This is a genomic window from Arthrobacter sp. 05T410, assembly GCF_056396505.1.
This window is the reverse complement of sequence record NZ_JBFTLP010000005.1, coordinates 229,183-324,282: the sequence shown is the minus strand read 5'-3', so window position 1 is coordinate 324,282 and position 95,100 is coordinate 229,183. Positions and strand designations below refer to the sequence as shown.

General features: G+C 68.1%; 73 protein-coding genes, 2 tRNA genes and 2 pseudogenes. 51 read left to right on the top strand and 26 right to left on the bottom strand.

The window, feature by feature from the left end:
- Window positions 1–371, bottom strand: a pseudogene (locus AC1DFR_RS10190) (HNH endonuclease signature motif containing protein); the annotation flags it as partial.
- On the opposite strand from AC1DFR_RS10190, the gene AC1DFR_RS10185 reads away from it, so the two are divergent.
- Window positions 366–1,205, top strand: coding sequence for a hypothetical protein (locus AC1DFR_RS10185; RefSeq protein ID WP_476873241.1), 840 nt, complete (start codon window positions 366–368; stop codon window positions 1,203–1,205). The pseudogene AC1DFR_RS10190 and the gene AC1DFR_RS10185 sit on opposite strands and share 6 nt — an antisense overlap.
- Before the next feature lie 4 nt (window positions 1,206–1,209).
- Here the strand turns inward: AC1DFR_RS10185 and AC1DFR_RS10180 are convergent, their stop codons facing one another.
- The 3 genes from AC1DFR_RS10180 to AC1DFR_RS10170 form a co-directional block, all read right to left on the bottom strand.
- On the bottom strand, window positions 1,210–1,512 hold the full coding sequence (locus tag AC1DFR_RS10180; protein ID WP_476848746.1) for a hypothetical protein: 303 nt from the start codon (window positions 1,510–1,512) through the stop codon (window positions 1,210–1,212).
- Window positions 1,513–1,569: 57 nt separating this feature from the next.
- Complete coding sequence (locus tag AC1DFR_RS10175) at window positions 1,570–1,794, bottom strand: DUF3107 domain-containing protein (protein WP_028278253.1); 225 nt, start codon at window positions 1,792–1,794, stop codon at window positions 1,570–1,572.
- A 61-nt stretch (window positions 1,795–1,855) separates the two neighbouring features.
- Window positions 1,856–2,551 (bottom strand): TetR/AcrR family transcriptional regulator, encoded by a 696-nt coding sequence (locus AC1DFR_RS10170; RefSeq protein ID WP_476873251.1) that lies wholly within the window; start codon window positions 2,549–2,551, stop codon window positions 1,856–1,858.
- 108 nt (window positions 2,552–2,659) lie between these two features.
- Between AC1DFR_RS10170 and moeB the strand changes: the two genes are divergently transcribed.
- Together moeB and AC1DFR_RS10160 are read left to right on the top strand one after the other, a co-directional pair.
- Window positions 2,660–3,883, top strand: a complete 1,224-nt coding sequence (gene moeB, locus AC1DFR_RS10165; RefSeq protein ID WP_476873240.1) for a molybdopterin-synthase adenylyltransferase MoeB — start codon at window positions 2,660–2,662, stop codon at window positions 3,881–3,883.
- Window positions 3,884–3,968: 85 nt separating this feature from the next.
- Complete coding sequence (locus tag AC1DFR_RS10160) at window positions 3,969–5,054, top strand: SDR family NAD(P)-dependent oxidoreductase (protein WP_476873239.1); 1,086 nt, start codon at window positions 3,969–3,971, stop codon at window positions 5,052–5,054.
- Between the two features lie 38 nt (window positions 5,055–5,092).
- On the opposite strand, the gene AC1DFR_RS10155 is transcribed toward AC1DFR_RS10160, so the two are convergent.
- A complete protein-coding gene (locus tag AC1DFR_RS10155) occupies window positions 5,093–6,469 on the bottom strand; it encodes a glutamyl-tRNA reductase (RefSeq protein ID WP_476873238.1) in 1,377 nt (458 codons plus the stop codon).
- A gap of 170 nt (window positions 6,470–6,639) precedes the next feature.
- Between AC1DFR_RS10155 and hemE the strand changes: the two genes are divergently transcribed.
- The 10 genes from hemE to hemL all read left to right on the top strand — a co-directional run bounded on the left by hemE (window position 6,640) and on the right by hemL (window position 18,108).
- On the top strand, window positions 6,640–7,797 hold the full coding sequence (gene hemE, locus AC1DFR_RS10150; protein ID WP_476873237.1) for a uroporphyrinogen decarboxylase: 1,158 nt from the start codon (window positions 6,640–6,642) through the stop codon (window positions 7,795–7,797).
- A gap of 4 nt (window positions 7,798–7,801) precedes the next feature.
- On the top strand, window positions 7,802–9,328 hold the full coding sequence (locus AC1DFR_RS10145; RefSeq protein WP_476873236.1) for a protoporphyrinogen/coproporphyrinogen oxidase: 1,527 nt from the start codon (window positions 7,802–7,804) through the stop codon (window positions 9,326–9,328).
- A gap of 251 nt (window positions 9,329–9,579) precedes the next feature.
- Window positions 9,580–10,437, top strand: coding sequence for a hypothetical protein (locus AC1DFR_RS10140; protein WP_476873235.1), 858 nt, complete (start codon window positions 9,580–9,582; stop codon window positions 10,435–10,437).
- Window positions 10,438–10,660: 223 nt separating this feature from the next.
- On the top strand, window positions 10,661–11,407 hold the full coding sequence (hemQ, locus tag AC1DFR_RS10135; protein ID WP_028277195.1) for a hydrogen peroxide-dependent heme synthase: 747 nt from the start codon (window positions 10,661–10,663) through the stop codon (window positions 11,405–11,407).
- On the top strand, window positions 11,404–12,687 hold the full coding sequence (locus AC1DFR_RS10130) for a ferrochelatase (RefSeq protein WP_476848753.1): 1,284 nt from the start codon (window positions 11,404–11,406) through the stop codon (window positions 12,685–12,687). Before hemQ ends, AC1DFR_RS10130 begins: the two co-directional genes overlap by 4 nt.
- Window positions 12,684–13,682, top strand: coding sequence for a hydroxymethylbilane synthase (hemC, locus tag AC1DFR_RS10125; protein ID WP_476858905.1), 999 nt, complete (start codon window positions 12,684–12,686; stop codon window positions 13,680–13,682). Before AC1DFR_RS10130 ends, hemC begins: the two co-directional genes overlap by 4 nt.
- 19 nt (window positions 13,683–13,701) lie before the next feature.
- Window positions 13,702–14,670 (top strand): uroporphyrinogen-III synthase, encoded by a 969-nt coding sequence (locus AC1DFR_RS10120; protein WP_476873234.1) that lies wholly within the window; start codon window positions 13,702–13,704, stop codon window positions 14,668–14,670.
- Window positions 14,667–15,650 (top strand): porphobilinogen synthase, encoded by a 984-nt coding sequence (gene hemB, locus AC1DFR_RS10115; RefSeq protein WP_223913922.1) that lies wholly within the window; start codon window positions 14,667–14,669, stop codon window positions 15,648–15,650. Before AC1DFR_RS10120 ends, hemB begins: the two co-directional genes overlap by 4 nt.
- Complete coding sequence (locus AC1DFR_RS10110; RefSeq protein ID WP_476873233.1) at window positions 15,647–16,747, top strand: LLM class flavin-dependent oxidoreductase; 1,101 nt, start codon at window positions 15,647–15,649, stop codon at window positions 16,745–16,747. Before hemB ends, AC1DFR_RS10110 begins: the two co-directional genes overlap by 4 nt.
- Before the next feature lie 29 nt (window positions 16,748–16,776).
- The gene (gene hemL / locus AC1DFR_RS10105) at window positions 16,777–18,108 is read left to right on the top strand and encodes a glutamate-1-semialdehyde 2,1-aminomutase (protein WP_476873232.1); all 1,332 of its coding nucleotides are present in this window, start codon (window positions 16,777–16,779) and stop codon (window positions 18,106–18,108) included.
- A 79-nt stretch (window positions 18,109–18,187) separates the two neighbouring features.
- Here the strand turns inward: hemL and AC1DFR_RS10100 are convergent, their stop codons facing one another.
- The 4 genes from AC1DFR_RS10100 to AC1DFR_RS10085 form a co-directional block, all read right to left on the bottom strand.
- Window positions 18,188–18,925, bottom strand: a complete 738-nt coding sequence (locus tag AC1DFR_RS10100; RefSeq protein ID WP_028277189.1) for an amino acid ABC transporter ATP-binding protein — start codon at window positions 18,923–18,925, stop codon at window positions 18,188–18,190.
- Window positions 18,922–19,686 (bottom strand): amino acid ABC transporter permease, encoded by a 765-nt coding sequence (locus AC1DFR_RS10095; protein ID WP_028277188.1) that lies wholly within the window; start codon window positions 19,684–19,686, stop codon window positions 18,922–18,924. Before AC1DFR_RS10095 ends, AC1DFR_RS10100 begins: the two co-directional genes overlap by 4 nt.
- Before the next feature lie 3 nt (window positions 19,687–19,689).
- Entirely contained in the window at window positions 19,690–20,625 is a 936-nt protein-coding gene (locus AC1DFR_RS10090; RefSeq protein ID WP_223913927.1) for an ABC transporter substrate-binding protein, read from the bottom strand.
- A gap of 408 nt (window positions 20,626–21,033) precedes the next feature.
- A complete protein-coding gene (locus AC1DFR_RS10085) occupies window positions 21,034–21,744 on the bottom strand; it encodes a 3'-5' exonuclease (protein ID WP_028277186.1) in 711 nt (236 codons plus the stop codon).
- 110 nt (window positions 21,745–21,854) lie between these two features.
- Between AC1DFR_RS10085 and AC1DFR_RS10080 the strand changes: the two genes are divergently transcribed.
- The 3 genes from AC1DFR_RS10080 to AC1DFR_RS10070 are packed head-to-tail and all read left to right on the top strand — an operon-like array spanning window position 21,855 to window position 29,241.
- Complete coding sequence (locus AC1DFR_RS10080) at window positions 21,855–22,271, top strand: MGMT family protein (RefSeq protein ID WP_476856660.1); 417 nt, start codon at window positions 21,855–21,857, stop codon at window positions 22,269–22,271.
- Between the two features lie 26 nt (window positions 22,272–22,297).
- Window positions 22,298–25,651 carry an ATP-dependent helicase gene (locus tag AC1DFR_RS10075; protein WP_476873250.1) on the top strand — a complete coding sequence of 1,118 codons (3,354 nt, stop codon included), beginning with the start codon at window positions 22,298–22,300 and terminating at the stop codon, window positions 25,649–25,651.
- A complete protein-coding gene (locus AC1DFR_RS10070) occupies window positions 25,648–29,241 on the top strand; it encodes an ATP-dependent helicase (protein ID WP_476873231.1) in 3,594 nt (1,197 codons plus the stop codon). The genes AC1DFR_RS10075 and AC1DFR_RS10070 overlap by 4 nt, the downstream gene beginning before the upstream one ends.
- A 392-nt stretch (window positions 29,242–29,633) precedes the next feature.
- On the opposite strand, the pseudogene AC1DFR_RS10065 reads toward AC1DFR_RS10070, so the two are convergent.
- Window positions 29,634–30,881, bottom strand: a pseudogene (locus AC1DFR_RS10065) (macrolide 2'-phosphotransferase); the annotation flags it as partial.
- Between the two features lie 187 nt (window positions 30,882–31,068).
- Here AC1DFR_RS10065 and nudC point away from each other — a divergent pair.
- The 3 genes from nudC (at window position 31,069) to AC1DFR_RS10050 (ending at window position 35,088) form a co-directional block, all read left to right on the top strand.
- Window positions 31,069–32,160, top strand: coding sequence for an NAD(+) diphosphatase (gene nudC / locus AC1DFR_RS10060; protein WP_476873230.1), 1,092 nt, complete (start codon window positions 31,069–31,071; stop codon window positions 32,158–32,160).
- 133 nt (window positions 32,161–32,293) lie between these two features.
- Window positions 32,294–34,441: an ATP-dependent DNA helicase UvrD2 gene (locus tag AC1DFR_RS10055; protein WP_476873249.1), complete on the top strand. Its 2,148-nt coding sequence runs from the start codon at window positions 32,294–32,296 to the stop codon at window positions 34,439–34,441.
- 2 nt (window positions 34,442–34,443) lie between these two features.
- Window positions 34,444–35,088, top strand: a complete 645-nt coding sequence (locus tag AC1DFR_RS10050; protein ID WP_476873229.1) for a M48 metallopeptidase family protein — start codon at window positions 34,444–34,446, stop codon at window positions 35,086–35,088.
- A 7-nt stretch (window positions 35,089–35,095) separates the two neighbouring features.
- On the opposite strand, the gene AC1DFR_RS10045 is transcribed toward AC1DFR_RS10050, so the two are convergent.
- Window positions 35,096–36,622: a zinc-dependent metalloprotease gene (locus tag AC1DFR_RS10045; protein ID WP_476873228.1), complete on the bottom strand. Its 1,527-nt coding sequence runs from the start codon at window positions 36,620–36,622 to the stop codon at window positions 35,096–35,098.
- 257 nt (window positions 36,623–36,879) lie between these two features.
- Here AC1DFR_RS10045 and AC1DFR_RS10040 point away from each other — a divergent pair, with 257 nt between their 5' ends.
- The 4 genes from AC1DFR_RS10040 to AC1DFR_RS10025 all read left to right on the top strand — a co-directional run bounded on the left by AC1DFR_RS10040 (window position 36,880) and on the right by AC1DFR_RS10025 (window position 41,886).
- Entirely contained in the window at window positions 36,880–38,028 is a 1,149-nt protein-coding gene (locus AC1DFR_RS10040; RefSeq protein WP_476873227.1) for a YlbL family protein, read from the top strand.
- Between the two features lie 214 nt (window positions 38,029–38,242).
- The gene (locus tag AC1DFR_RS10035; RefSeq protein WP_476871337.1) at window positions 38,243–41,239 is read left to right on the top strand and encodes a UPF0182 family membrane protein; all 2,997 of its coding nucleotides are present in this window, start codon (window positions 38,243–38,245) and stop codon (window positions 41,237–41,239) included.
- 260 nt (window positions 41,240–41,499) lie between these two features.
- Window positions 41,500–41,573: transfer RNA gene (locus AC1DFR_RS10030), tRNA-Met, on the top strand.
- 239 nt (window positions 41,574–41,812) lie between these two features.
- Window positions 41,813–41,886: transfer RNA gene (locus AC1DFR_RS10025), tRNA-Met, on the top strand.
- Between the two features lie 99 nt (window positions 41,887–41,985).
- On the opposite strand, the gene AC1DFR_RS10020 is transcribed toward AC1DFR_RS10025, so the two are convergent.
- The 3 genes from AC1DFR_RS10020 to AC1DFR_RS10010 form a co-directional block, all read right to left on the bottom strand.
- Window positions 41,986–43,410 (bottom strand): cryptochrome/photolyase family protein, encoded by a 1,425-nt coding sequence (locus AC1DFR_RS10020; RefSeq protein ID WP_476873226.1) that lies wholly within the window; start codon window positions 43,408–43,410, stop codon window positions 41,986–41,988.
- Between the two features lie 180 nt (window positions 43,411–43,590).
- Window positions 43,591–44,382: a PspA/IM30 family protein gene (locus AC1DFR_RS10015; protein WP_223913934.1), complete on the bottom strand. Its 792-nt coding sequence runs from the start codon at window positions 44,380–44,382 to the stop codon at window positions 43,591–43,593.
- Between the two features lie 157 nt (window positions 44,383–44,539).
- Entirely contained in the window at window positions 44,540–46,603 is a 2,064-nt protein-coding gene (locus tag AC1DFR_RS10010) for a TPM domain-containing protein (RefSeq protein ID WP_476873225.1), read from the bottom strand.
- A gap of 296 nt (window positions 46,604–46,899) precedes the next feature.
- Here AC1DFR_RS10010 and AC1DFR_RS10005 point away from each other — a divergent pair, with 296 nt between their 5' ends.
- The 6 genes from AC1DFR_RS10005 to AC1DFR_RS09980 all read left to right on the top strand — a co-directional run bounded on the left by AC1DFR_RS10005 (window position 46,900) and on the right by AC1DFR_RS09980 (window position 53,491).
- On the top strand, window positions 46,900–48,630 hold the full coding sequence (locus tag AC1DFR_RS10005) for a S1C family serine protease (RefSeq protein WP_476873224.1): 1,731 nt from the start codon (window positions 46,900–46,902) through the stop codon (window positions 48,628–48,630).
- Window positions 48,631–48,873: 243 nt separating this feature from the next.
- On the top strand, window positions 48,874–49,686 hold the full coding sequence (locus AC1DFR_RS10000; protein ID WP_476873223.1) for an electron transfer flavoprotein subunit beta/FixA family protein: 813 nt from the start codon (window positions 48,874–48,876) through the stop codon (window positions 49,684–49,686).
- A gap of 16 nt (window positions 49,687–49,702) precedes the next feature.
- Window positions 49,703–50,653 (top strand): electron transfer flavoprotein subunit alpha/FixB family protein, encoded by a 951-nt coding sequence (locus tag AC1DFR_RS09995; protein ID WP_223913937.1) that lies wholly within the window; start codon window positions 49,703–49,705, stop codon window positions 50,651–50,653.
- Between the two features lie 4 nt (window positions 50,654–50,657).
- The gene (locus tag AC1DFR_RS09990; RefSeq protein WP_459385285.1) at window positions 50,658–51,437 is read left to right on the top strand and encodes a PIG-L deacetylase family protein; all 780 of its coding nucleotides are present in this window, start codon (window positions 50,658–50,660) and stop codon (window positions 51,435–51,437) included.
- 74 nt (window positions 51,438–51,511) lie between these two features.
- The gene (locus AC1DFR_RS09985; RefSeq protein ID WP_028277966.1) at window positions 51,512–52,042 is read left to right on the top strand and encodes a gluconokinase; all 531 of its coding nucleotides are present in this window, start codon (window positions 51,512–51,514) and stop codon (window positions 52,040–52,042) included.
- A gap of 54 nt (window positions 52,043–52,096) precedes the next feature.
- The gene (locus tag AC1DFR_RS09980; RefSeq protein ID WP_476873248.1) at window positions 52,097–53,491 is read left to right on the top strand and encodes a GntT/GntP/DsdX family permease; all 1,395 of its coding nucleotides are present in this window, start codon (window positions 52,097–52,099) and stop codon (window positions 53,489–53,491) included.
- Between the two features lie 136 nt (window positions 53,492–53,627).
- Here the strand turns inward: AC1DFR_RS09980 and AC1DFR_RS09975 are convergent, their stop codons facing one another.
- The 4 genes from AC1DFR_RS09975 to AC1DFR_RS09960 all read right to left on the bottom strand — a co-directional run bounded on the left by AC1DFR_RS09975 (window position 53,628) and on the right by AC1DFR_RS09960 (window position 56,987).
- Window positions 53,628–54,527, bottom strand: coding sequence for an anti-sigma factor (locus tag AC1DFR_RS09975; protein ID WP_043436603.1), 900 nt, complete (start codon window positions 54,525–54,527; stop codon window positions 53,628–53,630).
- 10 nt (window positions 54,528–54,537) lie between these two features.
- Window positions 54,538–55,143 (bottom strand): ECF RNA polymerase sigma factor SigK, encoded by a 606-nt coding sequence (gene sigK, locus AC1DFR_RS09970; protein ID WP_223913940.1) that lies wholly within the window; start codon window positions 55,141–55,143, stop codon window positions 54,538–54,540.
- Window positions 55,144–55,449: 306 nt separating this feature from the next.
- Window positions 55,450–55,917, bottom strand: a complete 468-nt coding sequence (locus AC1DFR_RS09965) for a tRNA (cytidine(34)-2'-O)-methyltransferase (protein ID WP_026538402.1) — start codon at window positions 55,915–55,917, stop codon at window positions 55,450–55,452.
- A gap of 83 nt (window positions 55,918–56,000) precedes the next feature.
- The gene (locus tag AC1DFR_RS09960) at window positions 56,001–56,987 is read right to left on the bottom strand and encodes a J domain-containing protein (protein WP_476873222.1); all 987 of its coding nucleotides are present in this window, start codon (window positions 56,985–56,987) and stop codon (window positions 56,001–56,003) included.
- A 141-nt stretch (window positions 56,988–57,128) separates the two neighbouring features.
- Here AC1DFR_RS09960 and AC1DFR_RS09955 point away from each other — a divergent pair, with 141 nt between their 5' ends.
- Window positions 57,129–58,046 carry a diacylglycerol/lipid kinase family protein gene (locus tag AC1DFR_RS09955; RefSeq protein WP_476873221.1) on the top strand — a complete coding sequence of 306 codons (918 nt, stop codon included), beginning with the start codon at window positions 57,129–57,131 and terminating at the stop codon, window positions 58,044–58,046.
- A gap of 61 nt (window positions 58,047–58,107) precedes the next feature.
- On the opposite strand, the gene AC1DFR_RS09950 is transcribed toward AC1DFR_RS09955, so the two are convergent.
- The gene (locus AC1DFR_RS09950; RefSeq protein ID WP_476873220.1) at window positions 58,108–58,536 is read right to left on the bottom strand and encodes a hypothetical protein; all 429 of its coding nucleotides are present in this window, start codon (window positions 58,534–58,536) and stop codon (window positions 58,108–58,110) included.
- 92 nt (window positions 58,537–58,628) lie between these two features.
- Between AC1DFR_RS09950 and AC1DFR_RS09945 the strand changes: the two genes are divergently transcribed.
- Window positions 58,629–59,399, top strand: a complete 771-nt coding sequence (locus AC1DFR_RS09945; protein WP_476873219.1) for a helix-turn-helix transcriptional regulator — start codon at window positions 58,629–58,631, stop codon at window positions 59,397–59,399.
- On the opposite strand, the gene AC1DFR_RS09940 is transcribed toward AC1DFR_RS09945, so the two are convergent.
- Window positions 59,341–60,342 (bottom strand): DMT family transporter, encoded by a 1,002-nt coding sequence (locus AC1DFR_RS09940; RefSeq protein WP_476873218.1) that lies wholly within the window; start codon window positions 60,340–60,342, stop codon window positions 59,341–59,343. The two genes, AC1DFR_RS09945 and AC1DFR_RS09940, sit on opposite strands and share 59 nt — an antisense overlap.
- Window positions 60,343–60,493: 151 nt before the next feature.
- On the opposite strand from AC1DFR_RS09940, the gene AC1DFR_RS09935 reads away from it, so the two are divergent.
- Window positions 60,494–61,735, top strand: a complete 1,242-nt coding sequence (locus AC1DFR_RS09935; RefSeq protein WP_476873217.1) for a cysteine desulfurase family protein — start codon at window positions 60,494–60,496, stop codon at window positions 61,733–61,735.
- Here the strand turns inward: AC1DFR_RS09935 and AC1DFR_RS09930 are convergent.
- The gene (locus tag AC1DFR_RS09930) at window positions 61,732–62,970 is read right to left on the bottom strand and encodes an NAD(P)/FAD-dependent oxidoreductase (protein WP_476873216.1); all 1,239 of its coding nucleotides are present in this window, start codon (window positions 62,968–62,970) and stop codon (window positions 61,732–61,734) included. The two genes, AC1DFR_RS09935 and AC1DFR_RS09930, sit on opposite strands and share 4 nt — an antisense overlap.
- Before the next feature lie 281 nt (window positions 62,971–63,251).
- Between AC1DFR_RS09930 and mnmA the strand changes: the two genes are divergently transcribed.
- From mnmA to AC1DFR_RS09895, 7 genes are all read left to right on the top strand, one after another.
- Window positions 63,252–64,364 carry a tRNA 2-thiouridine(34) synthase MnmA gene (gene mnmA / locus AC1DFR_RS09925; protein WP_476873215.1) on the top strand — a complete coding sequence of 371 codons (1,113 nt, stop codon included), beginning with the start codon at window positions 63,252–63,254 and terminating at the stop codon, window positions 64,362–64,364.
- Window positions 64,365–64,682: 318 nt separating this feature from the next.
- Window positions 64,683–66,311 carry an ABC transporter substrate-binding protein gene (locus AC1DFR_RS09920; RefSeq protein WP_476856679.1) on the top strand — a complete coding sequence of 543 codons (1,629 nt, stop codon included), beginning with the start codon at window positions 64,683–64,685 and terminating at the stop codon, window positions 66,309–66,311.
- A gap of 134 nt (window positions 66,312–66,445) precedes the next feature.
- Entirely contained in the window at window positions 66,446–67,537 is a 1,092-nt protein-coding gene (locus AC1DFR_RS09915; protein WP_476858887.1) for an ABC transporter permease, read from the top strand.
- Between the two features lie 2 nt (window positions 67,538–67,539).
- Complete coding sequence (locus tag AC1DFR_RS09910; protein WP_476848779.1) at window positions 67,540–68,553, top strand: ABC transporter permease; 1,014 nt, start codon at window positions 67,540–67,542, stop codon at window positions 68,551–68,553.
- Window positions 68,550–70,253 (top strand): ABC transporter ATP-binding protein, encoded by a 1,704-nt coding sequence (locus AC1DFR_RS09905; protein WP_028275997.1) that lies wholly within the window; start codon window positions 68,550–68,552, stop codon window positions 70,251–70,253. The genes AC1DFR_RS09910 and AC1DFR_RS09905 overlap by 4 nt, the downstream gene beginning before the upstream one ends.
- A 194-nt stretch (window positions 70,254–70,447) precedes the next feature.
- A complete protein-coding gene (locus AC1DFR_RS09900; protein ID WP_230011813.1) occupies window positions 70,448–70,864 on the top strand; it encodes a chorismate mutase in 417 nt (138 codons plus the stop codon).
- A 2-nt stretch (window positions 70,865–70,866) separates the two neighbouring features.
- Window positions 70,867–71,910, top strand: a complete 1,044-nt coding sequence (locus AC1DFR_RS09895) for a uroporphyrinogen decarboxylase/cobalamine-independent methonine synthase family protein (protein WP_476873214.1) — start codon at window positions 70,867–70,869, stop codon at window positions 71,908–71,910.
- Window positions 71,911–71,986: 76 nt separating this feature from the next.
- On the opposite strand, the gene AC1DFR_RS09890 is transcribed toward AC1DFR_RS09895, so the two are convergent.
- Window positions 71,987–72,709 (bottom strand): DUF4166 domain-containing protein, encoded by a 723-nt coding sequence (locus AC1DFR_RS09890; RefSeq protein WP_476858883.1) that lies wholly within the window; start codon window positions 72,707–72,709, stop codon window positions 71,987–71,989.
- Window positions 72,710–72,911: 202 nt separating this feature from the next.
- Here AC1DFR_RS09890 and mtrA point away from each other — a divergent pair, with 202 nt between their 5' ends.
- The 7 genes from mtrA to secA all read left to right on the top strand — a co-directional run bounded on the left by mtrA (window position 72,912) and on the right by secA (window position 83,490).
- The gene (gene mtrA, locus AC1DFR_RS09885) at window positions 72,912–73,586 is read left to right on the top strand and encodes an MtrAB system response regulator MtrA (protein ID WP_026538469.1); all 675 of its coding nucleotides are present in this window, start codon (window positions 72,912–72,914) and stop codon (window positions 73,584–73,586) included.
- Window positions 73,587–73,737: 151 nt separating this feature from the next.
- The gene (mtrB, locus tag AC1DFR_RS09880) at window positions 73,738–75,660 is read left to right on the top strand and encodes an MtrAB system histidine kinase MtrB (RefSeq protein WP_476873213.1); all 1,923 of its coding nucleotides are present in this window, start codon (window positions 73,738–73,740) and stop codon (window positions 75,658–75,660) included.
- The gene (locus tag AC1DFR_RS09875) at window positions 75,657–77,375 is read left to right on the top strand and encodes an LpqB family beta-propeller domain-containing protein (RefSeq protein WP_476873212.1); all 1,719 of its coding nucleotides are present in this window, start codon (window positions 75,657–75,659) and stop codon (window positions 77,373–77,375) included. Before mtrB ends, AC1DFR_RS09875 begins: the two co-directional genes overlap by 4 nt.
- Window positions 77,376–77,549: 174 nt before the next feature.
- Window positions 77,550–78,500, top strand: a complete 951-nt coding sequence (locus tag AC1DFR_RS09870) for a ComF family protein (protein ID WP_476873211.1) — start codon at window positions 77,550–77,552, stop codon at window positions 78,498–78,500.
- A gap of 171 nt (window positions 78,501–78,671) precedes the next feature.
- Window positions 78,672–79,397, top strand: coding sequence for a ribosome hibernation-promoting factor, HPF/YfiA family (hpf, locus tag AC1DFR_RS09865; protein ID WP_028276003.1), 726 nt, complete (start codon window positions 78,672–78,674; stop codon window positions 79,395–79,397).
- A 33-nt stretch (window positions 79,398–79,430) separates the two neighbouring features.
- On the top strand, window positions 79,431–80,648 hold the full coding sequence (locus AC1DFR_RS09860; protein ID WP_476856685.1) for a winged helix-turn-helix domain-containing protein: 1,218 nt from the start codon (window positions 79,431–79,433) through the stop codon (window positions 80,646–80,648).
- A 103-nt stretch (window positions 80,649–80,751) separates the two neighbouring features.
- Entirely contained in the window at window positions 80,752–83,490 is a 2,739-nt protein-coding gene (gene secA, locus AC1DFR_RS09855; RefSeq protein ID WP_028276005.1) for a preprotein translocase subunit SecA, read from the top strand.
- Window positions 83,491–83,723: 233 nt separating this feature from the next.
- On the opposite strand, the gene AC1DFR_RS09850 is transcribed toward secA, so the two are convergent.
- Window positions 83,724–84,209 (bottom strand): Rv3235 family protein, encoded by a 486-nt coding sequence (locus tag AC1DFR_RS09850; RefSeq protein ID WP_476856687.1) that lies wholly within the window; start codon window positions 84,207–84,209, stop codon window positions 83,724–83,726.
- Between the two features lie 145 nt (window positions 84,210–84,354).
- A complete protein-coding gene (locus AC1DFR_RS09845; RefSeq protein WP_476873210.1) occupies window positions 84,355–85,164 on the bottom strand; it encodes a LysM peptidoglycan-binding domain-containing protein in 810 nt (269 codons plus the stop codon).
- Window positions 85,165–85,344: 180 nt separating this feature from the next.
- Here AC1DFR_RS09845 and AC1DFR_RS09840 point away from each other — a divergent pair, with 180 nt between their 5' ends.
- Window positions 85,345–85,914, top strand: coding sequence for a hypothetical protein (locus tag AC1DFR_RS09840; RefSeq protein WP_476873209.1), 570 nt, complete (start codon window positions 85,345–85,347; stop codon window positions 85,912–85,914).
- 14 nt (window positions 85,915–85,928) lie between these two features.
- Here the strand turns inward: AC1DFR_RS09840 and AC1DFR_RS09835 are convergent, their stop codons facing one another.
- A complete protein-coding gene (locus tag AC1DFR_RS09835; RefSeq protein WP_018775212.1) occupies window positions 85,929–86,150 on the bottom strand; it encodes a helix-turn-helix domain-containing protein in 222 nt (73 codons plus the stop codon).
- Between the two features lie 152 nt (window positions 86,151–86,302).
- On the opposite strand from AC1DFR_RS09835, the gene AC1DFR_RS09830 reads away from it, so the two are divergent.
- The 4 genes from AC1DFR_RS09830 to AC1DFR_RS09815 are packed head-to-tail and all read left to right on the top strand — an operon-like array spanning window position 86,303 to window position 94,692.
- Window positions 86,303–86,947: a CpaB family protein gene (locus AC1DFR_RS09830; RefSeq protein WP_476856690.1), complete on the top strand. Its 645-nt coding sequence runs from the start codon at window positions 86,303–86,305 to the stop codon at window positions 86,945–86,947.
- Window positions 86,944–88,263 carry a CpaE/TadZ family protein gene (locus AC1DFR_RS09825; protein WP_476873247.1) on the top strand — a complete coding sequence of 440 codons (1,320 nt, stop codon included), beginning with the start codon at window positions 86,944–86,946 and terminating at the stop codon, window positions 88,261–88,263. The genes AC1DFR_RS09830 and AC1DFR_RS09825 overlap by 4 nt, the downstream gene beginning before the upstream one ends.
- A gap of 57 nt (window positions 88,264–88,320) precedes the next feature.
- Entirely contained in the window at window positions 88,321–93,186 is a 4,866-nt protein-coding gene (locus AC1DFR_RS09820) for an NAD-glutamate dehydrogenase (RefSeq protein ID WP_476856691.1), read from the top strand.
- A gap of 36 nt (window positions 93,187–93,222) precedes the next feature.
- On the top strand, window positions 93,223–94,692 hold the full coding sequence (locus AC1DFR_RS09815; protein WP_223916150.1) for a sensor histidine kinase: 1,470 nt from the start codon (window positions 93,223–93,225) through the stop codon (window positions 94,690–94,692).
- 153 nt (window positions 94,693–94,845) lie between these two features.
- Here the strand turns inward: AC1DFR_RS09815 and AC1DFR_RS09810 are convergent, their stop codons facing one another.
- Window positions 94,846–95,094 (bottom strand): WhiB family transcriptional regulator, encoded by a 249-nt coding sequence (locus AC1DFR_RS09810; RefSeq protein ID WP_003804966.1) that lies wholly within the window; start codon window positions 95,092–95,094, stop codon window positions 94,846–94,848.
- Between the last annotated feature and the right edge of the window lie 6 nt (window positions 95,095–95,100).

The following is a 95,100-nucleotide window of genomic DNA, read 5'->3' as shown; positions in this document are numbered from 1 at the left end:
GGGCCGGTGCGGGGGTTGGTGGCGGTGTTCATCACGGTGATCAGGTGTTCGAACTGGTCCGTGGTGGCGAAGATTTCCAGGTGCTGCAGGCCGTGCCGGGGTTTGCGGAGGAAAGCGCCCTGGAGCTGGCGGAGCAGTTCCTCGGAGGGTTCGGCGCCGTCTTGGTCCAGCGCCCCGGCCCAGCTGCGGGCGATCCGGGCCAGGAAGTCGGCGTCGTTCTCGATGGCCGTCGCGGTCAGTGCATGTTCCATGGTGGCCGCGGCCTCGGGGAGGCAGCTGTGCCGGACCCGGTCCAGGGCGAGCGTGATGACGGTCGCGGCGCGGGAGGCGACCTCGCCGGCCGCGACGGCGGCTCCGAGTTCCGGGTGCACGGGTGGGATGGGCCGGCCGGCGAGTCCCTGCCGGGGCAGCAGCGAGTCGGCCGGCAGAGCCGGCGCCTGGCCTCCGCGGCGCTGATCCGCAGCCGCGCCCGCAGGAACTCCACCGTGTTCCGGTACCCGTCATCCAGCACCGATTCCGGCACGGCCAGCTCACCCATTCCGGGGCTTCCGGCGGGCGCCGCCGCAACGGACGTGCCGGAGGGAGCCAAGGACAAGGACGTGCCGGAGGGAACCGCCCCAACAGGCCTGCCGGCCGGAGCCGAGGCCAAGGAGGCGCCGGCAGCTTCCGCGGTTCCGGGTGCGCCGGTCTGCCACCCGGCGGGGCTCTCACGCCAGCCGGTGGTCCACCCGGTGACCGCCCCCGTTACAGCCCCCGTGGCCGCGGCTGCGGACTGCTTCCTGGTCCGGTCCACGGCGGCGGCCGCGACGAGCTGCAGATACTCCACCGCGCGGGAGACTTCCTCCACGCTGTCGGCGAAGTCCGACGCGGCCCGGAAGCCCCACGACCCCGCATCCTCCACCGCCGTCGAACCCACCGCCCGCAGCGCGGCCAGGGCGGTGTCCATACCGGATTGCCCGACCGGGGTTGCGCCCCGGTCCGTGCCCTCCGCCTCGTCCCCGCAGGCGGTGAAATCCCTGATGAAATCCCTGACGGCTTCCATGGCCCGAGTCTATTTGAGGGCTCCGACAAAAGTGATGGGCACGGTTCCGCCTCGGAATGACTCCGGTACGGCGCACTCGGCCGAACCCCAAACGAACTGTGACCACGCACCCCGTTGGGTGCGTGGTCACAGTTGCGCGCCGAAAACAGCTGCGCGGGGCTAACGAACTAGAGCTTCAGGATGCCCGTGAGCCTCTCGGTGTCCTGCCGCGTCCGGGCCCTGCCGAGGTACACCACGGCCGCGATCGAGGCCGCAGTGCCCAGGACCATCGGCAGGATCCACGGGATCCAGGTCAGGCCCGGCTGGTAGCCGAATCCGGCCGCTATGAAGATGATCCAGCTGAGCATACCGACGGATGCAGCAACCCCCGCGGGGACGGCGACGCCGTACTTCTGGTGCCGCTTGTCGTTGGCCCACACCACGAAACCCGCAGCCACGGTCACCATGGCGACCACAATCAGGGAAAGCATTCAGGACACCTCACGATCTAGAAACTGCGATGAAGGACGGTCGTGGGAAGAACGGGGCTAGAGGGCACCGAAGCCGACGCGGCGGGCCTCTTCTGCGCCGATTTCCACGTAGCCCAGAACATTGGCGGGGACGATCACCAGGCGGCCTTTGTCGTCCGTCAGCCGCAGTTCGCTGCCCTTGGCGATCGCGTCGCCAACTACCTTGGCGACGGCTTCGGCATCCTGCGCCGATTCGAGGACAATTTCGCGGCCGATGTTTTGAATACCAATCTTTACTTCCACAGCAAGGCCTCCCAGCCAATCAACGTCCAAAAAATGTCTAAGGTCAATCTCTAGTTGTAGTCTAGGTCCCTTTGGGGAAGCGGGAGATTCCGCGCCAAGCTAAACGGTAGATGAGGTCACTGGCTACATCGAGATCCAGGTTCCCGTCCGTTTCCAGCCAATACCGTGCGCTCACGTGGGCCATGCCGGCGAGTCCGCGGCCCAGCAGCTGGGCCTCCAGCTCAGGCAGTTTGGTGTCCTCGGCGATGACATGAGCGACGGCGTCGGCGAAGGTCTTGTTGAACGTTTCCAGCCGCGCGCTGACGTCGGGATCGTTAATCAGGTCCGACTCGAAGACGAGCCGGTGGGCCTGGTCGTCGTGCGCGATGAAGCGGAAGTAGGCGCGCATGACGGCCTGGACGCGCTCGTCATTGTCGGTGGTGGAGTTCAGGGCGCCAAGCAGGAGGTCGGTCAGCTTGCTGAGGTGGCTGTCCAGCAGAGCCAGGTAGAGGTCCCGCTTGGAGGGGAAGTGCTGGTACAACACCGGCTTGCTGACGTGGGCGGTCTCGGCGATCTCGTCCATGGCGGCACCGTGGTAGCCGTTCGCCACGAAAACTTCCTGCGCGGCCGCCAGCAGCTGAGCCCGGCGTTCGTCGCGGGGGAGGCGGGCCGAGCGTTGTCCGCTCCGGGGCTGCCCTGCCGTCGGCTTGCCGGACTCGTCCCGCTCCAACGGTGCCTGATGAACCACTGTCGGCCTTCTTTCCCTTATCCACCCCATTGCGCGCAATGGCAATCATTTGCATTTTGTACTGAACTACCTTGCACTCAATTACACCTTACGCGCGGGTAATATGACCTGGTGGTATCTTCGGGCATAGATTGAAGTATGGCTTCCAAGTTCACCGCCGCCGGTGCCCCCGCAACCCCCCAGACGAAGCTGGATCCGCAGCCCGGACCGCTGGTCGACCCGGCTGCGGACCTCAGGCCGGACGAGGTGGAACGCTACTCGCGGCACCTGATCATTCCGGAGATCGGCGCGATCGGCCAGCGACGCCTCAAGAACGCAAAAGTCCTGGTGATCGGTGCCGGTGGCCTCGGCTCCCCGGCCCTGCTCTATCTCGCCGCCGCGGGGGTCGGCACCCTTGGCATCGTCGATGACGACGACGTCGACCTCAGCAACCTCCAACGCCAGATCATCCATGGTGTCGCGGATGTGGGCCGGCCGAAAATCGAGTCCGCCCGCGACGCCATTAAGGCCCTGAACCCGCTCGTGGACGTCCGGCTGCACAACGTCCGGCTCGACGCGTCCAACGCACTGGAGCTCTTTGCCGGCTACGACCTGATCCTCGACGGCGCCGACAACTTTGCCACGCGCTACCTCGTCAACGACGCCGCCGCCATCCTCGGCAAGCCCTACATTTGGGGATCGATTTTCCGTTTCGACGGCCAGGTCAGCGTCTTTTGGGAACAGTTCGGGCCCACCTACCGGGACCTCTACCCGGAGGCACCCCCGCCCGGATCCGTGCCGTCCTGCGGCGAAGGCGGCGTGTTCGGCATGCTGTGCGCCGCCGTCGGAGCGCTGATGGTGACCGAGGCGGTCAAACTGATCACCGGCGTCGGCCGGTCCCTGCTGGGCCGGCTGGCGCTCTATGACGCTCTGGGCGGCACCTGGCGCGAGATCAAGGTGACCAAGGACCCGGCGGCAGCACGAATCACCGAACTCACCGATTACGAGGCCTTCTGCGGGATCACTCCAACGGCGGATGCCGGTACCGAGCACACCGTGACGGCGACCCAGCTCGCCACCATGCTGGCCTCCCGCAAGGCCGGCCTCAAAGACTTCCACCTCGTGGACGTGCGGGAGCAGGGAGAATACGAAATCGTCCGCATTGAGGGGTCGGAGCTGATCCCGCAAGGCCGCATCCTTGCCGGCGAGGCGTGGCAGGAACTGCCCCAGGATGCCGAAATTGTCTTCCACTGCAAGGCCGGAACACGATCCGCCGCCGTCCTGTCCGCAGCCCGCGCCGTCGGGTACGAGCGCGTCAGCCACCTCGAAGGCGGCATTCTCGCCTGGGTACGGGACGTGGAGCCCGGGAAACCGGTGTATTGAGCCGCGGCGGCCCATATGGCCAGCAAGGCCGCGATACCGCACAACATGCTCCGCCGAGCGGCGCCCTAAAACGAAAGGCCTGGTCATGAGCGAGGAAAATGTCGTGAGAGAGGAAGACGCCGTGAGCCAGGAAAATACAGTGACGTCCCAGCGCAAGATTGGCTCCGGGTTCGGCCGGGATTCGACGGCGGCCGACGTCATTGCCGGCATCGACCTGACCGGGAAGACCGCTATTGTCACGGGCGGCTACTCGGGGCTGGGCCTGGAGACCGTGCGGGCGCTGGCCTCCGCCGGCGCCGCCGTCGTGGTGCCGGCCCGGCGGCCCGAGCATGCCCGCGACGTCCTGGCCGCGGCGGGGCTGACGCCGGCAACGGCTGGCGGCGGCGTCAGCGTTGCCGAACTGGAAGTTGCCGAATTGGACCTGGCGGACCAGGACAGTGTGAAGGAGTTCGCCGCCGGCTTCCTGGCCGGTCCGGCACTTGTCGCGGCGCCGGGCTCAGGCCGCAGCCTGGACATCCTCATCAACAACGCCGCCATCATGGCAAGTCCGGAGCAAAGGGTGGGACCCGGCTGGGAATCACAGTTCGCCACGAACCACCTGGGCCATTTTGCCTTGACCAACCTGCTGTGGCCGGCGCTTGCCGCGGCGCAGGGAGCCCGCGTGGTCTCGCTCTCCTCGACCGGCCACAAGCTCTCGGCCATTCGCTTCGATGACATCAATTTCGACGCCGGCTACGACAAGTGGCGTGCCTACGGCCAGGCCAAGACGGCGAACGCGCTCTTCGCCGTCCAGCTCGATGCCCTGGGCCGCAACTTTGGCGTGCGCGCCTTCGCAGTACATCCCGGCGGGATCATGACGGAGCTGCAACGGCACCTGCCGCGGGAGGAGATGATCGCCGCGGGCTGGATGGACGAGCAGGGCAAACTCGACCCGCGCTTCAAGACACCCGCGCAGGGCGCCGCCACCTCGGTCTGGGCCGCGACGGCGCCGGCGCTCGAAGGAATGGGCGGCGTCTACTGCGAGGACTGCGACATCGCCGAAGCCACGGTGCCGGGATCGCCCGAAGCCAGGATCAGGGGAGTGGATGCCCACGCCGTGGACCGGGAGGCGGCCACACGGCTGTGGCAGGTGTCGGCCGAAATGACCGGGATCAACGCTTTCCCCGGATAATCCAGGGATAAGCCGCGGTGCGGGGACGCGCGGGGCAGCTACGCGGTTTCGCGGATGTCGCCCGCTGCGGGGCCGGGGTCGCCGGGGTTGTGGGCAGCCGCATTGTGGTCCACAGGGCAAGCCCCGGAACCGGCGGCACCTGCAACCGTTGCGCCGGCGGTGGGCTCCACCGTGATGCCGTACAGCGCCTCAAGACCGGCAATGTAGGCGTCCTGTTGTCCGTTGGAGGCCAGTTCGCGGGCCCGGACGGTGGGGACGTGGAGAAGCTGCTTCACCATGCGGCGCAGGGCAAATTCGACTTCTTCGGCGGCGGCCGTGCAGCCGTGCCGGGCCCGGACCTTTTCCATTTCCGCATCCAGGACGTTCATCGTGTGGCGGCGCAAGGCGACGATCGCCGAGTCGACGCTCCTGGCCTCGCGCTCCTGCTCAAAGGCGCTGGCCGCCCCGGCCACGATGCTGCTGGCCTGTTCGAGCGACTCGGCCTGTTCCTGCGGTGCGGCCAGCCGGACCGATTCCAGCGTAAGCAGTTCGACGCCGTCGAGGTCGCCGACAGCGGGGTCGAAGTCATGGGTCAAAGCGAGATCGATCGCGATCAGCGGCTGGGGCGAGTTCGCCCGGATCCGGGCGAGTTCGTCCGCTTCGACCCGGCTGTCGGAGCCGCTGCAGCCGATCATGACGTCGGCACCGGCAACTGCGCCCGGAAGCGTGTCCTCGTTCAGTGCCGTGCCGCCCCGGGTGGCGACGAAGCCGGCGGCGCGGCCGGAGGAGGAATAAACAGAGACATCGGTGCAGCCACGTTCCCGCAGCAGGGACATGGTGGCACCGGCGTAGGCGCCGGTCCCGAAGACGACGGCTTTCTTGGCGGACCAGTCCGGGTTTTCCGACAGGTCAGTGGCGAGGTCCAGGGCCACGGAGACGATGGAGAGCCCGCGCGAACCCAACGCCGTCTGGGCGCCGACGTCCTTCGCGGTCTTGGACGCGGCCTGGAACAGTCGGACCAGGCCGGAGCTGGCGGTGCCCTCGTGCTGGGCCGTGATCAAGGCGCGGCGGACCTGCCCGGCAATTTCCCGTTCGCCCACCACGGCGGAGTCCAGACCGGAGCTGACCGAGAAGAGGTGCTGGCTGACCTCGGCGCCGGTGCGGGTGCTGAAGGCGCGGGAGACGAGCTGATCGTTGAGTCCGCTGGCGCCGCTGATGTGGGTGATGAGGGCCGCCCGGGCGGCGGCGACGGCGTCCGGGTGGGGGGCTTCGCCGTAGATTTCAAGGCGGTTGCAGGTGGCAAGGACAACGGCACCCGCCACGGCCGGCGATCCGGCGAGGGCGGATGTGGCGATCCCTGAAGCACCGGTGCTCAACTGAGCAACGGTTTCGAGGTCGATGTCGGCGTGTGTAGCCACCAATGAAAAAAGAACCACAGCATCACCATCATAGCTTTTTCGCGTCCGTGTAGAACAACTGTCCGGGCGTGGGCTCAGGCACCCTGGCCTGTGATTCCCGCCACGACGCGGCACTCGGGGCCGGTGTCAGAGCCGGCGTGACAGGCTGTCGTTATCTTTTAGGCACAAATTTGGGCACAATCGAAGTCATGACTCCAAGCGCTGCGGCACGTGCCGGCACGACCACATTCAGTACGTCCGACAACGGCGCAGCCGGCAATGCAGCCATTGACGGCGCCGCCCGCGGCCTCGATGCCGGCCACCCGCTGATGGACGGCCGCACCGCGGATTCGCCGCTGATCACCGCCTACCGCGGCGGCAAGCCCTCCCGCCGTCCCGTCTGGTTCATGCGCCAGGCCGGCCGCTCACTGCCCGAATATCTCAAGGTCCGTGAGGGCGTCGCGATGCTGGACTCGTGCCTGCGCCCCGAGCTCGCTTCCGAGATCACCCTGCAGCCGGTCCGCCGCCACGACGTCGATGCCGCCATCTTCTTCTCGGACATTGTCATCCCGCTCAAGCTGGCCGGCGTCGGAGTGGACATCGTGCCCGGCGTCGGACCCGTCCTGGACAAACCGGTCCGCACGGCCGCGGACGTTGCCGCCCTGCCGCAGCTGACCTGGGAGGCCTTGGAGCCCATCCGCGAAGCCGTCCGGCTCACGGTGGCCGAGCTCGGCAGCACCCCGCTGATCGGCTTCGCCGGTGCGCCCTTTACCCTCGCCGCGTACATGGTGGAAGGCAAGCCTTCCCGCGACCACCTCGGCCCGCGCACCATGATGCACGCCGACCCCGAAACCTGGACTGCCTTGGCCAACTGGGCCGCCGATGCCTCGGGGATGTTCCTCCGCGCACAGCTGGAAGCCGGCGCCTCCGCCGGCCAGCTCTTCGACTCCTGGGCCGGTTCGCTGGGACTTGCCGACTACCAGCGCTTCGTTGCGCCGGCGTCGTCCCGCGCCCTGGACCATGTCCGGCACCTGGGCGCACCCCTGATCCACTTTGGCACCGGCACCTCGGAACTGCTCGTCGCGATGCGCGACGTCGGCGTTGACGTCGTGGGGGTCGACTACCGGCTGCCGCTGGACGAAGCCAACCGCCGCCTCGGCGGCACCGTCCCGCTGCAGGGCAACATCGACCCGGCACTGCTTTCGGCACCGTGGGAAGTCCTCGAAGCCCACGTCCGAGAGGTGATCGCGTCCGGCTCCGCGGCGCCCGGGCACGTCCTGAACCTCGGCCACGGCGTGCCGCCGGAGACGGACCCTGAGGTGCTCACGCGCGTCGTCGAACTCATCCACTCCATCGCTCCGGAGTAGGGGCGTGGACGCAGGCGCCGCCGGGACTCCCGTGGAAGGTACCGCCGTCGTGATCGGGGGCGGGATTTCCGGACTGCTTGCGGCACGGGAATTCGCCCGGGCCGGGGTCCGCACCACCGTCCTGGAGGCCGGCGAGGCCTGGGGCGGCTGCGTCGGCAGCCATGTCGTGGCCGGACTGACCCTGGACAGCGGCGCGGAGTCTTTCGCCACCCGCACCGCCGCCGTAGCCGATCTCGCCGCGGAGCTGGGGCTGGCCGGCGAGATCGTTGCGCCGAACCCCGGCGGGGCCTGGGTCCAGTTGCCTGACGGCCCCCGGGAACTGCCTAAGACCGGTGTGCTGGGCATCCCGGCGAGCCCGTGGGACCCGGAAGTCCGCCGGTCGTTGGGCCTGCTGGGATCCCTCCGCGCCTCCGTCGACGCCGTGCTGCCGGCCTCGCTGGGCACCGCTGCCGGGGCAACGAGCGTGTCAGCCCTTGTCCGCAGACGGATGGGAAGGCGGGTCCTGGACCGGCTCGTCGCACCGGTGGTCGGCGGCGTCCACTCGGCCGACCCTTCAGTGCTCGACGTCGACATGGTGGCCCCCGGTCTGCGGGCCGGCATCCGCCAGCACGGTTCCCTCGCCGCCGCCGTCGCGGCCCAGCGCAGGGGAGCGGCGGCCGCCACGGGCAGACCCCCCGGACCAGCCGGACCGTCCGGAACAGGCCAGGCCGGCGGGCTCCAGAAGGCCGGTTCCGCCGTCGCCGGGCTGCGCGGCGGCATGCGCACCCTCGTCGCCGCCCTGCTGGCCGATCTGCGTCAGCGCGGAGTCACCCTGCTGCCCGGCACTGCGGCCCGGTCAGTGCGACGCACAGCCGACGGCTGGCGCGTGGCCACGGACCAGGCCACTTTCGACGCCGGGCTCCTCGCGGTTGCGGTCGAGGGTCCCGCCGCCGTCGGGCTGCTTGAGGAGTCCCTGCCGGAACTTGCCGGCCACCGCCCCGATGCCGGACCCGACGTCAGCCTTGTCACACTCGTGGTGGACCTCCCGGCCCTTGACGCGGCGCCACGCGGCACCGGCGTGCTTGTTGCGCCGCAGAGCCCGGGTGTGCAGGCCAAGGCGCTGACGCACGCCACCGCCAAATGGGCGTGGCTGGCGGAGCAGGCAGGCCCGGGACGGCATGTGCTCCGGCTCTCCTACGGGCGGAGTGCAGCTCCAGAGGCTGTTACTCCCCGGGCATTGCCCGAGCCCCGCGGCGGCGGACTGGCCGCGGCGCCGCGCTCCGACGATGAACTTTTCCGCGCAGCCCTGGCTGATGCGTCGGCCCTGCTGGCGGTGCCAGTCGGCGCCGGGGACGTGGCCGATTGGGACGTGGTCCGCTGGGCCGGCGCGCTGCCGTTTGCGTCCCTGGGCCACAGGCAGCGCGTCGCGGCCGTCCGGAGCGTCTGTGCCGCGGACGGCACGCTTGCCGTGGTGGGCGGCTGGCTGTCCGGCAATGGCTTGGCAGCGATCGTGGCCGACACCCCGCAGCAGGTCCGCGCCCTGTTGTCCTGAACGTCGTCCTGAACGTGGCTGCGCTCAACGTGGCTGCGCTGAATGGGCCTGCGCTGAATTCGGTGACCCTGAATTCGGTGACCCTGAATGTGGCTGTTCCGAACGAGGTTTCCGAGTCCCAAGCACACCTTCAGTCACAGGAATCACAGCGGTTCCAAAGGCACCCTGAACCCCTCCGGTCACGGCGGTTTCGTGCCGGAAATTCGCGGTTTTTGCAAGTTTTTCCTGCTGGTCGATTCCGGCTAGGCTCGATGACCATGTTTATTTTCAGGTCCAAGGTGTCAACAACGAAGACCGGCCGCCATCGGGGCCTTCGAAGCGGCGCGGCGGCGGTCGCGCTCGGGGCCGTACTGGCTGGCACCGCCGGGGCTCCTGCCTCGCAGGCGGCCGCAGGGTTGTCCGCGGCGGCGTCCACCGCACCGTCCGCGCAGGGTTCGCTGACCCTCGGCCTCGGCGACATGCTGGACAGCCTGCTGGGTTCCTCGACGACGCCGAGCCCCTCGCCGTCCGCCGGCTCGGGCGAGTCCTCCCCGTCGCCGTCGCACGGCAGCAGCCCGGAGCCCAGCGACCCCGAGCCCAGCGACCCGGAACCCAGCGACCCCGAGCCCAGCAATCCCCAACCCACGGCCCCGCGCACCAGTACTCCACCGGCGTCGAGCACCCCGCCCGCGAAGGTTGCGCCGCCCGGCGGGCCGCAGGACCCCGCCGCGCCGCCCGCCGCCCCGGCTCCGGGAGCTCCCGCCGCAGGCGGATCCGCCGGGTCTGCTCCCACCGGACAGGCCCCTGGCCGGCCGGCACCGGGCAGCGCGGCCGCCGACCCGGCCGCCGATCCACAGTCCGGCACCGCGGTGCCGGCCGCGGGCAACGGTGCCGGCGCGCAGGCGTCGGCCTCGAAGTCGGCCACACCGCACCCGTCCCCAGCGGGTTCAAACACAGCCGGCTGGACCCAGGCGCCGGCTCCGGCCAAGGGCCACTCCGGCAACTCCTCCCTCGAGGCAACCTCGACGTTGGAACCGGCTGGCCTGTCCCCGCTGGTCGGCTGGGGCATCGGCCTGGTGGCGCTCTCGCTCGGCGCCGGCGCCGCGGTCCTCCGGATGCGCCGGAGCTGAGAGGACCCGCCTCCCGCGGACGCACCCCCTCCCGCAGACCCGCCTCCCGCGGACGCACCCCCTCCCGCAGACCCGCCTCCCGCGGACGCACCCCCTCCCGCAGACCCGCCTCCCGCGGACGCACCCCCACCTCCAGCGTCCCGCATGTGAAATAAAGCACTTCTACGCGCTGTAGAAGTGCTTTTTTTCGACTTAGCTGGGGAGAGGAGGCAGACTGGTATGCATGAGCCACACTTCTGCCGAATCTGTCACTAAAACCGGAATGTCAGCCCCCGGAGAATCAGTCGCCGGGGCATCGGCGCCCGAAGATTCAACTGAGCAGTTCTTCACCCTTTGGACCGTATTCAAGCGGTCAGCGGACATCCTGCGCGGCGCCGATGCCGCTGAGGACTTCGAGGCCCTGATGAAAAGCCTCGCCGACGCCGGAGTTGTCCACCGCGGCAGCTACGACGTCTCGGCGATGCGGGCCGACGCGGACATTATGGTCTGGTTGCACGGTCCCCGGCCGGAAGCGCTGCAGCGGGCAGTGCGGGACATCCGGCGCAGCAAACTGTTCGCCGGCACCGAGATCGTCTGGTCCGCCATGGGCGTGCACCGGGAGGCCGAGTTCGCCAAGAACCACACCCCGGCGTTTTCCCGCGGCGTTGAACCGGCGGAATGGCTCTGCGTCTACCCCTTCGTCCGCTCCTACGAGTGGTACCTGCTCCCGGACGCCGAGCGCGGCGCCATGCTCCGCGACCACGGCATGCTGGGCCGCGACTTCCCCCAGGTCATCTCCAACACCGTCTCCTCGTTCGCCCTCGGCGACTGGGAATGGATCCTCGGATTGGAAGCCCCCGAGCTCGTGGACCTCGTGGACCTGATGCGCCACCTGCGGGCCACCGAAGCACGGCACCACGTCCGCGAGGAAATCCCCTTCTACACCGGCCGCCGCGTCACCGCCGCCGAGATTGCCGAGGTCCTGGCATGAGCCCGCTCGATCCGCAGGAATCCGCCGCCCCGGTAACCGCCGTGAACACCGTCACCGAGGCCGGCCGGATGGCCCCCAAGGAGTACGACGCAGTGCTCCTCGCCTCCTTCGGCGGACCCGAAGGCCAGGAGGACGTCATCCCGTTCCTCCGCAACGTCACCCGCGGCCGCGGCATCCCCGACGAACGGCTCGAAGAGGTCTCGCACCACTACCGCGCCAACGGCGGCATCAGCCCCATCAACGGACAAAACCGTCAGCTCAAGGCCGGCATCGAGGCCGAACTTGCAGCCCGCGGCATCGCGCTGCCGGTGTTCTGGGGCAACCGCAACTGGGACCCGTACATCCCGCAGACCCTGCAGGAGATCTACGACGCCGGCCACCGCAAGGTGCTCATGCTCACCACGAGCGCCTACTCCTGTTACTCCAGCTGCCGCCAGTACCGCGAGGACATCGGCATGGCGCTGACCGAAACCGGGCTCGACGGCAAGCTCGAGGTCGACAAGGTGCGCCAGTACTTCGACCACCCCGGGTTCGTGGAGCCCTTCATCGAGGGCACCGCCGCCGGCCTCGCCGACGTCCGTGCCCAGCTGGCCGCCGCCGGCACCCCGGACGCCCCCGTGCACATCCTGTTCGCGACGCACTCCATCCCGACCCGCGATGCCGAGGCCGCCGGCCGGTCCGAGGGCGAGCCGCGCACTTTTGAGGAAGACTCCGCCTACGCCGCACAGCACCTGGCCTCCGGCACCGAGGTCATCCGCCGGGTGGAAGACGCGACCGGCCTGACCGCACCCTGGTCCCTCGTCTACCAGTCCCGCTCCGGCGCCCCGCACGTGCCGTGGCTCGAACCGGACATCAACGACGCCATCGAGGAGCTCGCAGGCCAGGGCGTCAAGGGCATCGTGATTGTGCCGCTGGGCTTTGTCAGCGACCACATGGAAGTGGTCTGGGATCTGGACACCGAGGCGCTTGAGACCTGCGCCCGGCTGGAACTGGCCGCAACCCGCGTCCCCACGCCCGGAACGCACCGCAAGTTTGTCGCCGGACTTGTGGACCTCATCTGCGAGCGGACCGTCGCGAACAACATCGCCGAGCGGCCGCACCTGACCAAGCTCGGCCCCTGGTACGACGTCTGCCGTCCCGGCTGCTGCGCTAACTTCCGCGGCGAAAAGCCCACCATCGCCGGAGCCGACACCACCGTCGGGACCGGACACGATCCCTACCCGGCCGCCCCTGTGGCTTCGGGCACGGCTGCTGCGGCGGCGGGCCAGGGAACCGCATGAGCGTCCGGATCGGCACGCGCGCCAGCAAACTCGCCCTGACCCAGACCCAGCAGACCGCGGACCAGCTGGCCGCCGTCGGCGGGTTCCCCGTGGAGCTGGTCCATATCCGGACCGACGGCGACGTCCTCAAAGGCTCGCTGTCCCAGATGGGCGGTACCGGCGTCTTCGTCGCCGCGCTCCGCGACGCCCTGTTGCAGGACATCTGCGATATCGCCGTGCATTCGCTCAAGGACCTCCCGACCGGTCCGGCCCTCGGCCTGAGCCTCGCGGCCACACCCCAACGCGTCGACGTCCGGGACGTGCTGTGCGCCCGCGACGGGCTGAAGCTCGCCGACCTGCCGAGCGGCGCGAGCGTCGGCACCGGCTCCCCGCGCCGCGCGGCCCAGCTCCGCGCCGTGCGTCCGGACCTGGACATCCGCGACATCCGCGGGAACGTGGACACCCGGCTGGGACGCGTCCCCGGGCTGTCGGGCAACACGAACGACGCCGTCGTTGACGGCAAGTCAAACGACCTCGACGCCGTCGTGCTCGCAGCCGCCGGACTGCACCGGATCGGCCGGCTCGACGCGGTCAGCGAATACCTCGAGACGGACATCATGCTGCCAGCCGCCGGGCAGGGTGCCCTGGCGATCGAATGCCGCACCGCCGACGCTCCCCGCCGGGCCGGGTCCACGGAAGGCTCCCAGGGCGTGCTGGCGCAGGCCCTCGCGGCCCTCGATGATCCGGACACCCGGCTCGCCGTCACGGCCGAACGGGCTTTGCTGGCCCGGCTGGAGGCCGGATGCGCCGCCCCGGTGGGCGCCTACGCCTACCGCAAAGGCAGCATGCTGCACCTCGAGGCGGTGGTCTGCGCCGTCGACGGCACGGCAACCGTCCGCGACAAGAAAGCCACCGACGGCCTCACCGAGGTCGGGGCAACGCTGCTCGGGATCGAGCTGGCGGAAGTCCTGCTGGCCCGCGGCGCCGCGGACATCGCGGACCTGGCAGCTTCCTGAACCGCGGATCCACCACTTCATGGCACGGCACAGCGACCGCAACCACACGGGCGGCCCAACCGGCATGAGGGTGCCGGAGGGCGCCCGCGTGCTGGTTGCCCGCAGCCCGGACCGCGCGGGGGAACTCGTCACGGCCCTCCGCCGTGTCGGCGCCGAGCCGTTGCTGCTCCCGCTGATTGACTTTGAGCAGGCCAGCGACCAGCACTCCCTCGACGTCGCCCTCGACGCCCTCGGCGCCGGGGCCTACACGTGGCTCGTGATCAGCAGCGTGACCACAGTCCAGGCACTTGAGGCGAAAGCCGCGGAACGCGGCGCCTCCCTCAGCAGCTGGCTGCCCGGCAGCATCCTCGTGGCCACGATCGGCCCGGCGACCCGCCGTGAGCTGGAGTCCCGGGGCATCAGCGTCGACCTTGCACCCACGGGCCAGCAATCCGGCACGGGCCTGCTCGACATCTGGCCCGCGAACCAGGGCAGCGTGCTCCTGCCCCAGGCAGACATAGCGGACCCGCGGCTCCGCAAGGGCCTCGAGGCCCGCGGTGCGGCCGTCCAGGCCGTCACCGCGTACAACACCGTCGACTATCCTGCCGATCCGCGCCGGGCCCTGCCCGCATTCCCGCCGGCCCCGCCACAGGCGACCTTGTCGCAGGGGAGCAGTCCGGCCGGGCAGGACGCGCCGCCGCCCACCGTGCTCACCACGGCCGAGGCGAAAGCCGAAATCGGGGCCGGCCGGCTGCACGCCGTCGTCGCCGCCTCCCCGAGCGCCGCCCGCCGCATCCACGCGGACCTCGGCCCGCTGGGCACCTGCCGTTTCGTCGCCATCGGACGCTCGACGGCGGCCGAGGCGGCCTCCCTCGGACTCAGCGTCGACGCCGTCGCCGAAGAGCCGACGGCGTCCGGCCTGGTTGCCGCCGTCGTGCGGTCCCTTGACCACCAGCAGCCCCCACCGCCTCCGTCAGCCGCAGAGCCCTCAGCAAAGGACACCATATGAGCTTCCCGACCCACCGCCCCCGCCGGCTCCGCACCACCCCGGCCATGCGCCGGCTGACGGCCGAACACCGGCTCTCAGCATCGGAGCTCATCCTGCCGGCCTTCATCCGCGAAGGCCTGAGTGAGCCCAACCCGATCGCCTCGATGCCCGGCGTGCAGCAGCACACCACCGATTCGCTCAGGCGTGCCGCGGCCGAGGCTGTCCAGCTGGGCGTCGGCGGCATCATGCTGTTCGGCGTCCCCGCCGTCCGGGACGCGCGCGGGACGGCGTCGCTGGACCCCGACGGCGTGCTGAACAAGGCCATCCGGGACGTCCGCGCCGAGGTCGGCGACGACCTCGTAGTCATGAGCGACGTGTGCCTCGACGAATTCACCGACCACGGCCACTGCGGTGTCCTGGACGCCAACGGCTACGTCGACAACGATGCCACCCTGGAAATCTACGGCCAGATGGCGGTTGCCCAGGCCGACGCCGGCGCCCACGTCCTGGGCCCGTCGGGCATGATGGACGGCCAGGTCGCCGTGATCCGGCAGGCCCTGGAGGACGCCGGGCACGCCAACACCGCTATCGTGGCCTACGCCGCGAAATATGCCTCCGCGTTCTACGGCCCGTTCCGCGAGGCCGTCGACTCACAGCTGACCGGCGACCGCCGCACCTACCAGATGGACGCCGCCAACCGCCGGGAGGCCATCCTCGAGGTGGACCTGGACCTGGCCGAAGGCGCCGACATGGTCATGGTGAAGCCTGCCATGAGCTACCTGGACATCCTCGCCGACGTCGCCGCCATGAGCCCGGTCCCCGTGGCTGCCTACCAGATTTCCGGCGAGTACTCGATGATCGAGGCCGCCGCCGCAAACGGCTGGATCGACCGCCGGGCCGCCATCACCGAGTCCGTCCTGGGCATCAAACGCGCCGGCGCCAACATGGTGCTGACCTACTGGGCGAGCGAGCTCGCCGGCTGGCTGAAGGAAACCCGATGAACACGGCCCCCGAATCCGCGGACGCCCCGCTCAAGTCCACACCCACCGCGCCGGTGGGGCCCAACCGCATCCTCCTGGGCCTGAACACGTTCGGCGATGTCGGGGTCTTCCCGGACGGCCATCCCGTCCCGCACGCCCAGGTGCTGCGCCAGCTCCTGGAACAGGCCGAACTCGCGGACCAGATCGGCCTGCACGCCTTCGCGGTGGGGGAGCACCACCGCCGCGACTTCGCTGTCTCCGCCCCGGAGGTATTCCTGGCCGCGGCGGCTGCCCGCACCAAGAACATCCGGCTCGGCTCAGCCGTGACAGTGCTCAGCTCCGATGACCCGATACGGGTGTTCCAGCGCTTCGCCACCGTGGACGCCATCTCCGGCGGCCGGGCAGAGGTCATGCTGGGCCGCGGGTCCTTCATCGAGTCTTTCCCGCTGTTCGGCCTGGACCTGGCGGACTACGAGGTCCTATTCGAGGAAAAGCTCGAGCTCTTCGACAAGGTCCGGGCGCAGAAACCGGTCCACTGGGAGGGACGCACCCGGCCGGCCATCAGCGGCCTGAGCGTCTACCCGCCGCTGGAACACCACCTCCTGCCGACCTGGATCGGCGTCGGCGGCACGCCCGAGTCGGTGCTGCGCTGCGCCGAGTACGGCTACCCGATCATTTTCGCGATCATTGGCGGCCAGCCGCGGTCCTTCGCGCCCCTGGCCAACCTCTACCGTGAGGCCATGGCCAAGTACGGGCACCCGATGCAGCAGATGGCCACGCATTCGCCCGGCCACGTTGCCGCCACGGATGAGGACGCCCGCGAGGAGTTCTTCCCGCACTGGCTACAGCAACGGAACCGGATCGGGGCCGAACGCGGCTGGGGCCCGGCCAGCCGTGGCGAGTTCGACGCGATGTGTACGCCCGAGGGAGCACTCTATGTCGGGTCACCGGAAACCGTGGCCGCGAAGATTGCCCTGCTCAAAAAGAACCTGGGGGTGGACCGCTTTGACCTCAAGTACAGCAACGGCACCCTGCCGCACACGGCCATGATGCGCTCCATTGAACTGTTCGGCACCGAAGTGGCGCCCCGCGTGGCCGCGTTGCTAGGCGCCAACTGAACTGGCCGCGAACTGAAAGAATAGGAACCATGACTTCCAGCATGCCTCGCAACGAGGAACTCTTTGACCGTGCCCGCCAGCTGATGCCGGGCGGCGTGAACTCGCCCGTGCGCGCCTTCGGCTCCGTGGGCGGGACGCCGCGGTTCATGGTGTCCGCCAAGGGCGCCTACCTGACCGACGCCGACGGTGCCGACTACGTCGACCTCGTCTGCTCCTGGGGCCCGGCGCTGCTGGGGCACGCCCACCCGGAGGTCCTGGCGGCCGTGCACGCCGCCGTCGACCGCGGTCTCTCCTTCGGCGCCTCCACGCCGGACGAGGCCAACCTTGCCGCAATCGTCAAGGAGCGCGTCCCGGCCGCCGAGCGCGTCCGGATGGTCTCCACTGGCACCGAGGCGACCATGACGGCCGTCCGGCTCGCCCGCGGCTTCACCGGCCGCAACCTGATCATCAAGTTCGCCGGCTGCTACCACGGCCACCTCGACGGCCTCCTCGCCGCCGCAGGCTCCGGCCTGGCGACCCTCGCGCTGCCCGGCTCAGCCGGGGTCACTGCCGCGACCGCCGCCGAGACGCTCGTGCTGCCCTACAACGACCTCGGCGCCGTCGAAGCCGCCTTCGCCAAGCACGGTGACAGCATTGCCGCCGTCATCACCGAAGCCGCACCCGCCAACATGGGCGTCGTCACCCCCGGCGACGGCTTCAACGCCGGCCTCTCCCGGATTACCCGCGAACACGGCGCCCTGCTGATCCTCGACGAGGTCCTGACCGGATTCCGCACCGGCTACTCCGGCTACTGGGGCCTCACCGGAGGCGCCGCCGGTGCCGCCGAGCCGTGGACCCCGGACCTGCTGACATTTGGGAAGGTGATTGGCGGCGGCATGCCGACGGCGGCTCTCGCCGGACGCGCGGAGGTCATGGACTACCTGGCGCCGCTGGGCCCCGTCTACCAGGCCGGGACTCTGAGCGGTAACCCGGTGGCCATGGCCGCCGGGGTCGCGACCCTCACGCACGCCACCCCCGAGGTCTATTCGTTCGTGGATGCCCGCTCGCTGGAACTCTCCGCGGCGCTGTCCTCCGCACTCGATGCGGCCGGCGTGGACCACTCCATCCAGCGCGCAGGCAACCTGTTCTCCGTGGCCTTCGGCACGGGCGCCCGGGGTGTCCACAACTACGAGGACGCCCAGGGCCAGGAAGTGTACCGCTACGCCCCGTTCTTCCACTCCATGCTGGACTCCGGCGTCTACCTGCCGCCGTCGGTCTTCGAGGCCTGGTTCCTCTCCGCCGCGCACGACGACACCGCGATGAACCGGATCTTCGACGCCCTGCCGGCAGCGGCTAAGGCGGCGGCCGGCGCCAAGCCATAGCCTCAGCCCTTAAATGACTGATGGCACCCGCCGCTGCGGGTGCCATCAGTCATTTAAGCTGCCGTGACGCTGGAGCGAACTACAGAACGTCCGCGAGGAACCCCTGCAGCCGCTCGGTCCGCGGGCTGGTAAAGATCTGTTCCGGGGGACCGGACTCGACGACGACGCCGGCGTCCATGAACGTCACGGTGTCCGAGACATTGCGGGAGAAGCCCATCTCGTGGGTCACCACCACCATGGTCATGCCGCCCTTGGCGAGGTCGGCCATCAGCGCCAGCACACCCTTGACGAGCTCGGGGTCGAGGGCGGAGGTGGCCTCATCGAAGAACATCACCTCCGGCTTCATGGCCAGGGCGCGGGCAATGGCGACACGCTGCTGCTGGCCGCCGGAGAGATTGGCAGGACGCGCGTCGGCCTTGTGTTTGAGCCCCACCAGGTCGAGCTGCTCGAGTGCCTCGGCCCGGGCCTGCTCCGCCGGCAGCTTGCGCAGCTTCCGCAGCGCCAGCGAGACGTTGTCCACCACGGTCTTGTGCGGGAACAGGTTGAACTGCTGGAACACCATGCCGATCCGCTGGCGCAGCTCGTCCGGGTTGTCCTTCAGGACCGAGCGGCCATCGAGCAGGATGTCGCCCTGGTCCGGTTCGATCAGACGGTTCATGACACGCAGCAGCGTGGATTTTCCTGAGCCGGAGGGGCCAATCACCGAGGCAGTGGTGCCCTTCTCGACATGAAGGTCGATGCCGCGGAGGACATGGTTCGTGCCGAAGGACAAGTGCAGGTTCTTGCCGGTCAGCGAGCCGGAGGCGAATTCGCTCATGGCTGTGCTCCCTTCCCGATCAAGGCCGCGGCGTCGTCAGGCTGACGCTTCTCCGGACGGCCGGTGCGCAGACGCTTGTCGATGTAGTTGACCAAGTGGGTGAGCGGAACGGTCAGGATGAGATACATGAACGCGGCGGCAACCAGTGGCGAGAGGTTTCCCGTATTGGCGGCGGCGTCGTTACCGATCCGGAAGATCTCGCGCTGGCTGGCGATCAGGCCCAGCAGATAGATCAGGGACGAGTCCTTGATCAGCGCGATGAACTGGTTGACCAGGGCCGGGAGCACGCGCCGGACGCCCTGTGGAATCACCACGAGGCGCATAGACGAGCCATAGCTGAAGCCCAGGGCCCGGGACGCCTCCAGCTGGCCCTTTTCCACGCTCTGGATGCCCGAGCGGAAGATCTCGCCGATGTAGGCCGCAGCCATGAGCGTCAGGGCGAAGATGGCCAGCGGGAACGGGTTCGTGGATCCGGTCGCTACCCGGACTATGGGTCCGAGCCCGAGGCCGATGAGGAGGATGATGACAATAGCCGGAACGCCGCGGAAGATGTCCGTGTAGATCCGGGAGAGCCACCGCAGCGGCGTCAGGCGGGACGTGCCCATGACGGCCAGGACCATGCCCAGGATGCACCCGAGCACGCCCGAGGAAACCGCCAGGATCAGGGTGTTGGGCAGGCCGAACATAATCATGTTCGGCAGGACAGCTGCCATCGCCTCCCAGTCAAAGAAGGTCTTTACGAGTTGATCGAGTGCATCCATGGACTAGGACTTCGGAACGGTGACAGCCTTGGAGCCCGGGGACCACGTGGCCGGGGTCTCGCGGTCCGGGTACCATTCCTTGGTCAGCTTGGACCAGGTGCCGTCGGCAATCACGGCGTCGAGGCCGGAGTTCAGCGCGTCGATGAGCGGCTGGTTTTCCTTGTTCACGGCGTACGCGGTGAAGTTCTGGGTGTTTACAACCGACTCGGCGATGACCGTGCCGTCGCCTTCCTTGACCTGGCCGGTAGCCTGCTGGGACGGAGCGACCCAGGCGTCGACCTGGCCGTTCTTCAAGTTGGCATACGCGGTGTTGTAGTCCTCGAAGCGGACGGGCTCGATCTGGAGGGTGTTGGTGACGTAGTCATCCTGCACCGTGCCCTGGACCACGGCGATGCGGGTGTCCTTGGTCAGGTCCTTGAACCCCTTGATGTTGGAGTCCTTCTTGGCGACCACGGCCATGTAGCCGAAGTCGTAACCGTTGGTGAAACCCACGGTCTTGCGGCGCGCGTCAGTGGTGGAGATCGAGGAGGACCCGAGGTCGAACTGCTTGTTCTGAACCTGGGCGAGCAGCGAGGCGAAGCCGGTCGCCTTGAACTCCACCTTGAGGCCCAGCTTGTCCGCAATGGCGCGCAGGAGCTCGTTGTCGTAGCCGGTGAACTTGCCCGACTTGTCGATGTAGATGTTCGGCGGGGCGTCCGAAAGGGTGCCCACAGTCAGGGTTCCGTCGCTGATCAGGCCGAGCTTGGACTTGTCAATCTGGTCCAGGGGAGTGACGTCCTTGGTCGTGTATTTGTCCAGGGACTTCTGGTCGCTGCCCTGGAGGGCATCCGTCGGTGACGCCGTTGACTGGGCCGAACCGCCGCCGCAGGCTGCAAGGGAAACCGCCACGGCGATGGCCACGGGAACGGTGGTCAGCCACTTCAAGGCTTTGCTTTTCATCACGCAATCACTTTCGTCTGAAATTCAGTGGGTCGCGGGAGGCTCATCGGGCCCCCGGCCGCTGGCTTGGGCGCCGGGTGGAGCAGACACGCCGCGAAAGATAATTGTGTCATCCGACGTGGGCGCCCATTCAATCCGAACAAATCAGAGATGATGTGTGCGTTCTGCGAACTATCTTCAGGATCGCGTGTGATCGGCGCTGATCCTGATAGTGCTGGCGGGGTGGCGCGGAATCATCGGCGCCGGAGCGGGCGGCAAGTGGAAGCCCCGGGCCGTGTGACCTCCGTCGCAATCACTGGATTTGCGCGCAGCGGGGGACTAGTTAAGCCGTTCCGCCGGCGAACGTTTCGTTTTAAGAAGTGCTCCCGCGCCGGGGCCCAGCGTCCGGAATCCCAGCGTCCGGAAATCCTAGAAGTCGCCCCGGCTGGCGTCCTCGGGAGGCAGGACGGGCCAGTCGCCTTCGATCACGGCGGCCGGCTTCGTCTTGCGCAGGTAGCTTTGGAAGTCCGCGGCCTGGGCAGAGGCCCATTCGACCTGGAGCTGGTGCAGGTTGCCCGCCGGCATCCTGAGCTTGGGGAATTTTCCGGCCATGGCATCGAGCATCCGAAGGGTTGCCAGGGCATCGGCCGCGGAGGTATGCGCGTTGTCCAGATTGACGCCGTACTCCTCGCACAAGGCGGTGAGCGTGCGCTTGCCCTTGCGGTAGCGGTCCACCTGTTTGTTCATGACGTACGGATCCAGCACGGGGAAGCGGCTCAACTGAGGGACGCCGTAGCGGGCAGACTCGGCGGCGAGCACCGTGAAGTCGTAGCTGGCGTTGAAGGCGATGACCGGCACACCCGTGTCGAAGAGCTCCTGGAGCACGGCGGCGACCTCCCGCGTCACTTCCGCGGCGGGGCGGCCTTCGCTGCGGGCCTTCTCGGTGGTGACGCCGTGGATGTCGCTGGCCTCGGTGGGAATCTCAACCCCGGGGTCCGCGAGCCACTCGTGTTCCTGGACAATCCCGCCGTCGGAGTCCACCACGGTGATGGATGCTGTGACAATCCGCGCCGCGCGGGAGTTCCGCCCGGTGGTTTCGAGGTCGAAGGCTGCGCGGGGGAGGGTGTTCCAAGTGCTCATGCTTCAACGCTACCTGCTGCCACTGACAGTTCCTGACCGGGGTGGCGGCGTGCCGTCTCCGCCTGCCGTCCCGGCGCTGTTCCGGAGTCCGGAACGGCTAGGCTGGACCGATGCGGACGGAGTATGTGGAGGCGGTGCTGGAGCTCGTGGCGTTGATCCCGGCCGGAACGGCGGTGGCCTACGGCGACGTTGCGGAACTCCTCGGCGCCGGCGGCCCGCGCCAGGTCGGATCGGTCATGAGCCACTATGGCAGCAGCGTGCCCTGGTGGCGCGTCCTGAAATCCAGCGGAGACGCCCCGCCCGGCCTGGAGCACGAGGCATTGGGCCTTTATCTGCAGGAGGGGACGCCGCTGCTGGGCCGTTACGAGGACTTCCGCCGGACCGGCGAGGGGCGCTGGCGTGTTGACCTGGCCTCCGGCCGGTGGACGCCCACCGACGCCGATTTCGACCGGATCGATGCCATCGCGGAGCGGCTCGAGCGGGAGTCGCATAAATTGTCGGTACCCGATGATGAAATGACTGTGTGAGTACCCCCAGCCACCTTGAACCAAGCCTGCAGCGGTCCGGGTCCCGTCCCCTTCCCGGGGCGGGGCGCGCAACGGGAGCGGGGCTGCGCCTGTTGCCGCCCCGGACCCAGCACAGCGCGGTGCCGGTGCTGTCACCGGACCAGCTTGCCGCCGTCGAGGTCCCGCCCGGCTCCGGCCCCGTCCTGGTGCCCGGCGCGCCCGGCACCGGCAAGTCGACGGTCCTTGTCGAGGCTGCCGTCCGCCGCACCCTGCGCGATGGTCTGGATCCGGAGCGGATGCTCATCCTGGCTCCCGGGCGGCTCGCCGCGGATACGCTCCGCGACCGGTTCACGGCCCGCCTGGACCGGAGCCTGAGCACGACGCCGGCACGGACCTGGGCGTCATATGCCTTCGATCTGATCCGCCGTGCCAAGGCCGAAGGCCTCCTGCCGCTTCCGCGCCAGCCGAAGCTGCTCTCCGGCCCGGAACAGGACCTGATCATCAAGGAACTGCTGGAGGGCCATGCGCTGCCCGGCCTCGAGCTGCCCTGGCCCGAGGACCTGGGCGCCGCCCTGCAGACCCGCGGTTTCCGGCAGGAAGTGCGCCAGCTCTTTGACCGGATCATCGAATCCGGGCGGACCGCCGAGGACCTTGTGGCCTTGGCCCGGCAGTGCAACCGGCCGGACTGGATTCCGGCGGCCGCCCTGTACTCCGAATACCGCGATGTCCTGGACCTGCGCATGCCCGAGGCCTTCGACCCCGCCGGCATCATCACTGCCGCGCGCCAGATCTTCCAGGACTCACCCGATTTCCTCGCCGCCGAACGCGACCGCCTGCAGCTGATTCTCGTGGATGACATCCAGGAGGCGAACCCGGCGGTCTTCGAATTGCTCGCCGACATCGCCGCCGGCAAGGATGCCATCATCACTGCCTCGCCCGACACCGTGGTTCAGGGCTTCCGCGGGGCACGCCCCGATCTCGTGGCGGAGCTTCCCGGCCTCCTGGCACCTGACGGGACGATCCTGGAACGACCCCTGTGGACGGCGCATCGGCAGGACCCGGCAGTGGCGGAGGCATGGCTGTCAGTGGCCGGGCGCATCTCCCGCAGGTCCGGCGGGCAGTCCGCCCGCCGGCTCGAACAGCCCGGACCGGTGCCGGCACCGGACGGGCAACCAGTCCCGACACCGGACAGAGCCGCCGGCGCCCGCGCGGGGACGGTCGAGGCCCACCTGCTGCCGTCCCCGGTCCACGAGCTGCGGTATGTGGCCCAGCGGATCCTCGAAGCCCAGCTGAACGACGCCCGGGAACTCGGGGACATCGCCGTGATCGTGCGCAACGGCGGCCAGCTCAGCCAGTTGCAGCGGTACCTGGCCGGCCAGGGGATCCCGGTCCGGATTCCCGTCGCCGAATCCGCCGTCCGGGACGAGGTCGCGGTCCGTCCGCTGCTCGATGCCTATGCGGTGGCCCTGGACCCTGCCGTGCTCACACCCGAGTCAGCGGTGTCCTTGCTGACGTCCCGGATAGGCGGCGCCACCGCGATTGAACTGCGGAGGCTGCGGCAGTCGCTGCGCCGGGAGGAACTCCTGGGCGGCGGCGGGCGCACCAGCGACGCGCTCCTGGTCGAAGCCCTGCTGGAGCCGGGAGCGCTCGCAACGCTGGGCATCGAGGGTCACTCGGCCCGCCGGATTGCCCGGATGATCGCAGCGGGCCGGGACGCCGCCGGTGCCGCCGGAGGCAACGCAGAGACGGTGCTCTGGGCGCTCTGGCATTCCACCGGCCTGGCCTCCCGCTGGACCGACGCCGCCCTCGCCGGAGGCTCAGCCGGTGCCCGGGCCGACCGTGACCTTGATGCCATGATGGCGCTGTTCCATACCGCGGAACGCTTTGTGGACCAGCTGCCGGGTTCCGGCCCGGAGCAGTTCCTTGAATACCTGCTCAGCCAGGAACTTCCCATGGATACCCTGGCCGCCCGGGCGCAGCTGGAAGACGCGGTGGAGCTCATGACCCCTGCCAGCGCGGCCGGCCGCGAATGGCCGGTGGTCATTGTGCCCGGACTTCAGGAAGGCGTGTGGCCCAACACCCGGTTGCGCGGCGAACTGCTGGGCAGCACGTTGTTCGCCGACGCCGTCGAGCACGGCGTGGAGTATGCCCTGCGACTGGATCCGCAGAGCCGGCTGCGCGAAATACGCTATGACGAGCTCCGGAGCTTTTCCACGGCAGTGTCCCGCGCCCGGGAGGTGCTGATCTGCACGGCGGTGTCCTCGGAGGATGAGCAGCCGTCCTCGTTCCTGGACTATGTGGCGCCGTTGCGGTCCGGGCAGGACCGCCGGGGCTTTACCCCGGTCGAGCGTCCGCTGACGCTCCGGGCGCTGGTAGCGGAGCTGCGGCAGTACGCCCAGCTCGACCCGAGGGCGGCCGAATCGGCGGAAGCCGCGGCCGTCCTGGGGGGCCTGGCCACGGCCCAGCCGCCGGTTCCGGGCGCGCACCCCGCGAGCTGGTGGGGGCTGGCGGAGTTGTCCTCGGAGGAGGCGGTGGTTCCGCCGGGCGGTACCGTGTTCGTGTCGCCCTCGAAGGTCGAAACCGTGCAGAAATCTCCGCTGGACTGGTTTGTCCAAGCCGCCGGCGGTGAAGCCGCCACCGATTTTGCCCGCAGCCTCGGAACGCTGGTCCACGCCATTGCGCAGGACCTCCCGGACGCCTCGGGAAGCGAGTATGTCGCCGAACTCGTCCGGCGCTGGCCCACGCTGGGGATGAAGGACAACTGGGAAGGCAAACTGGACTTCCAGCGAGCCGAGTCCATGGTCCGCAAGCTCGCCCAGTATGTCCTCGTGATGCGCAGCGAGGGCCGGAGCCTGATCGGCGTCGAACAGGACTTTGAGGTGAAGCTGCCGGACGTTCCGGCGGAGGCCGCTTCCACACAGGCCGGATCCGATCCGGGCGAGGGCGGAAGCGCCGGTCCGGCGCGGCCCGCCGTGCTCAGGGGCCAGGTCGACCGGCTGGAGATCGACGCCGAGGGCCGGCTGGTGATCATCGACCTCAAAACCGGCAAACGCCAGCCCGGCAAAGCGGATCTGGACCGGCACCCGCAGCTCGGTGCCTACCAGGCCGCCGTGCTGGCCGGCGGCTTCGCGGGTCCCGACGACGGTCCGCCGCCGCTGCCGGGCGGCGCCGTCCTGGCCCAGCTGGGCACCACCACCAAGAGCCCCGGCATCCAGGCCCAGGCACCGCTGGATCCGCAGGACAACTGGGCACTGGAGATGGTCGGCGACGCGGCCCGCGTGATGTCCGGCAGCGTTTTCCAGGCCCGCCACGATCCGTCCAAGGGAGGCCACGGCGGCCACGGCTGCCGGCTCCCTGAAGTGTGCCCGCTGTGCGTGCGGGGAAAGCAGGTTACTGAATGAGCCCCGAGGCGCCGGCAAGCGGCCCGACCGACCCGCATCCGGCTCCGGCTCCCCTCCCCGAGCCCCTTCCTGAGCCGCGGTTCAGCCCGGAAGAGCTGTCGGCACTGCTGGGGGAGGGGAACAGCCCCACGGCCGAACAGTCCCTGATCATTTCCTCGCCCCTCACGCCGCGGCTCGTGATCGCCGGGGCGGGCTCGGGGAAGACCGCCACCATGGCGGATCGGGTAGTGTGGCTCGTCGCCAACGGCTGGGTCCGGCCGGAGGAAGTCCTCGGCGTCACCTTCACCCGCAAGGCCGCCGGTGAACTCGCCTCGCGGATCCGGGCCAAGCTGGCCGCGCTGGCGCGCATCGCGGCGGCCGACACCGGGAACACGCTCTTCCCTGCCGGGCTGCTGAGCGCGGATGCGCTCGAACCCAAGGTCTCCACCTACCACTCGTATGCGAGCGGCATTGTGTCCGACTACGGTCTCCGCCTCGGCGTCGAACGCGACGTCGTGCTGCTCGGCGGCGCCCAGTCGTTCCAGCTCGCCAGCGAGGTGGTGGAAGCCTTTGACGGGGACTACGAACACTTCCGGTCCGCCAAATCAACGCTCGTCAAGGCCGTGATCCAGCTGGCGGGAGAGTGCTCCGAGCATTTGCAGGACCCGGCCCAGGTCCGTGGCTGGCTCTTGGAGCGGGTCGCCGCGTTCGAGTCGCTCCCGTATGTCGCAGAAGCCAAGAAGAACCCCACCCAGGCTGCGGGCGAGCTCAGCGCGATGCTTCGCACGCGGGCCAGCGTCGCGGACATGGTTGGCCGCTATTCCGAGGCGAAGCGCGCCCGCGGCGCCCTGGACTTCGGTGACCTGGTGGCCCTGGCGGCGCGGGTGGCCAGTGAGATTCCGGTCGCCGCCCAAACAGAGCGCCAGCGTTACAAGGTGGTGCTTCTCGATGAGTTCCAGGACACCTCGCACGCCCAGTTGGTGCTGTTCTCCCGGCTCTTCGGCGACGGCCATGCGGTTACCGCGGTGGGGGACCCGAACCAGTCCATCTACGGATTCCGGGGAGCGTCCGCCGGGCAACTCTTCCATTTCGTCCGCGAATTCCCGATCCTCGTCAGCAGCGAAGGCACCGGCACCGCCCACGGCGGCGAGGGGGACCGGGGCAGCTCGCGGGACCGGGGCAGCGGGCAGGCCCGGCGCTTTGCCGTGGCGCCCACCTCCTACTTGACTACAGCGTGGCGCAACGGACGCAACATCCTGGCCACGGCCAACCTCATTTCGGCGCCCCTGAGCAAAGCGGCGGCGAACCTCGGGGCCGCCGGGGCCCGGGAAAGCGCCGACGCCGTCGAGGTCCCGCCACTGCAGCCCAGCCCGGCCGCGGTGGACGGCAGGGTGGTGATGGGACGGTTCGCCACGGACGAAGCCGAGGCCGCGGCGATCGCAGGCGACGTGCTGAAATTTCGCGTGACGGACTTCGACGCCGCGCACTCCGCCGACCCGGTTCCGCCGGCCATGGCTGTCCTGTGCCGGCGCCGGGCACAGATGGAATGCATTCGCCGCGAGTTCGAAGTCCGGGGCATTCCCTATGAAATCGTTGGGCTCGGCGGGCTGTTGGACACGCCGGAAATCATCGATCTTGTCGCTACGCTCCGGGTCCTGGCCGACCCGGGCCGCTCGGACTCCCTCATGCGCCTGCTGGCCGGCGCGCGGTGGCGGATCGGCCCGGCGGACCTGATGGCCCTGCGGGACTGGTCGAGTTTCCTGGCCCGCCGTCGGGGTCGCCCCGGCGGCCTGGAGGCCGGCGACGCCGGACAGGGTGCCGAGGATGACGGGCGTGCCGCCGAGGACGCGCTGGATGACGCTGTGATCGAAGGCGACATCACGGACGCCGCCAGTCTGGTCGAGGCCCTGGACTGGCTGCCCCGCGACGGCTGGACCTCGGCGCACGGACGCAGACTGAGCCCGGAGGCCCGGGACCGTCTGCAGCGGCTCTCGGACGAGCTCCGGCAGTTGCGCAGCTACATGGGGGACGACCTCACCACTTTGCTCGGGGAGGTCGAACGGGCGATGCTCCTGGACATCGAAGTCGCGGCCCGGCCCGGGATCAGCATCCATCAGGCCCGCCGCAACCTGGACGCCTTCCAGGACGCGGCGGCCGGGTTCCTGCACACCTCCCAGCGGGTAGATGTCCTGGCGTTCCTCGCATGGCTGGAAGCTGCGGCGGCCGAGGAAAACGGTCTGGATGCCGCAGCGCCGGAGGTGAACCACGAAGCCGTCCAGCTGCTGACCGTGCATGCCTCCAAGGGGCTGGAATGGGATGTCGTGTTCGTTCCCGGGCTCAATTCCGGGGCGTTCCCCAGCAGCCGCGACTCGCGGTGGAGCAGCGGCAGTGCGGCACTGCCGTGGCCGTTGCGCGGCGATCGCACCGATTTGCCCCAGTGGGACCTGGACCAGCCGGACCAAAAAGGCTGGCTTGACGCCGAGAAGGAGTTCAAGTCGGCCGTCCAGGCGCACGGCGAGGCCGAGGAACGGCGCCTGGCCTACGTGGCGTACACCCGTGCCAAACACGTGCTCTGGCTATCGAGTGCCGCGTGGGTGGGGTCCCGGGCCGGTTCGGCGGAGATGTCTCCCTTCCTTGCCGGGCTCGAGGGCCTCACCGCCGACGGCGCGGCCGAAATCCATCCGCTGTCCGTCAGCGAGGACGCGCTGCCGGCCGAAAGCCCCCTGACCTCTGAACTCGAAGTCGCCGCCTGGCCCTATGATCCGCTGGAGGGCCCGCATGACCCCCGGACGGGAAAACGGCTGCGGCTTGTCCCGGGCCGGCGGGCGGCCATGGAATCCGCAGCGGCCCGTGTCCTGCAGGCAATGGCATCCGGCCCGGATGGCGCGGACGCCGGAAAACGTCCCATCCTGCGCGGTCCCGCCGCCGGGTGGGCGCAGGAGGCGGCCACTTTGCTGGAACGCCGCTCCCGGCGTTCGGTGGTCCAGGATGTGCATCTGCCCGGGCACATCTCGGCGTCGACTCTCGTGGACCTGGAAGATGACCCAGGCTCCGTTGTGGCCCGCCTGCGCAGGCCGATCCCGCGCGAACCGGGGATGTCGGCGCGCAAGGGCACGGCCTTCCACGCCTGGGTGGAGGAATACTTCGGCGCCGCCGGGATGCTGGACCTGGGTGAGGCAGCCGGCGCTGACGACCACATCGACGAGGCCTACGGCCTGGATTCCATGGTGGAGACTTTCCGTCAGTCCGAGTGGGCCCACCGCGCCCCCGCCCACGTCGAGGTCCCGGTCGAGACACGGATCGGCGACGTCGTGGTCCGGGGCAGGATCGACGCCGTGTTCCGCGACGCCGACGGCCGCTGGGATCTTGTGGACTGGAAGACCGGCCGCCGCCCCTCGGCGGCCCAACTGAAGGTCAAGGCAGTCCAGCTCGCCGTCTACCGGCTGGCCTGGGCCCGGCTCAAGGGGGTCCCGTTGGAGGACGTCCGGGCCGCTTTCTATTACGTGGCCGACAACCAGGTGGTCCGCCCCCATGACCTCGGATCAGCGGAAAAGCTTGAGGAAATCGTGTCGGCGGCGCTAGGGAGGACAGCGACGCACAGCGGCGCCTAGCGGATGTCAGCCGGCCGGAGAAAGCCCGCCGAACGATCCGGGCGGGGCAGTACACCTGAACCGGCCGGCAGCCGGCGCTAGCGGGACGCGGAGTCGACCACCGTGATCGCGGCGGTTGACGTGTTGTCACCGGACCCGGGCTGGACGACGGCGATCGATTGCGTCGATGTGTCGGTACCGGCTGGAACCGCGGCCCCGGCGTCGCTGTCACCGGCCTCACTGACCTTCCCGGAGTCCGGGTCGGGGGCCGCCGCCTGCGGGGCGCCGTCCAGCGCGGCATCAGCGCTGGAGGGCTCGGAGGACTTGGCGGCGCCGGGGATTGCGGTGATGTCGGCGGACGCACCTGCGGCCTTACCGGCGCCCGGCTCGGCGCTTGCCTGGTCGCCTGCTTCAGCGGCTGTGGCTGTGGCTGTGTCTGCGACGGGCTGGGGGACAGCCGCCGGTGCGTCAGCCCCCGTTTCGCGGGGGATAGGCGTGACGTGCACAGCGGGCCTGGCACTGATGCCGGCAGTGGCATCATCAGCCGGAGCGCTGCCCGGGACCGGCTCTATAGGCAGCAGCGTGACCTTGCTGACGGCGGGCGTCGTCCCGTTGGCCGCTGGGGCCGGCGCGGCCGGGACCGTCGGCGCATGGACATGAGCACCGGCGTCGGCAATGGCTTGTTCTGTGCCGGGTTCGGGTGCCGCGACCGGCTGCGGCAGCGGTTCCACGCTGATCGGCTGGCCGCCGTGTTCGGCCACGTCCTCGGCCAGTGTGGCGAGCATGGATTCCGCCTCGTCGATCATTTCCTGATTGCCGGCGGCCATGCCCTTGACCAGATACTGCGCCAGGGCGAATTCGGCGGAGAGCGCGGCCCGCCGCAACAGGTGCGCATCGGGCGCGTCGCGCCGGCTGGAGGTGTAGTGATCCAGGACCGCGTTCACAAAGTCCTGTTCGTTGGAGGCGACCAGCCAGGCCATGTCGTCCGCCGGGTCACCGATGCGCAGGTCGGTCCAGCCCGTCACTGCGGTCACACGCTCACCCTCGACCAGCAGGTTGTCCTCGTGGAGGTCGCCGTGAACGACGCAGGGATTGAAGCGCCAGAGCGAGACGTCTTCCATGGCGTGTTCCCAGCGCCGCAGCAGCAGCGGCGGGATTTTTCCGGTCGTGGCCGCCTGGTCCAGTTCATTGAGGCGCCGCTGGCGGAATTCGTTGGGCGTGTAGCTCGGCAGATCGGCGTTGCTCACGATTGACCGTGGGAGGTCATGGATCGCGGCCAGGGCCGCCCCGATTTCGCGGGCCAGTGCGGGAGAGCCGTTGCTGAGCTCGTCCAGGGAGCGGGTGGCGCCGGCCAGGTGCGAATAGACAAACGTGCTGAGCTGGCCTTGCCGGACCGTTCCCGCCACTGTGGGCATGAGGAACGGGAGCTCGGCCCGGATGCCGGGAGCGAACGCACGCAGCACCAGGAATTCGGTTTCCAGCCGGGCGCTCGCTTCGGCATGCCGGGGGGAGCGGACGCGCCAACGCTTGCCCTCAGAATCCAGCAGGAGGGCCGCGTCGAAGTCCGCCGGATCGTCGGGCGCAGAGCTGACGGCGGTCGGGGTCAGGCCGGGTACCGCCGCCGTTGCTACAGCTGCCAGTTCGATTGGTTTCCTTCTCACCCTTCCACGGTAGATTGAGCGGCGCCCAAGTCGGCGATGCACTCCGGCGAGTCTTGAGATCGGGGACAAATCGGAGGGAAATAGGCGCTGAATCCGGGGCAGGCGGCCTGTCCCGCACATGCTGTGGAGCACCCGGCGGCATGGTCGGCAAATGTCAATTGTCTGCCCGAGTCAGTACGGTGGGTGTATGAGTCTTGCGGAGTCAGCGGCATCTTCATCGGCATCACAGCAAACACCCTCCGAATCCCCGGCATCCGACGGTGCGGCGCCGCCGCTGCATCTCCTGCCGGCAAACCACCTCATGGAGACGGTCCTTCCCGTGCGCCCGGCCCTGATCGACCGCGGATCCGCCGCGCGGGTGAAACCCGGAATGCTCGCGGAGCTGGTCGGTTCAGGCGCGGTGCAGGCCGTGGTGCTCTCCGGCAGGCAGGCCCTCGTCAGCGGCAACAGCCTCGTGCTCCTCAACGCGGCCGAGCTCTCCGGGCACCTGGCCAACACCCCGTACGCTCCCGAACACGTGATTTACCTCGGTTCCGCCCTGGCCGGTTCGGACCTCGACGCCGGCACCGAGCTTGTCCTCTTTGTCCTCCCGCTTCAGTTCGAAGTCCAGGCCGAGGAATTCGAGGCTCACGTGGCCGGCGTTCCGAGCGATGCGCAGTGGGTGGGTTTCCGCGAAGTCGCGGCACGCCTGAACGCCACGGACACTGCGCTGTTCATCGAAGCCAGCGCCATCGCCAACTGGCACTCCACCCACACGCACTGCCCGCGCTGCGGCACTCCCACGCAGCCGGAAGCCGGCGGCTGGGTCCGGCGCTGCCCGGCCGATAACTCCGAGCACTTCCCCCGGACGGATCCGGCCATCATCGTCACCGTGGTGGGCCCCGACGGGAGACTGCTGTTGGGCGGAGGCGGCCCGCTCGACGCCCGGAACTATTCGACCCTCGCCGGCTTCGTCGAACCGGGGGAGTCGCTCGAACAGGCCGTGCAGCGCGAAATCGGCGAGGAAGTCGGGGTCCGCGTCACCGCGTCCCAGTACCTTGGATCGCAGTCCTGGCCGTTTCCCGCCTCCCTGATGCTCGGCTTCACGGCCACCACGCCAGACACCGAAGCCCGGCCCGACGGCGTCGAGGTCACCAGAGCACGGTGGTTCAGCCGGAGCGAACTGCAGGACGCCGTCCTCAGCGGCGAGATCGTCATTTCCAGCAGGCTCTCCATCGCCCGGTCCCTTATTGAACACTGGTACGGCGGCATCATTCAGGACGCCGCGGACAGCGCCTGACACTGCCCCATACAGACTGACACCGCCTGCCCCTATCCGCAGGAAACCGACTACCGACTGAGCAGCAAAAGTGACCACAGAGAAATTGAACTTCAGCATCATCCCCGGCGGGGAACCGTCGGGCGGCTCGACGTTGGGCGATGCCCCGCCTGCCGATGCCCCCGAACCCGACGGCCGTTCGCTGGAGGAACGGATCCTCGGCGGCCTCGACGCAGAGCAGCGCGAGGTTGCCAGCACCCTCCAGGGGCCCATGTGTGTCCTGGCCGGTGCCGGGACCGGCAAGACCCGCGCCATCACGCACCGGATCGCCTACGGCGTGCACTCAGGGGTGTACAGCCCGCAACGGCTCCTCGCTGTCACCTTCACGGCCCGGGCTGCCGCCGAGATGCGCAGCCGGCTCCGTGACCTCGGCGTCGGCAACGTTCAGGCCCGTACCTTCCACGCCGCGGCGCTGCGCCAGTTGCAGTTCTTCTGGCCGCAGGCGGTCGGCGGCACCCTGCCCAATCTGCTGGACCACAAGGCACAGATGATTGCCGAGGCCGCGCGGCGGCTCCGGCTCAGCACGGACCGCGCCTCCATCCGGGACCTCGCCTCCGAAATCGAGTGGGCCAAGGTATCCATGCTGACCCCGGCGAACTATCTGGAGAACGCCCAGGGCCGGGGCAATCCGGGCGGCTTCGACCTGACGGCCGTGGCACGGGTCTTCCAGTCCTATGAGGACGTCAAGACCGACCGCAACGTCATCGACTTCGAGGACGTGCTGCTGATCACCGTGGGGATCCTGCAGGAGGACCCAAAGGTGGCAGCGACCGTCCGGGAACAGTACCGGCACTTCGTCGTCGACGAGTACCAGGACGTCTCGCCGCTGCAGCAGCGGCTCCTGGAGCTGTGGCTCGGCGGACGCGACGAGCTCTGCGTCGTGGGCGACGCCAGCCAGACCATCTACTCCTTCACCGGCGCCTCCCCGAAGCACCTGCTCGGGTTCAAAGCGATGTATCCCGAGGCCCACGTCGTTAAGCTGATCCGGGACTACCGGTCCACGCCCCAGGTCGTCAGGCTCGCCAACGACCTCCTCGCCGGCCGGCGCAGCGGCGGCCCGGTGGCGGACGCCGCCTGGGCCACGCCTTTGCAGCTCGTGGCGCAGCGGCCGGCGGGCCCGGTGCCGCGGTTCACCGAATGCTCGGATGACGAGGCGGAGGCCGCCACTGTCGCCGCGCGGATCCGTGAACTCCTCGACGCCGGAACACCGGCGAGCCAGGTCGCCGTGCTCTTCCGCACCAACGGGCAGTCCGAAGCCTACGAACAGGCGCTGGCCTCGGCGGGGATCGGCTACCAGCTGCGCGGCGGTGAGCGGTTCTTCGCGCGGAAGGAGGTCCGGGACGCCATCCTGCAGCTCCGGGCCGCGACCCGGGCGGTGGCTGAAACCGCCACGCCCGAGCCGCTCGGGCAGCTGGTCCGGGACATCGTCGCCTCCTTGGGCTACACGGACGCGGCGCCGCACAGCGGCGGCGCTCTCCGGGAGCGCTGGGAATCGCTGGCCGCCCTCGTGGCGCTGGCCGACGAACTCGTGATCAGCAGGGGCCCGCAGTTCTCGCTCCCGGACTTTGTCAACGAGCTCCAGGAACGGTCCCTGGCCCAGCACGCGCCGACTGTGCAGGGCGTTACCCTGGCATCGCTGCACGCCGCCAAGGGCCTGGAGTGGGACGCCGTGTTCCTGGTCGGGCTGAGTGAGGGCCTCGTGCCGATCTCGTTCGCGGACACTCCGGAAGCGGTGGACGAGGAACGCCGGCTCCTGTACGTCGGGATCACCCGCGCCCGCGAACACCTGTCCCTGTCCTGGTCCACTGCCCGGACACCCGGCGGACGCGCCAACCGCAAGCCCTCGCGCTTCCTGGACGGCCTTCGCCCCGACTCGGTGGCCAGCTCCCACCTGCGGGGCAAGGGCCCGGCGCCGCGCCGGAAGGCGGCCGTTCCGGCGTCGTGCCGGGTCTGCGGCAGCATGCTCTCCAGCGGCGCGGAGCGCAAGGTGGGCCGCTGCAACCAGTGCCCGCCCAGTTACGAGGAACAGACGTTCGACGCGCTCAGGCAGTGGCGGAAGGACGTGGCCCTTGAGGCGGACGTCCCGGCATTCGTGGTGTTCACCGATGCCACCCTGACCGCCATCGCCGAGGCGCGCCCCGAGTCGCTGGAGCAGTTGGCCAAACTCGCCGGCGTGGGTCCATCCAAACTGGAGAAGTACGGCGAGGCCGTTCTGACAGTCCTGGCCGAAAGCACGGTTTAGTGATGCCCAGTTCAGTGATGTCCGGTTCAGTTCCGGCGGCCACACCGCTGACCACCGCCGACGGCGCCCCGGTAGTGGTCCGCCGCTCTGCGCGCCGACGCCGCACGGTCGCCGCGTTCTGGGAGGATGGCACCGCCGTCGTCGCCATCCCCGCGTCTTTCAGCAGGGCGCAGGAACGGGAGTGGGTCCATCGCATGCTGGAGAAACTCCGGCGCCAGGGGGACCGGGCGGCGCGGGGTTCCGGCCGGCGCCGCCCCCGCAGCGATGCCGACCTTGCCGCCCACGCCGCGGATCTGTCGGCGAAGTACCTGGGCGGCAGAGCGGTGCCCTCCTCGGTCCGCTGGGTCACCAACCAGAATTCGCGCTGGGGTTCCGCGACGCCGTCCGAAGGGACCATCCGGCTCTCGGCGAAGCTGCAGCCCATGCCGCAGTGGGTGATCGACTACGTGCTGCTTCACGAACTGGCCCACCTCCTGGTGGCCGGCCACGATGCCGCCTTCTGGCGGTTGCTGACGGCGTACCCGGAGACTGAGCGTGCCAAGGCCTTCCTGGAAGGGGTCTCGTTTGCGACCTCACGCGGCCTGGCACCCGACGGCAGATACGACGAAGCCCCGGACGGAACCGAAATCCCGGCCGGGGCCTACTAGCGTTCGGCTAGGCCTTGGGCGTGCCGCCGTCGTCCGGTCCGCCGTCCTGACGGTCGTCGTCCTTGGCCGCCGGTTCGTCCGTGCCCTCTGAATCCGCCGTGCCTTCTGAATCCGCGGTGCCTTCTGAATCCGCGGTGCCCTCTGAATCCGCCGTGCCCTCGGTGTCCGTGGCGTCGGCGCCGGCCGGCTCGTCGAACCCTCCGCTAAGCAGTTTCTGCAGGGCGTCATCCACTTCGCTGTCGCTGGCTTCGGCGAGTTTGCGGCGTTCGCTGAAGCCTTGCGGATCTTCCAGGTCCTCTGCCGTGGGAAGCAGGTCGGGATGCTGCCAAACGGCGTCGCGGCCGTCGACCCCACGCTCTTCCTTGAGCAAGGCCCACAGCGTGGCGGCCTCGCGGAGCCGCCGCGGCCGCAGTTCGAGTCCCACGAGGGAGGAGAACGCGTGTTCCGCGGGGCCCCCGGTGGCCCGGCGCCGCCGGACGGTTTCGCGCAACGCGGCCGCGGACGGCAACATCTTCTCGGTTGCACCCCAGGTGAGTTCGTCCACCCAGCCTTCCACCAGGGCAAGCGCGGTCTCCAACTTTTCGAGGGCCTGCTCCTGGGCGGGAGTGCGCTGCGGCATGAAGACTCCCTGCGAGAGCGCCTCCTGGATGCCCTCGGGGTTGCTGGGATCGATCTCGCGTGCCAGTTCTTCGATCTTGGACGTGTCGATGTGGATGCCGCGGGCGTAGGCCTCGATCGCGCCGAGCAGGTGCCCGCGCAGCCAGGGTACCTGGACGAAGAGACGGGCGTGTGCAGCCTCTCGCACGGCCAGGAACAGGCGGATGTCGTTCTCCGGCAGGCTGAGGCCCTCACCGAATTTCGCCACGTTGGCCGGCAGGAGCGCCATTTCAAGGTCTGCGAGGGGCACGCCAATGTCCGTCGAGCTGACCACTTCGGCCGAGAGCGCGCCGATCGCCTGGCCGAGCTGCATGCCGAAGATCGCCCCGCCCATGTTCTGGATCATCGAGGAGGCGCCGCCCATCATGGACTTCATTTCCTCGGGCATCTGCTCGGTCATGGCGGCCGAGAGTGCATTGGCAATGCTGTTGGCCACGGGCTCGGTCAGCCGCTTCCACGTCCCAAGGGTTTCCTCGACCCATTCGGCGCGGGACCACGCCCGGCCGATCAGTCCCGTGGCCGGAAGCCCGGTGACCTGGTCGAGCCACAGTTCGGCCAGCCGAAGGGCCTCATCGACCTCCCGCGACTGATGCGCCGTGACCGAGGGGTCGGTTCCGCTGGCGGCGACGCGCCGGGCGTTGTCATGTGCCAGCTGCCAATTGACGGGCCCCTCCGAGGGGGCACTCATCATCGCCTGCACCTGGGAAAACATCTGGGCCAGGAGGTTTGGATCGTCCGGGAGGCCTGCTGCCTTGGCGAGCTCGGCGGGGTCGATATTGCCCATGCCCTGCCCGCCCATCAGGTTTTTGAGCATTTCGGCCAAGGGATCCTTGGGTTCCTCGTCGCCATTGGACGGATTGAGTGGGTTGGAGGTCATGATCCCGCCGATCGTCGGTGTGGCTGCTTCTCAACTTCACGGTACCCCTGTGCAAGAGTGGCTGTCTGCCGAAACCGCGCCACGTTCGCTGTAGGCAAAGAGCGGTCCGGGGTCCCAAGCGCGTAGGCTTGGAAGTTGGAATATTTGCACGCGGCAGCCTCGGGTTAGGCTGCGGCCCTGGTGCGTGGTCGCGGTGTCCTCTCGGGCTTGTCCTGGCAGGGCCGCAGCCCCTCGTGCCGGCACGGAGAGGTCGTTCAATGACAATCACCCACGGTGAGCAGCCCGCCAGCGACCCAGCGGCCGGCCCTGCCCGGGGCAGGTGGGCGCGACTGGCTGGCGCCGGCGTGCGGCGCCCGCGCAACAACCGGTCTTCAGCCATGCTTGTCTCGGGGCTGCTTGCCGCCGCACTGGGCATCACCGCGGTGAGCCTGCCCGTGCCCTACGTGATCGAGTCTCCCGGCCCCACCTTCAACACCATCGGCCAGGACAACGGCAAACCGGTGATCAGCGTCAGCGGCCATGAGTCGTTTCCCGCCAAGGGCAGCCTGGACCTGACCACTGTCTATGTCGACGGCGGTCCCAACGGTCCGGTCAGCGTCTTCGAGGCGTTCTCGGCATGGCTGAACGGGACCAAGGCCGTCTACCCCCAGGAACTGCTCTTCCCCACCGGCGTCACCAAGGAACAGTCCCAGCAGGAGAGCGCCACCGCGATGACCACCTCCCAGGAGAACGCCATCGCCTCGGCACTGAAGGAACTGAAGATTCCGTTCGGGCAGAAAATGCAGGTGGCCGGGCTCCCGGACGACTCCGCCTCGAAAGGACTGCTGCAGGCAGGGGACGAACTTGTCTCCATCAATGACAAGCCCATCACCGCGCTCGGCGTGGTCCAGGCGGAACTGGCCGCCGGCAACGGCAAGCCCGCCAAGGTTATCGTCGAACGCGCCGGCGCCCGGGTGCCAGTCGCCATTACGCCGGCCAAAAACAGTGCGGGCCGCTACATCCTGGGCGTCTTGCTGCAGTACAAGTTCACCTTCCCGTTTGATGTCACCATCTCGCTCGACAAGGTCGGTGGCCCCAGTGCGGGCATGATGTTCGCGCTTGGCATCATTGACACCGTCACTCCCGGGGACCTGACCGGCGGCAAGCACATCGCCGGAACCGGAACCATCACCCCGGACGGTGCCGTAGGACCCATCGGCGGGATCGCCCAGAAGATGCAGGGGGCGCGGTCCGGCGGGGCCACGCTGTTCCTGGCTCCGGCGGCCAACTGCGAAGACGTCCTGGGCCACATCCCCGACGGCCTGCAGGTGGTCCGGGTCGAGAACCTCACCGAGGCCCGCAAGGCAGTTGAACTGGCCGCGTCAGGCGGCGACACATCGGGACTGCCGGTCTGCACCAACAACTAGACTGGCCGCGGAACTAAGCGCCGTCCCCACTCGTGGCACTAATTGACGGCCGCGCCGTCCCGCCGGGACCCTGCTGCAGGGCCCTGACGGAACGGCGGTGACGGCCGTTAGAATGCATCAACCTGCAACACCGGCACTTGGTCGCCAGACTGAGCCACAGCAGCGACTGATAACTAAAAACCAGCAGTAGACGACCAGCTATGAGGTACCGAGTTTGTCCCGTCCCGCCAGCACTGTCCCGCCCGGAAGACCCCAGACACGACGCGGCGCCCTGACGCCGACGCTGATCATCGTGGCCCTGATCGTGGTCGGATTCATCTTCTTCGCCAATGTCTGGACGGATGTCCTCTGGTACCAGCAGCTCGGCTACTTCGAAGTGTTCCTGACCGAGAACCTGGCCAGGATCGTGATCTTCCTGACAGGTTTCGCTGTCATGTTCCTGGCCGTCTTCTTCGCCATCAGGATTGCCTACCATGCGCGGCCGGTATACGCCCCCGATTCGGAAATCCGGGACAACCTCAACCGCTACCAGGCGCAGCTCGAACCGATCCGCCGCGTCGTGATGGTGGGGCTTCCCATCCTCTTTGGCCTGTTCGCCGGCAGCGCCGCGGCCAGCCAGTGGCAGAAAGTCCTCCTGTTCCTGAACCAGGAGGCATTCGGCCAGAACGATCCGCAGTTCGGGCTCGACATCAGCTTCTACCTCATGACTCTTCCCTTCCTCGGCTTCGTCACCGGGTTCCTCATCAGCGTCACGGTGATCGCTGGCCTTGCCGGCATCCTCACCCACTACCTCTACGGCAGCATCCGGATCATGGAACGCGGGATCTTCACCAGCCGCGCCGCACAGATCCACCTGGCTGTCACGGGCGCCGCCTTCCTGGTGCTGATGGGCCTCAACTTCTGGCTGGACCGCTACTCCACGGTGCAGAATAACGGCGGGCGCTGGGCCGGTGCGCTGTACACGGACGTGAACGCCGTCATTCCGACCAAGGCCATCCTGGCCGTGGCCGCGGCCATCGTCGCCGTGCTGTTCATCGTCGCCGCGGTCATCGGCAAGTGGCGGCTGCCGGTGATCGGCACCGCCATGCTCATCATCACGGCCATCCTGGCCGGCGGCGTCTACCCGTGGGTCATCCAGCAGTTCCAGGTCCGGCCCTCGGAGCAGACGCTGGAGAACGAATACATCAAGCGGAACATCGCGATGACCCGTGCCGCCTACGGCCTGGATAAGGTCCAGGAAAAGCGGTACAACGCCACCACCAACGCCACCACCGGCGCGCTGGCCCCCGATGCGCAGACCACCGCCAACATCCGGCTGCTGGATCCGAACCTGATCTCGGATGCGTTCTCGCAGCTCGAACAGTACCGGCCCTACTACCAGTTCCCCAGCGCCCTGAACGTGGACCGCTACGAGATCGACGGCAAGATCCAGGACACGGTCATCGCCGTCCGCGAACTCAACCCGGACGGGCTCGCCACGAACCAGCAGTCCTGGCTGAACCGGCACGTTGTCTACACCCACGGCTACGGCGTCGTCGCCGCCAAGGGCAACAAGTTCACCGTGGACGGCAAGCCGGACTTCCTGCAGGCGGGCATTCCGTCCACCGGCGCGCTCGGCAACGATTCGACCTACCAGCCCCGCGTTTACTTCGGCCAGGACTCGCCCGACTACTCGATCGTGGGCGCCCCGGACGGTGCACCGCACCGTGAGCAGGACCGGCCCGCGGCCAAGGAAGGCGACGGCGAGACGCAGTACACCTTCACGGGCAACGGCGGCCCGAACGTGGGCAGCTTCTTCAACAAGATCCTTTACGCGATCAAGTTCCAGTCCTCGGACCTGCTGCTTTCGGACGGCGTGAACGCCGAGTCCCAGATCCTCTACGACCGCAACCCGCGGGACCGCGTCGAAAAGGTGGCGCCCTACCTGACTGTTGACGGCAATCCGTACCCCGCCGTCGTCGACGGCAGGGTGAAGTGGATCGTGGACGGGTACACCACCAGCCCGTACTTCCCGTACTCCCAGCAGGAGCAGCTCTCGGCCGCCACGGCCGACTCACAGACCGCCGCGAACCGGACAGTAGCCCTGCCGAACAGCTCCGTGAACTACATCCGCAACTCGGTCAAGGCCACCGTGGACGCCTATGACGGTTCTGTGACGCTGTACGCCTGGGACGACCAGGATCCGGTCCTGAAAGCCTGGCAGAAGATCTTCCCGACGTCGGTGAAGCCGTATTCGGAGATGTCCGGTGCGCTCATGAGCCACGTGCGCTACCCGGAGGACCTGTTCAAGGTCCAGCGCGAGCTTCTGGGCCGCTACCATGTGACCAACCCGGACAGCTTCTACACCAACATTGACGCCTGGTCCGTTCCCAACGACCCCACCGTCAAGGACGAAGTCAAACAGCCGCCGTACTACATGTCGCTGAAAATGCCCGACCAGGACAAGCCGGCGTTCCAGCTGACCTCGTCGTTCATCCCGCAGGTGGTCAACGGCAACGCCCGCAACGTGCTCTACGGCTTCCTGGCCGCGGACTCCGACGCCGGCAACCAGAAGGGCGTCAAAGCGGACAGCTACGGCCAGCTGAGGCTCTTGCAGATCCCGCCGGAGACCCAGGTCCCCGGACCGGGCCAGGCGCAGAACAAGTTCAACTCCGACCCCACCGTTTCGCAGGCCCTTAACCTGTTGCGCCAGGGTGCGTCGGCGGTGCTCAACGGCAACCTCCTGACCCTGCCGGTCGGTGGCGGCATGGCGTACGTCCAGCCCGTCTATCTTCGCTCCACGGGGGAGACCTCCTACCCGACCCTGCAGCGGGTCCTGGTGGCGTTCGGCGACAAGATCGGGTTCGCGCCCACACTGGACGAGGCCCTGAACCAGCTCTTCGGCGGAAATTCGGGTGCCGCAGCAGGTGACTCGGCCAACAAGGGACAAACACCGGCCACGCCCACCACGCCAGGTGGTGCAACTCCGCCGCCCGGCACTACCGACGCGAAGGCAGACCTGAAGGCTGCGCTGGACGAGGCCAATGCCGCGATCAAGGCCGGCCAGGACGCCCTCGCGAAGGGCGACTTCGCGACCTACGGTGAGCAGCAAAAGAAGCTGAACGCTGCCTTGCAAAAGGCACTCGAGGCCGAAGCAAAGCTGGAAACCCCGGCCGCGCCGGCGGGCGCCGCCACACCGTCGCCCACACCGTCGGCGACGGCGGGCGGTTAACGCTGCGCAGCTGACCCTGGCAGGTCCTTACGCGCTGCGAGAGGGCCGGGCGCAGGCTGTGAACGGTGCCACAGGCCGGGTTCGCCCCTACGGAGGGGCAAACCCGGCCTGTGGCGTAGACGGAGCGGATTCGATCCCTGGGCGGCCTTGGCCGGCCAGGCCCGGGAGACCGGGGCGGACGCTCCCGCGGGCGGCGAGATGCACATCACGTCGCCTCGATTTGGCCTCAAGTTCACCGGCAGGTAGAGTTGATCTTGCGACGCGGGGTGGAGCAGTTCGGTAGCTCGCTGGGCTCATAACCCAGAGGTCACAGGTTCAAATCCTGTCCCCGCAACTGGAGAGAAGGTCCGGAACACTGGAAACAGTGTTCCGGACCTTTTGCTTTAAGCCGCTGGGGGGCGGTCCGGAAGCCGGGAACCGGGAAACCGGTCACAGGACAAAAGGGCGACCGCTCGAGCGGCTCGCCCCGCAGTCCATCGCCTCGCAGTCCATCGATCTGGATGTGCCGGACTGGACGGCGGCTGGGCACGTGGTCAGGGCGGTCCGGAAATTAGGGTAGAGTTGATCAAGCGACGCGGGGTGGAGCAGTTCGGTAGCTCGCTGGGCTCATAACCCAGAGGTCACAGGTTCAAATCCTGTCCCCGCAACTGAAGAAAAGGTCCGGAACACTGGAAACAGTGTTCCGGACCTTTCGCTTTAAGTCCGCGGTGGCGGGCAACGCCGGCGGCGCGCCCCCGTGCCGGCTCTCAGCCGTCCTTGAGCCGCTGATAGGTTGCCAGCGCCCGCGCCCGGGACTCGGCAAGGTCCACGATCGGTGCGGGGTAGCCGGGGGCGGCGCTGTCGGCCTTCCAGGGCTCGTGGACGGTTTTGTCATCCAGCGCGGCGAGCTCGGGAATGTACCCGCGCAGGTAACGACCGGCGGAGTCGAACTTCTTGCTCTGCGTGACGGGGTTGAAGATCCGGAAGTACGGCGACGCGTCGGCACCCGAGCCCGCCACCCACTGCCAGTTGGCCGGATTGCTCGCGGCATCGGCGTCCACCAGCGTGTCCCAGAACCAGGCCTCGCCCAGCCGCCAGTCGGCCAGCAGGTTCTTTACCAGGAAGGACGCGGCCGCCATCCGCACGCGGTTGTGCATCCAGCCCGTCTGCCAGAGCTGGCGCATGCCCGCGTCCACCATCGGGTAGCCCGTACGGCCCTGCTGCCAGGCCTGGAGCTCGTCGCCCGACGCCGGCTGCCATTCGAAGCGGTCGAACTCCGGCCGGTAGTTCTGTGTCGCCAGATCCGGATTCTCGTACAGCAGTTGCCAGCAGAATTCCCGCCAGCCAAGTTCGGAACGGAAGATCCCGACGTCGGCCGGCGCCCCCGCCGCAAAGCTGTGGCGCAGCGTGTGCCAGATCCGGAAGGGGCTGATTTCGCCAAAGCGCAGATGCGGGGAGAGCCGGCTGGTGCCCTCGACGCCCGGGACGTCGCGGCCGGTGCCGTATTCTGCGGCCGGGCCGTCCACGAAGTCCTCGAGGCGGCTGAGGGCGCCGGCTTCTCCCGGCGTCCAGGTGTCGGCCAGCCCCGGGCTCCAGTCCGGGCTCCGGGGGAGCAGGCCCCAGCTTTCGAGCGGTTCGCTCGCCGGCAGGCCGCCGCTCTGGGTGCGTGCAGGGCCCGGCAGCTGGTCCGGAGCAGCCAGCGGCTGCCGGGGCTCGGCACCGGCCAGGCAGGCCTTCCAGAACGGCGTGAAGACCTTGTAGGGGCCCCCGCCGCCGGTGCGCACGGTCCAGGGCTCGAACATGAGGTTCGCCTGGAAGCTCGTGGCGTTGAGGCCCTCCCCGCCGGCCCAGCTCTTCAGGCCGGCGTCGACGGCGCGTTCAGGGCCGCCGTAGCGGCGGTTCCACAGCAGGGCGTCTGCCGACGTTTCCACCGCGAGGTCCTGGATGACCCGGGCGGCGGGGCCGCGGCGGAGCACCAGCCGCGAGCCCGTGGCCTCGAGCGCGGCGGCCAGGCCGGCCAGGGAATGGTGGAGCCACCACTTCACCGCGCCGCCCAGCGGCCGGATGCCGGGTGACTCCTCATCTAGGACATAGACGACGGTCAGGGGTTGGTGCAGGGCAGCGGCCTCCGCCAGAGCCGGATTGTCATCCAGCCGGAGGTCATCACGGAGCCACACAAGGGTCGCAGACATGGATCCACGGTACACGCGCGCCCGCCGCCGCGGGCGCCTGTGCGGTGAGACATGGGGCCATGCAGGGCACAACGAGGGCCGGGCCCCGGCGGGCGATCCTGAGGTGTCAGGTTCGTCCGCCGGAGCCCGGCCCCGGGCCCGAAGCGTGCAGCAGTCCTGCGGAAGCGCCGGACCGGCGGGTCAGAGCTTGTCGAAGTCGGCCTCCTCGACCGTGGAACCGGACTCGGCGCTCTTTTCGCCGGTGCCGATGGCAGCGGGGGCGCCGCCGGACTTCAGCGCTGCCAACCGGGCTTCGATCTCGGTCTGCTCGCCAAGATCTTCCAGCGAATTGAACTGGGCGTCCAGGCTCGACTCGGCGAGCTCCTGCTGGCCGCGGACCTTGGCTTCCTCGCGGCGGATCTTCTGTTCGAAGCGGCCCACCTCGGAGGTGGGGTCCATGATGTTGATGCTCTTGAGGGCGTCGTGGACCTGGCTCTGGGCCTGCACGGTCTTGGACCGGGCCACCAGCTCATTGCGCTTGCTGGTCAGTTCGTTGAGCTTGCCCTTCATCTGGTCGAGGCCGTGCTTGAGCTTGTCCACCACCTCGGTCTGGGACGCGATGCTCGGCTCGGCGGCCTTGGCCTCGTTCTCAGAACCCATCTGGCGCTGCAGGGCCACCTTGGCCAGGTTGTCGAACTTCTCGGCATCGCCGACGTCGCCCTTCGCCCGGTATTCGTCGGCCTTGCGCGAGGCTGCGAGGGCCTTTCTGCCCCAGTCCTGGGCGTTGCGGACGTCCTCGTTGTAGTCGTCCTGGAGCATGCGCAGGTTGCCGATGGTCTGGGCCACGGCGGACTCCGCCTCCGCGATGTTGTTCGTGTAGTCACGGACCATCTGGTCCAGCATTTTCTGCGGATCTTCGGCCTGGTCCAGCAGCGAATTGATGTTTGCCTTCGCCAGCTGCGCCATGCGGCCGAAAATGGACTGCTTAACCATGGTGTTACCTTTCGTCCTGCTCCGTTGTCTCACTGATTCCAGTGATCGATGATGTATCGCATCTATCCGCTGTCCGGGCCCTTGCGGCCGGCGCGTGGTCTGTCGAGTTTCCTGCTACTGCTTTCCCACTGTGTCCCCTGCGGGGGTGGCGAACAGGCTAGAAACTTCCGGAGTCCCCGCCACCGAAGTCTCCGCCGCCGCCAAAGTCGCCGCCGCCCCAGCCGCCGCCGGAGTCATCGCCGCCTCCGCCGCCCCAGCCGCCTCCGCCGCCGCCCCAGCCTCCGCCGCCTCCGCCGTGGAGGATCGAGTTGATGAGGATTCCGCCGAGGATCGCGCCGCCGAGGCCGCCCCCGCCGCTGCCGCCGAACATGCCGCCCCGACCGTAGCCTTGGCCCTGGTTGGCGTAGCCGCCGAATTGGTCGACGTCGGACTGGGCCAGCTGCGCGGCCTGTGCCGCCAGTGCGTAGGCCTGCTGTGCGTACTGCAAGGCCGTGACGGGGTCGGTGCGGGAAATGGAGAGCGCATAGTCCAGGTTCCGCTGGGCTTCCGCCAGGCGTGTGCGCGCGTCGGTGCCTACGCCGCCGCGGCGGGCGGTGATGTAGTCCGACGTCGCGCTGATCTGGGCCTGGGCCGACATGATGCTCTGCTGCAGTGAGGCCTGGGCCCGGCGCGCCTGGTCCTGCTGGTCGCGGATTCCGGCCAGGGACTGGTCGAGTGCCTGGTGGGCCGTGACGACCCGTTCCAGCGTCGCGATCGGATCAATCTTGCCGCCCTGGATTTCCGTTTTGACCTGGGCGAGCGCGGCTTCCGCCGCAGCCACGGGGCCGGCAAGTTCCGGATGGGCGCCGGACTGGATCATCGCCTTCGCCTGGGCCAGGTCCTGCGCGGTATCGACGACGGCGGCTTCCAGGCTGCTGCGTGCCCCGTCGAGGCTGCCGGCCACCTTGGTGATGGCGCCGATCAGCACGTTCGTCTGGTGCAGGCTTTCCTCGGCGGCGCGGACGGCGACCGCGGCGAGGCTGCTTTCACCCGCGGCGAGCTTTTCCTGCGCCGCCGTGGAGGCGTTCTGCACGAAATCGAGACGTTCCTTGGCCTGTTTGATGTTGTCCGCGACCTGGACCAGGGCGCTCTCGGCGTACTTGGCCCGCAGATCGGTCAGTGACTGTTCGGCGGCGGCAAGCTTTGCCTGGGCGTCCGCGGCGCCGGCACCGACGGCGGCGAGGGCCTGCGGGGCGTTCTTTTCCAGCTCCCGGAGGGAATCGAAATCGGCTTTCTGTTCCTGCAGCGATGCCAGCGCGGCTTCGGAGCGGCCGATGATTTCAACGAGCCAGCTCCGTTGCTGCTCCTCGGTGTCGGGGATGTGGTCGTCAAGCTGCTGCTGCAGCTTGAACGATTCCGTCATGTGGCCCTTGGCCTCCTGCAGAGCCTTGGTGAAATTGCCCACCGCGGCGTCCCCGTATTGGGCCTGGGCGAATCCCAGCTCCTGCTCGCTGGACTTGATGGCGTCATCGGCCTCGATCAGCAGGGAATCGCTCTTCCGGCGCAGCTCGGCCACGCTGAGCCCCGCCAGCGGGTCCGGCTGCCCGCCTTGGGCCCCGGCTGACGCCCCCGAACTTTGCAGGGCCTTCTTCCGGCGGCTGCGCAGGTACAGGTACGTTCCCGCACCGCCCACAGCCACGACGCCGACTCCCACGAGGACGGCGCTGCCCGCTCCGGCGCCGGACGGCACCGTTCCGCTGCCGCCGCCCGCCGCGTCGCCCACAGCAGCGGCCGTATCAATGGCTGCCTGGGCGAAGTCGCGCTTTCCGCCGGCCAGGTTCGGCACGATGGCGTTCTGGACGATAGTGGACGTCTTGGGATAGATGGCGCTGGCCGAGCTGGGGGAGAAGTAGTACTTGCCGTCGTCGGACATGGTCAGGATGACGTCGGCCTTGCCCATGCCCTTGTTGGTCGCGACGGCCTGGGCCCACGCCTTGGGTTCGGCCGGATTCTCGAACGTCTTTGCCGTGATGACGTAGAGGTTGTACTTGTGGTCCTTGAGGAGCTTCTGGATGGCGTCCTGGACTTCGGCCTTGCGGCTGCCGAGCACGTTCGCACTGTCCACGATGTTCTGCCCGGACGGAATGGTCACCGGATCTTCGGCCAGGGCCGGAGCGGCGGGGAGCGCCAACAATCCAGCGACGCCAAGGACGGCGAGGAAACGATTCAACTTAGACCGCATGTGCAACCCTTCAGCACTTCTGGGACCGGTTCGGTCGAACCAGCCGTCACAGAAAGCAGCAGCGCCCCCACGCAGATGTAAAGCCGCAGGTCGCTGTGGCATTTCCATTTGATTCTATGGTGCACCCAAAAGGCAGTCCACCTAGGGGAATATGCCACCAGCGAAACGGGCTTAAACTGGGAAACACGGGCCCGCAGGCCGCAAACTGTCCGTTCAGGAACCTCCCAGCAAATGTCCGCTCTAGTGTCAGCCTGAGCGTTCATAGTTATAGGCAGACGAGGACGAAAGGAAGTCTCATGACTGAGAACCCAGTGCCGGGTGTGTCACCGGAGCCGACACAACAGAACCAGGAACCGGCGGGAGGGCGGGAGGGCTCGCCGGAGCAGCCGCATGCCGGCCGCGCGCCTGAGGCGGCACCGGGAAATCCGGCATCCGAAAGCACGACGTCCGAAAACTCAGTAGCCGGAAGCCCGGCGCCCGAGAACCCGACCCTCCGGCTGGACCGCGCCGAGGACGGCGCGCCGCGTCCGGTGTACCAGCAGCAACAGCCCTCCGCCGCGGATACCCAGCAGATCGGCGCCCCGGCCCAGCAAACCGGCCCGTACGGCGGGTTCTCCCAGTCCGGCCAGGGCCAGCCCGCCCAGCCCGGCCACCCGCCCTACGGCCAGTCCCAGCAAACCCCGTACGGGCAGTCGCCGCAAACCCAGTACGGCCAGGCCCACTACGGCGCCAACCCTTACGGCGGCCAGCCGCAGCCGGGTCCGTCCTACCCTTCCGGCTCCGGCTTTGCGAACGACCCGGCGCACGCCCCCAAACGCAAGGCGGCATTCGGCGTCCCCACCCTCGTGGCCAGCATCGTGGCCGCCGGCCTGATCGGCGGCGGCGTGGTGGCCGGCAGCAACGCCCTGCTGGGCGATCGCCTTTCCCCGTCCGCCGCGAGCAACACGAGCCAGGCCGGTCCGGTGATCGTCAACAACAGGGAAGACGTCAACGCCATCAGCGCCGCCGCGCTCAAGGCTTCCCCCAGTGTGGTGACCATCAAAGCGACCAGCGGCAGCGACGGCGGCACCGGCAGCGGGATCATCCTCGACACCCAGGGCCATGTGCTGACCAACACCCACGTGGTGACGCTCGACGGCAAGGCCGCGAACGCCACCATGGAGGTCCGGACGAGCGACGGCAAGGTCTACTCCGCGAAGATCGTCGGTACCGACCCGCTTTCCGACCTCGCCGTGATCAAGATCGACAACCCCTCGGGACTGGTCCCGGCAACTCTCGGTGACTCGGGCAAGCTGAACGTCGGTGACACCGCCGTCGCCATTGGATCGCCGCTGGGACTTACCGGCACAGTCACGGACGGCATCGTCTCAACCCTGAACCGGACCATCAGCGTGGCATCCTCGGCTGCGCCGAAGGGCGGTGCGGACAACTCCCAGGGCGGTGACCAGGGCTTCCAGTTCGCGCCCCCCGGCGGCGGCGAGACTCCGAGCACCGCGGATCAGGGATCCATCTCGATCAACGTCATCCAGACGGACGCGGCCATCAACCCGGGTAACTCCGGCGGCGCGCTGGTGAACACCAAGGGCGAAATCATTGGCGTCAACGTCGCGATCGCCTCCGCCGGCGGCGACGCGGCCAGCGGAAGCAGCAGCGGCAACATCGGCGTGGGCTTCAGCATCCCCATCAACAACGCCAAGCGCGTGGCCCAGGAGATCATCAGCGCCGGCAAAGCCACCCACGGGCAGTTCGGGGTCAGCGTGAAGCCCAAGGCCGCAGGCTCGTCCTCCTCCGGGTTCTCGGTGGGCGCGGAGGTCGCGACCGTCGAGTCCGGCTCGGCCGCAGACAAGGCCGGCATCAAGGTCGGCGACGTCGTGACGAAGTTCCAGAACCTGACCATCAGCGATCCCAACCAGCTCACCGCGGCGGTGCGGGAACAGGCCGCCGGGGCCACGGTCAAGGTGACGGTGCTGCGCGGCGGCCAGCTCAAGGACGTCGACGTGACGCTCGGCGCCGCAGCCGAGCAGTAGAGCTGGGCGAAAGCAAACAGCGCAGCTGTAAATCAAGGCAGCAGCAAACAGGCCGGGCGGCACCGAAAAGGTGCGGCCCGGCCTTTGCCGTCCCGGGCCAGTTCACTGACACAGACCTTAACCCTGGCCGCGCTGCCCGGCGGCTATATGGTTAGCTAGGAACAGCCCGGCTGCCGGGCATTCCGTGGCCATGACCCCGTCAGGGGCGGCTGTCCACCCGCATGGAAGGCTGCTGTAGACACAGTGGAAGAAACTCTGAAAATCATTGTGCTGGTCAAGCACGTCCCGGATACGCAGTTCGACCGCCACCTCACAGGTGAGGCCAACACGGTGGACCGCTCCGAAAGCATCCTGTCCGAACTGGATGAATACGCCCTGGAAGCTGCGCTGCAGCTGACCGAGGCCCGCGGCGGAGAAGCGGCCGGCAATAAGGTCATTGCGCTGAGCATGGGCCCGGCCGGGGCAGTCAATGCGGTGAAGAAGTCCCTCCAGATCGGCGCCACGGAAGGCGTGCACCTCAGCGATGAGGCCCTGGCCGGCTCGGATGCCGCGGCCACGTCGCTGGCGCTGGCCGCCGCGATCCGCCACCTGGGCGCGGATGTCCCCGCGGACCTCATCCTCACCGGAATGGCCTCCACGGACGGCGAGACCTCGCTGGTCCCGGCACAGCTCGCTGAGCGGCTGGGCCTCCCGCAGGTCACCTTCGCCGCGTCCCTCGAGCTCGACGCCGGCAAGGTCACCGCCCGCCGCGACGGCGACACCCACGCGGACACCATCGAGGCCACACTCCCGGCCGTCGTTTCCGTCACCGACCAGATCAATGATCCGCGGTACCCGAACTTCAAGGGCATCATGGCGGCGAAGAAGAAAACCATCACCACCTTGAGCCTTGCCGACATCGGCGTGGACGCCGCCCAGGTGGGCCAGACCGGTTCCTGGACCGCAGTCGAGACCGCAGAGGCCCGCCCACCGCGGACGGCCGGCACCATCATTACCGACGAAGGCGACGCCGGCATTCAGCTGGTCGAGTTCCTGGCCGCCCAGAAGCTGCTCTAAAGGGGATTATCCGAACATGGCAAAAGTACTCGTTTTCATCGACAACCCCGGTGCGGCGCTGAAGAAGTCGAGCCTGGAACTGCTCACCATCGCCCGGTCCCTGGGCGAGACCGTCGCCGCCGTCAACGGCGAACTGCACGACGACGCCGCCTCGACCCTGGCCGCGTACGGCGCCCAGGCACTGTACCGCCCGTCCGCCACGGACCTCGACGACTACCTCGTCGGACCCAAGGCGGCATTCCTGGCCGCGGCCGCCGCCGCCGCCGGTGCGGGCGTGGTCCTGGCCGAGAACTCGGCCGAGGGCAAGGAAATCGCCGCCCGGCTCGGCATCAGGCTCGGCGCCGGCGTCATCACCGACGTCGTAGCCGTGGATCCCGACGGAACGGCGCACAAGTCGGTCCTGGCCGGGTCCTACACCAGCGCCGCGAAGGCGGTGACACCCGTTTCCGTGCTGACCGTGAAGCCCAACAGCATCACGCCCGAGCCCGCGGTCACCGGCACGGCGCCGGAGAGCATCACTGTCCAGGTTCCTGACGTGACTGCGGCTGCCGCGCGGGTTACGGCGCGCACCGACAAGCCTGCCAGCGGACGCCCCGATCTGTCCGAGGCACGGATCGTCGTGGCCGGCGGCCGTGGCGTGGACGGCAACTTTGGTCCGCTGGAGGAACTCGCCGACGCCCTCGGCGCAGCCATCGGAGCCTCGCGGGCTGCCACGGACGCCGGCTGGATCGGCCACGACGCGCAGATCGGCCAGACCGGCAAGACCGTCGCACCGCAGCTCTACATCTCCGCGGGCATTTCCGGAGCCATCCAGCAGAAGGCAGGCATGCAGACCGCGAAGGTGATCGTGGCCGTGAACAAGGACGCCGAATCGCCGGTTTTCGAGATCGCGGACTTCGGCATTGTGGGCGACCTCTTCCAGGTCCTGCCGCAGGCCACCGCCGAAATCAAGAAGCGCAGAGGCTGACCGCATGAGCACCACCGCCGTCCCGGCACAAAGCCCGTTCGACCCGGAGACCACCCGGATTGAGCGGGTGCTTTGTTTCACGGCCCACCCGGACGACATCGATTTCGGCGCAGCCGGCACGGTTGCAGCCTGGACCGCCGCCGGAGTCCAGGTCAGCTACTGCATCATGACCGACGGCGACGCCGGCGGCTTTGATCCGGAGCAGCGCGAGGAAATTGTGCGGCTGCGCGTTGCGGAGCAGCAGCGCGCCGCCGCCCTGGTCGGCGTCACAGACATCCATTACCTGCACCAGCGTGACGGCTACCTCGAACCCTCGCATGAGGTGATGCGCGAGGTGGTGCGCCTGATCCGGCAGCTCCGGCCCGACGTCGTGCTCTCCATGCATCCGGAACGCAACTGGAACCGGATCCAGAAGAGCCATCCGGATCATCTCGCCGTGGGGGAGGCGGTGACCCGCGCCGTGTACCCCGCGCTGGAAAACCCGTTCGCATACCCGGAACTGGCCGAGTCCGGGCTGGAGGCCTACAAATTGCCCTGGCTGTGGCTCTTCGCCGGGCCGGAAGAGCGCGAAAACCACTTCGTGGACGTCACCGGGCATGTGGAGAGCAAGCTGGCCGCCATCCACATCCACGTCAGCCAGCACCCCGACGTCGACGCCATGGAGCGCACGGTCCGCGCCCTCATGCTCGGCACCGGGGCCCGGGCCGGACTTCCCGCCGGGCGCAGCGCCGAGGCCTTCCATGTCGTAACAGTCAACGGCCAGGGAACCATCGCCGGTTTCTAGTGTTGCTGCAGCACAACCTCTGCCATATGCTGGCCTCTGTTTAAATCATATTTATTGATGGAAGGCAGACTTTGATGGCGAAGACTGCGCAACACCCCGTTCTTGTGATCATGGGCGTCTCCGGATCCGGCAAATCAACTGTCGCGGGACTTCTGGCCGGCAGGCTGGGCTGGGACCTGGCCGAGGGCGACGACCTGCACCCCGAATCAAACGTGGCAAAGATGCACGCAGGGCAGCCGCTGACCGACGAGGACCGGTGGCCCTGGCTCGAAAGCATTGCGGACTGGATCCGGGCCCACACCGGCGCCGGGAATCCCGGCGTCGTGACCTGTTCGGCGCTGAAGAAGCGCTACCGGGACGTTCTGCGCGGCGAAGGGGTGGTTTTCGTGTTCCTCGAGGGATCACGGGACAAGATCTCCGACCGGCTGGCCTCCCGCCACGGGCACTTCATGCCCCCGGCCCTGCTGGAGTCCCAGTTCGACGCGCTCGAAGCCCCCACGGCAGACGAAAACTTCATCTCCCTGTCCGTCTCCGCAACGCCGGCGGAAGAAGCACAGGAAATCATCACCCGACTTAATCTCGACGCCGCCGACGCCAGGCCCTGAGCCTTCCCGCGTTTCGCCGCGACCAAGGAATTTTTTGTGAAATCACTGATAGCAATGCAGCTTCCGGCTGCCGTTGAGGCCGGGACCGGCGTCAATACCCAACTACTGGTCATCGCGGGTCTGGGCATCGCCCTGCTCGTGGTCCTGATCGCCAAATTCAAGTTCCACCCCTTCCTGGCCCTGATTCTGGGGTCAGGATTCGTCGGCCTCGCTGCCGGTGTGGAACCGGCCAAGGTGATCATCAACTTCGAGGACGGCGTGGGCGGCGTCCTGAAGGAAGTCGGTCTGTTGGTCGCCCTCGGCGCGATGCTGGGCAAGCTGCTCGCGGACTCCGGCGGCGCGAACCGGGTGGTCGACACCCTCCTGGCAAAGGCCACCGGAAACAAGCTGGTCTGGTCCATCACGCTCGTAGCCGTGATCATCGGCCTGCCGATGTTCTTCGAGATCGGTCTCGTCCTGCTGCTGCCGGTGATCGTCCTGGTCACGCAGCGCTCCAAGATGCCCCTGATGCGCATCGCCATCCCGGCGCTGGCCGGCCTGTCCGTGCTGCACGGGCTGGTGCCGCCGCACCCGGGACCGCTGATCGCGATCAGCGCCGTCAAGGCTGAACTGGGCACCACACTGGCCCTCGGCATCCTCATCGCCGTCCCCACGGTGATTATCTGCGGCCCGCTCTTCTCCCGCCTGGCGGCCCGGTGGGTCCCGGTGGGTGCCCCCGCCGTCGCCGGCGGCGTCGATACCGTGCACGGCGCGGACATGGAGGGCGTCAAGCGCCCGCCGAACTTCACCGTCACGCTGTTGACCATCATCTTCCCGGTGGTCCTCATGCTGCTCAGGGCCGTTGTGGACATCATCTGGCCGGACCCCAAGACGGCCCCCGCGATCCGGATGTTCTTCGACTTCGTCGGGCAGCCGCTGGTGGCGATGACCCTGGCCGTCCTGCTGGCCATGGTGACCTTCGGCTACGCCGTGGGCCTCAACGGCGCCAAGATTACGAGCAAGATCGCTGCCAGCCTGGGCCCGATCGCGGGGATCATCCTGATTGTCGGCGCAGGCGGCGGCTTCAAGCAGACGCTGATTGGTGCCGGTGTGGGTGACTCGGTGAAGGCCTGGGCCGAGGGGACCAACATGTCCGTGCTTGTGCTCGGCTTCATCGTGGCCGTTGCCCTGCGCCTGGCGACAGGCTCAGCCACCGTCGCCACCGTGACGGCCGCCGGCATCGTGGCACCGCTGGCCAGCTCGCTGTCGCCGACGCACGCCGCCCTCCTGGCCCTCGCGATCGGCGCGGGCTCGCTGTTCTTCTCGCACGTGAACGACGCCGGGTTCTGGCTCGTCAAGGAGCTGTTCGGACTCACTGTGGGCCAGACCTTCAAGACCTGGTCCGTCATGGAAACCCTGATCTCCGTGGTGAGCTTCGGCCTGGTCATGCTGCTCTCGCTGGTCATTTAGCCGGGCGGGAAGCCGGCTTGCCGGGACGTCCGCCGGCCACAACACAAAGCCGCCCGGGCCTTGAGTCCTTCTACGGAAGGAGTCAAGGCCCGGGCGGCTTTGTGTGTGCGGGTGGCTTGCTGTCTCCTGCGGGTGGCTAGGCGTCCAGCGGTGCGGCGGCGACGGTCGGCAGGGTAGGCGACGCGGATCCGCCTTCGGGCTCCACGGTGATGCCCAGCGCGGCCGCGGAACCGATGCCCTTGACCACCGCGGGCTTGGACAGGGCTTCAGCGTCCATGAGGCCCTGCGAGACCGGGGCCGAGCCGTCCTTGGGGATCAGCCACATCTGGTAGACCTTGCCCACGGGCGGGGCCGGGACGCCGTTCATTTTGACGACGGCGGCATCCTTGGACGGGGAAATCGACACGGTGGCGGTGCCGCCGCCGTTGACGTCGACAGTAGCCTGGCGGACGTCGCTGGCCTGCATCACCTGATTTAGGGGATCGTTCTGGTTGGCCACGTAGGCTCCGACGCCCACACCGCCCAGGGCGATCACGGCTGCTGCGGCGACGCCGATAAGCCAGTTCCGCATGCCCTGCGGGCGGCGGCGCTCTTCCCTGCGCTGGCGGGCCGCACCGAGTTCGTCGGTGGCGGGCAGCGCGGAGCCGTCACGTACCGGATGCGGCAGCACCGGCGTCGCTTGCGGACCCGTGCCGGGAAGCGGCACTGCGGCGGGGGACTGCGCTGCGGCCTGCTCTGCTGTCTGCGCAGGCAAGGATGACATGATCCGGTCCAGCAGCCCGGGCGGAGGCTCTTCCTCTGCGGTGAAGCTGGTGGCCAGGGTCTCCCGGGCCTGCCGGACCCGCTCGTTGAAGGCAGCCCTGTCTGCTGCCGGTGCGGAGGCGAGGAACTGCTCGATTGCGGCGCGTTCGGCGTCGTCCACGGCGTTGAGGGCATAGACCTCGGCAAGGTCCACCACGCGGCCGGACGACAGGTCGGTGGCGATCTCGGCGGTGAAGCCGCCGGGGAGGCGGTTGTTGTTCTCATGTGCGTTCATATCGGTCAATTCAGCTCACCCCCAAGCAGGTCTTCAGTCGGATGAGTCCATCGCGGATGCGGGACTTGATGGTAGGTACCGCGGCATTCAGCCGCTCGGCCACTTCCCGGTAGGTGAGGCCGCCGTAGTACGCCAGCCGGACGGACTCCTGCTGCGTATCGGTCAGCGTCTCCATGCACCGGACCACGGCCTCGGCCTCGAGCCGGCTGCCGACTTCGTCCGAGACGGAATCGTGGTCGATCTCCTGGCTGCTGGCACCGTATCTGGCTTCGCGGTCGGTGGCGGACTGCGAGGACCGGACCTTGTCAACGGCGCGTCGGTGCGAGATCGTCATGAGCCAGGCGAGCGGACTGCCGGCGGCGGGATTGAATTTGGCGGCGTTCTGCCAGACCTGCAGGAAGACTTCCTGGGTGGTGTCCTCACTGAGTTCGGTATCGATCAGGACCCGGCGTGCCATGCCGAAGACGCGCCTGGAGGTGAGGCTGTAAAATTCCGCGAACGCCGTCTGGTCGCCCTGGGCAATCAGTGCCAGCAGGCTGCTGAGCCGGCCGTTGATGTCGGCTGAGGTGTCCGCCGGTGCGGCGGCCTCGGGGTTCGGGGCATTCGGAGTTTCCATCACTCCCAAGCATAGGGCGCTTGCAGCCCAACGCGGGCCAATCGGTGCGGCATGCGGCGAGGGGCCGGCCCCTGCCACGCGGGCAGAGGATCTGTCCAGATGTACTGTTCTCACCTGCCGCTCCTCGCTCCCTTCCGTTTCTCCGCACAATGCCCGGTAGACACAATGTGAGTGGGCGGATTGGTGTCCACCTTCAGAAGTGATTCGGTGCGCCCCGGCATCTGGATGGGCGTGCTGCGCGGGAATTCTTTCCCGCGGGCCGCCCGGGGGCCGCCGCACGTCCTGGCGCGCCTTCGCGGCGGACCGCTACAACTTGGCCCCTGCAAACCCGTTCTGGCGCCACGCCTCGTAGACGGCGATGGATGCCGCGTTGGCCAGGTTCAGCGACCGGAGGGCTGGGAGCATCGGCAGGCGCACCCGGGACGTCACCCGGGGACTGTGTTTGACTTCCTCGGGCAGGCCTACGGATTCAGGACCAAACAGGAGGACGTCGCCGGCACGGTAGCGGATGTCTGTGTACGTGGTCTCGCCGTCGGAGGTGAAGGCAAATACCCGTTCCGGCTCGAGAGCGGCCCACGCCGCGTCGATGTCCGGGTGGACGGTCACGACGGCGAGGTCGTGGTAATCAAGGCCCGCCCGCCGGAGTTTGGCGTCGGAAAAGTCAAAGCCCAGGGGCTCCACCAGATGCAGTTCGGCCCCCGTAATGGCAGCCAGCCTGATGGCGTTTCCCGTATTGCCGGGGATTTCTGGGGTGTGGAAGAGGATGCGGAACACCGTCCCATCCTAGCGAGCCGCCGGCGTCGAACGCGCCTCGGGCCTTCCCTCCGCCGGGGCGCAGGGGAGCGCCCGGGCGGAATCTAGTGCATTCCGCGCAGCAGGCGGGCCAGCACGGGAACGTTGACGGTGTTGGGCGCCGGTCCCGAGCCGAGGAACAACTTCAGGCCGCGGGCCAGGCCCGCGGCGTTGACCACCTCGACAAGGCCCGAGCCTTCCCCGTACACGCTTCCCTGGCCGCCGGGGGCGCGGCGGTGCCGGTCGATGACCGGTTGATGCAGATTGCCGTCCGTGCTGTGGACGACAATCCAGCCGGTGACATTGAGCTCGGGAAATATGTCCTGCATCCGGCGCACGATGTGGCCCAGCTGGGGCGGGGCGACGGAGCGTCCGCCGTGGGTCAACGTGCTGCCGTTCCATGCGTAGGCACCCGGCGGCAGCAGCATGGATCCGACGATCGCGAGACGGTACCCGGCAAGGACCGCGTGGTCGATGTGGCTGTTGTCCGCCGGGGACTGCAGCCCGTTGACAAGGCGCGCCGCCGGGATGGTGGTCAGGATCTGCCTGCTGATGAGCTGCACGGTGCGCATCTCGCGTTGGATCCGGGCTTCGGCGCCGAAGATGCCGCGCTTGCGGGGCATGCCGTGGACCTGCTGCCGGGCCACGCTGGCGGGAATCAGCGGCACTGCCGACCCGCCGTCAAACTGCTCGAACGGGGGAACGTAGACGGGTGGATCTGCGGCCGTATTCCGCGGCGTGTTCGGCCGGCGCACGTTGGCGGAGGCCCGGCTGCCCGCGGCGGGCGCGTCGAAGTGGGCGCCCTCATCGCCGGCGGGAGACGAATACGCGCCGCCGGATGCGCTGCCGTAGGAGCGGTCGTAGTCCGCGCGGCGCTTGGTGTCGATGAGGGTCTCGTACGCGAGCGTGACGCGCCGAAACGCTGCAGGGTCGCCGCCATGGTCCGGGTGGGCGGTCCGGGCGGCCTTGCGGTACGCGACTTTGATGTCCTTCTCCGTCGCCGTCACGGGGATCCCGAGGACCTGGTAATGCGAGCTGCTGCCCTGCGTCAAACAGAGATCCTTTTCGTTGATGGTGCCGGCGGTGGGAATGCCGGACCGTTCGTGGGCGTCCGGCGTGCCCAGTTTAACCGGCTGGAGGAATAACGACTGCGTGCACAGGGATGGTTCCCGGCGGCTGGCATAATTCAGCGCATGCTGATCGCCGTCGCCGTCAACCCGCGCGCATCCTTTGGCCGGGCGCGGCACGCCGGCAAGGACGCGGCGGCTTACTTCCGTGCAGCCGGGGCGGAGGTCCTGCTGCTGTGCGCGGACAGTTATGCCGGGCTCGCGCAGGCAGTTGAGGCTGCGCTGGAGTCGGGCGTGGATGCCCTCGTGGTGGTGGGCGGCGACGGCATGGTCCACCTCGGGCTTAACGCGATAGCAGGTGAAGGTGCCGGAGCAGGTGCCGGTGCCCGCCGGCGGGTTCCACTGGGCATCATTCCCGCCGGGACGGGCAACGACACGGCCCGTTCGCTGGGCCTGCCGCTGCACGACCTCCCGGCGGCCTGTGAACGGGCCCTGGAGTCTTTGGCCGGCGGCGGCCGGATGATTGACGCCGGCAGGATCACCGCCGGAGGATCCTCCCGCTTGTTTGCGGGCGTGGTCTCGGCCGGGTTCGATGCCGCAGTCAATGAGCGGGCCAATGACTGGCGCTGGCCGCGCGGCAAGATCCGCTACCAGCTCGCCATGCTGCGGGAACTGGCGTCGTTCCGGGCCATCGATTACACGGTGACTGCCGACGGCGAGAAGTGGCAGCAGGGCGCCATGCTGATTTCCGTCGCCAACGGCCAGTCGATCGGCGGCGGGATGAGGATCGTCCCGGGAGCCGCCCTTGATGACGGCTACCTGGACCTCTTCATTGTCAACCGGCTGTCCCGGACCCGGCTGCTGGCCGTGTTTCCCAAGGTCTTTGCCGGCAAGCACGTGGGCCACCCCGCCGTGCAGCTTCGCCGGGTCCGCACCGTGGAACTGTCTGCCGGCAATATCGTGGCTTACGCCGACGGCGAGCGGATCGGGGCGCTCCCGATGACCATTGAGGTCGTTCCGCGGGCCGTCTGCGTCCTGGCGTAGTGGCGTGGCCCGGCGTCTTCGCCCAGCTGCCGGGACCAGTTGCCGGGACCCGCCGTCTGGCCTAGCTGCCTGGCGTCGCGGCCGGCACGGCCTTGCGCGGGGACAGCCTGTTCAGCGCCAGGGCACCCACGAGCAGCCCGAAGTCACGCAGAGCGACATCGTAGAAGCCGCCGAGGACGATCAGGTTGATGATGATGCCCAGCAGCCAGGCGGCCACGAGCACCGATCCGAAGCGCGGGCGCAGCGCCACCGCCACGCCGGCGACGATTTCCACCACGCCAACGATGTACATGATCGTCTGGGCCGGCAGCGGGACCACCTGGGTCACCACGGGGGACAGGTACATCGTCCAGTCGGTCAAGAGGTTCGTGAACTTGTCCAGGCCGAACAGGATCGGCGCAACCGTAAAGACGGTCCGTAGCAGCAGGAAGGCCTGACGGTCCGCCGTGAGCTGCTGTGCGGGATTGGCGAGGGCTGGGGAAACTTTCATGGCATTGCTCCTTCTAAAAATAGATATCTCGATTTTAGAGGCCCCCGCAGCGATTAAGCAATGATTGTTGTTTTTAGAGATATTCTTGTGTCATGACCAAGCTTCCGTGGAACCACAGGCTGGCGGCGGTCGCGTCGCTGGGAGACGAGAGCCGCAGGAGGCTGTTTGACTTCGTCGCCTCAGCGGCAGATGCCGTTGGCCGGGACGATGCCGCGCAGGCCGTGGGCCTGGCGCGGAGCACTGCCTCGTTCCATCTGGACCGGCTCGTGAAAGACGGGCTGCTGGCTGTGGAGTTCCGTAAGCTCGGAGGGCGGGAGGGCCCGGGGTCCGGCCGGCCCGCCAAGCTGTACCGGGCCGCCGTGGATGAGGTCGCGGCCTCGGTGCCCGATCGCCACTATGATCTCGCCGCCGAGCTGCTGGTGTCCGCGATCGAGGACGCAACCAGCGGCGGCGGTTCGCCGCGGGAGGCCCTGCTTCGGGCTGCCCGCGCGAGGGGGCAGTCGGCGGGTGAGTCGGCAGCCCGCGCAGCCGGCCGCGAGCCGGCGGGGGCCACCGGGGCGCGGCCTGCGGACTCCGCCGGCAGCCCCGATGGCACCGGCCCGTTCGAGGACTTCCTGGCGGGGCAGGGCTATTGCCCGGCGGACGACGGCGGCGGGGGACTGGTGCTGCTGAACTGCCCGTTCCATCGCCTCGCCGCCGGGCACGCAGGCGTGGTGTGTGCCATGAACGGAGCCTTTCTCGGCGGGGCCTCAATGGCCCTGGGGGTCGAACCGGGCCGGATCGAAGCGCTCGCCATCGAAGATCTCAGGGAGCAGGGCGGCGCGCGGCCCGGGCAGTGCTGTGCCCGTATTCGTCCATCGTGACCGGACTGCCTGCGTGAGCCTGCCTGCCTGAAGCGGCGGCGGGCGGCCCGGCTTGGGCCCTGCCGCTGGGGTGGCCGGCGTTGCGGGCCTGGCCCTTGATTCCGGTCAGCAGCACGCCGGCGATCACCAGGAGGCCGCCTGCGATCTGCACGAGGGTGAGCGGGGTCCCGAACAGCACGGTGATGATCGCGGTGAAGACCACCATCAGGTTGAGGTAGTTTCCGGCGGTCCCGGACGGGGTGGTTTTCAGCGCCAGGTTCCAGAGGAGATAGGAACCAAGGGACGGGAACAGGGCGATATACGCCATCGACCAGCCTTCGGCCGCGGTATCGGGAAACCGCACGTTCATGGCGAGAGCAAACGGCGCCAGCGTCACGGTTGCGATCACCACCTGCACCGCTGTGGCCGCGATGGGCGGCACATCCAGCCGGCGGGCAACGATGGTGTAGAAGCCCCAGACGATGATCGCGCCAATCATCATGAGCTCACCGGTGTTGATGGCGAGGCTGACCACGCGGGCCAGCTCGCCCTGGGTCAGGACCAGCAGCACACCCAGCAGGCCAAGGCAGATGCCGAGCCAGCCCAGCCGTGTGGTCTTCTCACCGAGCAGGACGATCGCCATGACCACAATGAGGGCCGGGTTTGCGGCTGTCACCAGCGAGGCGTTCATCGCGGACGTGAATCCGAGCGCGCCGTAGAGCAGCAGTGTGTAGCCGCTCATGCCCAGGACACTCAGCAGCAGAAGCACGGGCCAGCGGCGCAGCACCGCGCCCCAGTCGGGCCGTTCAATGAGGTGGGCCAGGATCAGCAGCGGCACGGCGGCCAGGCTCCAGCGCCAGAAGGTCAGGTCCAGCGGTGTCATTGAGGCTCTGGCGGCCTGTCCGACGACGAAATTACCGGACCAGAACAAGGTGGCCAGCACAAGGCAGAGTGGCGCTTTCACCGCTTGAATGTACACCAGCCCCGGGTGCTTCACTGTGCCCTTCACTGTGCCTCAGGCCGGTGCCTTCGCCCTGACACTGTGCCTCTGCCCTGAGACTGTGCCTTCGCCCTGGCACCGCGGCAGCCCGGGCGCGCGCAGGTAGAATTGGGCTGTGCCTGTCTACCTCGATCACGCCGCCACCACCACCCTCGCCCCGGAAGCGCTGGCCGCGCTGACGCGCGAACTGGCCCGGACCGGCAACCCGTCCTCGCTGCATGGATCGGGCCGCCGTGCCCGGCGCTCCGTGGAGGACGCGCGGGAAGTACTCGCGGCGGCCGCCGGCGCCCATCCCTCGGAGGTCATCTTCACCTCCGGCGGGACCGAGGCGGACAACCTGGCGGTCAAGGGCCTGTACTGGGCCCGCCGGGCCGAGAACCCGGCGCGGACCCGCATCCTCTGTTCCGCCGTCGAACACCACGCGGTGCTGGACACCGTCGAATGGCTCGAACGGCATGAAGGCGCCGACGTGTGCTGGCTCCCCGTGGATGACGCGGGCGTCGTGGACCTGGCCGTGCTCGAAGCCGAGCTGTCCCGGGATCCGGGCTCGATCGCACTGGTGAGCGTCATGTGGGCCAACAACGAGGTCGGCACCATCCAGCCCGTCGCCCGGGTTGTGGAACTGGCACACGCCGCCGGCGTACCCGTCCACTCCGACGCCGTCCAGGCCTTCGGCTCCCTGCCCGTTGACTTCCGCGGGACGGGCCTGGACGCCATGTCCGTCTCCGGGCACAAGATCGGCGGACCGGTCGGCGTGGGCGCGCTGATCCTGGGCCGGGCGGTGAAGCTGACCCCGGTCCAGCACGGCGGCGGGCAGGAACGCGACGTCCGCTCCGGGACGCTGGACACCGCCTCGATCGCCGCGTTTGCCGCGGCCGCCGAGGCCGTTGCCGCGAAACTCCCCGAGGAAGCCGCCAGGATCGCGGCCCTTCGGGACCGGCTGATTGAGGGGGTCCGTGCGGCCGTCCCCGAAGCCGTCCTGCGGGGCGCCCCGGGCCCCGGGCGGTTGCCGGGCAATGCGCATTTCACGTTCCCCGGCTGCGAAGGGGACTCGCTGCTGTTCCTGCTGGACCTCGCCGGCGTCGAATCCTCCACGGGCTCCGCCTGCACCGCCGGTGTTCCGAGGCCCTCCCATGTGCTGCTGGCGATGGGCCTGGACGAGGACACGGCGAGGGGGGCGCAGCGATTTACGCTCGGGCATTCCTCAACCGACGCCGACGTCGATGCCCTGCTCGCGGCGTTGCCGGGCGCCTACGCGCGGGGCCGCCAGGCCGGCATGGCCGGGCATGAGTCCAGCATCCAGACCGCCGGAACGGTCGCGCGCGAGGCCGCCCGTCAGGCTTCCGGCAGGAGCTAATCCAGGAGCTGATCCAGGGGTACCGAGGAGTCGGCAAGCAGGTCCGGGCTCACGGCGGTGCGGGCGTTGATGAGCGCCTTGATCGCCTTCTGCGGCTTGGCGGCGCGGGGCCAGTTGACATTCATTCCGGCGATCACCTGGCCTTCGCGCTGCCAGAAGGCAATGAACTCCTTGTCCGCAAGCGAGCCGCGGATGACCGGCGGGCCGGCAACGAGCGTCGGGAAGCCCGAGTACTCCATGCTGACGTCGTACTGGTCCGTGTAGAAGTACGGGATGGTCTCCAGCGTGGCGTCGAGGCCGAGCATCGCCTTGGCTGCCACCTTGCCGCCATTCAGGGCATTGGACCAGTGCTCGCTGCGGTGGTGTTCCCCGGTGAACGGGTGCAGGGCGTTGGCGACGTCGCCTGCGGCGAAGATCCCGGGCGCCGAGGTCCGCAGCGACGCGTCGGTGAGGATGCCGTTGCGGATCCCGAGCCCGGCCGCCTCGGCCAACCCGACCTCCGGCACAACGCCGACGGCGATGACCACGAGGTCGGCGGGCAGGACTTCGCCCGAGTCGGTGACCACTGCCGTCGCCCGACCAAACCACCCCTGAATCTCGGCAGCGGACGCCGGAAGCCTGAACCGTACCCCGTGGGCTTCGTGCAGCCGGCGGAAGAAACCGCCCAGGTCCGGGCCAATCGCCGCGCCCAGCGGCACGTCCTCCAGCCCCATCAGGGTGACGGTGTTTCCAAAGGTGCTGGCGGCAGCGGCCAGTTCCATCCCGATCCAGCCGGACCCGACCATGACCACGTGCAAACCGCCGCCGGCAAGGCGGGCGTGCAGGCGCCGGCTGTCCTCGACCGTCCGGAACGTGCTGACGCCCTCGAGACCGCTGCCGGGCAGCGGGATGGTCCTGGGCCGCGCTCCCGTGGCAAGCAGGAGCGAGCCGTACTCCAGCCGCCGCCCGTCATCCAGAACCACAGCCCGGGCAGCCGGGTCCACCGCCGTGACCTGGACGCCGAGCCGGAGGTCGACGTCGTTCGCGTCGTACCAGTCCTCGGGCACCACAGGCAGGGCGTCGTCGCCGGCCTTGCCCAGCAGGTACTCCTTGGACAGCGGCGGGCGCAGGTACGGCTGGTGGGACTCGGCGGCCACCAGCACCACCGGACCGCTGAAGCCCTCCGCCCGCAATGTTTTGGCGGCGGTGGCGCCGGCCAGCCCGCCGCCCACGATCACGATGTTCCCGACAGCCATGTCCGCTCGATTCCCGCGTCGGCGCGCTTCCGTTTTCTAAAACCGCTTGTCCTGACGCTAGAAGGGGGAGGCGGTCCCGTCAAGGCCTTTTGGGGAGGATTCGGCGTGGCGATAGAATGGCGGGGCAGGCATTGTGCTATTTCCGGGGGCCAGCAGTAGCACTGCCGTTCAACCCAGCAGTGAAAGCCCGGCAGTAGCCCAGCAGTAAAAGCCCAGCAGTACCGCAGCTGCGAACAGCAGCCCCCGAGCCTGTGACCCCCCGAACCCTAGAGAAAGCCAGTATGCGAGTTCTTGCAGCCATGAGTGGCGGCGTCGATTCCGCCGTTGCCGCCGCCCGCGCCGTCGAGGCGGGGCACGACGTCGTCGGCGTCCACCTCGCGCTGTCCCGGATGCCGGGCACCCTGCGAACCGGCAGCCGCGGCTGCTGCACCATCGAGGACTCCCGCGACGCCTGGCGTGCGTGCGACATCCTCGGGATCCCGTACTACGTCTGGGACTTTTCCGAACGGTTCAAGGAAGATGTCGTCCAGGACTTCATCGATGAGTACGCCGCGGGCCGCACCCCCAATCCCTGCATGCGCTGCAACGAGCGGATCAAATTCGCCGCCCTGCTGGAGAAGGCCATCGCCCTGGGCTTCGATGCCGTGTGCACCGGCCACTACGCGAAGGTCATCACGGACGCCGACGGCAACCCCGAACTGCACCGCGCTGCGGACTGGGCCAAGGACCAGAGCTATGTGCTGGGGGTGCTGACCCACGAACAGCTCAAGCACTCGATGTTCCCGCTGGCCGAGACGCCGTCCAAGGCCGAGGTCCGCGCGGAGGCGGAGCGCCGCGGCCTCTCCGTGGCGAACAAGCCGGACAGCCACGACATCTGTTTCATTCCCGACGGCGACACCGCCGGCTGGCTCGCAGAGAAGATTGAAATGAACACGGGGGACATCGTGGACGAATCCGGCGCGAAGGTCGGCGAGCACCCGGGCGCCAACGCGTTCACCGTGGGCCAGCGCCGCGGGCTGAAGCTCGGCACCCCGGCCGCGGACGGCAAGCCGAGGTTCGTGCTGGAGATCCGGCCCAAGGAGAACAAGGTGGTGGTGGGCCCGGAGGCCCTGCTCGCCATTGACGAAATCCGAGGCATCAAGGTCTCCTGGGCGGGGCTGCCCATCGTCGAGGTGGCGACCGGAGAAGAGTTTGACTGCTACGCCCAGGTCCGCGCCCACGGCGACCCCGTCCCTGCCCGCGCGCATATGGCGGACGACGAGCTTGTGGTCACGCTCACCGAGCCGCTGCGCGGCGTGGCCCCCGGCCAGACGGTGGTGCTCTACCAGGGCAGCCGCGTGCTCGGCCAGGCCACGATCGATGCCGCGCGCTCGCTTCAGCGGGCCGCGCTCTAGCTGCCCGCCCCACCGACTCCAGCGAAGGGTCCCGCCAGTTGGCGGGGCCCTTCGTCGTCTGTACCCTCCGTCGTCGTCAGACTACCCGGCCGTCCACGGGGCCCGGATGCGCAGGACCCTGCCGAAGATCCGGGCGGAATCCTGCAGAAAATGAGAGAAACCTTCGAATCGTGTAAATTTTGTGTCTCAACTCACAAAATGCAACGTTTCACCGAATGATCGTCTGGTTGAATCTAGGAATCAGCAAAGCGTGCCGCCCGACGAGTCAGTCGTTTCACTTCGGGCTGCGCTAGAACGCATCGAACAGAAAGTTCACAGATGGCAATGAACAAAAAGGCCTGGCACAGCGTCATCGCGCTGGCCGGGGTTTCCGCCTTTGCACTGACGGCCTGCACAGGGCCGACCGGGGGCGCTGGCGGGTCATCAGCCGCAGCTAGCGGTCCGATCGCCTATGGCACCACGGACAAGGTCACTGCCTTGGATCCGGCGGGCGCGTATGACAACGGTTCGTTCATGGTGATGAACCAGATCTACTCCTTCCTCCTCAACTCGAAGCCCGGCAGCGCAGATCCCGTGCCGGACCTGGCCGAGTCCGCGTCCTTCACCTCGCCGAACGAGTACACGGTCAAGCTCAAGCCGGGCCTCAAGTGGGCCAACGGCCACACGCTCGACTCCAAGGACGTCAAGTTCTCCTTCGACCGGCAGACCAAGATCAACGATCCTGCCGGTCCCGCAAGCCTGCTGACCAACATCGAAAGCATCACCGCCCCAGATGCCAACACCGTGGTCTTCAAGCTGAAACAGGCGAACGACCAGACCTTCGCCCAGATCCTCAGCAGCCCCGCCGCGCCGATCGTGGACGATGAAGTCTTCCCGGCCGACAAACTGCTTGACGACGACTCGATCGTCAAGGCCAAGGCGTTCTACGGCCAGTACGTGATCGACACGTACAAGAAGAACGAGCTGGTCAGCTTCAAGGCATTCCCGGACTACCAGGGGGTCCTCGGCAAGCCGGCCAACGACGCCGCCACGATCAAGTACTACGCCGACCCCACCAACATGAAGCTGGACATCCAGCAGGGGAACATCGACGTCGCGAACCGCAGCCTGAGCGCCACCGACGTCGATGACCTCAAGAAGGACTCCAAGGTCAAGGTCAACGTTGGCCCCGGCGGCGAAATCCGCTACATCACGTTCAACTTCGACACGATGCCGTTCGGTGCCAAGGCTGCCGACGCCGATCCGGCCAAGGCGCTCGCCGTCCGCCAGGCCATCGCGAACCTCGTTGACCGCCAGTCCATCGCGGACCAGGTCTACAAGGGCACCTACCTGCCGCTGTACTCCAACGTTCCCAACGGCTTCCTGGGCGCCAACGAATCGTTCAAGGACGCCTACGGCGACGCCGGCAAGCCGAGCCTGGACAAGGCCAAGAAGGTCCTCGCCGACGCCGGTGTGACGACCCCCGTCTCGATGAACCTTCAGTACAACCCGGACCACTACGGCAAGTCCTCCGGCGATGAGTACGCCATGATCAAGGACCAGCTGGAGAAGTCCGGTTTGTTCAAGGTCAACCTGCAGTCCACGGAATGGGTCACCTACAGCAAGGCCAGCCGCGCCGACGAATACCCGCTGTTCCAGTTTGGCTGGTTCCCCGACTTCAGTGACGCCGACAACTACCTGACCCCGTTCTTCCCGGAGGGCGGCTTCCTGAAGAACCACTACAACAACCCCACCGTCAACGACCTGATCAGCAAGCAGCTCACCACCGTCGATAAGACTGAACGCGAGTCCACGATCAAGGATGCGCAGAATGCCCTCGCCAAGGACATCTCCACGCTTCCGTTGCTCCAGGGCGCGCAGGTTGCCATTTCCGGCAGCGGTGTCAAGGGTGTCGATTCCACCCTCGATGCCTCCTTCAAGTTCCGTTTGGGAACTCTTTCCAAGTAAGGCTGCAGCCCTGCTGTCCTGACCAGCCTGCGAGGCGGGGCGCCCTCGAGGCGCCCCGCCTTTGCTGGTCATTGCCGCATCCTGCAGTTCACGCCGGCCCGCCCAAGGCCGCGACAGCACAATCTTAGGTACCAATGACAACATTGACTGAGGCGCCGCTAAACGACGCCGACGGACTTCTTCCGTCCAAGAAAAAATCCTCGGGTGGGGGCTTGGGGACCTACATCCTGATCCGGTTCTTCCTGATCATTCCGACCATTTTCATTCTGGTGACTTTGGTCTTCTTCCTGATGCGGGTCATCGGCGACCCCATCACTGCAGCCCAGGGCGGCAGGCTTCCGCCGGAGGCGCTCGCGCAGCGCATCCACGACGCCGGCTACGACCGCCCGATCCTCGTGCAGTACCTCGAATACGTTGGCCAGGTGGCGACCGGCAACTTCGGCACCACCATCACCGACCGCCGCCCTGTGGTCGAAATGATCATCACGTTTGGCACGGCAACCCTGGAACTGGCCATCAATGCCCTCATCGTGGCGCTGGTGGTCGGCATCCCGCTCGGCCTGATCGCCGCCTACCGGCGCGACAAGGCCCCGGACGCATTTCTGCGGTTCTTCGCCATCCTCTGCTACGCGACCCCGGTGTTCTTCGCCGGCCTGCTGATGAAGCTGGCCTTCTCCGTCTGGCTGGGCTGGCTGCCCGTCGCAGGACGGGCCTCCACCAGGACCGAGCTGGCCATGGGAAGCCTGGCCGCACCGACCGGGATCTACTGGCTGGATGCCTTGCGCAGCGGCAACATGGCCGCGTTCGGCGATGTCGCGGCCCATTCAGTCCTCCCCGCACTCACCCTGGGGCTTTTGACGGCAGGGGTCTTCCTGCGGCTGGTCCGCACCAACGTCATCGGCACGCTCGGCAAGGATTACGTGGAGGCCGGCAGGTCCCGTGGCGTCAGTAATTACCGGCTCGTGACCAAGCATGCCTACAAGCCTGCCCTCATCCCGATCATCACTGTCATGGGGCTCCAGATTGCCCTCCTGCTCGGCGGCGCCGTCCTCACGGAGTCCACCTTCGAGTGGAAGGGCCTCGGCTACCAGCTGGTGCAATACCTGAACGCCCGCGACTTCGTCGCCGTCCAGGGAATCGTCGTGATGCTGGCGGTCATCGTTGCCGTCACGAACTTCATCGTGGACGTCGTCGCAGCCCTGATCGACCCGCGAGTGAGGTACTAGCCATGAATGCAACCAAAGTAAGTGGGCGCAAGCAGCCCCTCATCTACCGGCTGCCGGTGATCTCGCATTTCCGCTCGAGCGTCGGGCTGCAACGCGGCATGCTCGTCACGGGCATGGTGCTGGCCGCCGTCTTCCTGCTCGTCGCCGTGTTTGCGCCGTGGATCGCGCCCTACGGGTTTGCCCAGCTCAGCGACGCCGCCGGTCCCTTCCCGACACAGCAGCCCCCCAGCCCGGCCCACATCTGGGGCACCACGGTTGGTGGCTATGACGTCTATTCCCGGGTGCTCTGGGGTGCCCAGACGGCCGCCGTGGTGATCATCGTGGCCGTCGCGATGTCGATCTTCCTCGGCGTAGCCCTCGGCCTCGTCAGCGGCTACTTCGGCGGCTGGCTGGACCGGGTGTTCGTGGTGATCGCCGATGCGATCTACGCTTTCCCGTCACTGCTCCTGGCCATCGTGATGTCAATCGTCATCAGCCACGGGCAGTCCAGTTTCTGGGGAGGCATTGTTGCCTGCTCCATCTCCATCTCGGTGGTGTTCGTCCCGCAGTACTTCCGGGTCATCCGTGCCGAGACCATCCGGCTGAAGGCGGAGCCGTACGTCGAATCGGCCAAGGTGGTGGGTGCCTCCAGTATCCGCATCATGGGCCGGCACATCTTCAAGAACGCAACCCGCACGCTGCCGCTGATTTTCACGCTGAACGCGTCCGAGGCCATCCTGACCCTGGCGGGCCTCGGCTTCCTGGGGTTCGGCATCGAACCGACCTCCGCCGCCGAGTGGGGATATGACCTGAACAAGGCCATTGCAGATGCCTCCTCGGGCATCTGGTGGACCGGTGTCTACCCCGGTACGGCGATCGTCCTGACCGTGCTTGGGCTGACCCTCGTCGGTGAGAGCATCAACGACCTCAACGATCCCCGCCTGCGGGGCCGCAAGAAGGCTGTGGCAGGCAAGGGCGGACCCGACTCCACCGCCGGCACCCAGGCTGCACTCGAAGCAGAATCGAGAGTTCTATGACCACCAACATCGACAAGCCCGGCGCAGGCGCAGGCCCGGTCCTTGACATCGACCGGCTCAAAGTCACCTTCGCCACCGACGCCGGGGATGTGTATGCCGTCAAGGACGTGAGCCTCCAGGTCAACCCCGGCGAAGTCGTCGCCATTGTTGGCGAGTCGGGATCCGGCAAGACCGTGACGGCCAAGACCATCCTGGGATTGCTGCCGGAGACGGCCATCAGCCAAGGCGCCGTCCTGATCAACGGCAACAACGTCATCAGCGTCAGCGAAGCCAAGCTGCGGGAGATCCGGGGCCGCGACGTGGCCATGGTGTTCCAGGAGCCATCCACCGCCCTCAACCCGGTCTTCACCGTGGGGTGGCAGATTGCCGAGGGCATCCGCGCACACGCCGGCAGCGGCGGCCGCAGCAAGGTCTCGGCCAAGGAGGCCAAGGCGCGGGCAATTGACGCCCTCCGCAAAGTTGGCATCCCGGACCCGGAAACTCGGGTCAACTACTATCCGCACCAGTTCTCGGGCGGCCAGAAACAGCGCGTCGTGATTGCCGCCGCGCTGGCCCTGAACCCTGGCCTCATTGTGGCCGACGAGCCCACGACCGCCCTGGATGTCACCGTGCAGGCCGAGATCCTTGAACTGCTGCGGGATCTGCGCGACAACTACGGGACCTCCATCGTGCTGATTACGCACAACATGGGCGTCGTCGCCGACCTCGCCGACCGCGTCGTGGTCATGTACCAGGGCGACGTCGTGGAGGAGGCATCCTCACGGGTGCTGTTCGCCGAGCCCAGGGAGGACTACACCAAGAAGCTCCTCGCCGCCGTCCCGCACCTGGGCCGCAACTCCGCCTCGGAGGGCATGGTCGAACGCGCCCACCAGGGCGGCAAGGTGCTGGTCGAGGCAAAGAACCTGACCATCGAGTATCCGGGGCGGCTCGGCAGCCCGGCGTTCAAGGCCGTCGACGGCGTCAGCTTCACCGTGTCCGAAGGCGAAGTCTTCGGCCTCGTGGGGGAGTCCGGCTCCGGCAAAACCACCATCGGACGGGCGATCGCCGGCCTGAACCGCACCACGGGCGGCAGCCTGAATGTGCTGGGCTACGAGATGCTGAACTTCAAGGAGCGCACCTTCAAGCCGCTCCGCAAGGAGATCGGCTTCGTTTTCCAGGACCCGGCGGCCTCGTTCAACCCGCAGCTGACCATCGGCGATTGCGTGGCGGAACCGCTGATCATCCACTCCAACCCGACCGCGGCCGAGGCACGCAAGAAGGTCGGGGAGCTGCTCGAGTCCGTGCAGCTGCCGGCGTCGTACGCTGACCGGTTCCCGCACGAACTCTCCGGCGGGCAGCGCCAGCGCGCCTCCCTGGCGCGGGCGCTCATCCTGAACCCGAAGCTGCTCATCGCCGACGAGCCGACCTCGGCTCTGGACGTGTCCGTGCAGGCCGTCGTGCTGGAGCTGTTCAAGGAGATCCAGCAGGAGTTCGGCTTCGCGTGCCTGTTCATCAGCCACGACCTCGCCGTGGTGGACATGCTCGCCCACTGGGTCGGCGTGCTCTACAAGGGCAAGATGGTGGAGCAGGGCCTCGGCAACCAGGTGATGGGCAACCCGCAGCACGACTACACGAAGAAACTCATCGCCTCCTTGCCTGTTCCGGACCCCGACGAACAGGCCAGGCGCCGCGAGGCGTTCAAGGCCGTGCTCCACAGCTAACTGCCGGAACCGGGCACCTGCCCGATCCGGCGCGGCCCGATCCTGCGCCGGCCAGGGCTCCGGCAGGGCCACAGCCAAGGGGCATGCCCACCGTTCGCCACGAACGGTGGGCATGCCCCTTGGTGTCTCCGCGGGCGCCTGCAACGGTGCTTAACAGCGGGAGTCATTGGCCGCCGAACCCCTAGACTGGGTCAATGACCGAGCAGAACCCCACTCTTCCCGAAACCGATTCCTACGACCCGGCGGCAAGCTCCCTGGCCGGTTCCGTGGATCCCGCGGTCATGGCGGAGCTGCTGTCGATCCGCTCCAGCATCGACAACATCGATGCCACCCTGGTCTTCCTCCTCGCCGAACGCTTCAAAGCCACCCAGAAGGTCGGCTTCCTCAAGGCCGCGCACCAACTTCCCGCCGGGGACCCGGGCCGTGAAACGGCGCAGATCGCCCGGCTGCGGCACCTCGCCGCCGAAGCCCACCTGGACCCGGCCTTCGCGGAGAAATTCCTCAACTTCATCATCGGCGAGGTCATCCGCCACCACGAGGCCATCGCCGAGGACCACCAGGCCGCCCAGGCCTCCGGCTCCGCGGACGCCGCCCGCGCCGCAGACGCCTAGCCATGGCAGCACCAGACGCGCCCGCACCGGGCCAGGTGACCGCGACCGCCCTTGGCCCCTGGCCGGGCGAGGACCCGGCCGAGGCCGCCCGCATCATCCGCGGTGAACTGGGCAGCCCGCACCTGCCGTTCCTCGCCGAGCTTCCCGACCGCGGCGTCGGCTCCGATGCCCTGGGCCGGACCGCCTCTTTGCTCGTCGAACTCGCCGTCGACGTCCAGCCGCATGGATGGCGGTTCGTGGACCGGCCCGGCAAGGACCTGCAGCGGGCCAAGTCGGCCCTGTCCACCGACATCAACATCATGGCGGACGTGATCGGCGTCGAGGAAGTGCCGTCGGACGATATCAAGATCCAGCTGCGCGGGCCGCTCAGCCTTGCCGCCGGGCTGCACCTGCACAACGGCGAGCGGGCCCTGATCGACTACGGTGCCCGCCGGGACATCGCGGACTCGCTCGCAGCGGGCGTGGAAGGCTACCTCAAGCGGGTGGCGGCGGCTGCCCCCGGTGCCCGGATCGTCGTCCAGATCGACGAACCTGAAATTGCGTCGGTGCTGGCCGGCACCATTCCCACCGCCAGCGGTTACCGGACCCTGCGTTCGGTGCCGGGCCGGGAAGTGACCGAGTCCTGGCAATTGGTGATCGACGCGCTCCGGGCCGCGGGCGCCGTCGAAACCGTTGTGGCCGTCTCCGAGGTAGAGGCGCCGTTCGAGCGGATCCTGGCGGCAGGCGCGGATGGAATCGCTGTGCCGCTTCGGGCCCTGACCTCGCGCCAGTGGGAACAACTCGCGGGCGCGGTGGAGGCCGGCAAGCGGCTCTGGGCCGGCGCGCTGGACGTGGCTGATCCTGCCGCGTCACTGCCACGGGTCCGCGACGTCGTGGAAAACGTATGGCGCCCATGGCGGCAGCTGGGTCTGCCCGCGTCCACGCTGGGGGCGCTCCGGGTCACGCCGTCCGAGGGCTTGGAGCGGCACTCACCCGCCGCTGCAGGGGCGGTCCTGACCCGGCTGACCCAGGTGGCGGACGGGCTCAACCAGCTCGCCCTCGGCTAGCGCGGCACCTTCGGCCGCCGGCGGCCCGGGGCCCAACCGTGCCCGCGGTGCCTCCGCTGTGCCCTGCTGGCCCTGGTCAGACCCTGCTTTCCCAGGCGTCCGGTCGGGCGTGCCCTGGCAGGTAGCCCGGCGCCGCAATACCGCCGGGGTAGGGCTCGAGCCGGTAGTCGAAATGGCCGGCGTAGACCAGCACCAGCCCGAGCTGGGGCTGGATCACCTTGACCTGGATCCGGTGCCTGCCGCCGTCCTGCGGCTCCCACCACTGCTCGGCGTAGGCCTTGGCGTCGAGGGCCGCCGGCAGCGGAATCCGGAGCGGTCCCACGAACAGCCGCGACGCCTCGGACACGCCGCGCAGCCGGCCCTCCGGCGTGACGCTGAGATTGAGGTCGGTGACGAGCCGCCGGTACCGGCCCACGTAGTCCACGAGCCCGGGCCCGAGCCCGCCGTTATCGCGCCCGCCGTCATCAAAGCTGGTCGTGTCCTGGAACAGCCGGGTGGTGCCCGGGAAGAAGATTTCCCGGCGGGCCGTCAGGCTGGACCTGCCGAACGGGTCCAGGTGGGCGTGGTTCTCGATCCGGAAGCGGACGCCCTCGCCGTACTCGGGGAAGAAGGCCTGCTCGCCGGTGGTGAGCCGCAGCAGGGGACGCAGCCAGGCCTGCCGGCAGCCGACGACGTCGAACACCCCCTCGCCGACGCCGTAGTGGCCGGATCCCGGTGCCAAAGCAAAGTATTCTTGAAGCTCCGGCTGTAGTCGGGCAAAGTCGCTGCCCAGGGCTCGCTGGTAGATCGGGGTGTTCACGGGTTCCTCCTGCGGTCCGGGCCGGTTCACTGGGCCTTTCCACAGCATGCAGGACAACGCGGCAATTGTCACAGCGTCCCGTGCATCGGCGCGGTTCCGGGCCGGTTCCGGCGGGGTTCCGGCGGCCGTGGCAGGCCCGGTTGCACCATGCCGGCGGGCCGCCCGATACGACAAAGCCAATTCAATGGGGGAATATATAACTATGAAGGCACGCATTCTGGTAGTGGATGATGACGAGGCTCTGGCCGAGATGATCGGTATTGTGCTGCGCAATGACGGCTTCGAACCCGTCTTCTGCGCGGACGGCGCGCAGGCGCTGGACGTGTTCCGCTCCTCCAAGCCGGATCTCGTCCTGCTCGACCTCATGCTTCCGGGGATGGACGGCATTGAGGTCTGCCGCCAGGTCCGTGCCGAGTCCGACGTCCCGATCGTGATGCTCACGGCCAAGGCGGATACCTCGGATGTGGTCCGCGGCCTCGAGTCCGGTGCCGATGACTATGTGCCCAAGCCGTTCAAACCCGCCGAGCTCGTCGCCCGGGTCCGGGCCAGGCTCCGCCCGGGTGACCAGAAGGCACCGGAAACCCTGCGGATCGCCGATGTCACGATCGACGTGGCCGGCCACCTGGTCAGCCGCGGCAACGACCGGATCTCCTTGACGCCGCTGGAATTCGACCTCCTCGTCGCCCTGGCCCGCAAGCCGTGGCAGGTGTTCACGCGCGAACTGCTCCTGGAGCAGGTCTGGGGCTACCGGCACGCCGCCGACACCCGGCTGGTCAATGTCCATGTCCAGCGGTTGAGGTCCAAGATCGAACGCGACCCGGAAGCCCCCGAAGTTGTATTGACGGTCCGTGGTGTCGGCTATAAAGCAGGTTCCTGAGCCTGCGGACCGCAGTGTCCGGCAGTCCATAGCAACGGATACGGCGCCGCCGGCCGACTCATCTGCGGCGCCGGCCGAGTCGTCCGCGCCGCGGGCCGAGTCGTCGGCGCCGCCGGCCGAGTCGTCCGCGGCGTCATCGCCAGAGACGTCCATGCCCCGCGCGCCCGAAACGCCCCGCGGCGGGCCGGGCCCGTGGCGGCGTCTGGCCTTCCGGACCCGCTTGTGGGCCAAACGCGCGAGGATCGTTGGCGTCCGGGTCGCGCGGCTCGTCCGCACCGGGATGCAGCGCCTGTGGCCCGGCATCCTGTACCTGCTCCGGGCGGTACAGCGGAAGTGGCGGCGTTCGCTGCAGTTCCGGACGGTCCTGACCACGCTGATGCTGGCCATGGGCTCGTTCGCGGTGGTGGGCGCCTACCTGTCCAACCAGATCGCCAACAACCTGTTCCAGGAACGGCTCGCCCAGGCCGAATCGGAGACGCGCTACAACGTCAAGCAGGTCCAGGACACGTTCGACGGCGCCCAGGTCACCGACCAGTCCAGCGTCATCACCCTGGTCTATGACACCCTGAACGCGGTCGAAGGCCGCGGATCCGTGATCCAGCGGCGCTACGTCTTCGAGGCCATGCCGGAGCAGACCAAGCCGCGCAACCGTTGGGTTGAATCCCGGGCCTCGGACCAACTCACCATCGGCGTCATCCCCCCGGACCTGCGCAAGGCTGTGCAGGACTCGGGCAAGGACCAGTACTGGGCGTCCACCCAGTTCCCTGTAGGGACCGAAGACCGGCCCGGCATCGCCGTCGGCAACAAGGTGACCTTCAACGGCACCGTCTACGAGCTCTACCTCATCTATGACCTCAACACGGCGCAGAAGACCCTCGACGAGATCCAGAATGTCCTGCTGGCCGGCGGCGCGCTGCTGGTGCTCATGATCGGCGGCGTCGCCTGGTATGTGACCCGCAACGTGGTCAGCCCTGTCAGCCATGCCGCCGTCGTCTCCGAGAAGCTCGCCGCCGGCCAGCTGCAGGAGCGCATGGTGGTCAAAGGCGAGGACGAGGTTGCCCGCCTCGGCGCGTCGTTCAACCACATGGCCGCAAGCCTCCAGGAACAAATCACCCAGCTGGCCACGCTGTCCCAGATGCAGCAGCGGTTCGTCTCCGATGTCTCCCACGAGCTCCGCACCCCGCTCACCACGGTGCGCATGGCCGCCGAAGTCCTTTATGACGCCCGCGAGGACTTCGACCCCATCAACAAGCGCTCCGCGGAGCTGCTGTACAACCAGGTGGAACGCTTCCAGTCGCTCCTGGCGGACCTGCTGGAAATCTCCCGCTTTGACGCCGGCGCCGCCACCCTGGACGCCGAGCCCACCGACATCGTCCAGCTTGTCGCGCATGTCATCGAGGGGGTGGCGCCCGTCGCCGCCGAATACGGGTCCGCCGTCACCCTCAACGCCCCGGCTGGCAGCGTCATTGTCGACATGGACGACCGCAGGATCGACCGGATCCTGCGCAACCTGATCCTGAACGCCCTCGAACACGGCGAGGGCCGGCCGGTCAACGTTTCCGTGGCCGCCAGCGGCACCGCCGTGGCCGTGGCCGTACGGGATCACGGAATCGGCATGACCCCGGCTGAGGCGGCGCGCGTCTTCGACCGCTTCTGGCGCGCCGATCCGGCCCGGGCCCGCACCACGGGCGGCAGCGGGCTGGGACTGTCCATTGCCGCCGAGGACACCAAGCTCCACGACGGCTGGCTGCAGGCCTGGGGGAGCAAGGGAGAAGGGTCGAACTTCCGCCTGACCCTTCCCCTGCGCCGCGACGAGCCGATCACCAGGTCCCCGCTCCAGCTCGAACCGGTCAACGTCGGGCTCCCCGAGGCAGGCCGCCAGCGCACCGTGGTGTTGCTGGACCCGCTCCGGACCGCGGGCCGCGGGACCGGTGTTGAGGGTTCCTCGGACGGATTCGCAGACGGCTTCGATGACGACTTTTCTGACGACGGCGGCAGCGGTGCCGCCGGCGGGGCTATCCCGGACGGCGGCCCGGCCGGCCCCCGGGGGACCGGGACGGAGGGCAGGGCATGAGTGGGGTTTCGGGCAGGTTTACCCGCGTGGGGGCTGCGCTGCTGGCGCTCATCCTGCTTCTGTTGACCTCGTGCGCCCAGATTCCGCGCTCGGGGCCGGTGGGCAAGAGCACGGACGAGAGTGCGGGAAACCCTAACGCCCCGGTCTTCTTTCCGGCCGCGCCGCGTCCCGGCGCCGGACCCGAAGCGGTGATCGAAGACTTCTACCTCGCCGGCAGCGGCTACGAGGACGACTACGCCGTGGCCCGGCAGTACCTCACCCAGGGTTCGTCGGTGACGTGGAAGCCGGACCAGCGGGCGCTCGTGTTCCGCAAGGCCACGGTGGTGGCCACCGGCGTCGAAAATGTCTTCAACTACCAGCTCGACCTCGCCTATTCGGTGGACGCCGACGGCGTGGCCACGCAGCTTCCCGAGGGCACCACCGAAAACATACCCGTCACCGTGACCCAGGTGGACGGCGAATGGCGAATCTCCGATCTTCCTGACGGCACGGCCATTCCGGAAGAAACCTTCAAGGTCATTTACGGCGCGTTCCCGATCTACTTCTACGACCCCACGTTCACCTACGCAGTGCCCGACGTCCGGTGGTTCATCCGCAAGAAGACCGTCAAAGCCATGACGAGCGCGCTCCTGGGCGGACCCGCCCCCTACCTCAAGGGCGCCGTCGTCAGCGCGTTCCCTTCAGGCATCAAGCTGGCCCGCGAATCAGTGCCCGTGGTATCCGGCGCCGCGCAGGTGGATCTCACCGCCAAGGACCTGGTCGAGGCCTCCAACGAGGACCGGCTGCGGATGCAGACGCAGCTTGCCCTGACGTTCCGCAGCCAACCGGATGTGATCAACGTTGAGCTCCGGGCCAACCAGGACCTGGTGCGCGTCGAGGACAACGGCACGGTCCTGCCTCCGGTCCAGGACGAAAGCGTCCCCGCTTACCAGATCGCCGTCAGCAACAATGACCTGGTCCGGTACGAAAACAACAGGATTTCACCGCTCCCGGACGTCCGGTCCGTCTCAGCCCTCTCACCCCGGGCGCCTGCGGAGTCCACCGAGTCGCAGGCGGCCGCGTTCCTCAACGCCGCCCGCACCACGCTGTACTCGATCGTTCCGGGCCAGCCCGCCAGGGCGCTGACCACGCGGGCCGCGCTGTCCCGGCCTTCGTTCGGCCGCTATGACTGGGTCTGGACTGCCGGGCCGGGTGCCGGCGGCGCCACCGAGGTAGTGGCCTACCGGCCGGTCGGTGTGGCGGAGAACGCCAGCGTACCCACCGTGACCCTGTCGCCGGGATGGCTCGCGGGCCGGACGGTGAAGGAGTTCCGGATTTCCCGGGACGGCACGCGGGCCCTCGTCATTTCGCAGCAGAACGGCAAGAGCAAGGTCCAGATCACCGGGATCATCCGGAACGCGGACGGCACCCCGAGGGACCTGACCGTGCCCCTGACGCTCCTGACCCCCCGGGATCCGGACCAAGGGGTCTGGGTGGATGACACCACAGTCGCGGTCATGAAGGCCTCCGCCAGCGATGCCGTCACCCCCGAGCTGTTGTCGCTGACCTCGGCACAGCCGCAGCAGCTGGCGCCGTGGCCCGGGCTGACGGCCCTCAGCGCGGGCAACGGACCGGCCGAGATCTACGGCCAGTCCGCGGAAGGGATCTTCCAGCGGCTGGGCAACGGCTGGTCACCGCAGCTCAAGGGCCCCATCGACCCCTCGTTCCCCGGCTGACCGGCGTCCCCTCTTTCCCCGGCTGACCGGCGCCCTCGGACGACGGCGACGACGACGGCGGTGCGGCCGTCACCCGGATCCGGTGAAGGTTCCGCGAAGGTTCCGGCCGGGGTGTTGTCCACATAGCGGCCCGCCGGGCTACTACGGGGGGCGCACCCGGTCCAGGATCGGAGGATGGGCAGCCACACCACCCGGGTCCCGGCAGCGGACCCTGACCTTGCCCCGGCCGCGGCCAGGGCGGCGCGACACCGCGGGAGCTACGCGTGGCCGCTGGCGAGGCTGGGCGACCGGACAGCCGAAGCGGCGGCTGAGGTGCTCGCCCTGGCCATTCCAGTGGACTGCGTCTGCTGCGGGGCGGAGGACTCGGCACTCTGCGGCGCGTGCTCCCGTAAGCTGCGCCTGCTGACGCTCCGGCCGTTCCGGGCAGAGGCCCAGGCTCCGGCCGTGATGGACATGGACGGCTCCGTGCTGCTGCCCGTGGTGGCGGCCGGGCCATACCGGGCCGAGCTGGCGCAGTGCCTGCTGTCCTTCAAAAGCCACGGGCAGGCCCGGCTGGGCGCCGAGCTGGCCCGGGGACTGGCGCGCGCCCTCCACGCCGCGTCCGGGCCCGGGCAGGGACTCGTCCTCGTCCCCGTGCCCACGAGCGCCGCCGCTTACCGCAGGCGGGGCTTCAGCCCCGTCCATATCCTGCTCCGCCGGCTCGTCCGCGGGGACGAAATCCCAGGGTTCACCGTCGCGGACGCGCTGCGGAAATCCGTGCCGCCCGCGCGGAACACGAAACCGCCGGCTTTGCCCCTGTGGGGCCGGTTGCGGGACGGCCCCACAGGGGCCGGCTCCCTGTCCGGCGGACAGAAGGGATTGGGCCGGGGTGAGCGCGCCCGGCGCGTGCGCGGATCCATGCGGGCCAGGTCCGGTCCGTGGCCTGCGCGAGTCGAAGGACGTGTCTGCATCATCGTCGATGACGTGCTGACCACCGGCGCCACCCTGGCGGAGGCGGCGCGTGCGCTCCGGGCCGCGGGGGCAATTGTCAGCGGCGCCGTCGTGCTGGCCGCGACACGCCCGCCGGCCGCCGCCGATGTCGGCGCCGCCATCCCCGCGGCGGCGCGGATGATCGGTGGGAGCTAAAAAAATAAACCGTAAAAGGATGAATAACAGGTGTCTATGAACTAACGTCGAAGATGGGTACCAAGAACAGATGTACCTGTCGATAGCGGCTCGGAAAGGGGCTCGACTGTCAGTCAGATCGGCCCCCGGGAAGTACCGCCGTCGTGTCACCGAAGTCATTTGGAGGGCACCATGGAGTTCATGATCAGCGGACGCAACTTGACGGTCTCAGACCGGTTCCGCGAATATGCCGACGACAAGATCTCAAAGATCGCGTCGTTGGGAGACAAGGTCCAGAGGGTAGACGCGAAGGTCACCAAAGAGACCAAAGCCCGCCAGACCGCCGAATCGCTCACGGTTGAGCTGACAGTCCTGGGACGCGGCCCAGTAATCCGCGCAGAAGCGAGTGCCGCCGACAAGTTCGCTGCGTTCGATCTCGCTTACAACAAGCTTCTTGAACGCCTCCGCAGGGCCAGGGACCGCAGAAAGGTCCACCACGGCCGGCATACCCCGAAGTCCGTCACCGAGGCGACGGCAGCCCTGGAGCCGGCCAGCCCCAGCGAACCCCTCTATGTGGAGGCGGCGCAGCAGCAGGAGACCCAGGCGACGGCGGCAGAGAAGTCGCCGTATGAGGTCGAGAACGATATTCCGGCCGGCGACTCGCCTGTACTGATCCGCCGGAAGGTGTTCGCCGCGTCCCAGCTCACCCTCGATGACGCCGTCGACAACATGGAACTTGTGGGTCACGACTTCTATCTTTTCGTGGACAAGGAGACCAAGGCGCCGTCGGTCGTCTACCGCCGTGACGGCTGGACCTACGGGGTCATCTCCCTGGACCAGACGTGCGAGCCCGGACATTCGAGTCTGGAAGACAAAATCCTGGCCTACCGTTCAGAGGATGAGCCCGCCAGCGCATAAGCTGGTGCAGACTTTTCCGACGAAGGGACTAACGTGCAAGCATCGCTGAGCCTGGCACAGGCACGGCGGATCGCGTTGGCAGCCCAGGGACTGGAGAAGGAACGGCCCACCGGACCCGTGAGTGCACGGGCGGTGGGCCGTACCTTTGCCCGGCTGCACCTGGTTCAGATCGACTCCGTCAATGTGGTGTCCCGCAGCCACTTCCTGCCCTTCTTCTCGCGGCTCGGCAACTACGACCGCACCATCCTGGCGCGCATGGCGGGGACCCACCCGCGCCGGATGATGGAGTACTGGGCCCACGAAGCCTGCTTCATCCGCCCGGACCATTTCCACGATCTCGTGCAGTGGCAGAGCCGCAAATGGGTGGGCGCGCACGCGATGGACCCCGAACTGCGCAACGGGGTGGCGGCCAAGGTCCTGGAAACCCTGGCCGTCGGGAAGCCGCTGACCGCCGCCGAACTGACAGCCCGGCTCGGCCACGTGGAAGACCAGCAGCGGGACAACTGGGGCTGGAACTGGAACGCCGTTAAAAGGGTGCTGGAACATCTCTTCGAAGAGGGCCTGGTCTCCGCATCCTCGCGGACCGACTCCTTCGAACGGCGCTACACCCTCACCGCCCGGGTGCTCCCCGGACCGGGCAAGGAAGCGGTGGCACCCGAACCGGATGCGGCCGCGGCCATGGACCGGCTGATCGACGCCGCGGCCCAGGCCCACGGTATCGGGACTGTGCGATGCTTCGCCGACTACTTCCGGACACCGCAGAAGGACGCCGCCGTCGCCGTCCGGAACCTCGTGGACAGCGGCCGGCTGCAGCCGGTCACGGTATCCGGCTGGGACCGGCCCCTGTACCGCCACGTGGAGGCGAAACTGCCGCGCTCGGCCACGGGCCGGGCGCTCCTGAGCCCCTTCGACTCCCTCGTGTTCGAACGCCGGCGGCTCGAGGAGCTCTTCGGATTCCACTACCGGATCGAGATCTACACGCCCGAGCCGAAGCGGAAGTACGGCTACTACGTCCTGCCGTTCCTGCTCCGCGACGCGATCGTCGCACGGGTCGACCTCAAAGCGGACCGGGCCGGCGGGCGGCTCCTGGCCAGGGCCGCCCACGCCGAACCCGGCGCGCCGGAGGACACCGCCGTCGAACTCGCCGCGGAACTGCAGCTCATGGCAGAGTGGCTGGGAATGGACGACGTAGTTGTCTCGCCAATGGGGAACCTTGCGCCGGCGCTCGCCGAAGCCGTGGCTGCCCGGTAAACCGCACTATCCGCTGTGAGGGAACAGGCGCCACCGGCCTTGCGTCTCTCCCGTAGACTAAACACGCCAGAATTCGGCAGCTTGAGACTGGGAGCAACTTCACGTGGCATCACTTATCGAAAAACTTCTCCGCACGGGTGACAAAAAAACCCTGCGGCAACTGCGGAACTATGCCGATTCCATCAATGCCCTGGAGAGCTCCTTCCAGACCTTCACGGACGCCGAGCTCCGTGAAGAAACTGACCGGCTGCGCGAACGCCACCAGGCCGGCGAGAAGCTCGACGATCTGCTGCCCGAAGCGTTCGCGGCCGTACGCGAGGCCTCGTCCCGTACCCTCGGCATGCGCCACTTCGATGTCCAGCTCATGGGCGGCGCCGCCCTGCACCTGGGCAACATCGCGGAAATGAAGACCGGTGAAGGCAAGACCCTGGTGGCCACCGCTCCGGCCTACCTCAACGCCCTCACCGGCAAGGGCGTCCACGTCGTCACCGTGAACGACTACCTCGCCGAATACCAGTCAGACCTCATGGGCCGCGTCTACCGCTTCCTCGGCCTCACCAGCGGCTGCATCCTCTCCAACCAGGACCCTGCGCTGCGCCGCGAACAGTACGCCGCGGACATCACGTACGGAACGAACAACGAATTCGGCTTCGACTACCTGCGCGACAACATGGCGTGGGACAGCTCGGAACTCGTCCAGCGCGGCCACCATTTCGCCATCGTCGACGAAGTGGACTCGATCCTCATCGACGAGGCCCGCACCCCGCTCATCATCTCCGGTCCGGCCCAGGGGGACACCAACCGCTGGTACAGCGAATTCGCCAAGGTGGTCACACGCCTGCAGGCCGAGACCGACTACGAGGTCGATGAGAAGAAGCGCACCGTCGGTGTCCTCGAGGCCGGCATTGAAAAGGTCGAGGACTACCTCGGCATCCACAACCTCTACGAGTCCGCCAACACGCCCCTGATCGGCTTCCTGAACAACGCCATCAAGGCCAAGGAGCTGTTCAAGCGCGACAAGGACTACGTCATCCTCGACGGCGAGGTGCTGATCGTCGATGAGCACACCGGCCGCATTCTCGCCGGCCGCCGCTACAACGAAGGCATGCACCAGGCCATCGAAGCCAAGGAAGGCGTCGAGATCAAGGCCGAGAACCAGACGCTCGCCACCGTGACGCTGCAGAACTACTTCCGCATGTACGACAAGCTCGCGGGCATGACCGGCACGGCCGAGACCGAGGCCGCCGAGTTCATGAGCACCTACAAGCTCGGCGTCGTTGCCATCCCGACAAACCGCGACATGACGCGGATCGATCAGGCCGACCTTGTCTACAAGAACGAGACCGTCAAATTCGACGCAGTCGTCAAGGACATCGCCGAACGCCACGAAAACGGCCAGCCTGTCCTCGTCGGCACCACCAGCGTCGAGAAGAGCGAATACCTCTCCCGGCTGCTGGCCAAGGAAGGCGTCCGGCACGAGGTCCTGAACGCCAAGAACCATGCCCGTGAAGCGTCCATCGTGGCCCAGGCCGGCCGCAAGGCCGCCGTCACAGTCGCGACCAACATGGCCGGCCGCGGTACCGACATCATGCTCGGCGGCAACGCGGAATTCACCGCCGTCGCCGAAATGGCCAAGCGCGGCCTGGACCCGGAGGAGAACTCCGAGGAATACGAGGCCGCGTGGCCCGAGGTGTTCGAATCCGCCAAGCAGTCCGTCAAGGACGAACACGAGGAAGTCCTGAACCTGGGCGGACTCTACGTGCTCGGCACCGAAAGGCACGAGTCCCGCCGCATCGACAACCAGCTCCGCGGCCGTTCCGGACGCCAGGGCGACCCCGGCGAGTCCCGGTTCTACCTCTCGCTGACCGATGATCTGATGCGCCTGTTCAACTCCGGCGCAGCCGAACGGCTCATGAACAGCTCGGTGCCCGACGACGTCGCACTCGAATCCAAGCTCGTCTCGCGCGCCATCGCCTCGGCCCAGGGCCAGGTGGAAGGCCGCAACGCCGAACAGCGTAAGAACGTGCTGAAGTACGACGACGTCCTGAACCGCCAGCGCGAGGCAATCTACGGCGACCGGCGCCGCATCCTCGAAGGCGATGACCTCCACGAGAAGGTCCAGTACTTCCTGGAAGACACCATCAACGCCTTCATCGACGAAGCCACAGCCGAGGGCACCGGCGACGACTGGGACTTCAACCTCCTGTGGTCCAACCTCAAGACCCTGTACCCCGTGAGCTTCACCCCTCGCGACGTCATTGACGAGGCCGGCGGCAAGTCCCGGATCACGACCGAGTTCCTCCGGGAAGAGATCCTTTCCGATGCCCGTCTGGTCTACCAGGCCAGGGAGCAGGCGATTGGCTCCGAGAGCATGCGCGAACTGGAGCGCCGGGTGGTCCTGTCCGTCATCGGGCGCAAGTGGCAGGAACACCTCTACGAGATGGACTATCTCAAGGAGGGCATCGGGCTGCGCGCCATGGCCCAGCGTGACCCCCTGGTGGAGTACCAGCGCGAGGGCTTCATCATGTTCCAGGCCATGATGGAGGCCATCCGCGAAGAGAGCGTCGGCTTCCTGTTCAACCTTGACGTCGAAGTGACGCCGGCCGAAGACGTTGTGGTGGCGGACGCCGAGGGCCAGCACACCGAACACCACGAGCCGCAGATCCATGCCGCCGGGCTCGAAGCCCCGGAGAAACCCGCGCAGCTGCAGTACACCGCCCCTGGCGAGGACGGTGCCGCCCAGACCCGGATCGAGGCGAAGGTCTCCGGACGTTCGGGAAACCCGGCCAAGGCCGCGGCGCAGGACATCGGCCGCCGCGCTGCGAAGAAGAAGCGGCGCTAGGCACGACGCAAACACGGGAGGACCGGAGCATTTGCTCCGGTCCTTCCGTGTTTGCGCCTCCTTTCCCTCACATGCCGGGCATTCCCTTGCAGACCGGGCCCGGTTCCGCAGGTTCGTGCCCGTCGCTGCCCTCGGCGGCGACTGGCTTCTGCCGGTTCTCTGCCTGTCTGTTGCCGGCTTTCTGCCTGTTTTCTGCGGACTCTCTGCCTGTTTTGTGCCTCCGGCCCTGCCGTTCAGCCGATCTCCAGCACTGTGACGCGCCAGGCCGCCGTGCCGCGCTCCAGCCGCAGCGCGACCGCGCGAACCCGTGATTCCTCGACCACCACGGCGCTGGCCTCGTAGACGTCTTCCGACACGCGGCAGGCCCGGACGGACCTGACAGACGGGTTGCGGTGCAGCCTGCCCGCCGTCGGCGAGCTGCCGGAGGCAACCCGGCGGGTCAATGCGGCTCGGTGCTGCAGGGCCGCCAGACAGCGCGGGTCCAGGCGCCGGGAGAGCTGCTGTGCGGGCCTCGTCCCGGCCAGCACCTCGATCGCCGCCTGCACGGTGCTCCGGGAAATCGCACAAATCTCGCGGGCCTCGTCAACAACGCGCAGCGGCGGCGGGGCCGCAGTGGCGTGGTTGGCCGGTGGTGTAGCGGTGCCGGACACAACCCGGAGGGCGGGGGCATGCGGGACGGGGGTCGCCGCGGCTGAGCGGATCCCGGTGACTGCGTTCATGACGGTTCCTTTGCTGATGGCTGGTGCGGGTGGCTTGCGGCTGGTGCGGGTGGCTGGAACCGGGCGAATCTTCCGACCGGCTTGTCCTGTGGTCTTCAGGGGGGCCGGGGCCGGCGTTGCGGCCCGGCCTGTGGTGCGGCGGCCCCTAGCGCGGCGGCGGGAGGACCAGGACCTGTCCGGGCCGCAGGAAGTGCGGGTCGGCTCCGATAGCGTCGCGGTTGCCCGCATAGAGCCGGGGCCACTCTCTGGCGATGTCGGCGTCGGAAGCCAACGGCCCCAGAGCGGCCGCGGTGATGCTCCACAGCGAATCGCCGGACCGGACCGTGACCTCCCTGCGGGCGCCGGGGAAGTCCTGTGTGCGCACATGGCGTGCAGCCAGCGGTCCGGCATCCACGATCGGGCTCAGCGGCTTCCACCGCGGATCCAGCGCGGAACCGGCTCCCGGCCCTTGTGGCTCCGGTGCCAAGGCCTCCCCGGGTGACGGAGTCCAGGATGCTGATACCGCTGCCGGACCGGGTCTTTCCGGTCCGGGCCCGCCAGGGGCAGTGGCCGCGCTGGCCAGCGGCGCCGTCAGCAGCTGCAGTCCGACCGCGGCGAGCACCAGGCGCCGCATGAACGCCGGGCTGAACCGGCCCGTGGCGGCCGCCGCGCGGGTCCGGCCGAGGCGGTCCAGCAGTGCCGCTGCGACGGCGAAAGCGAGCGACATCACCCACCAGGTGATGACAATCAGCCCAGCCGTATTTGCCACGATCCCGAGCTGGTCCTCGAAGGACAGCGACTGCCGGCGTGCCGAGCCGGACTGCCAGCGCTGAATCAGGAAACTTCCCGTAGCTGCGAGGAAGATCCCGAGCAACAGGATGGCGGCGGCCATGGCGGCGTCGGCCCGGACTGTTTGTCTGGGCGGGGGGACGGGCAGGGGCCGGTCCCCGGGTTGCGGCGTCGCTGTCCGGTCCATGGGCTGTTCCTCCAGTCAAAATGTGTACCGTTTGATAGTGTTTAAAGCCATTTGATAACTTTTAAGCCTGTTTAATGGAGTCTGATCCAGTTGTGCCCCGTTTGTCTAGACGTAGTCCGAGCCTGTGGATAGGGGAGGCCTCGGATTGACCAGTGCGGGAGGGCCGCCTACGCTGGCGCCATGCGGTGGGACGCCTTGTTTGAGGACATGGAGGCACAGCTGGCCGCGCGCAAGCGGCTGGAATTAGAGGCTGAAATAGCCGAGCGTGCACTCGTGGACTCTGCGGGAGTGCAGCTCGCGGACCGGCTCCGCGGGTCCCTCGGGCTCAGTATCCGCGTGCATTTGTCCTTAGGGCCGGTGTTCGAGGGAGTGCTGAGCCACGCGGGCAGCGAGGCCCTGGTCCTTGATGAGCCCCAACACCAAGTGCTCATTCCCTACGCCGCGGCCGCGCACTATGGGGGTCTTTCGCGTGTGGCGGTCTCCGAACCGTCAATCGTCCGCCGGCGGCTCGGTTTGGGCAGCGCCCTCCGGGGACTCGCCAGGAACCGTGCACGTGTGACGATCTTTGCCGGTCACGGGAGGACAGATGCGGGGCTCCACGGCATCATCGACACGGTCGGCAGGGACTTCCTGGACCTGGCCGTGACACGGGACGGCGGGGAACGGCCTCCGTCGAACGCCCGGCAGGTGATTGCCATCCCCTTCGGCGCCCTCGCGGGCATCAGGTCCGTAGGTACCGCGGGCGGCTAGTCAGCCCGCCAGGTTCAGCTTCCGGCGGACTTCGCCTTGGCCTCTTCGATCATGCGGCTGGCCTCGGCATAGCGCTCCTGGATGTACTGCTCGAGCATCTTCTCCTCGACGCGCCACTGGCCGCGTCCGCCCACCTGGATTGCCTTCAGCTCGCCGCTGCGAACGAGCGCGTAGGCGGCCGGAGAGTTGATCTGGAGCTGCTCGGCAACGTCAGCGAGAGTCAGGAATCGGGGCATGAATCCATTTTGCCACCGTTGAGGCCTACTGGTGCCGTTATCCACAGTTTGCGCCTGTTTGGCCCCGGATCTTCCACCCGGGCGGCCCGGGCGCAACAATAGGGGTGCCCGGCATCCGGGAATGGACGGCGACGACAGGGGGGAGCGGACGCATGAGTGGAAGCGCGGCAGCCGAAGGGGCCCGTTTGAAAAGGCCGTCCTGGAAAGACCCCCGGCTCCTCGTCGGAATCCTGCTGGTCCTGGCATCCGTCGTTGGCGTGGTCTCGCTGGTCGGCGCCGCGGACCAGACCACGGAAGCGTACGCGGCGCGGGAGCCGATCGCCGTCGGCGAGACGCTGACAACCGACAAGCTGCACCGGGTCAAGGTGCGGCTCGGCGAAGTGGAACAGCACTACCTGACCCCGGAGGCCGGCCTGGATGCCGGACTTGTGGCCGTGCAGCGGATCGGCAAGGACCAACTGCTGCCGCGTGAGAGTGTCGGGCAGCTCGACGGGCTGGACCGCAAGCCCGTGGCCGTCACCGTCGAGGAGGCCCTTCCCGCCCAAGCCGTGGCGGGCTCGCGCGTGGATGTCTGGGTGGCGTTGCCGGATACCCGCAACGGCTTCAGCGAGCCCTCCCTGCTCCTCTCCGGCGCCGAAATTGCCCAGATCACCCCGGGCAGCACGGCCCTGGGCTCCTCACGTTCCACGGTGGTCATGGTGCTCGTTCCCGACGCCCAGATGCCCAAGTTGCTGGGGGCCCAGGCCAACAAAGCAAAGATCGCGGTCGTGTGGAACCCGGGCGGTACCTCGCGATGAGCATTCCCGTGGTGACTGTGGGGGACTCCCGCGATGACCTGGTCGGCGGACTGGAGCGGCTGCACGGGCCCGTGTCCGTTGTCCGGCGGTGCAGCGAGCTGGCGGAACTGCTGGCCGCCTGCCAGAGCGGGTTGGCCCGCGCCGCCGTCGTAGCGGCCGGCAGCGAAGAGCTGACGGCCTCGCTGGTGGACCGGCTGTCCGCCGTCGGCGTCGTCGTCATCGCCTTGACCGACAATCCGGAGGAAACTGTCCGCCTGCGGACCATTGGCGTGGCAGCGGAAGCCCGGGCCGTTGACGCCGCGGCCCTGGCGGCCCGGATTTCCGCAGCGGTGGCGCAGCTCAGTGGCACCGGAGAGGGCCCGGGACCGGCCGCGGGGGACGGCGCCGCGCCCGTCGCCGCCGCAGGGCAGGTGCCGCGGTCTTCCGGGGCGCACACCGTCACCGCAAGCCCAGGCGCGAAGGGCCGGATCATTGCGGTCTGGGGTCCGGCCGGCGCGCCGGGCCGGACCCTGGTGGCCGCCAACATCGCGGGGGAGCTGGCCGCGGAAGGCCATTCCGTGCTGCTGGTCGACGCCGACAGCTACGGTGCCAGCGTGGCCGCCCTCCTGGGTCTGCTTGACGAGGCCGCCGGGCTGGCTCAGGCCTGCCGGCTGGCAGACCAGGGCCTGCTTGACGCCGATGCCCTGCTCAGGATCGCCACGACCGTGCCGACCAAGGCCGGCGCGCTGCGGGTGCTCACCGGGATTACGCGGGCGGACCGCTGGACGGAACTGCGCGCCGCGGCCCTCACACTGGTGCTGGAGCGGGCCCGGGAGATTGCGGATGTCACTGTGGTGGACACCGGCTTCTGCCTCGAAGCCGATGACGAGCTTGGCTTTGACAGTGGCGCGCCGCGCCGCAACGCCGCGACCCTGCGAAGCCTGGAGCTGGCCGACACGGTCTTTGCCGTCGGGGCGGCGGACTCCATCGGGGTGCCGAGGCTCGTCCGCGGCCTCGCCGAGCTTCGGGCGGCCGTCCCGCAGGCGGCGCCGCAAGTGGTCCTGAACAAAGTCAGGACCTCCGCCGTTGGGCGCTCGCCCGAACGCCAGCTGCGGGCCGCCTGGGAGCGGTATGGCCCCTCGGCGCCGTTGTCGGCGTTCCTGCCGTCCGACCCCGCGGCGAGCGACGCCGCCCTCCTGTCCGGGGCACTTTTGCTCGAATCCGCCCCTGAATCCGAGTTGAGGCACGCGATCGCCATTTTGGTTTGTGCACCTGCCCAGCGAAATAAGAAATCCTTTGTCTTTTCTTCCACAGCACGACGCCGGGCAAAGGGTTAGGGTCAACGTAAGGGCCGCAAAGAGGCGGCTGTGAACTTCTTTTATGGAGGCGTTTCGATGTCGTCTGGGTCCAGCGTGGAGGATCAGCCCGTTTCGATCGGTAGCAGCGAAAGCTACCTCGGGGATTACTACGAGCACCTCGCGGAGGAGGATTTCCGGGCCTATCCCCAGGAAGTCCTGACGGCAAGGACCGAAACCCACCGCCAGATCGCGGCGACGCGGAAGCCGGGCATCGCGAACATCGACCTTCGTGACGAGGCAGACTGCAGCGTCCTGTACATCGTCACCGACGATATGCCCTTCCTCGTGGACTCCGTCAACGCCGAGCTGGTCCGCCAGAACGCGCCCATCCACCTCGTGCTGCACCCGCTTTTCGTGGTGACCCGCAACCGGGAGACGGGCAACCTCGTCAAGGTGGCCCGCGTCCCCTCCCACTTGGGCATCTCCAGCGGTGACACGGCGGCCATGCCGAACCTCTCCCACCTGATCGCCGAGGGCGACAACGCCTCGCACATGGAATCCTGGATCGCCGTCGAGATCGACCTCGTCGGCGAGGAGAAGCGCGCGGAGCTGGTCAAGGGAATCTCCCGCGTGCTTGGCGACGTCCGCGCCGCAGTCGAAGACTGGCCGAAGATGCGCACGAAAGCCCTTGAAATTTCCGCGGATCTGGACAGGGTAGCCAACCGGGCGCAGATTGCCGAGCTGCGCCAGGCCCAGGACCTGCTCCGCTGGCTCGATGACGGGAACTTCACCTTCCTCGGCTACCGCGAATACGACCTCGTGAACGAATCCGGCGAGGATGTCCTTGAACTTCGCGAGGAAAGCGGCCTCGGCCTGCTCCGCGCCGGTGCGGACACCCGCCAGGTCCAGCACCTCACCGAGGCCGGCCGGAAGAAGGCCCGCGAGAAGCGCGCACTCGTGATCACGAAGGCGAACTCCCGCTCCACCGTGCACCGCCCGGCGTACCTGGACTACATCGGCGTTAAAAGCTTCGACGCGGCCGGCAACGTCAACGGCGAACGCCGCTTCATCGGCCTGTTCGCCACAACCGCCTACGCCGGTTCCGTCCGCGATATCCCCGTAGTCCGGGAGAAAGTCGCCGCTGTTCTCAGCGACGCCGGCTTCCCGCCGGACTCGCACTCGGGCAAGGACCTCCTCGGCATCCTTGAAACCTATCCGCGCGATGAGCTCTTCCAGATCGAAATCCCGGACCTCGCCGCCATCGCCACCGGCATCCAGCGGCTGCAGGAACGCCGCCGGACGCGGCTCTTCCTCCGCCCCGACATCTACGGCCGCTTCATGTCCGCCGTCGTCTACCTGCCCCGCGACCGCTACACCACCAACGTCCGCCTGCGCATTGAGCAGGAACTGCGGGAGACCTTCAACGCCGTCTCCATCGACTATGAGGCGCGCATGACAGAGTCCGCTCTGGCCCGCCTCTTCTTCCGGATCCGGCTGCCCAAGGACGCCGACGTCAGCAACGTCAACAGCGACGAACTGGAGAAGCGACTGGTCCGGGCCGCCCGTTCCTGGGGCGAAGGCATTTCCGAAGTTCTGCGCGCCCGCGGCGACGGCGGCACCAAGGAGGACGGCACCAAGGAACTGGCAGCGGTCTGGGCCGAGGCGTTCCCGGCCGGATACCGGGTGGACTACGAGATCGAAGACGCGCTGCAAGACATCGACCGCTTCGAAAAGTACGGTGCCGCGGCCGAACGGGCCGGCGAAGCCGTCAAGGAGCACCCGGGCGTCCACGTGTACCTCCCCGACGGCGCCGGAGCCACACTGGAAGAGGACGCCCGGGTCAAGCTGTACATGCTGGAGCCGAAGAGCCTGAGCCAGATCCTGCCGTACTTCCACAACCTCGGCCTCGAGGTCCTGGACGAACGCCCGTTCGAGATCGAGACCGCGGATCACCGGGACTTCTTCCTCTACGACCTCGGCCTCAAGTACCCCGCCGGCGTGGATCCCCAGGCCACCGGCCAGCTGCTGGGCGAGTTCTTCGGCGCCGCCGTGACCGGCGCCGTGGAATCCGACAGCTTCGACCGGCTGGTACTGCGGGAGGGCATGCACTGGCGCCAGGTTGTCGTACTGCGCGCTTACGCCAAGTACATGCGGCAAATGGGCAACACCAACTCGTTCGGATTCCTGGCTGACACCCTGCTGGCGAACCCGGACGTCACCCGGGGACTCAGCGCCCTGTTCACAGCGCGGTTCGACCCGGCGCTCAGCGACTCCGACCGCGTGCTCAGGGAGGTAGAGGTCCTCGCCGGACTGGATGCAGCGATCGAGCAGGTCGCGACCCTCGATGCCGACCGCCTGCTGCGCACGTTCAAGAACCTGATCCAGGCCACGCTCCGCACGAACTACTTCCAGAACAAGCCCCACCTGAGCTTCAAACTGGATCCGTCCCTGATCGAGGGCCTGCCCTTCCCGCGGCCGATGTTCGAGATCTGGGTCTACTCGCCCCGGGTCGAGGGCGTGCACCTGCGCTTCGGCAAGGTGGCCCGCGGCGGCCTGCGCTGGTCGGACCGGCGCGAGGACTTCCGCACTGAAATCCTGGGCCTGGTGAAGGCGCAGACCGTCAAGAACGCCGTCATTGTTCCGACGGGCGCCAAGGGCGGCTTCTACGCCAAGCAGCTCCCGGACCCCGCCGCAGACCGCAGCGCCTGGATGGCCGAAGGTGTTGAGAGCTACAAAACGTTCATCCGCGGACTCCTGGACATCACGGACAACCTGATCGTGACGCCCGAGGGCGAAACCGTCCGGCCCCCGGCCGACGTCGTGCGCCATGACGACGACGATTCCTACCTTGTGGTCGCGGCCGACAAGGGTACGGCGTCATTCTCCGACATCGCCAACGGACTGGCCGGCGAATACGGCTTCTGGCTCGGCGACGCCTTCGCCTCCGGCGGCTCCGTCGGCTACGACCACAAGGCCATGGGCATCACCGCCCGCGGCGCGTGGGAGTCGGTCAAGCGCCACTTCAGCGAACTGGACCTCGACACCCAGGCCGAGCCCTTCACCGTGGTGGGCGTCGGCGACATGTCCGGCGACGTGTTCGGCAACGGCATGCTGCTCTCCAAGCACATCCGCCTGCTGGCTGCCTTCGACCACCGGCACATTTTCCTCGACCCCACCCCTAACGAGGCAACGTCCTACGCGGAACGCCAGCGGCTCTTCGAACTGCCCCGGTCCTCCTGGGATGACTACGACAAATCGCTCATCAGCGAAGGCGGCGGCGTCTTTGCCCGGCAGGCCAAGTCGATCCCCGTGTCCGCGCAGATCCGGACCGCCCTCGGCCTCCCGGAGGGCACCACGGAACTCAGCCCGCCGGAGCTCCTGCGCGCCATCCTCCTCGCCCCGGCCGACCTGCTCTACAACGGCGGCATCGGCACTTACGTCAAGGCCAGCACCGAAACGAATGCCGAGGTCGGCGACAAGGCCAATGACGCCATCCGCGTTGACGGCCGCGAACTGCGGGTCAAGGTGGTTGGGGAAGGCGGAAACCTGGGGATGACCCAGCGCGGACGCATCGAGGCCGCGCTGCAGGGCGTCATCCTCAACACGGACGCGATCGACAACTCGGCCGGCGTCGACTGCTCGGACCACGAGGTCAACATCAAGATCTTCGTGGACCGGATGGTGGCGGCAGGCAAGCTTGAGCCCGCCGAGCGTGCGGACTTCCTGGCCTCCATGACCGACGAGGTCGGCCGGCTGGTGCTCGAGGACAACATCGACCAGAATATCCTGCTCCTCAACGACCGGATGCGGGTCTCCGAATGGAGCCCGAGCTACGAACGGCTGATGGACTGGCTGGAAAAGTCGGCGGACCTCAAGCGGGACCTCGAGGCCCTGCCCACCACTGACACGCTGCGCGAGCGCCTGGAACAGGGCCAGGGGCTGACCTCCCCGGAGCTGTCGGTCCTGGCCGCCTACGCCAAGATCGAACTTGCCACCGCTTTGCGCGACAGCGACCTCGCCGATGACCCGTGGTTCCGCATGACGCTGCGGGCCTACTTCCCGGAGCAGCTGCGGGAGAGGTTCGACGCCGAACTGGACACCCACCCGCTGCGCCGGGAGATCATCGCGACCGTGGTTGCCAACGACATGATCAACCTCGGCGGCATCACCTTCGCGTTCCGTGCCATCGAGGAAACCTCGGCCACGGAGGCCGCCGTCGCCAAGGCGTTCGTGGCCCTCCGCGAGGTCTACGAGCTCGACATCATGGTCAAGGAACTCAACGAACTGCCCGCGTCGTTCCCGACCGAACACTGGAGCACCGTCCACCTGGACATCCGGCGGCTGCTGGACCGCGCCGTCCGGTGGCTCCTCGGCCAAGGCTCGGCGTCCCGTCCGATCGCCGAGATCGTGGCCGAATTCAAGCCGCTGATGGATCCCATGCGGGCCCGGCTGCTCGACTACCTCCGGGGTGACGACCGCGCCCGCGTGGCCGAATGGCTGGAGAAGGCGCGCAGCTGGGACCTTCCGGAAGACCTGGCACACCGCTGGGCGGAACTGTTCGAGAGCTTCGTGCTCCTGGACATCGCCAAGATCGTCCACGGCAGCAAGGAATCCGTGGCCGATATTGCCCACGTGTACTACACGGTCTTCAACCGCTTCCATGCAGATTCCCTGCTCGAACGCATCACCAAGCTGCCGAGGGAGGACCGCTGGCAGGCCCTGGCCCGCGCAGCCCTGCGCGATGACCTCTACTCCACCGTCTCGGACATGACGACGGCGGTGCTCGAGTGCACGCCGGCCGGGACTCCCGCCGAGGAGCGTCTTGCGGTCTGGGAGGGCCAGAACGCGGAGCAGCTGGGCCGGGCGAAGTCAATGTTTGATGAGGTCAATGCGCTCGAGGCCGATGACATGGCCTCACTGTCGGTAGCATTGAGGCTCTTGAGGTCAATCGTCCGACGCTAAGGGGCTGCCGTCCCTGGCGTCGCAAATGGAGGTGCTGTGGCAATCTTTACGGACCCAATCAGGGAACATGCTGATTTTGGCCCGGGGGATGCCGAATGGCTGCATCTCCTGGTCGGCGACTGGCAGATGGTCGCCGACCTCGCGTTCGCCGACCTGGCCCTGTGGTTTCCGCACCCGGAGTTCGGTTATGTGGCACTGGCCCACGTCCGCCCCTCCACCACGCACACGGTGTTCCACGCCGACTTCGTGGGGGAGGGGATCCGGTCGGACCTGCAGCCGCTGGTCGACAAGGCGTGGGAAAGCCGCGCGATCGAACGCTCCAACGAGACCAACTGGAGCAGCGACATGGCCCTGCGGGTCGAGGCGGTTCCGATGGTCCGCAACGGCCGCACCCTGGCGATCGTGACCTCCCATATGGACCTGTCGAGTTCGCGGATGCCCTCGCGGCTCGAGCTCACCTACCGGCAATGCGCCTACGATTTGCTGCGCATGGGAACCCTGGGCCTGTGGCCGGACTTCGCGTCGCCCACAGGCTCGCGCCGCGGCGCGCCGCGTGTGGGGGACGGTCTGATCAGGCTCGACGCCGAGGGGATCGTGCAGTATGCCAGCCCCAACGGGGTCTCCGCGTTCCGCCGCCTCGGCGACGGCGAGTCCCTCGAGGGCCGGTCCCTCGCCGAGGTCACTGCCGGGCTTCTGCGGGACCGGCGCATGGTCGATGAAACCCTGCCGCTCGTCGTCACGGGCCGGATGCCGTGGCGCAGCGAAATCGAGTCACGCGGCGTGAGTCTTTCGCTGCGCGCGATCCCGCTGCGCGACGAGCAGCAGCGGTTCGGCGCCCTGGTCCTGTGCCGGGACGTCTCGGAGCTGCGCCGCCGGGAGATGGAGCTGGTCACCAAGGACGCCACGATCCGCGAGATCCACCACCGGGTGAAAAACAACCTGCAGACTGTCGCCGCCCTCTTGCGGATGCAGTCGCGGCGCATGGTCAGTGACGAGGCCAAACAGGGGCTCGAGCAGGCCATGCGGCGGGTGGCGACGATTGCCCTCGTGCATGAGACGCTCTCGCAGGGCCTGACCCAGAGCGTTGATTTTGACGAGCTCATCGGCCGCCAGTTCCGGCTCTCTGCCGAGGTCGCCTCGCCTTCGCAGCAGGTCAAGACACAGCGTTCCGGCCTCTTTGGCGACCTGCCGAGCGACTTCGCCACCCCGTTGGCCCTGGTCATCAACGAGCTGGTCACGAACGCGGTCGAGCACGGGCTGGAGGGGCGCACCGGTACTGTCTGGCTTATCGCCGACCGGTCAGAGAGCGAGGACGGGGATGAACTTCTCACCGTGACGGTGGAGGACGACGGCGTCGGACTGCCGGACACGCCGTACGTCGAGGGCTTGGGCCTGCAGATTGTCCGCACGCTGGTCATGAGTGAACTCGGTGGCACTATCCACTGGCAGGGAAGGGACGGCGGGGGAACCGCAGTCCAGATTGTCCTGAGCCTGACGCCGCGCTGACATCCTGACGCCGCGCTGATGCCGGGCGCACCGCAGGCTCCGGGTGCACCGGCTTAAACGGACAATGGCCGCGGACCTGTGGGTCCGCGGCCATTGCTGCAGGGTCGTGCGATCGTTGCCGGCACCGTAGCTATCGGTGCTTGGGCAGCAGAATTAGGAGGCGCGCCGTGCCCGTGCTGCGCGGCGCTTGAGGGCGCGGCGCTCGTCCTCGCTCATCCCGCCCCACACTCCGGCATCCTGGCCGGACTCCAATGCCCACTGCAGGCAGGTGTCCACGACCGGGCAGCGCCGGCAAACACTTTTCGCTTCCTCGATCTGCAGGAGGGCAGGGCCGGTGTTTCCTACGGGGAAGAACAGCTCCGGGTCCTTGTCAAGGCAGGCTGCGCGGTTACGCCAATCCATGCTGAT

Bases quoted from the DNA above. Each gene is read 5' to 3' on its own strand.
- AC1DFR_RS10180 (WP_476848746.1), bottom strand. From the start codon at position 1,512: ATGCTTTCCCTGATTGTGGTCGCCATGGTGACCGTGGCTGCGGGTTTC.
- AC1DFR_RS10170 (WP_476873251.1), bottom strand. From the start codon at position 2,551: ATGGGGTGGATAAGGGAAAGAAGGCCGACAGTGGTTCATCAGGCACCG.
- moeB (WP_476873240.1), top strand. From the start codon at position 2,660: ATGGCTTCCAAGTTCACCGCCGCCGGTGCCCCCGCAACCCCCCAGACG.
- AC1DFR_RS10160 (WP_476873239.1), top strand. From the start codon at position 3,969: ATGAGCGAGGAAAATGTCGTGAGAGAGGAAGACGCCGTGAGCCAGGAA.
- hemE (WP_476873237.1), top strand. From the start codon at position 6,640: ATGACTCCAAGCGCTGCGGCACGTGCCGGCACGACCACATTCAGTACG.
- AC1DFR_RS10140 (WP_476873235.1), top strand. From the start codon at position 9,580: ATGACCATGTTTATTTTCAGGTCCAAGGTGTCAACAACGAAGACCGGC.
- hemQ (WP_028277195.1), top strand. From the start codon at position 10,661: ATGAGCCACACTTCTGCCGAATCTGTCACTAAAACCGGAATGTCAGCC.
- AC1DFR_RS10130 (WP_476848753.1), top strand. From the start codon at position 11,404: ATGAGCCCGCTCGATCCGCAGGAATCCGCCGCCCCGGTAACCGCCGTG.
- hemC (WP_476858905.1), top strand. From the start codon at position 12,684: ATGAGCGTCCGGATCGGCACGCGCGCCAGCAAACTCGCCCTGACCCAG.
- AC1DFR_RS10120 (WP_476873234.1), top strand. From the start codon at position 13,702: ATGGCACGGCACAGCGACCGCAACCACACGGGCGGCCCAACCGGCATG.
- hemB (WP_223913922.1), top strand. From the start codon at position 14,667: ATGAGCTTCCCGACCCACCGCCCCCGCCGGCTCCGCACCACCCCGGCC.
- AC1DFR_RS10110 (WP_476873233.1), top strand. From the start codon at position 15,647: ATGAACACGGCCCCCGAATCCGCGGACGCCCCGCTCAAGTCCACACCC.
- hemL (WP_476873232.1), top strand. From the start codon at position 16,777: ATGACTTCCAGCATGCCTCGCAACGAGGAACTCTTTGACCGTGCCCGC.
- AC1DFR_RS10100 (WP_028277189.1), bottom strand. From the start codon at position 18,925: ATGAGCGAATTCGCCTCCGGCTCGCTGACCGGCAAGAACCTGCACTTG.
- AC1DFR_RS10095 (WP_028277188.1), bottom strand. From the start codon at position 19,686: ATGGATGCACTCGATCAACTCGTAAAGACCTTCTTTGACTGGGAGGCG.
- AC1DFR_RS10090 (WP_223913927.1), bottom strand. From the start codon at position 20,625: ATGAAAAGCAAAGCCTTGAAGTGGCTGACCACCGTTCCCGTGGCCATC.
- AC1DFR_RS10085 (WP_028277186.1), bottom strand. From the start codon at position 21,744: ATGAGCACTTGGAACACCCTCCCCCGCGCAGCCTTCGACCTCGAAACC.
- AC1DFR_RS10080 (WP_476856660.1), top strand. From the start codon at position 21,855: ATGCGGACGGAGTATGTGGAGGCGGTGCTGGAGCTCGTGGCGTTGATC.
- AC1DFR_RS10070 (WP_476873231.1), top strand. From the start codon at position 25,648: ATGAGCCCCGAGGCGCCGGCAAGCGGCCCGACCGACCCGCATCCGGCT.
- nudC (WP_476873230.1), top strand. From the start codon at position 31,069: ATGAGTCTTGCGGAGTCAGCGGCATCTTCATCGGCATCACAGCAAACA.
- AC1DFR_RS10050 (WP_476873229.1), top strand. From the start codon at position 34,444: ATGCCCAGTTCAGTGATGTCCGGTTCAGTTCCGGCGGCCACACCGCTG.
- AC1DFR_RS10045 (WP_476873228.1), bottom strand. From the start codon at position 36,622: ATGACCTCCAACCCACTCAATCCGTCCAATGGCGACGAGGAACCCAAG.
- AC1DFR_RS10040 (WP_476873227.1), top strand. From the start codon at position 36,880: ATGACAATCACCCACGGTGAGCAGCCCGCCAGCGACCCAGCGGCCGGC.
- AC1DFR_RS10020 (WP_476873226.1), bottom strand. From the start codon at position 43,410: ATGTCTGCGACCCTTGTGTGGCTCCGTGATGACCTCCGGCTGGATGAC.
- AC1DFR_RS10015 (WP_223913934.1), bottom strand. From the start codon at position 44,382: ATGGTTAAGCAGTCCATTTTCGGCCGCATGGCGCAGCTGGCGAAGGCA.
- AC1DFR_RS10010 (WP_476873225.1), bottom strand. From the start codon at position 46,603: ATGCGGTCTAAGTTGAATCGTTTCCTCGCCGTCCTTGGCGTCGCTGGA.
- AC1DFR_RS10005 (WP_476873224.1), top strand. From the start codon at position 46,900: ATGACTGAGAACCCAGTGCCGGGTGTGTCACCGGAGCCGACACAACAG.
- AC1DFR_RS09995 (WP_223913937.1), top strand. From the start codon at position 49,703: ATGGCAAAAGTACTCGTTTTCATCGACAACCCCGGTGCGGCGCTGAAG.
- AC1DFR_RS09990 (WP_459385285.1), top strand. From the start codon at position 50,658: ATGAGCACCACCGCCGTCCCGGCACAAAGCCCGTTCGACCCGGAGACC.
- AC1DFR_RS09985 (WP_028277966.1), top strand. From the start codon at position 51,512: ATGGCGAAGACTGCGCAACACCCCGTTCTTGTGATCATGGGCGTCTCC.
- AC1DFR_RS09980 (WP_476873248.1), top strand. From the start codon at position 52,097: ATGCAGCTTCCGGCTGCCGTTGAGGCCGGGACCGGCGTCAATACCCAA.
- AC1DFR_RS09975 (WP_043436603.1), bottom strand. From the start codon at position 54,527: ATGAACGCACATGAGAACAACAACCGCCTCCCCGGCGGCTTCACCGCC.
- sigK (WP_223913940.1), bottom strand. From the start codon at position 55,143: ATGGAAACTCCGAATGCCCCGAACCCCGAGGCCGCCGCACCGGCGGAC.
- AC1DFR_RS09955 (WP_476873221.1), top strand. From the start codon at position 57,129: ATGCTGATCGCCGTCGCCGTCAACCCGCGCGCATCCTTTGGCCGGGCG.
- AC1DFR_RS09950 (WP_476873220.1), bottom strand. From the start codon at position 58,536: ATGAAAGTTTCCCCAGCCCTCGCCAATCCCGCACAGCAGCTCACGGCG.
- AC1DFR_RS09945 (WP_476873219.1), top strand. From the start codon at position 58,629: ATGACCAAGCTTCCGTGGAACCACAGGCTGGCGGCGGTCGCGTCGCTG.
- AC1DFR_RS09930 (WP_476873216.1), bottom strand. From the start codon at position 62,970: ATGGCTGTCGGGAACATCGTGATCGTGGGCGGCGGGCTGGCCGGCGCC.
- mnmA (WP_476873215.1), top strand. From the start codon at position 63,252: ATGCGAGTTCTTGCAGCCATGAGTGGCGGCGTCGATTCCGCCGTTGCC.
- AC1DFR_RS09920 (WP_476856679.1), top strand. From the start codon at position 64,683: ATGGCAATGAACAAAAAGGCCTGGCACAGCGTCATCGCGCTGGCCGGG.
- AC1DFR_RS09915 (WP_476858887.1), top strand. From the start codon at position 66,446: ATGACAACATTGACTGAGGCGCCGCTAAACGACGCCGACGGACTTCTT.
- AC1DFR_RS09910 (WP_476848779.1), top strand. From the start codon at position 67,540: ATGAATGCAACCAAAGTAAGTGGGCGCAAGCAGCCCCTCATCTACCGG.
- AC1DFR_RS09905 (WP_028275997.1), top strand. From the start codon at position 68,550: ATGACCACCAACATCGACAAGCCCGGCGCAGGCGCAGGCCCGGTCCTT.
- AC1DFR_RS09900 (WP_230011813.1), top strand. From the start codon at position 70,448: ATGACCGAGCAGAACCCCACTCTTCCCGAAACCGATTCCTACGACCCG.
- AC1DFR_RS09895 (WP_476873214.1), top strand. From the start codon at position 70,867: ATGGCAGCACCAGACGCGCCCGCACCGGGCCAGGTGACCGCGACCGCC.
- mtrA (WP_026538469.1), top strand. From the start codon at position 72,912: ATGAAGGCACGCATTCTGGTAGTGGATGATGACGAGGCTCTGGCCGAG.
- mtrB (WP_476873213.1), top strand. From the start codon at position 73,738: ATGCCCCGCGCGCCCGAAACGCCCCGCGGCGGGCCGGGCCCGTGGCGG.
- AC1DFR_RS09875 (WP_476873212.1), top strand. From the start codon at position 75,657: ATGAGTGGGGTTTCGGGCAGGTTTACCCGCGTGGGGGCTGCGCTGCTG.
- AC1DFR_RS09870 (WP_476873211.1), top strand. From the start codon at position 77,550: ATGGGCAGCCACACCACCCGGGTCCCGGCAGCGGACCCTGACCTTGCC.
- hpf (WP_028276003.1), top strand. From the start codon at position 78,672: ATGGAGTTCATGATCAGCGGACGCAACTTGACGGTCTCAGACCGGTTC.
- AC1DFR_RS09850 (WP_476856687.1), bottom strand. From the start codon at position 84,209: ATGAACGCAGTCACCGGGATCCGCTCAGCCGCGGCGACCCCCGTCCCG.
- AC1DFR_RS09845 (WP_476873210.1), bottom strand. From the start codon at position 85,164: ATGGACCGGACAGCGACGCCGCAACCCGGGGACCGGCCCCTGCCCGTC.
- AC1DFR_RS09840 (WP_476873209.1), top strand. From the start codon at position 85,345: ATGCGGTGGGACGCCTTGTTTGAGGACATGGAGGCACAGCTGGCCGCG.
- AC1DFR_RS09835 (WP_018775212.1), bottom strand. From the start codon at position 86,150: ATGCCCCGATTCCTGACTCTCGCTGACGTTGCCGAGCAGCTCCAGATC.
- AC1DFR_RS09830 (WP_476856690.1), top strand. From the start codon at position 86,303: ATGAGTGGAAGCGCGGCAGCCGAAGGGGCCCGTTTGAAAAGGCCGTCC.
- AC1DFR_RS09825 (WP_476873247.1), top strand. From the start codon at position 86,944: ATGAGCATTCCCGTGGTGACTGTGGGGGACTCCCGCGATGACCTGGTC.
- AC1DFR_RS09820 (WP_476856691.1), top strand. From the start codon at position 88,321: ATGTCGTCTGGGTCCAGCGTGGAGGATCAGCCCGTTTCGATCGGTAGC.
- AC1DFR_RS09810 (WP_003804966.1), bottom strand. From the start codon at position 95,094: ATGGATTGGCGTAACCGCGCAGCCTGCCTTGACAAGGACCCGGAGCTG.